This window comes from Nonomuraea sp. WAC 01424, assembly GCF_003947315.1.
Taxonomy (GTDB): Bacteria; Actinomycetota; Actinomycetes; order Streptosporangiales; family Streptosporangiaceae; genus Nonomuraea; species Nonomuraea spiralis.
On the sequence record NZ_QHHZ01000007.1, the window covers coordinates 341255 to 454514 of the forward strand.

General features: G+C 71.1%; 109 protein-coding genes (2 of these 109 cut by a window edge). 63 read left to right on the forward strand and 46 right to left on the reverse strand.

From position 1 onward, the window contains the following. From DMB42_RS21410 to DMB42_RS21425, 4 genes are all read left to right on the forward strand, one after another. Nucleotides 1–446 carry the final stretch of a fumarate reductase/succinate dehydrogenase flavoprotein subunit gene (locus DMB42_RS21410; RefSeq protein ID WP_125636737.1) on the forward strand. 1480 nt of this gene lie to the left of the window's left edge, so only the last 446 of its 1926 coding nucleotides appear in the window; its start codon lies beyond the left edge, outside the window; it ends in the stop codon at nucleotides 444–446. After that, nucleotides 443–1183: a succinate dehydrogenase/fumarate reductase iron-sulfur subunit gene (locus tag DMB42_RS21415; RefSeq protein ID WP_125636738.1), complete on the forward strand. Its 741-nt coding sequence runs from the start codon at nucleotides 443–445 to the stop codon at nucleotides 1181–1183. The genes DMB42_RS21410 and DMB42_RS21415 overlap by 4 nt, the downstream gene beginning before the upstream one ends. A gap of 163 nt (nucleotides 1184–1346) precedes the next feature. Beyond that, a complete protein-coding gene (locus tag DMB42_RS21420) occupies nucleotides 1347–1880 on the forward strand; it encodes an RNA polymerase sigma factor (RefSeq protein WP_260477831.1) in 534 nt (177 codons plus the stop codon). Then, nucleotides 1877–3016 carry a CU044_5270 family protein gene (locus DMB42_RS21425; protein ID WP_125636739.1) on the forward strand — a complete coding sequence of 380 codons (1140 nt, stop codon included), beginning with the start codon at nucleotides 1877–1879 and terminating at the stop codon, nucleotides 3014–3016. The genes DMB42_RS21420 and DMB42_RS21425 overlap by 4 nt, the downstream gene beginning before the upstream one ends. Here DMB42_RS21425 and DMB42_RS55070 read toward each other — a convergent pair. The 4 genes from DMB42_RS55070 to DMB42_RS53330 all read right to left on the reverse strand — a co-directional run bounded on the left by DMB42_RS55070 (nucleotide 3000) and on the right by DMB42_RS53330 (nucleotide 5694). After that, on the reverse strand, nucleotides 3000–3128 hold the full coding sequence (locus DMB42_RS55070) for a hypothetical protein (protein ID WP_260477832.1): 129 nt from the start codon (nucleotides 3126–3128) through the stop codon (nucleotides 3000–3002). The two genes, DMB42_RS21425 and DMB42_RS55070, sit on opposite strands and share 17 nt — an antisense overlap. Before the next feature lie 49 nt (nucleotides 3129–3177). Then, nucleotides 3178–3957: a class I SAM-dependent methyltransferase gene (locus tag DMB42_RS21430; protein ID WP_125636740.1), complete on the reverse strand. Its 780-nt coding sequence runs from the start codon at nucleotides 3955–3957 to the stop codon at nucleotides 3178–3180. Between the two features lie 46 nt (nucleotides 3958–4003). Further along, nucleotides 4004–5158: an RtcB family protein gene (locus DMB42_RS21435; RefSeq protein WP_125636741.1), complete on the reverse strand. Its 1155-nt coding sequence runs from the start codon at nucleotides 5156–5158 to the stop codon at nucleotides 4004–4006. A gap of 146 nt (nucleotides 5159–5304) precedes the next feature. After that, on the reverse strand, nucleotides 5305–5694 hold the full coding sequence (locus DMB42_RS53330; RefSeq protein ID WP_185844785.1) for a VOC family protein: 390 nt from the start codon (nucleotides 5692–5694) through the stop codon (nucleotides 5305–5307). Between the two features lie 320 nt (nucleotides 5695–6014). Here DMB42_RS53330 and DMB42_RS21445 point away from each other — a divergent pair, with 320 nt between their 5' ends. After that, nucleotides 6015–6434, forward strand: a complete 420-nt coding sequence (locus tag DMB42_RS21445) for a hypothetical protein (protein WP_125636743.1) — start codon at nucleotides 6015–6017, stop codon at nucleotides 6432–6434. A 60-nt stretch (nucleotides 6435–6494) separates the two neighbouring features. Here the strand turns inward: DMB42_RS21445 and DMB42_RS21450 are convergent, their stop codons facing one another. Genes DMB42_RS21450 through DMB42_RS21470 form a run of 5 tightly spaced genes read right to left on the reverse strand, consistent with a single transcriptional unit; the run spans nucleotide 6495 to nucleotide 13505 of the window. Beyond that, nucleotides 6495–7115, reverse strand: a complete 621-nt coding sequence (locus tag DMB42_RS21450) for a phosphotransferase (RefSeq protein ID WP_125636744.1) — start codon at nucleotides 7113–7115, stop codon at nucleotides 6495–6497. 48 nt (nucleotides 7116–7163) lie between these two features. Then, nucleotides 7164–7844, reverse strand: a complete 681-nt coding sequence (narI, locus tag DMB42_RS21455; protein ID WP_221762269.1) for a respiratory nitrate reductase subunit gamma — start codon at nucleotides 7842–7844, stop codon at nucleotides 7164–7166. After that, nucleotides 7841–8395: a nitrate reductase molybdenum cofactor assembly chaperone gene (gene narJ, locus DMB42_RS21460; protein ID WP_125636745.1), complete on the reverse strand. Its 555-nt coding sequence runs from the start codon at nucleotides 8393–8395 to the stop codon at nucleotides 7841–7843. Before narJ ends, narI begins: the two co-directional genes overlap by 4 nt. Beyond that, on the reverse strand, nucleotides 8392–9993 hold the full coding sequence (gene narH, locus DMB42_RS21465; RefSeq protein ID WP_125636746.1) for a nitrate reductase subunit beta: 1602 nt from the start codon (nucleotides 9991–9993) through the stop codon (nucleotides 8392–8394). The genes narJ and narH overlap by 4 nt, the downstream gene beginning before the upstream one ends. After that, on the reverse strand, nucleotides 9993–13505 hold the full coding sequence (locus tag DMB42_RS21470; RefSeq protein ID WP_125636747.1) for a nitrate reductase subunit alpha: 3513 nt from the start codon (nucleotides 13503–13505) through the stop codon (nucleotides 9993–9995). The genes narH and DMB42_RS21470 overlap by 1 nt, the downstream gene beginning before the upstream one ends. A gap of 45 nt (nucleotides 13506–13550) precedes the next feature. On the opposite strand from DMB42_RS21470, the gene DMB42_RS21475 reads away from it, so the two are divergent. Genes DMB42_RS21475 through DMB42_RS21490 form a run of 4 tightly spaced genes read left to right on the forward strand, consistent with a single transcriptional unit; the run spans nucleotide 13551 to nucleotide 19152 of the window. Then, nucleotides 13551–14726: a nitrate/nitrite transporter gene (locus tag DMB42_RS21475; protein ID WP_125636748.1), complete on the forward strand. Its 1176-nt coding sequence runs from the start codon at nucleotides 13551–13553 to the stop codon at nucleotides 14724–14726. Nucleotides 14727–14781: 55 nt separating this feature from the next. Then, on the forward strand, nucleotides 14782–16470 hold the full coding sequence (locus DMB42_RS21480) for an ABC transporter ATP-binding protein (protein WP_125636749.1): 1689 nt from the start codon (nucleotides 14782–14784) through the stop codon (nucleotides 16468–16470). Nucleotides 16471–16472: 2 nt separating this feature from the next. Next, entirely contained in the window at nucleotides 16473–18227 is a 1755-nt protein-coding gene (locus tag DMB42_RS21485) for an ABC transporter ATP-binding protein (protein WP_125636750.1), read from the forward strand. Nucleotides 18228–18285: 58 nt separating this feature from the next. Beyond that, a complete protein-coding gene (locus DMB42_RS21490) occupies nucleotides 18286–19152 on the forward strand; it encodes an ABC transporter permease subunit (protein ID WP_125636751.1) in 867 nt (288 codons plus the stop codon). Here the strand turns inward: DMB42_RS21490 and DMB42_RS21495 are convergent. Then, nucleotides 19149–21215, reverse strand: coding sequence for a S9 family peptidase (locus DMB42_RS21495; protein ID WP_125636752.1), 2067 nt, complete (start codon nucleotides 21213–21215; stop codon nucleotides 19149–19151). The genes DMB42_RS21490 and DMB42_RS21495 overlap by 4 nt on opposite strands. 44 nt (nucleotides 21216–21259) lie before the next feature. Between DMB42_RS21495 and mshB the strand changes: the two genes are divergently transcribed. The 3 genes from mshB to DMB42_RS21510 are packed head-to-tail and all read left to right on the forward strand — an operon-like array spanning nucleotide 21260 to nucleotide 23132. Beyond that, entirely contained in the window at nucleotides 21260–22189 is a 930-nt protein-coding gene (mshB, locus tag DMB42_RS21500; protein ID WP_125636753.1) for an N-acetyl-1-D-myo-inositol-2-amino-2-deoxy-alpha-D-glucopyranoside deacetylase, read from the forward strand. An 11-nt stretch (nucleotides 22190–22200) separates the two neighbouring features. Next, nucleotides 22201–22620, forward strand: a complete 420-nt coding sequence (locus DMB42_RS21505; protein ID WP_125636754.1) for a DUF6113 family protein — start codon at nucleotides 22201–22203, stop codon at nucleotides 22618–22620. 17 nt (nucleotides 22621–22637) lie between these two features. Next, nucleotides 22638–23132: a flavin reductase family protein gene (locus DMB42_RS21510; RefSeq protein WP_229824847.1), complete on the forward strand. Its 495-nt coding sequence runs from the start codon at nucleotides 22638–22640 to the stop codon at nucleotides 23130–23132. A gap of 339 nt (nucleotides 23133–23471) precedes the next feature. On the opposite strand, the gene DMB42_RS21520 is transcribed toward DMB42_RS21510, so the two are convergent. Then, a complete protein-coding gene (locus DMB42_RS21520) occupies nucleotides 23472–24446 on the reverse strand; it encodes a hypothetical protein (protein ID WP_125636755.1) in 975 nt (324 codons plus the stop codon). A gap of 75 nt (nucleotides 24447–24521) precedes the next feature. Between DMB42_RS21520 and DMB42_RS21525 the strand changes: the two genes are divergently transcribed. Further along, nucleotides 24522–24944, forward strand: coding sequence for a hypothetical protein (locus tag DMB42_RS21525; RefSeq protein ID WP_125636756.1), 423 nt, complete (start codon nucleotides 24522–24524; stop codon nucleotides 24942–24944). A 15-nt stretch (nucleotides 24945–24959) separates the two neighbouring features. Here DMB42_RS21525 and DMB42_RS21530 read toward each other — a convergent pair whose 3' ends face one another. The 9 genes from DMB42_RS21530 to DMB42_RS55080 all read right to left on the reverse strand — a co-directional run bounded on the left by DMB42_RS21530 (nucleotide 24960) and on the right by DMB42_RS55080 (nucleotide 38090). Continuing rightward, entirely contained in the window at nucleotides 24960–25793 is an 834-nt protein-coding gene (locus DMB42_RS21530) for a hypothetical protein (protein WP_125636757.1), read from the reverse strand. A 161-nt stretch (nucleotides 25794–25954) separates the two neighbouring features. After that, a complete protein-coding gene (locus DMB42_RS21535; protein ID WP_125636883.1) occupies nucleotides 25955–28459 on the reverse strand; it encodes a penicillin acylase family protein in 2505 nt (834 codons plus the stop codon). Nucleotides 28460–28592: 133 nt separating this feature from the next. After that, on the reverse strand, nucleotides 28593–29888 hold the full coding sequence (locus tag DMB42_RS21540) for a cysteine--tRNA ligase (protein WP_125636758.1): 1296 nt from the start codon (nucleotides 29886–29888) through the stop codon (nucleotides 28593–28595). Nucleotides 29889–29904: 16 nt separating this feature from the next. Beyond that, entirely contained in the window at nucleotides 29905–31749 is a 1845-nt protein-coding gene (locus DMB42_RS21545) for a sigma factor-like helix-turn-helix DNA-binding protein (protein WP_125636759.1), read from the reverse strand. Between the two features lie 48 nt (nucleotides 31750–31797). Continuing rightward, entirely contained in the window at nucleotides 31798–33558 is a 1761-nt protein-coding gene (locus DMB42_RS21550; protein ID WP_260477833.1) for a UvrD-helicase domain-containing protein, read from the reverse strand. 66 nt (nucleotides 33559–33624) lie between these two features. After that, the gene (locus tag DMB42_RS21555; protein ID WP_125636761.1) at nucleotides 33625–35763 is read right to left on the reverse strand and encodes a hypothetical protein; all 2139 of its coding nucleotides are present in this window, start codon (nucleotides 35761–35763) and stop codon (nucleotides 33625–33627) included. 226 nt (nucleotides 35764–35989) lie between these two features. Then, on the reverse strand, nucleotides 35990–36766 hold the full coding sequence (locus DMB42_RS21560; RefSeq protein ID WP_125636762.1) for a class I SAM-dependent methyltransferase: 777 nt from the start codon (nucleotides 36764–36766) through the stop codon (nucleotides 35990–35992). Between the two features lie 101 nt (nucleotides 36767–36867). Beyond that, entirely contained in the window at nucleotides 36868–37941 is a 1074-nt protein-coding gene (locus DMB42_RS21565) for an ABC transporter substrate-binding protein (RefSeq protein WP_260477834.1), read from the reverse strand. 17 nt (nucleotides 37942–37958) lie between these two features. Continuing rightward, entirely contained in the window at nucleotides 37959–38090 is a 132-nt protein-coding gene (locus DMB42_RS55080; protein WP_260477835.1) for a hypothetical protein, read from the reverse strand. A gap of 204 nt (nucleotides 38091–38294) precedes the next feature. Between DMB42_RS55080 and fdxA the strand changes: the two genes are divergently transcribed. The 3 genes from fdxA to DMB42_RS21585 all read left to right on the forward strand — a co-directional run bounded on the left by fdxA (nucleotide 38295) and on the right by DMB42_RS21585 (nucleotide 40553). Continuing rightward, nucleotides 38295–38621: a ferredoxin gene (gene fdxA / locus DMB42_RS21575; RefSeq protein WP_106240826.1), complete on the forward strand. Its 327-nt coding sequence runs from the start codon at nucleotides 38295–38297 to the stop codon at nucleotides 38619–38621. 104 nt (nucleotides 38622–38725) lie between these two features. Continuing rightward, nucleotides 38726–39796, forward strand: a complete 1071-nt coding sequence (gene dapC, locus DMB42_RS21580; protein WP_125636764.1) for a succinyldiaminopimelate transaminase — start codon at nucleotides 38726–38728, stop codon at nucleotides 39794–39796. A 76-nt stretch (nucleotides 39797–39872) separates the two neighbouring features. Continuing rightward, nucleotides 39873–40553 (forward strand): DUF4178 domain-containing protein, encoded by a 681-nt coding sequence (locus DMB42_RS21585; RefSeq protein WP_229824844.1) that lies wholly within the window; start codon nucleotides 39873–39875, stop codon nucleotides 40551–40553. A 9-nt stretch (nucleotides 40554–40562) separates the two neighbouring features. Here the strand turns inward: DMB42_RS21585 and DMB42_RS21590 are convergent, their stop codons facing one another. Further along, nucleotides 40563–41420 (reverse strand): hypothetical protein, encoded by an 858-nt coding sequence (locus tag DMB42_RS21590; protein ID WP_260477836.1) that lies wholly within the window; start codon nucleotides 41418–41420, stop codon nucleotides 40563–40565. Here DMB42_RS21590 and DMB42_RS21595 point away from each other — a divergent pair. From DMB42_RS21595 to DMB42_RS21620, 6 genes are all read left to right on the forward strand, one after another. Beyond that, nucleotides 41419–42237 (forward strand): 2,3,4,5-tetrahydropyridine-2,6-dicarboxylate N-succinyltransferase, encoded by an 819-nt coding sequence (locus DMB42_RS21595; RefSeq protein ID WP_125636765.1) that lies wholly within the window; start codon nucleotides 41419–41421, stop codon nucleotides 42235–42237. The two genes, DMB42_RS21590 and DMB42_RS21595, sit on opposite strands and share 2 nt — an antisense overlap. Next, nucleotides 42237–43292 carry a succinyl-diaminopimelate desuccinylase gene (gene dapE / locus DMB42_RS21600; RefSeq protein ID WP_125636766.1) on the forward strand — a complete coding sequence of 352 codons (1056 nt, stop codon included), beginning with the start codon at nucleotides 42237–42239 and terminating at the stop codon, nucleotides 43290–43292. The genes DMB42_RS21595 and dapE overlap by 1 nt, the downstream gene beginning before the upstream one ends. A gap of 239 nt (nucleotides 43293–43531) precedes the next feature. After that, nucleotides 43532–44332: a TIGR00730 family Rossman fold protein gene (locus DMB42_RS21605; RefSeq protein ID WP_125636767.1), complete on the forward strand. Its 801-nt coding sequence runs from the start codon at nucleotides 43532–43534 to the stop codon at nucleotides 44330–44332. Between the two features lie 11 nt (nucleotides 44333–44343). Next, the gene (locus tag DMB42_RS21610; RefSeq protein ID WP_125636768.1) at nucleotides 44344–44928 is read left to right on the forward strand and encodes a TIGR00730 family Rossman fold protein; all 585 of its coding nucleotides are present in this window, start codon (nucleotides 44344–44346) and stop codon (nucleotides 44926–44928) included. A gap of 73 nt (nucleotides 44929–45001) precedes the next feature. Then, nucleotides 45002–45598 carry a hypothetical protein gene (locus DMB42_RS21615; RefSeq protein ID WP_125636769.1) on the forward strand — a complete coding sequence of 199 codons (597 nt, stop codon included), beginning with the start codon at nucleotides 45002–45004 and terminating at the stop codon, nucleotides 45596–45598. Nucleotides 45599–45627: 29 nt separating this feature from the next. Further along, nucleotides 45628–46140 (forward strand): DNA-3-methyladenine glycosylase I, encoded by a 513-nt coding sequence (locus DMB42_RS21620; protein WP_312024752.1) that lies wholly within the window; start codon nucleotides 45628–45630, stop codon nucleotides 46138–46140. Here the strand turns inward: DMB42_RS21620 and DMB42_RS21625 are convergent. From DMB42_RS21625 to DMB42_RS21635, 3 genes are read right to left on the reverse strand one after another with little or no spacing between them, the layout of a single operon-like run. Continuing rightward, nucleotides 46106–47653, reverse strand: a complete 1548-nt coding sequence (locus tag DMB42_RS21625; protein WP_221762270.1) for a polysaccharide lyase family 8 super-sandwich domain-containing protein — start codon at nucleotides 47651–47653, stop codon at nucleotides 46106–46108. The genes DMB42_RS21620 and DMB42_RS21625 overlap by 35 nt on opposite strands. A 5-nt stretch (nucleotides 47654–47658) precedes the next feature. Then, nucleotides 47659–48420, reverse strand: a complete 762-nt coding sequence (locus tag DMB42_RS21630; protein ID WP_125636888.1) for an enoyl-CoA hydratase-related protein — start codon at nucleotides 48418–48420, stop codon at nucleotides 47659–47661. A gap of 11 nt (nucleotides 48421–48431) precedes the next feature. After that, complete coding sequence (locus tag DMB42_RS21635) at nucleotides 48432–49229, reverse strand: PaaX family transcriptional regulator C-terminal domain-containing protein (protein ID WP_260477837.1); 798 nt, start codon at nucleotides 49227–49229, stop codon at nucleotides 48432–48434. A 159-nt stretch (nucleotides 49230–49388) separates the two neighbouring features. Here DMB42_RS21635 and DMB42_RS21640 point away from each other — a divergent pair, with 159 nt between their 5' ends. Both DMB42_RS21640 and DMB42_RS21645 read left to right on the forward strand, forming a co-directional pair. Next, entirely contained in the window at nucleotides 49389–49556 is a 168-nt protein-coding gene (locus DMB42_RS21640) for a DUF3117 domain-containing protein (RefSeq protein ID WP_020545024.1), read from the forward strand. A gap of 77 nt (nucleotides 49557–49633) precedes the next feature. Beyond that, the gene (locus DMB42_RS21645) at nucleotides 49634–51052 is read left to right on the forward strand and encodes a leucyl aminopeptidase (protein ID WP_125636771.1); all 1419 of its coding nucleotides are present in this window, start codon (nucleotides 49634–49636) and stop codon (nucleotides 51050–51052) included. On the opposite strand, the gene DMB42_RS21650 is transcribed toward DMB42_RS21645, so the two are convergent. Continuing rightward, nucleotides 51036–51674 carry an O-methyltransferase gene (locus DMB42_RS21650; RefSeq protein WP_125636772.1) on the reverse strand — a complete coding sequence of 213 codons (639 nt, stop codon included), beginning with the start codon at nucleotides 51672–51674 and terminating at the stop codon, nucleotides 51036–51038. The two genes, DMB42_RS21645 and DMB42_RS21650, sit on opposite strands and share 17 nt — an antisense overlap. A 161-nt stretch (nucleotides 51675–51835) precedes the next feature. Here DMB42_RS21650 and sigE point away from each other — a divergent pair, with 161 nt between their 5' ends. From sigE to DMB42_RS21670, 4 genes are all read left to right on the forward strand, one after another. After that, the gene (sigE, locus tag DMB42_RS21655; protein WP_125636773.1) at nucleotides 51836–52468 is read left to right on the forward strand and encodes an RNA polymerase sigma factor SigE; all 633 of its coding nucleotides are present in this window, start codon (nucleotides 51836–51838) and stop codon (nucleotides 52466–52468) included. Nucleotide 52469: 1 nt separating this feature from the next. Next, complete coding sequence (locus DMB42_RS21660) at nucleotides 52470–52991, forward strand: anti-sigma factor (protein WP_125636774.1); 522 nt, start codon at nucleotides 52470–52472, stop codon at nucleotides 52989–52991. Between the two features lie 157 nt (nucleotides 52992–53148). Then, entirely contained in the window at nucleotides 53149–54954 is a 1806-nt protein-coding gene (locus DMB42_RS21665; protein WP_125636775.1) for a S1C family serine protease, read from the forward strand. A 101-nt stretch (nucleotides 54955–55055) separates the two neighbouring features. Continuing rightward, on the forward strand, nucleotides 55056–55424 hold the full coding sequence (locus DMB42_RS21670) for a sec-independent translocase (protein WP_125636776.1): 369 nt from the start codon (nucleotides 55056–55058) through the stop codon (nucleotides 55422–55424). Nucleotides 55425–55490: 66 nt separating this feature from the next. Here the strand turns inward: DMB42_RS21670 and DMB42_RS21675 are convergent, their stop codons facing one another. After that, nucleotides 55491–56630, reverse strand: a complete 1140-nt coding sequence (locus tag DMB42_RS21675; RefSeq protein WP_125636777.1) for an Mrp/NBP35 family ATP-binding protein — start codon at nucleotides 56628–56630, stop codon at nucleotides 55491–55493. Nucleotides 56631–56788: 158 nt separating this feature from the next. Between DMB42_RS21675 and DMB42_RS21680 the strand changes: the two genes are divergently transcribed. Continuing rightward, entirely contained in the window at nucleotides 56789–57250 is a 462-nt protein-coding gene (locus DMB42_RS21680; RefSeq protein WP_125636778.1) for a MarR family winged helix-turn-helix transcriptional regulator, read from the forward strand. Here the strand turns inward: DMB42_RS21680 and DMB42_RS21685 are convergent. Together DMB42_RS21685 and DMB42_RS21690 are read right to left on the reverse strand one after the other, a co-directional pair. Continuing rightward, entirely contained in the window at nucleotides 57234–57701 is a 468-nt protein-coding gene (locus DMB42_RS21685; protein WP_125636779.1) for a DUF1003 domain-containing protein, read from the reverse strand. The two genes, DMB42_RS21680 and DMB42_RS21685, sit on opposite strands and share 17 nt — an antisense overlap. Further along, on the reverse strand, nucleotides 57691–58899 hold the full coding sequence (locus DMB42_RS21690; RefSeq protein ID WP_260477838.1) for a magnesium transporter MgtE N-terminal domain-containing protein: 1209 nt from the start codon (nucleotides 58897–58899) through the stop codon (nucleotides 57691–57693). The genes DMB42_RS21685 and DMB42_RS21690 overlap by 11 nt, the downstream gene beginning before the upstream one ends. A 98-nt stretch (nucleotides 58900–58997) precedes the next feature. On the opposite strand from DMB42_RS21690, the gene DMB42_RS21695 reads away from it, so the two are divergent. After that, nucleotides 58998–59948: a DMT family transporter gene (locus tag DMB42_RS21695; RefSeq protein WP_125636781.1), complete on the forward strand. Its 951-nt coding sequence runs from the start codon at nucleotides 58998–59000 to the stop codon at nucleotides 59946–59948. Between the two features lie 18 nt (nucleotides 59949–59966). On the opposite strand, the gene DMB42_RS21700 is transcribed toward DMB42_RS21695, so the two are convergent. Next, nucleotides 59967–60335 (reverse strand): hypothetical protein, encoded by a 369-nt coding sequence (locus DMB42_RS21700; protein WP_185844787.1) that lies wholly within the window; start codon nucleotides 60333–60335, stop codon nucleotides 59967–59969. A gap of 51 nt (nucleotides 60336–60386) precedes the next feature. On the opposite strand from DMB42_RS21700, the gene DMB42_RS21705 reads away from it, so the two are divergent. From DMB42_RS21705 to DMB42_RS21730, 6 genes are read left to right on the forward strand one after another with little or no spacing between them, the layout of a single operon-like run. Further along, complete coding sequence (locus DMB42_RS21705) at nucleotides 60387–61028, forward strand: hypothetical protein (protein ID WP_185844788.1); 642 nt, start codon at nucleotides 60387–60389, stop codon at nucleotides 61026–61028. 55 nt (nucleotides 61029–61083) lie between these two features. Then, complete coding sequence (locus tag DMB42_RS21710; protein ID WP_125636783.1) at nucleotides 61084–61695, forward strand: molybdopterin-dependent oxidoreductase; 612 nt, start codon at nucleotides 61084–61086, stop codon at nucleotides 61693–61695. Beyond that, nucleotides 61665–62390, forward strand: a complete 726-nt coding sequence (locus DMB42_RS21715; protein ID WP_125636784.1) for a ferredoxin reductase — start codon at nucleotides 61665–61667, stop codon at nucleotides 62388–62390. Before DMB42_RS21710 ends, DMB42_RS21715 begins: the two co-directional genes overlap by 31 nt. Nucleotides 62391–62400: 10 nt before the next feature. Then, on the forward strand, nucleotides 62401–62670 hold the full coding sequence (locus DMB42_RS21720) for a DUF6510 family protein (protein ID WP_125636785.1): 270 nt from the start codon (nucleotides 62401–62403) through the stop codon (nucleotides 62668–62670). A 2-nt stretch (nucleotides 62671–62672) separates the two neighbouring features. Further along, on the forward strand, nucleotides 62673–63269 hold the full coding sequence (locus DMB42_RS21725; protein ID WP_125636786.1) for a molybdopterin-dependent oxidoreductase: 597 nt from the start codon (nucleotides 62673–62675) through the stop codon (nucleotides 63267–63269). A gap of 60 nt (nucleotides 63270–63329) precedes the next feature. Continuing rightward, nucleotides 63330–64262, forward strand: a complete 933-nt coding sequence (locus tag DMB42_RS21730) for a CoA ester lyase (protein WP_125636787.1) — start codon at nucleotides 63330–63332, stop codon at nucleotides 64260–64262. On the opposite strand, the gene DMB42_RS21735 is transcribed toward DMB42_RS21730, so the two are convergent. Then, nucleotides 64252–64797, reverse strand: a complete 546-nt coding sequence (locus tag DMB42_RS21735) for a DUF6529 family protein (RefSeq protein ID WP_125636788.1) — start codon at nucleotides 64795–64797, stop codon at nucleotides 64252–64254. The two genes, DMB42_RS21730 and DMB42_RS21735, sit on opposite strands and share 11 nt — an antisense overlap. Then, nucleotides 64794–65489 (reverse strand): hypothetical protein, encoded by a 696-nt coding sequence (locus DMB42_RS21740; RefSeq protein ID WP_125636789.1) that lies wholly within the window; start codon nucleotides 65487–65489, stop codon nucleotides 64794–64796. Before DMB42_RS21740 ends, DMB42_RS21735 begins: the two co-directional genes overlap by 4 nt. A 100-nt stretch (nucleotides 65490–65589) precedes the next feature. Between DMB42_RS21740 and DMB42_RS21745 the strand changes: the two genes are divergently transcribed. Continuing rightward, nucleotides 65590–66597 (forward strand): CPBP family intramembrane glutamic endopeptidase, encoded by a 1008-nt coding sequence (locus DMB42_RS21745; RefSeq protein ID WP_185844789.1) that lies wholly within the window; start codon nucleotides 65590–65592, stop codon nucleotides 66595–66597. Nucleotides 66598–67046: 449 nt separating this feature from the next. After that, on the forward strand, nucleotides 67047–69815 hold the full coding sequence (locus DMB42_RS21750) for a hypothetical protein (RefSeq protein WP_125636791.1): 2769 nt from the start codon (nucleotides 67047–67049) through the stop codon (nucleotides 69813–69815). Here DMB42_RS21750 and DMB42_RS21755 read toward each other — a convergent pair. Continuing rightward, complete coding sequence (locus DMB42_RS21755; protein ID WP_125636792.1) at nucleotides 69799–70200, reverse strand: NUDIX hydrolase; 402 nt, start codon at nucleotides 70198–70200, stop codon at nucleotides 69799–69801. The two genes, DMB42_RS21750 and DMB42_RS21755, sit on opposite strands and share 17 nt — an antisense overlap. Before the next feature lie 74 nt (nucleotides 70201–70274). Here DMB42_RS21755 and DMB42_RS21760 point away from each other — a divergent pair, with 74 nt between their 5' ends. Genes DMB42_RS21760 through DMB42_RS21775 form a run of 4 tightly spaced genes read left to right on the forward strand, consistent with a single transcriptional unit; the run spans nucleotide 70275 to nucleotide 73222 of the window. Next, complete coding sequence (locus DMB42_RS21760; RefSeq protein WP_125636793.1) at nucleotides 70275–70901, forward strand: DUF6758 family protein; 627 nt, start codon at nucleotides 70275–70277, stop codon at nucleotides 70899–70901. A gap of 42 nt (nucleotides 70902–70943) precedes the next feature. Next, the gene (locus DMB42_RS21765) at nucleotides 70944–71558 is read left to right on the forward strand and encodes a MarC family protein (RefSeq protein ID WP_125636794.1); all 615 of its coding nucleotides are present in this window, start codon (nucleotides 70944–70946) and stop codon (nucleotides 71556–71558) included. Nucleotides 71559–71569: 11 nt separating this feature from the next. Beyond that, nucleotides 71570–72292, forward strand: coding sequence for an MBL fold metallo-hydrolase (locus DMB42_RS21770; RefSeq protein WP_185844790.1), 723 nt, complete (start codon nucleotides 71570–71572; stop codon nucleotides 72290–72292). A gap of 27 nt (nucleotides 72293–72319) precedes the next feature. Continuing rightward, nucleotides 72320–73222 (forward strand): PD-(D/E)XK nuclease family protein, encoded by a 903-nt coding sequence (locus tag DMB42_RS21775; RefSeq protein ID WP_125636892.1) that lies wholly within the window; start codon nucleotides 72320–72322, stop codon nucleotides 73220–73222. Between the two features lie 18 nt (nucleotides 73223–73240). Here DMB42_RS21775 and DMB42_RS21780 read toward each other — a convergent pair whose 3' ends face one another. After that, nucleotides 73241–74146: an oxygenase MpaB family protein gene (locus tag DMB42_RS21780; protein ID WP_260477839.1), complete on the reverse strand. Its 906-nt coding sequence runs from the start codon at nucleotides 74144–74146 to the stop codon at nucleotides 73241–73243. Nucleotides 74147–74159: 13 nt separating this feature from the next. Further along, on the reverse strand, nucleotides 74160–75050 hold the full coding sequence (locus DMB42_RS21785; RefSeq protein ID WP_125636796.1) for an alpha/beta fold hydrolase: 891 nt from the start codon (nucleotides 75048–75050) through the stop codon (nucleotides 74160–74162). A 208-nt stretch (nucleotides 75051–75258) separates the two neighbouring features. Between DMB42_RS21785 and DMB42_RS21790 the strand changes: the two genes are divergently transcribed. After that, on the forward strand, nucleotides 75259–75699 hold the full coding sequence (locus tag DMB42_RS21790) for a GNAT family N-acetyltransferase (protein ID WP_185844791.1): 441 nt from the start codon (nucleotides 75259–75261) through the stop codon (nucleotides 75697–75699). Between the two features lie 84 nt (nucleotides 75700–75783). Here the strand turns inward: DMB42_RS21790 and DMB42_RS21795 are convergent, their stop codons facing one another. Beyond that, entirely contained in the window at nucleotides 75784–77622 is a 1839-nt protein-coding gene (locus DMB42_RS21795) for a DEAD/DEAH box helicase (RefSeq protein WP_125636798.1), read from the reverse strand. A gap of 349 nt (nucleotides 77623–77971) precedes the next feature. Between DMB42_RS21795 and DMB42_RS21800 the strand changes: the two genes are divergently transcribed. After that, nucleotides 77972–78622, forward strand: coding sequence for a ferritin-like fold-containing protein (locus tag DMB42_RS21800; protein WP_125636799.1), 651 nt, complete (start codon nucleotides 77972–77974; stop codon nucleotides 78620–78622). Between the two features lie 183 nt (nucleotides 78623–78805). On the opposite strand, the gene DMB42_RS21805 is transcribed toward DMB42_RS21800, so the two are convergent. The 5 genes from DMB42_RS21805 to ligD (DMB42_RS21825) form a co-directional block, all read right to left on the reverse strand. Further along, nucleotides 78806–79036: a DUF3107 domain-containing protein gene (locus tag DMB42_RS21805; RefSeq protein WP_125636800.1), complete on the reverse strand. Its 231-nt coding sequence runs from the start codon at nucleotides 79034–79036 to the stop codon at nucleotides 78806–78808. Nucleotides 79037–79127: 91 nt separating this feature from the next. After that, entirely contained in the window at nucleotides 79128–79748 is a 621-nt protein-coding gene (locus tag DMB42_RS21810; RefSeq protein WP_221762272.1) for a TetR/AcrR family transcriptional regulator, read from the reverse strand. 130 nt (nucleotides 79749–79878) lie between these two features. Then, complete coding sequence (locus tag DMB42_RS21815; RefSeq protein WP_125636802.1) at nucleotides 79879–80091, reverse strand: hypothetical protein; 213 nt, start codon at nucleotides 80089–80091, stop codon at nucleotides 79879–79881. Between the two features lie 42 nt (nucleotides 80092–80133). Further along, nucleotides 80134–81009, reverse strand: a complete 876-nt coding sequence (ligD, locus tag DMB42_RS21820) for a non-homologous end-joining DNA ligase (RefSeq protein ID WP_260477840.1) — start codon at nucleotides 81007–81009, stop codon at nucleotides 80134–80136. Nucleotides 81010–81105: 96 nt separating this feature from the next. Then, complete coding sequence (ligD, locus tag DMB42_RS21825) at nucleotides 81106–82008, reverse strand: non-homologous end-joining DNA ligase (protein ID WP_260477841.1); 903 nt, start codon at nucleotides 82006–82008, stop codon at nucleotides 81106–81108. A gap of 60 nt (nucleotides 82009–82068) precedes the next feature. Here ligD (DMB42_RS21825) and DMB42_RS21830 point away from each other — a divergent pair, with 60 nt between their 5' ends. The 3 genes from DMB42_RS21830 to DMB42_RS21840 all read left to right on the forward strand — a co-directional run bounded on the left by DMB42_RS21830 (nucleotide 82069) and on the right by DMB42_RS21840 (nucleotide 85649). Next, the gene (locus DMB42_RS21830; RefSeq protein ID WP_125636805.1) at nucleotides 82069–82974 is read left to right on the forward strand and encodes a Ku protein; all 906 of its coding nucleotides are present in this window, start codon (nucleotides 82069–82071) and stop codon (nucleotides 82972–82974) included. Nucleotides 82975–84609: 1635 nt separating this feature from the next. Continuing rightward, nucleotides 84610–84957: a hypothetical protein gene (locus tag DMB42_RS53335; protein ID WP_185844792.1), complete on the forward strand. Its 348-nt coding sequence runs from the start codon at nucleotides 84610–84612 to the stop codon at nucleotides 84955–84957. A 368-nt stretch (nucleotides 84958–85325) separates the two neighbouring features. Beyond that, complete coding sequence (locus DMB42_RS21840) at nucleotides 85326–85649, forward strand: hypothetical protein (protein WP_125636806.1); 324 nt, start codon at nucleotides 85326–85328, stop codon at nucleotides 85647–85649. A gap of 357 nt (nucleotides 85650–86006) precedes the next feature. Here DMB42_RS21840 and DMB42_RS53340 read toward each other — a convergent pair whose 3' ends face one another. From DMB42_RS53340 to DMB42_RS21855, 3 genes are all read right to left on the reverse strand, one after another. Further along, nucleotides 86007–86417 carry a hypothetical protein gene (locus tag DMB42_RS53340; protein ID WP_185844793.1) on the reverse strand — a complete coding sequence of 137 codons (411 nt, stop codon included), beginning with the start codon at nucleotides 86415–86417 and terminating at the stop codon, nucleotides 86007–86009. Between the two features lie 484 nt (nucleotides 86418–86901). Beyond that, nucleotides 86902–87288: a hypothetical protein gene (locus DMB42_RS21850; protein WP_125636807.1), complete on the reverse strand. Its 387-nt coding sequence runs from the start codon at nucleotides 87286–87288 to the stop codon at nucleotides 86902–86904. Nucleotides 87289–88010: 722 nt separating this feature from the next. Beyond that, nucleotides 88011–88376 (reverse strand): hypothetical protein, encoded by a 366-nt coding sequence (locus DMB42_RS21855; protein WP_125636808.1) that lies wholly within the window; start codon nucleotides 88374–88376, stop codon nucleotides 88011–88013. 138 nt (nucleotides 88377–88514) lie between these two features. On the opposite strand from DMB42_RS21855, the gene DMB42_RS21860 reads away from it, so the two are divergent. The 9 genes from DMB42_RS21860 (at nucleotide 88515) to DMB42_RS21900 (ending at nucleotide 98461) form a co-directional block, all read left to right on the forward strand. Continuing rightward, complete coding sequence (locus DMB42_RS21860) at nucleotides 88515–89417, forward strand: alpha/beta fold hydrolase (RefSeq protein WP_125636809.1); 903 nt, start codon at nucleotides 88515–88517, stop codon at nucleotides 89415–89417. A 43-nt stretch (nucleotides 89418–89460) separates the two neighbouring features. Further along, nucleotides 89461–90642: an adenylyltransferase/sulfurtransferase MoeZ gene (gene moeZ, locus DMB42_RS21865; RefSeq protein ID WP_125636810.1), complete on the forward strand. Its 1182-nt coding sequence runs from the start codon at nucleotides 89461–89463 to the stop codon at nucleotides 90640–90642. A 46-nt stretch (nucleotides 90643–90688) separates the two neighbouring features. Beyond that, the gene (locus DMB42_RS21870; protein WP_260477842.1) at nucleotides 90689–91411 is read left to right on the forward strand and encodes a hypothetical protein; all 723 of its coding nucleotides are present in this window, start codon (nucleotides 90689–90691) and stop codon (nucleotides 91409–91411) included. Beyond that, the gene (locus tag DMB42_RS21875) at nucleotides 91405–92685 is read left to right on the forward strand and encodes a S8 family serine peptidase (RefSeq protein ID WP_125636811.1); all 1281 of its coding nucleotides are present in this window, start codon (nucleotides 91405–91407) and stop codon (nucleotides 92683–92685) included. Before DMB42_RS21870 ends, DMB42_RS21875 begins: the two co-directional genes overlap by 7 nt. 56 nt (nucleotides 92686–92741) lie before the next feature. Next, nucleotides 92742–93641: a hypothetical protein gene (locus DMB42_RS21880; protein WP_260477843.1), complete on the forward strand. Its 900-nt coding sequence runs from the start codon at nucleotides 92742–92744 to the stop codon at nucleotides 93639–93641. Beyond that, the gene (locus DMB42_RS21885; RefSeq protein ID WP_260477844.1) at nucleotides 93617–94786 is read left to right on the forward strand and encodes a S8 family serine peptidase; all 1170 of its coding nucleotides are present in this window, start codon (nucleotides 93617–93619) and stop codon (nucleotides 94784–94786) included. The genes DMB42_RS21880 and DMB42_RS21885 overlap by 25 nt, the downstream gene beginning before the upstream one ends. A 56-nt stretch (nucleotides 94787–94842) precedes the next feature. Further along, entirely contained in the window at nucleotides 94843–95202 is a 360-nt protein-coding gene (locus tag DMB42_RS21890; RefSeq protein ID WP_125636812.1) for a hypothetical protein, read from the forward strand. Then, entirely contained in the window at nucleotides 95190–95504 is a 315-nt protein-coding gene (locus tag DMB42_RS21895; RefSeq protein WP_125636813.1) for an MGMT family protein, read from the forward strand. The genes DMB42_RS21890 and DMB42_RS21895 overlap by 13 nt, the downstream gene beginning before the upstream one ends. A gap of 209 nt (nucleotides 95505–95713) precedes the next feature. Next, on the forward strand, nucleotides 95714–98461 hold the full coding sequence (locus tag DMB42_RS21900) for a CDP-glycerol glycerophosphotransferase family protein (protein ID WP_125636814.1): 2748 nt from the start codon (nucleotides 95714–95716) through the stop codon (nucleotides 98459–98461). Between the two features lie 22 nt (nucleotides 98462–98483). Here DMB42_RS21900 and DMB42_RS21905 read toward each other — a convergent pair whose 3' ends face one another. Beyond that, nucleotides 98484–99083: an NUDIX hydrolase gene (locus tag DMB42_RS21905; protein WP_125636815.1), complete on the reverse strand. Its 600-nt coding sequence runs from the start codon at nucleotides 99081–99083 to the stop codon at nucleotides 98484–98486. Between the two features lie 264 nt (nucleotides 99084–99347). On the opposite strand from DMB42_RS21905, the gene DMB42_RS21910 reads away from it, so the two are divergent. The 3 genes from DMB42_RS21910 (at nucleotide 99348) to nudC (ending at nucleotide 106860) form a co-directional block, all read left to right on the forward strand. Further along, complete coding sequence (locus tag DMB42_RS21910; RefSeq protein ID WP_260477849.1) at nucleotides 99348–102560, forward strand: ATP-dependent DNA helicase; 3213 nt, start codon at nucleotides 99348–99350, stop codon at nucleotides 102558–102560. Continuing rightward, nucleotides 102554–105814 carry an ATP-dependent DNA helicase gene (locus DMB42_RS21915; RefSeq protein ID WP_125636817.1) on the forward strand — a complete coding sequence of 1087 codons (3261 nt, stop codon included), beginning with the start codon at nucleotides 102554–102556 and terminating at the stop codon, nucleotides 105812–105814. Before DMB42_RS21910 ends, DMB42_RS21915 begins: the two co-directional genes overlap by 7 nt. Before the next feature lie 71 nt (nucleotides 105815–105885). Beyond that, nucleotides 105886–106860, forward strand: a complete 975-nt coding sequence (nudC, locus tag DMB42_RS21920; RefSeq protein WP_125636818.1) for an NAD(+) diphosphatase — start codon at nucleotides 105886–105888, stop codon at nucleotides 106858–106860. Here nudC and DMB42_RS21925 read toward each other — a convergent pair whose 3' ends face one another. Together DMB42_RS21925 and DMB42_RS21930 are read right to left on the reverse strand one after the other, a co-directional pair. Next, nucleotides 106861–107109, reverse strand: a complete 249-nt coding sequence (locus DMB42_RS21925; RefSeq protein WP_125636819.1) for a mycoredoxin — start codon at nucleotides 107107–107109, stop codon at nucleotides 106861–106863. An 85-nt stretch (nucleotides 107110–107194) separates the two neighbouring features. Further along, nucleotides 107195–108091, reverse strand: a complete 897-nt coding sequence (locus tag DMB42_RS21930; protein WP_260477845.1) for an alpha/beta hydrolase — start codon at nucleotides 108089–108091, stop codon at nucleotides 107195–107197. Between the two features lie 156 nt (nucleotides 108092–108247). On the opposite strand from DMB42_RS21930, the gene DMB42_RS21935 reads away from it, so the two are divergent. The 4 genes from DMB42_RS21935 to DMB42_RS21955 form a co-directional block, all read left to right on the forward strand. After that, on the forward strand, nucleotides 108248–110281 hold the full coding sequence (locus tag DMB42_RS21935) for an ATP-dependent DNA helicase UvrD2 (RefSeq protein ID WP_125636896.1): 2034 nt from the start codon (nucleotides 108248–108250) through the stop codon (nucleotides 110279–110281). Nucleotides 110282–110437: 156 nt separating this feature from the next. Beyond that, a complete protein-coding gene (locus tag DMB42_RS21940; RefSeq protein WP_125636821.1) occupies nucleotides 110438–111307 on the forward strand; it encodes an acyl-CoA thioesterase II in 870 nt (289 codons plus the stop codon). Nucleotides 111308–111915: 608 nt separating this feature from the next. Then, nucleotides 111916–112185 carry a WhiB family transcriptional regulator gene (locus tag DMB42_RS21945; protein WP_125636897.1) on the forward strand — a complete coding sequence of 90 codons (270 nt, stop codon included), beginning with the start codon at nucleotides 111916–111918 and terminating at the stop codon, nucleotides 112183–112185. 776 nt (nucleotides 112186–112961) lie between these two features. Continuing rightward, nucleotides 112962–113260, forward strand: the 5' portion of a protein-coding gene (locus DMB42_RS21955) for a helix-turn-helix transcriptional regulator (RefSeq protein WP_221762273.1). 145 nt of this gene lie beyond the right edge of the window; the window shows 299 of its 444 coding nt (coding positions 1–299); the start codon lies at nucleotides 112962–112964; its stop codon lies beyond the right edge, outside the window.

Consider the following 113260-nt stretch of genomic DNA (forward strand, 5'->3'; position numbering starts at 1 on the left):
TGATGTCGGTGAACGGCACCCGCACCCCCGACTCCTTCCACCGCGAGCTGGGCAAGCTCATGTGGGACTACTGCGGCATGGAGCGCACCGAGGAGTCGCTGCGCAAGGCCCTGGAGCGCATCCCCGAGCTGCGCGAGGAGTTCTGGAAGAACGTCAAGGTGTCCGGCACCGCCGAGGAGCTGAACCAGGTCCTGGAGAAGGCCGGCCGCGTCGCCGACTTCTTCGACCTGGCCGAGCTCATGTGCCTGGACGCCCTCGTCCGCACCGAGTCCTGCGGCGGCCACTTCCGCGCCGAGTCGCAGGACCCCGACGGCGAGGCCCTGCGCGACGACGAGCACTTCGCGCACGTCTCGGCCTGGGAGCGCACGCCCTCCGGCGAGACGGTGCTGCACAAGGAAGCGCTCGAGTACGAGTACGTCAAGATGACCCAGCGGAGCTACAAGTGAACCTGACCCTCAAGGTCTGGCGTCAGAACGGCGCTTCGGACGCCGGACGCATGGTGACGTACCGGGTGGAGGACGTGTCCCCGGACATGTCGTTCCTGGAGATGCTGGACGTGCTGAACGAGCGGCTGATCCTGGAGGGCGACGACCCGATCGCCTTCGACCACGACTGCCGCGAGGGCATCTGCGGCATGTGCGGCATGGTCATCAACGGCGTGGCGCACGGCGAGCAGCGTGCCACGACGACGTGCCAGCTCCACATGCGCCACTTCGAGGACGGCGCCGAGATCACCATCGAGCCGTGGCGCGCCGCGCCGTTCCCGGTGGTGAAGGACCTGGTCGTGGACCGCAGCGCGTTCGACCGCATCATCCAGGCGGGCGGGTTCGTCTCGGTCCCGGCCGGTTCGGCCCCGGACGCGCACAGCGTCCCGGTGCGCAAGGAGGACGCCGACGCCGCGTTCGACGCCGCGACCTGCATCGGCTGCGGCGCCTGCGTGGCGGCCTGCCCGAACGGCTCGGCCTCCCTGTTCACCGCCGCCAAGATCACCCACCTCAGCCTGCTGCCCCAGGGCCAGCCGGAGCGCCTGACCCGCGCCAAGGCCATGGTGGACCAGATGGACGCCGAGGGCTTCGGCGGCTGCACGAACACCGGCGAGTGCACGGCCGTGTGCCCCAAGGGCATCCCGCTGGACGCGATCGCCCAGATGAACAGCGACTATCTCAAGGCCAACGCCAAGTAGGTACGGTCTCGCAGGCCCCGTCCCGGTACGCACCGGGGCGGGGCTTCTGCGTACGGTCGGCTCGCACGACATCTGATGATTTCCGAACGAGCTGTAACAACAGGGGCGCTCGGACCACTTCCCGGTGTCAGAAAGAACGCACCAGGGACGAAGGGGCTGCGCGGTGACGGATGATTCCCGCCGTTTCACCGGCATGTACGACGAATGCCGACAACGGGTGTGGGCCTACGTGGTCAGTCGTGCGGGCCGGCAGGTGGCCGACGAGGTGGTGAGCGAGACGTTCGCCGTCGCGTGGCGGCGGCTGGACGACGTGCCCGAGCCGCCGCTGCCGTGGCTGCTCGGCGTGGCGCGCAATCTCCTGCGGGACGACGCCCGCTCACAGGCCCGCAGGGACGCGCTGGCCGCCGAGGTGGGCTCGTGGACCGAGGAGGACGGCCGCACGGACGTGGCCGAGCAGGTGACCGAGCGCATGGGCGTGCTGCGGGCCCTGGCCGCCCTGAACGAGGACGACCGGGAGGTGCTGATGCTGGTCGCCTGGCACGGCTTGTCGCCCAAGGAGGGCGCCCGGGTCGTCGGCTGCTCGACGGCGACCTTCCGCGTACGGCTGCACCGGGCCAGGAAGCGGCTCGCGCACGCCATGGAGTCTCCCGAACCGTCCCGTACCTACGTGCGCAACCTCAGCGAGGAGTGGTCATGAACCCGATCGACGAACTCCGGGCCGCCCGGCCCGCGCACCTCGGCGACCGGCCGGTGGACGAGCGCACCAGGGCCGCCGAACTGGCACAAGCCATGGCGGTCCCGCGGCGGACGCGCCGCCGGCGCAAGGCCGTACGGCCGGTGCTGGGGCTCGCGGCCCTCGCGGCCGGGGCGACCGCCGTGGCCGTCGTGGTGGCGGGCAACACCGCGCCCCCGCCGCAGCGGCAGGCGCCGCAGGCCGGGCCGAGCGTGTCCGCGACGCCGCGCAAGGTCACGCTGTCGGCCAGGGACGTGCTCCTGGCCGCCGCGGAGAAGGCCGGCCGGCAGCCCGACCGTACCGGTGACTGGTGGCACACCACGGCGGTGAGCAGGCACGTCTACCCTGCCGTGAAGGGCGGGTACCTGGTCGAGGACCGGCAGCGGATCGAGGCGTGGACGCCCCGCGCGACCGGCGGCGACCAGTGGAGCCGCGAGCAGACGCTCGGCGCCCGGCCCGCCGGCGAGGCCGACCGGGCGGCCTGGGAGCAGGCGGGCTCGCCCACGAAGATCGACGTGATCGTGCCGGGGAAGAAGCTGGCCCCGATGAGTCTGTCGACGGCCTCTCGCGAGCCCGTCACCGGCCACAGCCCGCTGGTGGACGGCGACAAGGTGTTCTGGCTCGGCCGGAACGTCACGATGAAGGACCTGCGCGGCCTGCCGGACGAGCCGGGGAAGCTGAAGAAGTGGCTGCTCGACTCCTATGACGGGCATTCGACCGAGTCGTCCAGCGTGAAGATGTCCTCCGACGCCTGGCTGTTCGCGGTCAGCGTCGGGCTGATCGTCGACATGCCGGTGACGCCGCAGGTGCGCGGCGCGGCGTTCCGCATGCTGGCCGGGCTCGACTCCGTGAAGGTCGTCCAGGACGTCACCGACGCCGAGGGCCGCACCGGCACCGCCGCGGCCGCCGCGGCCGGCGACGCCAAGACCGGCCTGCGGGAGAGCCGCCTGATCTTCGACGAGACGACCGGGCAGGCGCTGGGCAGGGAGAGCGTCGTGGTCGAGCCGCGCGGCGCGCAGGCGGGCCTGGAGCCGGGCACGGTGTGGAGCTCCGAGGCGCTCCTGGAGGCCGGCTGGACGGACGTCAGCCCCAAGCGGTGACGACGCCCCGTACGGTGGCGAACGCGGCGTTGACCACCGATTCGTACCGGGTCCACTCGGCCTCTTCCACGGGGGCGCGGCCGTGCTGGACGATGGTGTTCGCGCAGGTCACCGCGAGCACCCTCTCCGGGGCCGGGCCGCCGCCAGGGCTGGGTGGCCCGTCACAGGCGCCGGACGCGCAGCACGCCGGTCAGCATCGGCAGGGTGAACTCCCCACGGGCGGTCTCCGGCCCGCTCGCCAGGAACGCGCGGATCCGGCCCAGCGTGGCCTCCCGCTCCCGGTCCGGCATGACGAGCATCCCGGCGCGCGTCGCGATGGTCGCGACGAGCGAGTCGGCGGTACGGCGCTGCCCGTGCGGGAACTCGGCCTGCTCCGGCGAGCCGAACCGGGCGCTCCCGCCGGTCCTCGGAAGGTGCATGGCGGCCGTCTCGGCCCGCCAGCTCGCGGGCGTGTCCCGCGGGCCGACGGCCGCGCTCCCGCTGACCCGCGCGAGCCCGGCGACCCACTCGACCCGGTCGTCCATGAGGTTCCACAAACCGGCCAGGACGCCGCCGGGGGCGAGGACCCGGGCGATCTCGGGCCCCGCGACGGCCATGTCGAACCAGTGCATGGCGTTGCCGGCCACCACGGCGTCGACGGACCCGTCCGGCAGCGGGATCGCCTCGGCGCTGCCCGCCAGGGCACGGACACCCGGCAGCGAACGACGCAGCTCGGCCAGCATCGCCGGGTCGGGCTCGACCGCGACGACCTCGGCGCCCAGCTCGGCCAGCGTGGCGGTCAGCTTGCCGGTCCCGGCGCCGAAGTCGATCACGCGCGGGCCGGGCGCGGCCTCAAGCGCCCAGCGCACCGCCGCACGCGCGTAGTCGGGCCGGTGCTCGGCGTACGCGACCGCCGCCGTGCCGAACGACGAAGCATGCGAAAGCTGTTCATCCTCATCCATACGATCACGCTACCGCCGCAGGCGGGACGTTCCCGGTGGCCGGAGGTCAGCCCTTGTAGTTGAAGACCTGGCGCAGGGTGTGCTGCACCTCGACCAGGTCCTTCTGGTCGGCCATCACCTGGTCGATCGGCTTGTACGCGTCCGGGTGCTCGTCCACCAGGGCGGCGGCGCGATCCGCGTTCCAGGTGCGGCCGCTCATCGCCTCGGTCAGCGAGCGGACCGACAGCTCCCGCTTGGCCTTGGTCCGTGACATCCGGCGTCCGGCGCCGTGGGAGCAGGAGTTGTACGACTCCGGGTTCCCCCGGCCGCGCACGATGTACGAGCGGGTGCCCATCGAGCCCGGGATCACGCCTTCGTCGCCGGTGTCGGCCTTGATGGCCCCCTTGCGGGTGATCCAGAGCGACTTGCCGTAATGGGTCTCCTGCTGGGTGAAGTTGTGGTGGCAGTTGATCGTACGGACGCGCTGACCCTTGCCGACGACCTTGAACAGGGCGTCGATCAGGACCTTGTCCATCCGGGCCCGCGAGGCCATCGCGTAGTGCTGGGCCCACAACATGTCCTCAATGTAGGCGGTGAACTCCGGCGTGCTCTGCACGAGGTAGGCGAGGTCCGGGTCCTCCAGGCCGACGGCCTGCTTCCTCATCAGCTTCTTCGCGCCCGTGATGTGCATCTGGGCGAGCTGGTTGCCGATGCCGCGCGAACCCGAGTGCAGCACCGTCCAGACGTGGTCACGCTCGTCGAGGCAGACCTCGACGAAGTGGTTGCCGGAGCCGAGGGTGCCGAACTGCTCGGCCACCTTCTTCGTCTGCTTCGGGTTGAGGTCGGTGTACGGGACCCCGAGGTCGCTCAGCGTACGGTCGATCGACGGGTCGTCGTGGCCCTTGCCGACGCCGGCGGGGATGCGGCGCTCCACCATCGGCATCAGGGCGGCGAGGGTGTCGGGGAGGTCCGCGGCCGTGAGCGTCGTCTCGGTGGCCACCATTCCGCAGCCGATGTCCACGCCGACGGCGGCGGGGATGATGGCGTTCTCCGTGGGAATGACCGAGCCGACCGTCGCGCCGATTCCCACGTGCGCGTCGGGCATGAGAGCGACGTGGCCGGAGACGAACGGCAGGCGGGCGGTGCGTGCGGCCTGCATGATCGCGCCTTCGTCGATCTCGCTGGCCCACGACAGCAGGTTCGGTGCGGGCTGGTTCGGCATGGGTTGATCTCCTCACTGGTTCGTGATCAGTCTGGCTGCACCCAGGGAGGAATTCCCACTCATTTTATCGAACGCGCGATTTATGCCGCATATCATTCGGTACCAATACATTCTCCCGTCCGTCATTTCCGTCTCAAAGACGCACGTCAGGGGTGGGGAACCGATCCGGCGCGATCGGAGGCGCTGCGCAGGACGCAGAACTCGTTGCCCTCGGGGTCGGCGAGGATCGTCCAGCCCGTGCCGTCCGGTTCGCGGAGGTCGGCGACCAGGGTGGCGCCCAGGTGCAGCAGGCGGTCCACCTCCTCGTCGCGGGTGGAGTCGGGGCGCAGGCACAGGTGCACCCGGTTCTTCACCGCCTTCGGCTCCGGCACCTTGTTGAAGTGCAGGATCGGGCCCTCCCGCAACATCACCCGCGTCTCCTCGTCCCCCGGGCCGTCCTCCGGGTGGACGGGACAGCCGGTCACCTCGCTCCAGAAGCGGGCCAGCTCGTACGGGTCCGCGCAGTCGATCGCGACATTCTGCAGTACCGAAACCATGGATGGGATCCTCCCCCAAAGCGGGGCGCCTGTCCCGTGGGAGCCGTCGCGCGTCGCCGATCGCGAGGTTGCTGTGGTCAAGATCACCTGACTCGCCGCGACGCCGGAGGAGCCCTCGTACGGACCCGGCCGGGCGCACCGGGGACGCCCGTGTGACCTGCGGCGAACCCCGGCTCCGGGCGGTCCTCCCGTAGAGCCGGAAGGTCGTGGATATCGGGGGAGCCGAAATCGCATTTAGGTGTTGTTCGCCTGCTGTTCGCTTTCTTGATCACTCGCTGCGCGAAGCTGACGCACGTTCAAGAGCGACAGTAAGGACGAACATGCGCACGATCACCAAGACGTTCTTCGCCGCGGGTGTGCTCGCCTGCGGTCTGGCGAGCGCCCTGCCCGCCCAGGCCACGACCGCCGCCGTGGACCCGGCGGGCGTGTGCGGGTCGGGGTTCCGAGTCATCGACTCCCACCCGTTCAAGTCCGGCAGCACCGCGCTGGGCACGATCTACCTGTCCTACAACTCCAGCACCGGCAAGAACTGTGTGGTGACGGTCAACAAGACGCCGTACACGCGGTGGATGCGGGCGACGCTGAGCGTGCAGGGCGGCGCGACCAAGACCGACGCCGGTGAGTTCAAGTCGTACGCCGGACCGGTGATCCTGTCCGCGACCAACACCTGCGTCAAGTGGGGCGGCGCCTGGGACGAGTCGCCGTATGTGTGGACCAGCGGCTGGAGCCACTGCGGCTGATCCCGCCCGAAGGACGTCCGAGCCTCGCGTCCGGGGCTCGGACCCCGCAGGAGGGTTGTGTCAGGCGGTCCAGGAGGCCGTGAGGTCGAGGCGTTCGCGCCACAACTTCTCGCCGCCCCCGCCCGCCTCCCAACGGCCGCAGAAGTCGAGCAGGTCGCGGCAGCGGGCCACCATCGAGGCGTGCCGCTCGGCCCAGGCGGGCACCGGGCCGCCGTAGGCGTCGAAGAAGCGCGGCAGCAGGGGCACGTGCTCGGGATGGTGGACGCGGACGATCCACTCGCACCAGGCGAGGTCCTCGACCGGCCGGCCCGGGTGGGCCCACTCCCAGTCGAGGATCGCGGTCGTCTCGAACGTGGCGGGGTCGAACAGCAGGTTCTGGGGGCCGTAGTCGCCGTGCACGATGCCGAGACGGTGGATGCGGGCCAGCACCCTGCCGCACTCGGCCAGCACCTCGGCCGCCCGGCCCGCGTCGAGCAGGTCCTGGCCGTGGGCGCCGGCCACGAAGCGGGTCGTCAGGCTCGTGGCGGTGATCTGGTGCACGCGCGGGACCGGGAGCCGCCCCCGCAGGCGGCGCAGGTATCTGCTCTCCGTGCCCAGCCTGAACGCGGCCTCCGGGCCCTGGTAACACTTCACGACCAGAGCGCCGTCGCCGACCGTGCTGTTGGTGTACCCGTGCTCCACAGCCAACGATTCTGGCGCACCGGCACCCCTTCCGGGTGGCGCGGCGCGCTATCGGGACCGGGCCCGATACACGATGTAAGGGCGGAACAAATAGGGGATCGGTGCCGAAAGCGCGTGCACGAGGCGGCTGAACGGGAAAAGCACGAACAATGCCATCCCGATCACGGTGTGCACCTTGTAAAGGATGCTCGCGTGCCCCATCGCGGTGGCGTCCGGGCTGAGGGCGAAGATGCCGCGGAACCAGGGGGCGACCGTCGTCCGGTAGCTCACCTCGCTCGGCACGACCCCCGCGACCGTCGTCACCACGCCCGCGATGATCGCCGCGGCCAGCACCACGTACATGGTCTTGTCGTTCTTCGTCGTGGCCAGGAAGACGGGCCCGTTCGTACGGCGGCGGTAGATCAGCATGGCCAGCGCCACCAGCGTGGCCAGCCCGGCCAGGCCGCCCCAGATCAGGGCGTTGGTGTGGTAGGTCTCGTTCGACACGCCGATCGCGTCCGTCCAGGAGAGCGGGATGAGCAGGCCGGTCACGTGCCCGATGATCACGAAGATCAGGCCGTAGTGGAACACCGGGCTGGCCACCCGGAGCAGCGGGCTCTCGTAGAGCTGCGAGGACCGGGTGGTCCAGCCGAACTTGTCGTACTTGTACCGCCAGATCAGGCCGCCGATGAAGATCACCAGGGTGACGTACGGCGCGACCACCCAGAGCATGCTCTCGCCCCAGCTCACAGGTACCCTCCCACGGTCTCGGCCGGCGCGCCCTCGGCGGCCAGGCGGTGCGCCGCGGCGCGTTCGGCGGCGGTGAGCGGCGGCAGGGCCGCGCACACGACGGCGATCACCTCCGCGTACGGCGACCCCAGCTCGGTCAGGGCGGTCAGCAGCAGCTCAAGGCCGCTCCGGTGCTCCTTCAGCAGCGCCACGCCGGCCGGGTCGAGCGCCGCGAACTCCAGCACGACCGGCAGGAAGTCGGGCAGTTCGTCCTCCAGCGGCTCCCAGCCGGCCGCGCGGTAGCGCTGCTTGAGCGCGGCCAGGGACGCGCCGCGCCGGCGGGTGTCGCCGTCGGTGTAGTAGGTCAGGTAGAGGCAGCAACGCCGGTGCAGGTCGAACGTCTCGACGTAGTGGGCGGCCAGGTCGCCCGCCTCCAGGTCCGCGATCCGCGTCAGGAACGCCGCGAAGTGCGGCTCGGCGGCCTCCCTGATCAGCGGGAGGCGGTGGTGGAAACGTTCGTCGGGATAGGCGAGCAGGTGTGCGGCGGCCTGCCAGATCACGGCCTTGTTCATGATTTCCCCTTCTTCGGGGGGAAGAGTCCGGCCGGGGCGCCCCGGCCGTCCCAGTTGAGGAGGTTCACCCGGTCGCGGGTGATCTCGTCGTTGGTCTGGCGGTCCTTGAGCCCGTGGAAGCTCTCGACGGAGACCGGGAGCGGCTTGCCCGACGCCTCGCCGAAGGGCCCCTGCATGCCGGGGCCGCCGTAGTAGTCGAGGCTGCAGCCGGCCTCCTCGACCACGCCGGGCGTGTTGCCGTACGCGGTCGGGATCACGTACCGCTCTTCGTACTTGGCCAGGGCCAGCAGGCGGTACATGGCCTTGATCTCGTCCTCGTCCAGGCCGGTGTCCGGCAGGACGGGCTCCTCGCCCAGGTTGACCCCCCGCATGTACGAGCGCATCGCGGCCAGCCGCCGCAGCGCCGCCGTCACCGGTACGGGATCGCCCGCCGTGAACAGCTCGGCCAGGTACTCCACCGGGATGCGCAGCGACTCGATGGCGGCGAACAGGTTGCCGGCGTCCTCGCCGTCGTGCCCGGTGTTCGACAGGGCGTCCACGACGGGGGAGAGCGGCGGGACGTACCAGACCATCGGCAGCGTGCGGTACTCCGGGTGCAGAGGCAGCGCGATGCGATATTTCATGATCAGGTCGTAGACGGGGGATCTGCGGGCGGCCTCGACCCACTCGGCGGGCAACCCGGCGGTGGCCACGGCCGGGTCGTCGGGATCGACGAAGATGCCGAGCTGGGCCTCGTACAGGTCGCGCTCGTTCTCCACCGAGGCGGCCTCGGTGACCCGGTCGGCGTCGTAGAGCAGCACCCCGAGGTAGCGCAGGCGGCCCACGCAGGTCTCCGAGCACACGGTCGGCAACCCCACCTCGACCCGCGGGTAGCAGAACGTGCACTTCTCGGCCTTGCCGGTCCGGTGGTTGAAGTACACCTTCTTGTACGGGCACCCCGTCACGCACATCCGCCAGCCCCGGCAACGGTCCTGGTCCACCAGGACGATCCCGTCCTCGGCCCGCTTGTACATGGCCCCGGACGGGCAGGAGGCCACGCACGACGGGTTGAGGCAGTGTTCGCAGATGCGCGGCAGGTAGAACATGTACGCCTGCTCGAACTCAAGCTTGACCTGCTCCGACAACTTCCCCAGCACCGGGTCGGGGGACGGGTCGCCGCCCAGGTTGTCGTCCCAGTTCGCGCTCCAGCGGATCTTCATCGGCTCGCCGCTGATCAGCGACCTGGGCGGCGCGACCGGGACGTCGTCGGACAGCGGCGCGCGGGTGAGGTTCTCGTAGTCGTAGGTCCAGGGCTCGTAGTAGTCCTGGATGGAGGGCATGAGCGGGTTGGCGAAGATGTTCAGCAGCTTGCGGAACCGGCCTCCGGCGCGCGGCGTCAGCCGGCCCTTGCGGTCGAGGGTCCAGCCGCCCCGCCAGCGCTCCTGGTCCTCGTACCGCCGGGGGTAGCCCTGGCCGGGACGGGTCTCGACGTTGTTGAACCAGACGTACTCGACGCCGGGACGGTTGGTCCAGGTCTGTTTGCAGGTGACGGAACAGGTGTGACATCCGATGCACTTGTCCAGGTTCATCACCATGGCGATCTGAGCCATGATCTTCATCAGTAGCGCACCTCCTGCGACCTGCGGCGAATGGTGGTGACCTCGTCCCGCTGGTTGCCCGTGGGGCCGAAGTAGTTGAAGGCGTACGAGAGCTGGGCGTAGCCCCCGATCATGTGCGTGGGCTTGATCAGGACCCTGGTCAGCGCGTTGTGGATGCCGCCGCGGCGGCCGGTGGCCTCCGACTTCGGCACGTCGATCAGCCGGTCCTGGGCGTGGAACATGTAGACCGTGCCCTTCGGCATCCGGTGGGACACGATGGCCCTGGCCACGACGACGCCGTTGCGGTTGACCGCCTCGATCCAGTCGTTGTCGGCGATGCCGAGCCTGGCCGCGTCCTCGGTGGACATCCAGATGGTCGGGCCGCCGCGCGACAGCGACAACATGAGCAGGTTGTCCTGGTACTCGGAGTGGATCGACCACTTGGAGTGCGGGGTCAGGTAGCGCAGGGTCGCGCTCTCGCCGAAGAGCTCGGCCATGTCCAGCGGCGGGCGGTAGACCGGCAGAGCCTCGCCGTACTCGTGCATCCAGTCGTGGTCGAGGAAGAAGTGCTGGCGGCCGGTGAGGGTGTGCCAGGGTTTGCCGTTCTCGACGTTGATCGTGAAGGGGGAGTAGCGGCGGTCGTGCGCCTCCTTGCCGGACCACTCCGGGCTGGCGGCGACGTGCGTGGGCCGGGCCTGGGTGTCGGCGAAGACGATGCGGTGGCCCTCGTCCATGAGGTCGTCGAAGTTGCCCCCGGTGCGCCGGGCGAGCTGGCGGAAACCCTGGGCGGCCAGCCGGCCGTTGCTCACCCCCGACAGCGCGAGGATCGTCTCGCACGCCTTGGCGTCGGTGTCCAGCTCGGGACGGCCCTTGGCCACGCCGCGCGGCACCAGGCCACAGCGCTGGCCCAGCCAGGCGACCTCCTCGTCCGGCATGAACGTGACGCCCTTGACCTGGAGGCCCAGCTTCTCCGTGAGCGGGCCGAGCGCGGCCAGCTTCTCCGCGACCGCGCCGTAGTCGCGCTCCACCACCTTGAGCGTCGGTTCGTGCGTGCCGGACGCGCGCCCGCCGGGCTGCCCGGTCTCGCCCGGCGTGTCGTGCTGGTACGGGACCACGACGACGTCCTTGCGCACCCCCAGCCGCTCCTTGGCCAGCGCGCTGAAGGCCCTGGCGATGGCGTGGAAGGCGGCGAAGTCCGTCCGGGTCTCCCAGGGGGGCGAGATGGCCGGGTTGAACGCGTGCACGAACGGGTGCATGTCGGTGGAGGACAGGTCGTACTTCTCGTACCAGGTGGCGGCCGGCAACACGATGTCGGAGAAGACCGTCGAGGAGGTCATCCGGAAGTCGAGCGTGAGCAGCAGGTCCAGCTTGCCGCTCGGCGCCTGCTCGTCGGGCTGCTCCAGGTTGGAGCCGGCGCCGAGCAGGTGGTGCAGGAAGTACTCGTTGCCCTTGGCCGACGAGCCGAGCAGGTTCGAGCGCCACAGGGTCAGCACGCGTGGCCAGTTGACCGGGTCGTCAGGGGCGTCCACGGCGTGCCTGAGCCGTCCCTGCCGCAGCTCCTCCAGCGTGTACGCCACCGGATCCTCGTGCTCGCCCAGCTCCAGCGGGTTGCGGTCGAAGGCCGGCGACATCGGCATCCAGCCGTTGCGTACGGACTCGGCCACCAGGTCGACCGTGTGCCTGCCGCGGAAGGCCCTGGGGCCGAGCGGCGTGGTCAGCGCGCCCGCGTCGAACCGGTCGTAGCGCCACTGGTCGGTGTGCAGGTACCAGTAGGGCGTGCCGGGCACCTGCCGGGGCGGCCGGGACCAGTCGAGCGCCCCGGCCAGCAGCGCCCAGCCGCTCTGCGGGCGGCACTTCTCCTGACCCACGTAGTGGGCCCAGCCGCCGCCGTTGCGCCCCTGGCAGCCGGTCAGCAACAACAACGACAGGAACGCCCGGTAGATCGTGTCCCCGTGGAACCACTGCGTGGCGCCCGCGCCCATGATGATCATGCATCGGCCGCGCGAGGTCTCGGCCGTCCTGGCGAACTCCCGGGTGATCTTGACCACCCGCTCGGCCGGGACGCCGGTCACCGGCTCCTGCCAGCCGGGCGTGTACGGCTCCGCCGCGTCGTCGTACCCGGTCGGCCAGAGGCCCGGCAGGCCTGGCCTGGGCACGCCGTACTGGGCGAGGAGCAGGTCGAACACCGTCGTCACCAGGCGTCCGCCGGCCCGCGCCACCGGCACGCCCCTGCGCAGCGTGCCCTCGCCGTCGAAGCGGGGCAGCAGGACCTGCGCGGACTCGCCGCCGTACAGGGTGAGTTTCGGGTCGGTGTCCAGGTCGAGGTTCCAGCGGCCCTCGCCGGAGTCGGTCCAGCGGAAGCCGACCGAGCCGTTCGGGACCACGGGCTCGCCCGACTCCGCCATGAGCACGGTCTTCCACTCGGCCGCCTCCTCCGCCGAGCCCAGGTCCTTGGCCGTGAGGAACTTGTCCGGCACGTACGCGTCCTCGTGCTCGCGCAGCGTGACCAGGAAGGGCAGGTCGGTGAAGCGCTTGACGTAATCGGTGAAATAGGGGACCTGGCGCTCGACGAAGAACTCCGACAGCAGCACGTGCCCCATGGCCATGGCCAGCGCGCCGTCCGTGCCCGGCCGCACGCTCAGGAACTCGTCGGCGAACTTGGCCGCGTCGCTGTAGTCCGGGGAGACCACCACGACCTTCTGGCCCCGGTAGCGTGCCTCGGCCATCCAATGGGCGTCCGGGGTCCGGGTGACCGGGACGTTGGAGCCCCACATCATCAGGTACGCGGCGTCCCACCAGTCGGCCGACTCCGGGACGTCGGTCTGGTCGCCGAACACCTGGGGCGAGGCCACGGGCAGGTCGGCGTACCAGTCGTAGAAGGAGAGCATCGTGCCGCCGATCAGCGACACGAACCGGGAGCCGACGGCGTGGGAGACCATCGACATCGCCGGGATGGGGGAGAACCCGGCCACGCGGTCGGGCCCGTACGCCTGGATGGTGTGCACGTGCGCGGCGGCGATCATCTCGACGGCCAGGTCCCAGGTGACGCGGACGAGGCCGCCCTTGCCGCGGGCGCTCTGGTAGGCCGCCCTCTTGTCCGGGTCGGTGGTGACCTCGGCCCAGGCGGCCACCGGGTCGCCCAGTCGCTCCCTGGCCTCCAGGTAGAGCTGCACCAGCACGCCCCGCGCGTACGGGTAGCGGATCCGGGTGGGCGAGTAGGTGTACCAGGAGAAGGCCGCCCCTCGCGGGCAGCCGCGCGGCTCGTACTCGGGCCGGTCGGGGCCCACGCCCGGGTAGTCGGTCTCCTGCGTCTCCCAGGTGATGATCCCGTCCTTGACGTAGACCTTCCACGAGCACGAGCCCGTGCAGTTCACGCCGTGGGTGGAGCGGACGACCTTGTCGTGGCTCCACCGGTCCCGGTAGAAGGCGTCGCCTTCGGTGCCCCCCTTGAGGAAGAGAGTCCGCAGATCGCCGCTGGTGGTCGATCTGCGGAGGAACCGGCCGGTCTTCAGCAGGACGTCCTCGGCGCTCATACCCCCACTTCATCACAGAAGGTGACCCTCTGTTACACAGAGTGTATGTCTGTGCTTCGTAAAGGTCAGGTGCGGAACCTGGCGCTGGCCACGGCGGCCTTCGCCGTGACGTTCTGGGCCTGGAACCTCATCGGGCCCCTGTCGGGCGGTTACAGCAGGCAACTGCACCTGTCCCCGACGCAGACCTCGCTGCTGGTCGCGATCCCGGTGCTGGTCGGCTCGCTCGGCCGGATCCCGGTGGGCATGCTGGCCGACCGGCTCGGCGGGCGGCGCATGTTCGCCGTCATCTGCTTCGTGTCGATCGTGCCCGTGTTGTTCGTGGGCTGGTCGGAGTCGTACGGATGGCTGCTGTTCTGGGGCTTCCTGCTGGGCATCCCCGGCACGTCGTTCGCCGTCGGCATCCCGTTCGTCAACGCCTGGTACGAGCCCGCCCGCAGAGGCTTCGCCACCGGCGTGTTCGGCGCCGGCATGGGCGGGACCGCGCTGTCGGCGTTCTTCACCCCGCGCCTGGTCGAGGACTTCGGCCGGTTCCCGACACACCTGCTCATGGCCGCGGTGCTGGCCCTGATGGGCGTGATCATGATCGGCGGCAGCCGCGACTCGCCCGAGTGGTCGCCCGCCACCGCCCCGGCCCTGCCCCGGATGCGTGAGGCGGTGAAGATCAGGGCCACCTGGCAGTGCGCCTTCCTGTACGCCGTCACCTTCGGCGGCTTCGTGGCGTTCTCGACGTACCTGCCGACCCTGCTCCAGAACGTCTACCACTTCGCCCAGACCGGCGCCGGGCTGCGCACGGCCGGGTTCTCGATCGCCGCCGTCGCCGCCCGGCCGATCGGCGGCACGTTGTCCGACCGGATCGGGCCGGTCAAGGTGATGCTCATCTCACTGGTCGGGACCGTCGTGATGGCGGTCGCGCTGGCGTTCAAGCCGCCCGCCGAGGTGCCCGCCGGGACGTGTTTCGTGCTCATCGCCTTCTTCCTCGGCCTCGGCACGGGCGGGGTGTTCGCCCTGGTGGCCAGCCTGGTCGAGGCGTCGAAGGTGGGGACGGTGACCGGCCTCGTGGGCGCCGCCGGCGGGCTGGGCGGGTACTTCCCGCCGCTCGTGATGGGGGCCGTCTACGGCGCCACAGGGTCGTACACGGTGGGATACATGCTGCTCGCGCTGACCGCGCTGGCCACGTTGTTCTACACCGCGCGCACCTTCAGGCACGTGCCCAGCCGTTAGCGGAACGAAAAACGGTTTGCCGGGCCGGGGGATGGGTTGTCAACCTTGTCAGGCTATGCGTTCCCTACCTGAGGCCGATCCCGGCCTGCCCGACATCCGCAGCCCGCTCCGCTACCTGTGGTGGAACGCGCGGCGCCAGGCCCGCTCCCTGCTGGCCGGCATCGGCTTCGCCACGCTCTGGTGGCTGGTCCAGGCGCTCGTGCCCGCGGTGCTCGGCAAGGGCATCGACGCCGTCACCGCCAAGGACACCGGGGCGCTGCTGACCTGGGCGTCGATCCTGCTCGGGCTGGGGTTGCTGCAGGCGTTCACCGGGATCATGCGTCACCGGATGGCGGTCTTCAACTGGTTGTCGGCGGCGTACCGCACCGTGCAGGTGACCGCGCGGCAGGCCGCCAGGCTCGGGGCGACGCTGCCCAAGAAGGTCTCGACCGGCGAGGTCGTCAGCGTCGGCAACTCCGACATCGCCCACATCGGCAGCTCCATGGACATCCTGCTGCGCGGCACCGGCTCGGTCGTGGCGATCGTCGCGGTCACCGTGATCCTGCTGACGACCTCGGTCCCGCTCGGGCTGCTCGTGCTGTTCGGCGTGCCGCTCATGGCGGTCGCCGTCTCGCCGCTGCTCAGGCCGCTGCACCGGCGGCAGAAACACCAGCGCGAGCTGACCGGCGAGCTGTCCACCAGGGCCGCCGACATCGTGGCGGGCCTTCGGGTGCTGCGCGGCATCGGCGGCGAGCAGGTGTTCGCCGCCCGCTACGGCGAGGAGTCCCAGCGGGTCCGCCATGCCGGGGTCGGCGTGGCCCGGGTCGAGTCGCTGCTCGAAGGCGCCCAGATCCTGCTGCCCGGCCTGCTCATCGCGGTCGTCACCGGCATCGGCGCCACGTTCGCGGTCGGCGGCGAGATCAGCACCGGCGACCTCGTCGCCCTCTACGGTTACGCGGCGTTCCTGATCGGCCCGCTGCGCACCTTGACGGAGGCCGCTGACAAGCTCACCAAGGGCCACGTCGCGGCCCGCCGCGTGATCCGCATCCTGTCGATCGAGCCCGAGGTCACCGGCGGCGCCGAGACCAGCGGCGGCGGCGTGCTGCGCGACTCCTACAGCGGCGTCACCCTCCAGCCGGGCGCGCTCACCGCCGTCGCGGCGGGCGCCCCGGAGGAGGCCGCCGCCATCGCCGACCGGCTCGGCCGCTACGCCCCCGGCGACGTCACGTTCGGCGCCGTCGAGCTGGCCACCCTGCCCATGGACGAGATCCGCTCCCGCATCCTGGTCGCCGGCAACGACGCCCGCCTGTTCACCGGCAGGCTCAGGAGCGAGCTCGACGTCCGCGACGCCGCCTCGGACGAGGAGGTGCGCGCGGCCCTGCACACCGCCTGCGCCGAGGACATCGTCGAGGCGCTGCCCGACGGCCTCGACGCCCTGGTCTCCGAGGCCGGACGCGAGTTCTCGGGCGGCCAGCAGCAGCGGCTGCGCCTGGCGCGGGCCCTGCTCACCGATCCCGAGGTGCTCATCCTGGTCGAGCCCACCAGCGCCGTCGACGCCCACAGCGAGGCCCGCATCGCCGAGCGGCTGGCCAAGGCGCGCGCGGGCCGGACCACCATGATCTGCACGACCAGCCCGCTGGTGCTCGACCGGGCCGACCACGTGATCTACGTGGAGGACGGCCGGGTGCTGGCCGAGGGGACACACCGGCACCTGCTGGCCGCCTCCCCCCGATACGCCGCCACCGTGACCCGAGAGGAGGACTGACCATGGCCCGCGAGATCCTGCCGGTCGCCGACCGGAAACAGGTCCGCGCGTACGCGCGCCGCCTGACGCTGAAGTACCCGCGTCAGCTCACCGTCGCCCTGGCCCTGCACGGCCTGGCCGCCGTCGCGGGGCTCGTCGTGCCCTGGCAGCTCGGCAGCCTGGTCCAGACCGTCCAGGACGGCGGCGACGTCGACGGCGTGGTCGTGGCCGTCGTCATCGGCGCGTTCCTCTTCCTGCAAGGACTGCTCATCCGCTTCGCCGTGCTGGCCTCGGCCAGGCTGGGCGAGAAGGTGCTGGCCGAGCTGCGCGAGGAGTTCGTCGACCGGGTGCTCGGCCTGCCGCTGTCCACGGTCGAACGGGCCGGCGCGGGCGACCTGATCACCAGGACGTCGCGCGACGTCGACTCGTTGTCCAGGACCGTGCGGCACGCCGTGCCGGAGACACTGATCGCGCTGGTCACCTTCGTGATCACCATGGGCGCGCTGGTGCTGGTCAGCCCGCAGCTCATGTTGCCGATGCTGGTCGCGGGCCCGCTGATCTGGTTCGCCACCCGCTGGTACCTGAAGCGGGCGCGCGACGGCTACCTGCGCGAGAACGCCGCGTACGCCGACATGACCGAAGGACTGGCCGAGACCGTCGAGGGCGCCAGGGCCGTGGAGGCGCTGCGCCTTCAGGAACGCCGCCGCGAACGCACCGACGGCGACATCCGCCGCTCCTATGCCGCCGAGCGCTACACCCTCGGCCTGCGTACCCTGTGGTTCCCCGCGGTCGAGCTGGGCTACGTGATCCCCGTGGTCTCGACGCTCCTGGTCGGCGGCCTGTTCTACACCAACGACTGGGTGACGGTCCAGCAGGTCACCGCCGCCCTGGTCTACGCCCAGCAGCTCATCGACCCGCTCGACCGCTTCCTCATGTGGATCGACGAGCTCCAGGTGGGCGGGGCCGCCATGGCGCGGCTGCTCGGCGTGGCCAACGTGCCCGACGACCGCGAGCCCTCCGCCGCCCGCCCGGCCGGCGAGCTGCTGAAGGCCGACGACGTGCGCTACGCCTACCGCGAGGGCCGCGACGTGCTGCACGGCGTGTCGCTGACCGTCGCGCAGGGCGAACGGCTGGCCATGGTCGGCCCGTCCGGGGCCGGCAAGTCCACCCTCGGACGGCTGCTGGCGGGCATCCACGGGCCGCGTACGGGCGAGGTCAGCGTGGGCGGCGTGCCGCTGGTGGAGCTGCCGCTCGACGACCTGCGCGGGCACGTGGCGCTGGTCACCCAGGAGCACCACGTCTTCAAGGGCACCGTCCGCGACAACCTGCTGATCGCCCGCCCCGACGCGGACGACGCGGCGGTGCGCGACGCGCTGGCCGCGGTCGCCGCCCTCGACTGGGTGGAGGCGCTGCCCGACGGCCTGGAGACCGAGGTCGGGTCCGGCGGCACCGCCGTGCCGCCCGCCCAGGCCCAGCAGCTCGCCCTGGCCGGGCTGGTCCTCGCCGACCCGCACACGCTGGTGCTCGACGAGGCCACCTCGCTGATCGACCCGCGGGCCGCCCGCCACCTGGAACGCTCGCTGGCGGCCGTCCTGGAGGGGCGTACGGTGATCGCCATCGCCCACCGGCTCTACACCGCGCACGACGCCGACCGGGTGGCCGTCGTGGAGGACGGACGGATCACCGAGCTGGGCTCGCACGACGAGCTGGTCACCGAGGGCGGCTCGTACGCGGCCCTGTGGGCGAGCTGGCACGGCACCCCGGCCGCCACCCCCTAGGCCGTCGCCTGCTGCCGGGGGGTTGCGGTGATCGTCCGGCGCTGTCAGCATCGTCGGAGTGAGCACCTGGCAGCGCGCCTGGGAAGGCGTGCTCGGACTCCTCGCCGTACTGGGCCTGGCGCTGGTACTCGTCACCACGCGCAGTGAGCTCGTCCTCGACATCCTCGCCCAGACCGGGCAGCTCGGGCTGATCGTCATGGGGTTCGGCCTGTCGCTGCGCACCGGCACGCCCAACCTGGCCGTGGGCGCCGTCGCGTCCGTGAGCGGCGCCTTCGTGGCGTTCACGACGACCGCCGCGGGCGTGCCGCTGCCGCTGGCGATGTTGCTCGCGCTCGTGCTGGCCGGGCTCGCGGGCGTGGTCATGAGCGTGTTCACGATGGTGTTGTCGGCCCCGGCCTGGGCCGTCTCGCTCGGGGCCGCCGTCGTGTGCGAGGCCGTGGCCGCCGCGCTGCTCGACGGGAGGACGATCCCCCTCGAGACCGCGGGGCTCTACCCCGGCCCGCTGGGGTTCGCCGTGTTCGCGGTCATCTCGATCGCCGGCGGCCTGCTGTGGACCCGGCAGGAGGTGCGCGCCGACCTGGGCGGCGGATGGCCCGGCGCGGTGCTCGGGCTCGCCGGGTCGAGCGTGCTCGCCGCCGCGGGCGGCATCGCGCTGCTCATGCGCCTCGGCGCGGCCACCCCCGGCAGCCAGGGGCTCTACACCACCGTGTTCGCGCTCGCCGCCGTCCTCCTCGGCGGGACCAGCCCGTACGGCGAGCGCGCCGGCGTCGCGGGCACCGTGCTCGGCCTGCTGATCCTGGCCCTCGCGCAGGGCCTGCTCGCCTACTTCGGCGCCCCCATGTGGGTGTTCGTGCTGGTCATGGGGGCGGTCGTGCTGATCGGCCTGGGGGCGTCGAGGTTGCTCGACGCCCTCCGGACCGCCTAGCCCAGCGACTTCTTGAGGAAGTCGACCTGGAGCAGGAGCAGGTTCTCGGCGACGACCTCCTGAGGCGTCATGTGCGTGACGCCCGAGAGCGGCAGCACGCTGTGCTGGCGGCCGGCCGCGAGCAGGGCCGAGGACAGGCGCAGCGTGTGGGCGGCCACGACGTTGTCGTCGGCCAGGCCGTGGACCAGCAGCAGCGGGCGTTCGAGCTTGGCCGCGTCGGCGAACAGCGAGGAGTTGTCGTACACCTCGGGCTGCTCGTCCGGGTGGCCCAGGTAGCGCTCGGTGTAGCAGGTGTCGTAGAGCCGCCAGTCGGTCACCGGCGCGCCCGCCACGGCCGCGTGGAAGACGTCGGGACGCCGCAGCACCGCGAGCGCGGCCAGGAACCCGCCGAACGACCAGCCGCGGATCGCCACCTTCGACAGGTCGAGGTCGTCCGGGTACTGCTCGGCCACACCCTGAAGGGCGTCGATCTGGTCCTCGAGCGCCGGGGTCGCCAGGTCGCCCAGCACCGCCCGCTCGAAGTCGGGCCCCCGGCCCGGGGTGCCGCGCCCGTCGGACACGATCACCGCGAAGCCCTGCTCGGCGAACCACTGGCTCTCCAGGAACGCGCCGCGCCGGTTGAGCACCCGCTGGGCGTGCGGGCCGCCGTACGGGTCCATCAGGACCGGCAGCCGGCCCGAACCCTGCTCGTACCAGGACGGCAGCACCACGGCCGTGGCCAGCTCCCGGCGCCCCGAACGCCCCAGCGACACCCGAAGGTCGAGCCCGGGACGCTCGGCGTACGACGGGATCGCCACCGCCATGCCGTCGCGCCGCACGACCGTGGTCGAGACGCCCTCGGCGTCGAGGCTCTGCTCCGACAACACGCCGACGCCCCCGGACATCCGCCCCGAGAACACCCCGGAACGGGTCGAGACCGGCAGCAGCGAGTGGCCGTCCCAGGTCCACAGGTGGATGTCGGTCGGGTCGCCGCCGCTCGCGCTGAACAACACGCTGTCGTGGTCGACGTCGAGCACCGACCGGACCTGGAGCGTGGGCGGCGTGACCGCCCGGTCGCCGACGAACAGCCGGTGGCCGCCCTCCGAGGTGGCCACCCACACCAGCGAGCCGTCGTCGAGGTGGGCGGGCACGCCGGTCACGATGTCGACCCAGGCGGGGTCGGCGTCCTCGCGGACGAGCGTGGAGGCGCCGGTCGCCGGATCGACGGAGAACAGCCGCATCGTCTTCTGGTCGCGCGTCAGCGTCACGATCGACAGCGCGTGGTCGTCCCAGGCGGCCGTCGTCAGGTACTCCTCCGCGTACGGCACCGCCACCCGCGACCCGTCGAGCCCGAGCACGAACAGCTCCGTACGGGCGTTGGGCGTGCCGGCCGACGGGTAGCGCTGGGCGTTCGCCGGACGGGAGGGGTTGGCCGGGTCGGCGATGTACCAGGTGTCGACCGGCTCCTCGTCGGCCCGCTCGACCAGCAGCGCGTCGCTCGACGGAGACCACCAGTAGCCGCGCATCCGGTCCATCTCCTCGGCGGCGATGAACTCGGCCAGGCCGTAGGTGACGGTCGGCGACTCCGGCGTGGCGAGCACCAGGCCGTGCCCGGAGGCGAGGTCCTGGACGTACAGCGCGCCGCCCGTGACGTAGGCGACCTGCCGGCCGTCGGGGGACAGGCGGGGGTCGATCACCGCGCCCGGCGTCTCCAGCCTGCGGGTCTCGCCGCTGGCCAGCTCGACGACGTAGAGCCCGCCGGACAGGGCGAAGGCGGCCCTGGTCAGGGCGGAGTCGGCGCCGTAGGCCACCACGCCGCCCGCGGCCTCGCGGCTGCGCTCGCGCCGCGCGCGCTCCTCCGGCGGCAGGTCCTGCTCGTCGGCGTGGAGGGCGCGAGGGTCGACCACCAGGCGTTCGACGTGGGTTTCGGTGTCGAGCTCCCACAGGCAGGTGACCGGGTCGGTGCCCGACCTGGTCCGCAGGAAGACCACTCGTCCGCCGTCAGGGGAGATCGTGAACCCCCTGGGCACTCCCAGGGTGAACCGGCGGGTCCGTGCCGACAGTCGCGGGAAGCTCTCACTCATGGGCTCAATCCTGCCAGTATCCAGCCATTGTTACGCTCATGACTATGACTGATCGCCGCCTCCTGCTCGTGCACGCCCACCCGGACGACGAGTCGATCGGCACCGGCGCGACGATGGCCAAATACGTCGCGGAAGGCGCCCACGTCACGCTGGTGACCTGCACGCTCGGGGAAGAGGGCGAGGTCATCCCCGCCGACCTCGCCCACCTGGCGGCCGACCGCGACGACCTGCTCGGGCCGTACCGGATCGGCGAGCTCACGGCCGCCTGCCAGGCGCTCGGCGTCGAGGACCACCGCTTCCTCGGCACGCCCGGCCGCTGGCGCGACTCCGGCATGATGGGCGTGGCCACCAACGACCGGCCCAACGCGTTCTGGCAGGCCGACCTCGAAGTGGCGGCCGGCGAGCTGGTCAAGGTCATCCGCGAGGTGCGCCCGCAGGTGCTGGTGACGTACGACGCCAACGGCTATTACGGCCATCCCGACCACATCCAGGCCCACCGGGTGGCCCGCCGCGCCTTCGAGCTGGCCGCCAAGCCCGACTACGTCCCGGACGGGCGTCCCGGCCCCCGCCACGACGAACCGTGGCAGATCGCGAAGTTCTACCACACGGCTGTGCCCAGGTCCGCCATGCGGCGCACGGCCGAGGCCCTGCGCGACTCCGACACCGGTTACCTGGTGGAGGACGTCGACGACATCCCCTTCGGCAGCCCCGACGAGGACATCACCACCGAGATCGACGCCCGGCCCTGGGTCGGGAACAAGCGGGAGGCCATGCGCGCCCACGCCACCCAGATCAGCGTGGCCGGGCCGTGGTACGCCCTGTCCAACAACATCGGCCAGGAGATGCTGGGCGTCGAGCACTTCATCCTGGCCATCGGCGTCCCCGGACAGCCGGTGCCCGGACCGCCCGTCGAGGCCGGTGGGCTCGGCGAGCCGCAGAACCGCGAGAACGATCTCTTCGCGGGCATCCACTAACCTCGTTGCCCATGGAGCATCGCAGCCAGGCGGAGTCGGCGCTGGGCGGGGCGGCGTACGGCATGCTGTTCGTGCTGGGTGTCGTGCTCGGGGTCGTGGGCGGGTTCACGCACGCGCAGGGACAGCAGACCGCCGTGCCGTGGGCCGCGCTCGGGTGGGTGCTCGTGTTGTTCCTGGTGCCGCTGGGAGCGGGCAAACTCATGCGTACGAGGCTCGCGGCGTTCGCGACCGGGCTCGGCTGGCTGCTGGTGACGATGCCGTTCACGCTCCAGCTCAGCGCCGGGGATCTAGTGATCGCTCAGGGTTCGGCGGGGTATGTCTACCTCTATGGCGGATTGCTGGCTCTTGTGGCGGCGTTCATGTTTTCGCCCTCGTCTGGTGGGGGATCTTGGTTGTTGCGGGGATACCCTCCTCCAAAGAATCCGACGTAGAGGCATAAAGTAACGTCGTGCATTCCATAGAGCGGCATGTGGACCCGGGAAACTACCGCAAGGTCGTCGGCCGCTTCGCCACGGGAGTCGCGATCGTCACGACCCGGCTCGACGGCGTGGACCACGCGATGACCGTGAACTCCTTCACGTCGGTGTCGCTCGACCCCCTGCTCGTGCTCTTCTGCGCCGAGAAGGTGGCCCGCTTCCACGACGCCGTGGTCGAGGCCGGGGTGTGGGGGGTGTCGGTGCTCCACGCGTCCATGGAGGACGCCTCCCGCTTCTTCGCCCACCGCGGCCGTCCGCTGAACGGGCAACTGGCCCGGTGGGAACACCATCGCGGGGACTCGGGGGTCGCGCTGTTCACCGGCGCCCTGGCCACGGTGGAGGTCGCCACGACGGCGGTGTACGACGGCGGTGACCACTCGATCGTGGTGGGCGAGGTGACCGCCCTCGCCACCCCGGCGGAAGGCGCACCCCTCCTCTACCACGACGGCCGCTACAAGACCCTCTGACCGGCTCGGGGTACTCGGCCAGGACGTTGATGACACCGCCGGTCGGGTCTCAGGATTCGGGTTCCGACTGCCTTGAGCCCTTGCGGGCCTGCCGCCAGCTGTTTGCCGGCAACGATCAGCGCGCCGCCGCCCTCGCTCCGGGGCTCGACCACCACAACGATCGCCGTCGGCACAGCGCCCTGGGCCGACTCCCGCCGAAAGGGACTCTCGTCGACAGCACGTGCGCAACCAACTTATGGGCTGAGTGCACCTCGGCCGCTTGGTCAAGCATGCCCGGCCCCCGGCAGCGCTTCGGGCCAGGCGTCGAGGGCCTGGCCCGAAGCGGGTGGTGGGTTTCGGCTACTGGGTGGGGGTGTCGGTGGAGTCGGACGGGGGTGGCGTGTCCGTGGGGACGCCGGTGTCCGACGCGGTCGGGGTTGGTGTTGGGGTCGGGGTTTCGGAGGGGACGTCCGTCGGCGGCGCGCACGTCGGGATGTCCGTGGGCACGTCGGTCGGGACGCCCGTGGGGGTGTCCGTCGGGACGTTTGTGGGCGTGTCGGTCGGGATGTCCGTCGGCGTGGGGGTCGGGGTGGGGGTCGGCGTGGGAGTCGGGGTGTCGGTCACCGGTGGGGTGATCTGGGGCTGGACGGAGTCCGAGACCGAAACCGACGGCGTGGCGGTCGGCGGCTCAGGAGGCGGGAGGGTGTCCGTCGGCGGGGCGGGCTGACAGGTGAACGTCACCGTCTCCGTCGGCCCCGGCACGGTCACCGTCGGACCGGGAACGGTCACGGTGGGACCCGGGACCGTCGCGGTCACCGTCGCCTGCTCGGTCACCGTGGTCGTCACGGTCGCCGTCGCGCCCGGCGTCGCCGTGGCGGTCGGGGAGACCGTCACCGTGCGGGTCGGCCAGGGGAGCGGCGTGACCTTGACGGCCGGCTTGCCTCTCGTCTTGTACGTGCCCTTGCCCAGCTTCTTCGTGCTCTGCCCGGCTCCGGTGGTGACGGGGAGCTGCGCGGTGGCGCTCTTGCAGGACTTGCTCCTGCACACCTTCTGCTTCACGGTGAAGCGGGCCGCCCCGTCGTACTTGACGGATACATTCAGGTACGAGACGCCCTTCTTCTTGACCACCTTCGTCGTCGCGGTGTAATCCCCGACCGAGGGCTTCGTCGACGGTGTCGTCGTCGGGGGCGCGGCGACGGGTAACGCCACCTGCGCGCCGGAGGGAGAGTCAGTAGAACGTAGGGGATCGGTTGCCGATGTCTGGGTGATCGCGAACCCGCCGGCTCCTGCCAGTGCGACGGTGCCGAGCAGCGCGCCCAGGATGGAAAATCTCATAATCCTGCTCTTGTGGGAGATTTCAGGACGCAGATCATTATTCCGACTTGTCAAGATTGGTCAAGACTGAGACGCATGAACAGGCGCTATCGGTTCCGGCGGGTGGTGAACTATCTGAACCTCGCCACCCCGTTCGGACTGCTGATCTCGATCATCGGCGGCGCGGCCCGCCGGCCCGGTCCCGACGGGCTCATTCTCGCCTTCGGCTACCGCTACGGCTTCCCGATCGCGGGCGCGTTCACGGTGGGGAACGTCGTGCTGACCAGGCACGACTCACTGGACGACCGGCTCATCCGGCACGAAGGACGGCACGCCACCCAGTGGGCCTGCTGCGCCGGGCTGCCGATGCTCCCGCTCTACCTGCTGGCCATGCTCGTGTCGGTCGTCGTGTGCGGTCACCAGGCGTCGTACAACGTGTTCGAGCGCCTGGCAGACCTCGACGACGGCGGCTATCCGCGCGCCCCCGTACGGTGGCGGAGACGACGGCATATCGGCTGACCCAATTTCCGGACCTCAATGTCTCTCCTGGGCACGGCGTGGTCCGACCCGGCCCAGGACGATCGCCGCGATGGCGAGGCCCGAGATCGCCCCGGCCGACAGGACCGACGCCGTGGACGGCCCCACGACCGCTACCCCGGCCACGGCCAGGGCGGAGAGCAGCGCGTCCACCGCGACGTACGCCCAGGTCGCCAGGCGTACGGCCCTCAGTCGCGCCGCCTCGGACGGGAGCGTGCGGGACAGCAGCCAGGACAGGGCCGGCAGCAGGAGCACCCCGTGCATGAGGACGGCGTGGGCCGGCTTGAGCGCGGTGGCCACCGTGTAGGCGAGCTGCTGGTTGCCCGTCACCACCTGGACCACGCCCCGGGCGATCATGACGCCGCCGAAGACCATCGACGCCAGCAGCGTGGCGAACCCGGCCCGCACGGCCAGGCGAGTGCTCGGCGCGACGCCGGGAGCCGGTCGGAAGGCGGCGACCGTCATGGTGATCGCGATGACGATGAGCACGCCGCCGAAACCGGCCAGCGTGCGGGCCACGGCCGTGTCGAAGGGGGTCTCCATGTTGAAGTGGGACGGCACGCCGCGCCACGCCTGAAGGGTGATCAGGGCCACCTCGAACGTGGAGGCCACCGTGAACGCCCCGAGGACGAAGGCGCGGGCGCGCAGCCGTAACCACTGGGACACCCAGGTCAGGGTCAGCACGCTCAGCCCGAACGACACCCCGAACGTGAACGGCTTGCGCCACGACACGGCGCCCTCCCACGGGCCGCCGGCCACGACGAGCACGCCCAGGTGCACGAGGCCCACGAGCACCAGGAAGGCTCCGACGGAGTACCAGAGGCGGTTCATGCGGCCATGCTGGCAGGGCCGGTGCCGCGGGCGCGTCGGACCACGGGCTGGATCGCGCGTACAACCACGGTCGTACGCCGCCCCCCGCCCCAGGAGCCCTCAGGGGGACGCACGGGCCCCGGACGAGGGCCGCGACACAGCGGACGGGTCAAGGGGACGGCTCAGGGGCGAGAAGACGGGTCAGGGGTGAGGGTGAGGGTGTGGGTGGCGGACTTCTTGACGGACTCGGGGTTGGAGTACATGGGCAGCAGGTCGCCTCGTGCCCACGCCTCCGCCTGGTCCCAGTAGTTGTCGTGGAAGGCGTGCCCGGAGGCGCCCGTCAGGTTGATCCACCGGGACTTGTCCAGGTCCGACAGGTCGACGACCATGCGCATCGACGGCACCGCGGTGACCCCGTACCCCTTCTGCACGTTCCAGCCGGTCGCGTTCACCGCGTCCTTGTTGCCGGGTACGGCGAACGGGCCGCGGTTGAACAGCGCCTCCACCGGCGCGAGGCCCGAGGTGCCGAGCGTGCCGTTGACCAGTTCGAGCCGGTGCAGGTCCCCCCACTTCCAGGACCTGAACTCCGTGCCGAACATGTCCGCCAGCTCCTGGTACGCGGAGGCCATCGCCTGCCGCAGGATGTCGTCGCGGGTCTCGGTGAGGTCCTTGGTGGTCACGTCGTCCCAGAAGGGGTCCTCGGGGGTCGAGAGCAGGCCGGCGACCACGTCGTACCAGCGGTCGCCGCCGCCGGGCCACACCTGTTCGGGCAGGTCGTCGTCGAACGTCAGCATGAGCAGGTGCCGCCAGACCGCGTTGAAGTAGGCGGCGGGCGCGGAGTCGAGACCCTGGGAGTGGTCCCACGTGCGCAGCAGCTCGCGCGCCTCGCGGGCGGGCCCGGCCACGGGCACCCGCAGCAGCTCGGGCACCAGCGTCGCGGCGAACCCGTTGGAGGTGTCCTGCTGGATGTCCGACATCGCCCCGGCGTCGATCTTGCCCTTCCCGATCGCCTGCTTGACGAGCTCGCGGATGCGCTCGGAGCGGTAGCCGTAGGACCAGTCCTTGGTCAGCAGGGGCTTGTAGCGGCGGGGGTCGATGACGGCGTTGTTCGCCGTGACGATGAACCCTTCCGCCGGGTCCTCCACCGTGGGGAGCTGGTCGTAGGGGATGAAATCGGGCTTCCAGTCGTACTCGCCCGTCCAGCCCGGCACCGGCCAGGTGCCGTCGCCGTTCTCCCGTACGGGGATGCGCCCGGGGGCCTGGTAGCCGATCTTGCCGCTGGTGTCGGCGTAGATCAGGTTCTGGGACGGCACCTCGAACAGCGCCGCCGCCGACCGGAACTCCGGCCAGTTGCCCGCCTTGTTGAGCGCGAAGATCGCGTCCACGGTCTTGCCCGGCGTGAGGGCGGTCCACTGGAGCGCCACGGCGTTCGCCTCGCCGCTGGGCTTGGCGTCCGCCATCACCTCGTTGATCAGCGGCCCGTGCCGGGTGCTCTTGACGGTGACGGTGACGGGGTCGCCGCCCGCGACCTTGATCTGCTCCTGCCTGGTCTCCAGCTTGACCTGCTCGCCCTTGTACAGGTACGTGTCACCGTCCACCTTCTCCAGGAAGAGGTCGGCCACGTCCGGCCCGAGGTTGGTGAACCCCCAGGAGATCTTGTCGTTGTGCCCGATGATCACGCCGGGCACGCCGGAGAAGGTGAACCCCGTGACGTCGTACGGACACTGCTGGGACATCTTCCTGCAGTGCAGCCCGGCCTGGTACCAGACGGACGGCATCTGCGGCGACAGGTGCGGGTCGTTGGCGAGCAGCGGCTTGCCGCTCGCGGTGTGCTGTCCGGAGACCACCCACGAGTTGGACCCGATGCCCTCGCGTTCCTCGCTGCTCATCGTGCTCGGCACGGCGTCAAGCGTCGCGGCGGCCTGGGAGAGCGCGCGCACGCCGCCGACCTGCAGCTCGGCGCGCTGGTCGTAGCGGCCCTGGGAGAGCGCGCCCTCGGTGACGATCGGGGTGTGCCGGTCGTACGGATAGCCGGGGTAGAGCTGGTCGACGCGCTCCTTGGGCAGCTTGGTCAGCGCCAGAGCGCGGTCGATCTCGTCCTCCATGTTGGAGCGCAGGTCCCACGCCATGGCCTTGAGCCAGGCGACGGAGTCGACCGCGGTCCACTTCTCCGGCCGGTACTCGCCGTTCTGCAGCTTGAGCACCGAGTACTCGAGGCTCCGGTCGGAGGCGTTGGGGTTGGCGTCCAGCCAGGCGTTCACACCCTTGGCGTACGCGGCCAGGAAGTCCTGGGTCTGCCGGTCGAGTCCGGGCAGCTCCTGCTCGGCCACCCTGCGCCAGCCCATGGTCCTGAGGGCCTTGTCGTTGCCGAGCGTGGCCTTGCCGAACAGCTCGGACAGTCGTCCCGCGGTGGTGTGGCGGCGGAAATCCATCTCGAAGAACCGGTCCTGGGCGTGGACGAAGCCCTGCGCCATGAACAGGTCGGCCGCGGTGTCGGCGTAGATGTGTGGAATTCCCGATTTATCGCGATAAATCTCCACGTTCCCCGTCAGGCCCGGCAGCCGCAGCGTCCCGTCCACCTGCGGGAACGACTTCCGCACGGTGTACACCAGGACCCCCGCCAGCACGAGCGCCAGCGCGACAAGCACGGTCAACACCCGAGCGAACCACCGCAAAGGCCACGGCATCCACGCAAAGGGTCTCACCGATACCTCCATCTTGCCGAACTGGAACAAGTCTGGCAGCCCTGACTTACTGCTCCGGCCTTTTCAGGTGGTCGGAGGGCCAGGGTGGAGGATCGCCGCGGCTACGCGGGCCGGATCACAGGGCCCAGCTCTGCCCCTCGGGGGTGTCGGTGACGGTGACCCCCAGCTCCGCGAGCTCGTCCCGCAGCCGGTCGGCCGCCGCCCAGTCGCTCGTCTCCCGCGCGCGGGCCCGCCGGTCCAGCAGCTCCCCGGCCCCGGCGGGCAGCACCCGAGGCTTGCCGATCTCCGTGGACAGGTCGAGCGCCAGCACCTGGTCCAGGTGCAGGAACGTCTCGAACTTCGACCCCGCCGCCACCGACTCGTCCTCCTCCAGCTCCCGCAGGATCCGCAGCGCCGCCGGGGTGTCCAGGTCGTCGTCGAAGGCCGCCTCGACGCGTTCGGCGTACGAGGAGGCCATGGGCGCGCTGGGCGACTCCGACCACTCGGCCACCCGCGCCCGCCACCGCCGGACCGTCCGGTCGGCGGCCCGCAGGGTGTCCCAGGTGAGGTCGAGCGGCTGCCGGTAGTGGTGTTCGAGGAACGCCAGCCGCACCGCCAGCGGGTCGAGCCCGGCCGCGGCCACGTCGGACAGCGGCACCGCGGCCCCCGCATCCCCTGCGGACCCGGCCATCTCGTGCCCGTCGAACAGCACGCGCCCGCCGTGCACCCAGTGCCGTACCACCTCGTGGCCGGTCGCCGCGTCGGACTGGGCGCGCTCCTCCTCGTGCTGCGGGAAGAGCAGGTCGGCCGAGCCGACGTGGAGGTCGACGCGCTCGCCGAGGAAACGCAGCGACAGGGCCGAGCACTCGACGTGCGGGCCGGGAAGCCCCCGTCCCCAGGGCGCATCCAGGCCCGGCTCACCGTCGGCGGGCCGCCACATGGCCCAGTCGGCATGGAAACGCCCGTGCGGATCGGCGGGTTCGAGCTCGTCCAGACGTTTGCCGGAGATCTCCCCGTACGCCGGGAACGTCCGTACGTCGAAGTACACCGAACCGTCCGGAGCCGCGTACGCGTGCCCGCGTTCGACCAGCTTGGCGATCAGCTCGATCGTCAGGCCGGCCGGCTCGCCCGCGCGCGGCGTGTGCTCCGGCGGCCGGAGGTTGAGCGCGGCCGAGTCGTCCCTGAAGACGTCCTCGTGACCGCGGTCCGGGCCGCCGGAGCCGGAGTCGGCGTCGATGAGGTTCCGGCAGACCACGACCCGCGTCCGCCGCCGCTCCAGGACCCGCCTGATGAGGTCGGACAACACGTACGTCCGCAGGTCGCCCACGTGGGCCCGGCGGCGGACGGCCGGCCCGCACGTGTACACGCGCACCGCCCGCCCACCTGGGAACTCCTCGATCCGCCCGGCCCGCGTGTCGTAGATCCGCAACATCACCCGAGCCTAGCTCTCACCCGCCCAGGAAACCGAGGATGTCCCTGTCCCCGCGCTCGCGGAGCCTGGCCAGCACGTCCTCGCGCGCGGCCGTGTCGGGCATCCCGATGCGGGCCCCGATCAGCCGCAGCCCCTCCATCTCGGAGTGCACGGGAGCGGTGTAGCCGATCAGGTAGAGGGCCCGGTTCAGCGGCGGCATAGCCACGGCGGCCGCGGGCAGGTAGCGGGTCAGCAGCTCGCCGCCGTCGGAGACGGTCAGGAACACGTGGTCGCCCTCGCTCGCCTTGAAGTCGGCCAGCACGTTGCGGATCGACCCCATGGTCGGCTGGTTGTGCCAGCTGATCACCACGTCGCCCGACGGCGTCGAGGCGGTCAGCGACCCGCCGGGAGCCATCCCCAGATAGGCGGCGAACCCGGTCGGCAGGGGCGAGCCCGACCCGCGCAGGTGCTCGGCGTTGACGTCCACCCGGTGCCACCAGCGGCCGTCGCGGGAGCGGAAGCTGCGCCGCGTCTCCGAGACGTCCTTGCGCGGCTGGTACGGCTCCGACTCGCCGGTCGGCGACGTGCCGGCCACCCTGATCCAGCCCCGCTGCGTGCGCTCGAACCCGGGGCCGCCCGAGTAGGCGCGCACCGAGCTCTCGCTCACGTCGTAGCGGGAGGTCAGGTTCGTCACGATCGTGCTCACCGAGGCCTCGCCGCCGGCCCGCTCGATCTCCCTGGCGATCATCTCCCTGATGCCCAGGTACTCGTCGCCGCCCCACCTGGTCAGCCCGTACTTGTTCCGGTCCACCCGGCGGAAGCGCTCGTCGGCGGTGAGCTGGTTGCGGATGCCGACCAGGCTGTAGTCCTCGCCGATGCGTTCCTGGATCTCCTCGGGCGCCAGCGGGGTGCCCGCCACCGCCAGCACGGCCTCGGCCTTCTCGTTGATGCTGCGTGGCCAGGGCACCACGTGCCGGCCGAGCACACGAAGCTGCGGCACGGCCAGGATCCACCGCTCGGCGACGTCCTCACGCACGCCGAGCTGGGCCACCATGGTCACCGCCTCGTCGAGCGGACGCGGCCCGTCGGTGAACAGTTGCCGCGTCTTCTCCCTCAGCTCGTCGGCCCCGCCGGAGACCAGCCAGCCGTCGGCCTGCTCGTAGCCGCTGAGCAGCGTACGCACGAACCTCCACACGGGGATGCCCAGCGTGCGCAGCTCGCCGCGGTGCCACGGGACGGCGGCCGCGAGGTCGTCGGCCGGAACCGCGGAGCCCAGCCTGCCGCGCAGCCACGACACGTGCGCCACCAGCGGCGCCGCCTCCGGCGAGCCCAGCCACGCCTCCACGTGGTCGCGCAGGTCCCGCTCGATCTGCCTGATCCGCTCGCGGGTGACCGAGAAGCGCTGCGCCAGCTCGTCGAGCGTGGCGCGCTGCGCCGCGTAGAGCCGGTCGCGGGCGATCGCCCGCTGCCGCTCGTCCAGGGCCGCGAACACCGCGTCGATCAGCTCGGGCAGGGGCTTGTCCGGCCGCGCAGGGACGGGCACGGCGGTGGGCGCCGGTTCGAGCAGCCGCTCGAACACACCGGCGAACAGCTTCTGCACCACGTCCTTGCCCAGCGTCTCCGGCGTGCGCTCGGCCTCGGCGGGGTCGGAGAAACGCAGCAGCGGAAGGATGTCGCCGAGCAGCAGGTGTCCCCAGCAGGCCACGGCCAGGTCGGCCAGATGTCCCGCCACGGTCTGCGTCCCGACGATCGCGCACGCGCGGTCGAGGGGGATCGCCTGCCACCAGGCCTCGGGCAGCTGTGGCTCCTCCACGATCGGCGCGATCTGACCAGGGGAGGTCCAGCGCAGGGGTGGCGCGAGGTCGCTCAGGCTGAGGTTCATTGAGGTCCAACCGGCAAAGGGAAGATATCCGCAGTTCAGACTATGTGATCAGGGGGACAGAAATGGGCTTCCCCTTCCGGAATGCGAGATATAGAGCATGGATCGGGCCCGTGTACAGGCGACGAACAATATGCTCCGCTCGCGTTGCAGCGCCCGAGCCCGCGCGGCGGGCTCCTCGGGCAGCGGTCCGGGCACCACGCCCTCCGCCCGCCCGCCGTCCGCCACCCGTTCGAACTCCAGCCCCTTGAGGTGCTGGAAGGTCGCCACACGCACGTCCAGCCCGTCCAGCGCCTCCCTGGCGGCGCGGGCCAGCGCGGGAGTGCGCGCCCCGACGGCGATCTCGCCCTCGGGCACGCCCTCCGCGAGCCACGCGCCGACCGTGGCGCGCAGGCCGGCCAGCTCCGACTCGGGCGTGTCGTACGCCCTGACCACCGGACGCCGGCCGTTGTGCGTGGCGCGGAAGCCGTACATCTCGGCCACGCCTCTGACCAGGCCGTTCGCCGGGCCGCCGCCGCGCAGGCGGATCACGAAGGACAGGACCTCCTGCGGCAGCCGGTAGGAGATCCGCAGGTCGTGCCGGACCGCCGGGATGCCCACGGCGCCGAGCGCCACCCGCGTGTCGGTCACCCGCTGGTGCGGGTCGCCCACCACGAACAGGTCGTCGTGCGCGTGCGGCGCCGCCGCCCGCAGCAGCCGCCACTGCGCCGGGCTGATGTCCTGCGCCTCGTCCACCACGATGTGACGGTACGGCTTGCGTCCCGGCTCCACGTCGTCCAGCAGGTCGCCGGTCGTGATCGACAGCAGCCTGATCGCCTCGTCGGTGAGCTGGGCCAGCGACCGGGCCCCCGGGCCGACCAGGGCCGGACGGCGTCCCTCCGCGTCGGTCACGATCCGTACGGCCAGGCGTTCGGCGTTGTCCACCTCGACCCGCTTGCGTACGCTCTCGTCGGCGATCAGCACGTCCAGGCGGTTGGACAGCTCCTCGGCCAGACTCTGCGAGAACGTCACCAGCAACACCGGGCCGCTGCCCCGCGCCGCCAGGTGGGCCGCCCGGTGCAGGGCGATGACCGACTTGCCGGTGCCCGCGCCGCCCACGACCAGCACCGGCTGCTCGTAGCGTCCCGCCCTGGCCAGCCGGTGCTGCGTCGGATGCAGGAACGTGCACCAGTCCGGGGCGCCCAGCACCCGGTCGAGCTCCACCTTGTCGGCGGCGAACACCGCGCGGTCCGGGCTGCGCAGCAGCGCCGCGTGCAGGTCGTCGGGGTCGATCGCGCCGGGCTCGTCGTCCCTGGCCCGCCAGGCGTCCAGCTCGCGCCACGCCTCCGACAGCGTGCCGCCCCTGGCCAGCACGGCCAGCGGCGTGTGCTGGGTGGGCGGCAGCAGCGGTTCGAGCGCGGCCACGTCGGCCTCGGTCGAGATGAGCCTGACCAGGGGGAGCGCGTGCACGTCGATGCCGAGCGCGAGCAGGTCGCCGTCGCAGATCGGGTCGAACAGCCGCGACGGGCGGGCCGACCTCCGTAACGCGGGCTCGACCCGTTCCAGCGTCTCGGCGTCCCACTCCTCGACGACGCCGAGCACGGGGTTGACGCCGTACCGGTGGCGCTGGGCGTACGACCAGGCCTCGGGGTCGGGGCGTACGGACAGCAGCCAGTAGACGTCGTGCTGCCGCACCACCACGCCGCGATGGCCATCGGCCAGGCGCAACGTGGCGACCCTGCCGTCCCGGCCGCCCCGTACCCGCTCGGGGTGCGGGCCGCCGGACACGTTCAGCAGGAACCGGCGCAGCGCGACCACGGCGTCCCTGCGCACCGGCTGAGCCAGTGCGCCGAGTTCCCCGGGAAACTCAGGGCCGATCGCGAGCCGCGGCACGGGCGGTCAGTCCAAGAGGGCGAGCAGGTCGCGGTCGCCGCGTTCGCGGAGCCTGGTGAGCAGATCCGGCAGGCCGACCGGGCCGGTCAGGCCGATCCTGGTCGCGATCACCCTGGCCGCCTGGTCCCGGGTGCCGCCCGGCGCCGTGTAGCCGACCAGGCGCAGCGCCTTGGTGATGCTCTCGGCGTTCTGCGCGGCGACCGGCAGGTGGCGGGCCCGCAACACGCCCTCGTCCGACAGGGTGAGGAACAGGTGGCCGCCCTCCTTGGCGCCGACGTCCACGAGCAGGCGTTCGATGGACTCCAGCACCGGCCTGCCGTGCCAGGTCATGGTCAGCTCGCCCGCGGCGCTCCTGACCGCCCTGCTCTCGCCCGGCGAGAGGCCCAGGTAGGCCGCGAAGCCCGTCGGCAGGGCGCACTCGCCGCCGGCCAGCTGCTCGGCGGTCACGTCGATCCGCAACCACCATCGTCCGTCCGGCTGGCGGAAGCAGCGCCTGGTCTGGGAGACGTCCTTGAGCGGCTGGTACGGCTTGTTCTGCTCCGACCCGCCGTTGGCCTCCTCGGGCGCCGGCGTGGCCGGCGTGAACGCCTGGAACTGCGGCGGCCCGGGTGGTGGTCCGGGTGGCGGCGGGGGCGGCTGCGGCACCGCCCCGAACGCCGAGTGCGGCTGCTGGAACTCCGCCGGCGGCTGGGCCGCCCGGGGCTGGGCGGGCATGGTCGCCAGCACGAACTGCCAGGCCGGGACCTCCAGCGCGCGGATCTCCGTGGCGTGCCAGTCGGCCGCGCCGATCAGCTGCTCCTTGGGGGCGGCCGGGCCGAGCGTCCTGCGCAGCTCGTCCAGGTGGGCGCGGTACGGCGCGGCCTTCTCGCTGCCCAGCCACTGGTCGAGGCGGAGGCGGAGGTCGTGCTCGGTGGCGGAGATGTCGGCAGGGGGGACGGCGAACAGCTTGGCGAGCTGGTCGATCGCGGAGGGCTCGTCGGTGAAGATCCGGTTCTGCGCCACGGCCCAGCTCTTGTCGTCGAGCCCGGCGAACGCGGCCTCGATCAACTCAGGCAACTCCTGCTCGGACTGCTCAGGCTGCTCGTCCTGTTCGGACTGCTCGGCCTGCTCACCGTGCGGACCGGCCTCGGCGTGCTCCCGCTCGGCGGGCTCGGACGCCTCGGCGGGTTCGTCTTGCTCGGACGCCTCGGCCTTTTGGGCGGATTCGGCCTGCTGGGCCGCCTCGAAGGCGTTGGCCGCCCCGAAGGCGTGCCCGGCCGACGCGAAGGCGCCGGCGGGGTGGGCGGGTTCGCCCGGTACGGCGGGTTCGTCGTGCTCGTCCGGGTTGGTCGGCTCCCCGGCCTCCGCGACCTCAGGGGCCTCGGGGGCCTCAGGGGCCTCCGCGAACGCGGGGGCCACGGGCTCCGGCTCCTGGCCGACACCCTCGGCCTCCAGCGCGGACGCCTCCTCGGCGGCGGGCTCGGGCGCGGGCTCGGCGGCGTCGTCGAGCACGATGTCGGGCTCGGACGGCAGCCCCTCCTCGACGACCGGCTCCACATCAGCGTCGAGCACCGGCTCGTCCTCGCGCCCCGCGGACTCCTCCTCGGCCACGCCCTCCTGGAACGCGCCCTCCTGCGAGGCGCCGTCCTGAGGCTCGCCGTCCTCAAGGGCGCCGTTCTCAAGGGCAGCCTCCTGGGAGGCGTCCTCAAGGGCGGCGTCCCGCGAGGCGGGCTCCTGGGGCTCGGCGTCGTAGCGCGCGGGCTCGGGGGCGACGGATTCGGCGGCCGCCTGCTCGGAAGCCGCGCCGCCGGACACCTGAGACTCCGGGACGGCGGCCTCGTGGTGGTGGGCCTCGACGTGCCGGGCAGCCGCGTGCGGATGCGCGAGCCGTACGAGAACCGCCGAGAACAGCGTGTTGAGCACCGGCCGAGCCTGGATGAACGGCTGGTCCACCAGCTCCCGCCCGGTCAGCGACAGCAGCCCGGCCCACGACCCGGCACGGTCGAGCGCGATGGCGACGGCGGGTTCGTCGGCCTCGTCCGGGTCCAGGACGTGCAGCGCCGGCAGGACATCACCGACGGCGGCGGCCGGCCACTGCTCCAGCGTGATCTCCGTCAGCAGCTCGCCCAGCGACTCCGGGCCGATGGCCGCGAGCACCAGCGGCATGGGCAGGCTTCGCCACCACGCGTCCGGCAGATCCGGTTGCCCGGTCAGTAGCGTGATCGTCGACGCGTCGCTCCACCTCAAGGGTGGAACGAGGTCGCTCAGGCAGAAGTTCATCCCGTTCCGTTCACCAGCCCCTCACGCCGCCGAAGCGGTGCAGCCAACATCTCGCCGCCCACGGAACAGACCATAGTCCGGCAAAACAGCCCTACGCATCATGCACTACGCATCAGCGCCGAACAGCGGCAAAGCGTAGACGCACGTAGTCGGCCATCCACCCCGTCTCCCTGCGCAGCGCGGGTGCGGCCAGTTCGTTGACCCGTCCGAGCAGGGGTTCCACGATCTCCGGCGGCAGTCCTTCGAGCACGGACGGGGCGAACATGCGCACCCAGTCGGCGGCCCCGCCGGGGGACTCGTCGAGGGGGGTCGGCCGGTCGAAGTACTCCAGCAGCCGGACCACGAAACCCTCCCGCTCCAGCCGGCGCGCGTACTCGGCGGGCGTGGGGAAGTACCAGGGCAGGTCGGGCTCGCGCAGGCCGTACTCGCGCCAGGCGGTCAGCATCGCGGCGGTCAGCTCCGCGCAGTTGCCCGCGCCGCCCATCTCGGCGACGAACCGGCCGCCCGGCTTCAGCGCCTCGCGGACGCTGGCGATCACGGCGGCGGGATCGCGGCTCATCCAGTGCAGGGCCGCGTTGGAGAAGACGGCGTCGTACGGGTCGACCACGGTGAAGTCGTGCCCGTCGCCGATGATGAAGTCGATGCCCGGGTACTGGGCCAGCGCCTTCTCGATCATGGCGGCCGAGCCGTCGATGCCCAGGACGTCCGCGCCCCTGAAGGCGATCTGCGCGGTCAGCACCCCGGTGCCGCACCCGAGGTCGAGCACGCGCTCCCCGGGCTGCGGGTCGAGCAGGTCGACCAGCGGCGCGCCCTGGGTGGAGACGTACCCGAAACTGCTGTCGTAGGCGCGACTGTTCCACCGCTCCAAGCTCGGTGCGTCGTATCGCAAGACGATCAGCTCACATTCGTCAGACATCGGGCCCCCGTGGCCGTGCTGTCCGTTCACTTTAGAGCCTGATCGTCCCTACGACATATCAAGTCACAACGGACTCATCCCACACTCTTGCTCCATTCCCGCTTGAGGTACGCCTTCGCGGCGTCCGTCTGCGGGATCGTCATGAGCACGGGAGGCCCGGCGGCCTTGGGCAACCGGGCGGCCTGCTCGGTGTCGAGCTTGCCCTTCATGAGCATGGCCTCGCCGCGCGCCGGGCGGGCGTAGCCCTTCTGGAGCAGGTTCTGGCCCTCGTCGGAGAACAGGAACTCCTGCCACAGCCGCGCGGTGGCCGGGTGCGGGGCGGACTTGCTGATCGCCTGGACGTGATAGCCCCCGAACGACGCGTCGCGCGGGATCGTCACCTCCCAGGAGTCGTTGTGGTCGGCGCTGCGGGACGCATTCAGGTGGTCCCAGTCGATGATCACGTTGGCCTTGGCCGGCTCGGTGAGCTGCCCGGCCTGCTTGAGCTTGGCGAACAGGTCGACCCCCTGCCTGGCGTCCGGCGCGGAGCCGCCCTTCATGGACGCGGCCATCACCCCGCCGAACGCCGCCGCCGAGCGCAGCGGGTCGCCGTCCAGCGCGACGCGGTAGCCGGGCTTGAGCAGGTCGGCGAAGGAGGCCGGGGCCTTGACCTCGCGCGGGTCGTAGCCGATCGACATGTAGCTGCCGTAGGCGCCGTACCAGGCGCCCTTGGGGTCCTTGACGTCGTCGGGCAGGTCCTGCCAGCCCGTCACCTTGTACGGCGCGAAGTCGCCGGCCCCGTACACGGCCATGTCGAGAGTGAGATCGAACACGTCCGGCTTGAGCTGGTCGGCGGCGTCGAGTTCGCGTTTGCTGCTCGCGTTCGGCTCCAGCTCGTTGACCTTGATGTCGTACTTGTTGGAGAAGGTCTCGATGATCTCGCCGTAGTTCACCCAGTCGTGCGGCAGGGCGATCACGTTGAGCTGGCCCTCGTGCTTGGCGGCCTCGGTGAGGCGGCCCATGGTCCCGAAGCCCTGCTTCAGCGAGGCGGCCCGGACGTTGAGCGGCGGCAGGCTCTTGGCCTCGTCGGACGTGGACTGGGAAGTGGACGCGCCGCATCCGGCGCTGGCGAGAATGGCTGCTGCGGCGGCGCAGGTACGTACGGTCACACAATGAATACTTACCGTTACATCGGCCGAGGTCGAGGAGGCGCGACCGGAACGACCTTGGCCGCGACCAGCGTTCTCTCGTCGATCTCCACCAGCGTGCCGTCCCGCTTGCGGACGCGCAACACGCCGTCCTGCCAGGCTTCGAGCACTCCGACGGCGTCCCGAAAGCCCTCAGATACGCGTCTTCGAGTGGTAATCCGTGTGCCTATGTCCTGAGTTGTGATCGCGATGACGAGGCGTGCGGCCATGAGTTTGCCACCCTCCGTTTCGGCCAGCTGGCAAGCACGGCAATACTAGGACGTAGCAAACCGCGGTCAGTGTCATGCCATGGTGCGGAGAAAAAGGAGCTCGAGGTGACCTACGTCATCGCGCAGCCTTGCGTGGACGTCCTGGACAAGGCGTGCATCGAGGAGTGCCCCGTCGATTGCATCTACGAGGGCGAGCGCATGCTTTACATCCACCCCGACGAGTGCGTGGACTGCGGCGCGTGCGAGCCTGTGTGCCCCGTCGAGGCCATCTTCTACGAGGACGACCTTCCCGAGCAGTGGAAGGACTTCTACAAGGCGAACGTGGACTTCTTCGAGGACCTCGGCTCGCCCGGAGGCGCCTCGAAGGTCGGCAAGATCGAGAAGGACCACCCGGTGGTGGCCGCACTGCCGCCGCAGGGTGAGGACCACTAGCGAGTCGCGTACGACACGTGCGCCGGGGGCCGTCCACACCGGACGGACCCCGTCCGCACGTGTCCACGTCAGGCGTGTACGGCCACGAGCGACCCTGGAGAACCGTGAACAAGCTGCCCGACTTCCCCTGGGACCGCCTCGAACCGTACAAGGAACGTGCCCTGGCGCATCCCGACGGCATCGTCGACCTCTCGGTCGGCACGCCCGTCGATCCGGTGCCCGAGGCCGTCCAGCAGGCGCTCAGGCAGGCCGCCGACAGCCCCGGCTACCCGCTGACCCACGGCACGAACGCCCTGCGCGAGGCCGCCGCGGGCTGGCTGCGACGCCGCCACGGCGTCACCGTCGACCAGCGGGACGTGCTCCCGCTGATCGGCTCCAAGGAGTTCGTCGCCTGGCTGCCCACCTACCTCGGCGCCGGGCGCGTGGTCTTCCCCGAGCTGGCCTATCCCACCTACGACGTGGGCGCCAGGCTGGCCGGCGCGACCGCGACCGCCTCCGACAGCACCCTGTCGGTCGGTCCCGAACACGTCGACCTGCTGTGGATCAACTCCCCGGGCAACCCGACGGGCCGCGTGCTGCCCGCCGAGCACCTGCGCAAGGTGGTCGCCTGGGCCCGCGAGCGCGGCACGGTCGTGGCCTCCGACGAGTGCTACATCGAGCTCGGCTGGGAAGAGCAGCCGGTCTCCATCCTCCATCCCGACGTCTGCGGGGGCTCCCACGAGGGGCTGCTCGCCGTCCACTCGCTCTCCAAGCGCTCCAACCTGGCCGGCTACCGGGCCGGGTTCGTGACGGGTGACCCCGTCCTGGTCAAGCGGCTGCTGGAGACGCGCAAGCACGCCGGCATGATCATGCCGAAGCCGGTCCAGGACGCGATGGCGGTCGCGCTCGGCGACGACACGCACGCCGAACGCCAGCGCGAGCTGTACTCCGCGCGCCGCGCCGTCCTGCGTCCCGCGCTGGAGCGGGCCGGGTGGACCATCGACCACTCGACGGCCGGTCTGTACCTATGGGCGTCGAATGGGCAGAACGCCTGGGATCAAGTGAGTAAGCTCTCCGAAATCGGCATTTTGGTTGCGCCGGGAGACTTCTACGGATCAGCTGGTGAACGGCACATCCGCGTAGCCGTCACCGCCACCGACGAACGCATCAGTGCGGCGGTGCGCCGCCTCCAGTAGGATCGCCCGTCGTAACGCACGAACAAATTGATAAAGGCGTCTGCCGAGACAGACCGCGAGTGGAGCGAGCTGATCGATGAGCATGACCTCCATGGTCGTACTCGGGCTGAGCATCGCCACCGTCCTGTTGCTGCTGGGGGCGTTCCTGGCCACCATGCGGCAGGACAGGAGGGGCCGGGCGAGCGCGCCGCCGCCGCCGGTGCCGGTCGAGACCGCTCCGGTCGAGACCCCGCTGCCGGCGCCGGTCGACGCTCCCGGGCATGCCGGCACCGACTACGCCGACCCTCGCACCATCCAGGTCGGCGACCGGATCGAGGTCCACGGCACTCCCTACCGTGTGCTCGGCGCGATGTTCGTCTCCTGGCAGGGCCAGCAGTGGATCGAGTACCTGCTGCGCGACGTCGCCCGCCGCCGCCTGTGGCTCTCGGTCGAGGTGCGCGAGGGCAGGGCCGCCGGTGAGGCGTCCCACCTGGAGGTGCTCCTGTGGACCGAGGTGCCCGCACAGGGCATGGTCCCGGCGAAGAGCATGCTGATCATGGAAGGCGTCGAGTTCTTCCCCATCCAGCGGGGCACCGCCGCCTTCAGGAGCGAGGGCGAGACCGACACCCCCGAGCGCGGGCTGCTCGACTTCGCCGACTACCACGCCTCCGACGGGCGCCTGCTCTCCTTCGAACGCATCCAGGGCCACACCTGGAGCGCCAGCTACGCCCAGCCGCTGCCGCCGGGCTCCATCACCATCGTCACCCGTGCGACCTGACGCCCGCCCCTACGACAGCTCGACCTCCGCGTCGCCGGCCTGGCCGGCCTTCTTCCAGCCGTCCGCGTCGACCGCGTTGACCCAGGTCGCGCCGCTGTAGCCGACACGGCGCAGGCGGAACTTCTCCGCATGCGCCACCGACCAGGACGCCACCAGCCAGCCCCGCTTCTTCGTGGTGATCGTCGTGTCGCCGAGCGCCCTGGCGAGCTGCTTGCGCGCCTCGGCGGTCCTGGCCTGCGGCTCGGGCGTCTGCTTGCCCGGCGGATACCAGCAGTCGACGGCCTTCGGGACGCGGCCGGTGAAGGCGGCGGCCAGGATCTTGGCGTCCTGCTCGTGCTGCGCGTACGCGTAACCGCCCGCCGAGCGCTGCACCGCCTGGGCGGCCTCGGCCAGCGGCAGCTTGCGGTAGTTCTTGACCTTGACCAGCGCGGCGAAGAACTTGTTGGTGGCGTAGACCGGGTCCATGAGCTGTTTCTTGCGCCCCCAGCCCTGCGACTCGCGCTGCTGGAACACGCCCACCGAGTCGCGGTCGCCCCAGTCGAGGTTGCGCAGCTTCGACTCCTGCAACGCGGTGCCGTACGCGATCACCACGGCCCGCTCGGGCAGGCGGCGGCGGGCCGCGACGGCGGCGATCGTGGCGGAGATCTGCGCCTGCTCCGGATCGAGGGACAGGGCGCCCTCGGGCGTGCGCAGCGCGCAGTAGGCCTCCGGGAGAACCAGCGGCTTCGCCCGCTTGAGCAGGAGGTAGAGCCCCACGGAGACACCGACGGCGAGGACCACGACGATGATCGCGATGGTGATGACTCCACGGGAGAAGCGCAGGCGCACCCTGAAGAACCTACCCGGCCGGATAAGCTCCGGGGCCATGAGTCACGTGATGTCCCCGGTGGTGGACGAGCTGTGGGAACGACGCGCGGAGCTGTCCCCGGCCGACGTGGAGGCCCGTATCCAGGTGGTCGGCGCGGTCGACCTGCTGGACAGGGGCGAGGTGCGGGTCGCGCGTGTCGTCGGCGGCGAGGTCGTGGTGGACGAGCGGGCCAAACGGGCGATCCTGCTCAGCTTCCGGCTGCTGGGAATGGCACGTTCCCAGGTGGGCGACTTCCAGCACCACGACCGGGTGCCGCTGAAGACCTCCTTCGACGGGGTTCGCGTGGTGCCGGGCGCCATCGCCCGCTGGGGTTCCTACCTGGCGCCGGGCGTGGTGCTGATGCCGTCGTTCACGAACATCGGCGCGTACGTGGACTCGGGGACCATGGTCGACACATGGGCCACGGTCGGCTCCTGCGCCCAGATCGGCAAGAACGTGCACCTGTCCGGCGGCGTGGGCATCGGCGTCGGCCTGGAGCCGCCCGGCGCGGTGCCGGTCGTGGTGGAGGACGACGCGTTCATCGGCAGCCGTTCGATGATCGTCGAGGGCGCCCGGGTGGGCCGGGGCGCGGTGATCGGGGCGGGCACGATCCTGTCCGGCACGATCCCGGTGATCGACGTGCGGACGGGCGAGGAACTGGCCCGGGGAAGGGTGCCCGACTGGTGCGTGGCGGTCGGCGGCACGCGGCAGAAGGAGTTCCCCGGGGGCACGTTCGGACTGCCGTGCGTGCTGGTGATCAAGCGCCTGGAGCCGGAGCAGCGGCACGACAAGGCGGCACTCAACGAGGTGCTGCGCGAACATGGGGTGAACACCTGATGCTGGACCTGACGCAGGACGTACGCGCGCTGACCGCCGCGATCGTGGACATCGAGTCGGTGAGCGGCGGCGAGAAGGCCCTGGCCGACGCGGTCGAGCAGGCGCTCACCGCCCTGCCGCACCTGAAGGTGGACCGGTCCGGCGAGACCGTCGTCGCCCGCACCGGCCTCGGCCGCGCCGAGCGGGTGCTGATCGCGGGCCACCTCGACACGGTCCCGGTCGCCGCCAACCTGCCCAGCCGGGTGGAGGGCGACCTGCTCTACGGTTGCGGCACCTCCGACATGAAGGCGGGCGTGGCGGTCGCGCTGCGGCTGGCGGCCACCGTCCCGGCCCCGAACCGGGACGTGACGTACGTCTTCTACGACTGCGAGGAGATCGAGGCCGAGCGCAACGGCCTGACCAGGGTCGCCAGGGACCACCCCGAGTGGCTGGCGGCCGACTTCGCGGTGCTGATGGAGCCGACCGACGGCGTGATCGAGGGCGGCTGCCAGGGCACCCTGCGCGCCGACGTCACCGTGACCGGCAAGCGCGCCCACAGCGCCAGGTCGTGGTTCGGCGTCAACGCCGTCCACGGCATCGAGCCGGTGCTGGCCAGGCTGAACGCCTACGAGGCACGCCTGCCGGTGGTGGACGGCCTCGAGTACCACGAAGGGCTCAACGCGGTCGCGGTGCGCGGCGGCGTGGCCGGCAACGTGATCCCGGACGAGTGCGTGGTCACGGTCAACTACCGCTTCGCCCCCGACCTGACGATCGAGCAGGCCGAGCGGCACGTACGCGAGGTGTTCGAGGGCTACGAGGTGAGCTTCCTCGACGCGGCGCCGGGGGCCAGGCCGGGCCTGACGCATCCCGTGGCCGCCGCCTTCACCGCCGCCGTCGGCGGCACCCCGAGGGCCAAACTGGGCTGGACGGACGTCTCCCGCTTCTCCGCGCTCGGCGTCCCGGCCGTGAACTACGGCCCCGGAGACCCGAACCTGGCACACCAGCAGGGCGAGTACGTGTCGCTGCCGAAAATCGTGGAGAGCGAGCGGGCCCTGCTGGACTGGCTCACAATATGAAAGTGGCTTTCCTCGCCGGCCATTTGGCGGGGAAAGCCACTTTCAGTCCCGAGCAGCACCCTCGGCAGTTAGACGCAGGGGGGTCGAAATTCGGTTCCCTGCTTTTCCCAAGTTTTTTTCGAGGGCTTCATCCGGCCTTCGACCTGGGCGTTCATCCTCGAAGCAGGTGCCTCGGGGGCAGCGGCCGGGGGCGGGAGCGGCGCGTCGGGCCGCGTACGGAGAGGACTAGCGTGACCACCATGGAACAGAAGCAACGAGCCGAACGCCGTCAGGGGCAGGCGGTCGTCCGCGGCAGTCTCGTGCCCAGCTCGACCCACGATCAGCGGCTGCTCGACCGGCAGGGGCCCTCCGACTGGGTGCACATGGACCCGTGGCGGGTGCTGCGCATCCAGGCCGAGTTCGTGGAGGGGTTCGGCCAGCTCGCCGAGCTGCCCGCGGCGATCACGGTCTTCGGCTCGGCCCGCACCCCCGAGGGCACCCCCGAGTACCAGATGGGCCGGCGACTCGGCCGGGCGCTGGCCGAGTCCGGCTACGCGGTGATCACCGGCGGCGGTCCCGGCGTGATGGAGGCAGCCAACCGGGGCGCCGTCGAGGTCGAGGGCGCGGTGTCGGTCGGGCTCGGCATCGAGCTGCCCTTCGAGCAGCGCATGAACGACTACGTCGACCTCGGCATCGAGTTCCGCTACTTCTTCGTGCGCAAGACGATGTTCGTGAAGTACTCGCGCGGCTTCATCGCGCTCCCCGGCGGCTTCGGCACGCTCGACGAGCTCTTCGAGGCGCTGACGCTGGTCCAGACCCACAAGGTCACCTCGTTCCCGGTCGTGCTGATGGGCTCGGAGTTCTGGAGCGGCCTGCTCGACTGGATCAAGAGCACCCTGCTCGGCACCGGCAAGATCGCCCCCCAGGACCTCGACCTGATCTCGGTCACCGACGACCCCGACGAGGCCGTGCGGATCATCGTCGAGTCCGACCGGGCCCGTTCCCGGCAGCGGGAGGAGGAGCTGGAGGCCGCCGCCGCCCAGACCGCCGAGCCCCAATAAGCTGTCGGCCCGTGAACATCTGCGTCTTCTGCGCCTCCAGCCTCCGCATCGACAGGAAGTACGTCGACCTGGCCCGGGAGGTGGGCGCCGAGCTCGCCAGGCGTGGCCACACGCTGGTGAGCGGCGGCGCCACGGTCTCGTGCATGGGCGCGGTCACCGCCGCCGCCCGCGCGGCCGGCGGGTTCACGATCGGTGTGATCCCGCAGGTGCTGGTGGACATCGAGGTGGCCGACAACGACTCCGACGAGCTGATCGTCACCGCCGGGATGCGCGAGCGCAAGGGCGTCATGGACGCCCGCTCCGACGCCTTCCTCGTGCTGCCCGGCGGCATCGGCACCCTGGAGGAGCTGTTCGAGATCTGGACGGCGCGGGTGCTCGGCATCCACGACCGCCCCTTGGTGATCCTCGACCCCTGGGGCCTGTACGAACCGCTCAGGCAACTCGTCACCGGCATGCACGCCGAGGGTTTCACCCGGGCCGACGTCTTCGACGCCATCTCCTGGACGACCACGGTCGAGGAGGCGTTCGCCCACCTCGAAGCACGTCCCCAGCCCGTACGCCCGAGCATCGCCGAACTGGGCGAGGCCACCGGCTGACCAGCACGCCCCGGATTGGGCACACTTGTGGTAGATCGCTGAACGTGCTCCACCATATGAGTACGATGCCAATGTGCTGGTCATACTCGCCATCGCCGCGATCGCCATCCTGGCCTGCGTGGTCCTGGTCTCCCTCGGCAGAGGCGGGGAGCTGACCGAGTTCCCGCCCGACGTGCCGCCGCTCGACCTGCCCGAGGCCGGTCAGCTCACGGCCGTCGACTTCATGGCGCTCCAACTGCCGGTCAACCTGGTCGGCTACCACACGCAGAGCGTCGACGAGACCCTGCGCCGGGCCGCGAACGCCATCAGCGCCCGCGACACCAGGATCGCCGTGCTGGAGCAGCGGGTGTCGGAGCTGCTGTCCAGCAGGCTGCACGCGCGGCAGGAGATCTACGCCGCGGCGGGCGCCGGGCTGCGCACCGACCACGAGCCGGAGGCGCCCACCACGCCGAGAGAGCTGCCCGAGACCGGAGACCCGGTCACGTCGAGCGGCGAGTCGGTGGTGTGGGAGGCCGAGCCCGAGCTGCGCGACCCGTCCGAGGAGCCGGAGTGGCGCCTGCCGGAGGACGACAAGGCCGCCGAAGAACCGGAAGACCAGGAAAAGCAGGCCAAGGAAAAGGACGAGTCCGTGCACGCCACCCCGGCCAAGGACGGGGACGAGCGGCCGTGACCGAACTCATCCGGTGCACCTGGCCGGGCATGGCCGACCCGATGTACATCACCTACCACGACGAGGAGTGGGGCCGTCCGCTCAAGGGCGACGACGAGGTCTTCGAGCGCGTGGCGCTGGAGGCGTTCCAGTCGGGCCTGTCGTGGCTGACGATCCTGCGCAAGCGGGAGAACTTCCGCGCAGCCTTCGACGGCTTCTCGATCGTGAAGGTCGCCGACTACACCGAGCACGACGTCGAACGGCGGCTCGGCGACGCCGGGATCGTGCGCAACCGGGCCAAGATCGAGGCCGCGATCGGCAACGCCAGGGCCGCGCTCGCCCTGCCCGAGGGCCTGTCGGAGCTGGTGTGGCGCTTCGCCGACCCCGACGCGCCGGTGCCGAGGACGATGGCCGACGTGCCCGCGATCACCCCCGGCTCCAAGGCCCTGGCCAAGGAGCTGAAGAAACACGGGTTCAAGTTCGTCGGCCCGACCACCGCGTACGCGCTGATGCAGGCCATCGGCCTGGTCAACGACCATATCGAGGGCTGCCTGGCCCGCTGAGCGCCGCCGCGTGCGTACGCCCGGCCGACCCGCCCAGCTTGACGGTGACCCGCGGGCGCGCGCCGGGCGTGACGGTGACGGTGTCGTCGGCCCGCAGCACGCCGTGGGCCGGCAGGCCGAGTGTCAGCGTCACGGCCTCCACCGTCCTGCCCGGATCGGCCACGGCGACGTCGATGCGCGTGCCGCGCCGCCGTACCAGGGCCACGCAGGGCGCGTCGGCGGTCAGCACGCCGGCCGTACCGGCCGCCCAGAACGTGGCCGCCCACAGTCCGCCCGCCCGTACGGCCTGCACCAGCGGCGTGTTGGCCAGCACCGCCACCGGCCGATCCCGGTGGAAGGCGCGGGTGCGCTCGCGCGAGGCGCCGGGCAGCAGCACGTACGCGTACGCGGCGTCGGCCGGGTCGATGCCGTGGTCGTACCAGATCGTCACGTAACGCCGTGAGACGGGCTCCAGGGCGCCGCCGGTGTCGTCCCCGGAGTTGATGTCGTGCCACCGGCCCGTACGCCTCTCCGTGAGGCTCAGCGGCGTGCCCTCGAACACGTAACCGCCGGTCCCCTCCAGATGCGCCCACCCGTCGGCGAGGAACGGCTCGGCCTCGGTGGCCCGGTTCTCCAGCACGGTCTCGACGGTGTGCCCGCCGGAGCCGCGGATGCCGCTGCCCAGGGCGACCACGGCCGCGTCCAGGCAGAACCACGACTTGCGGGCCCGTGTCGGCACGCCGTCGCCGATCACCTCCATGGAGGCGGCGCCGTACCGGCCCGCCAGCGTCGCGCCGCCGGCCCACGCGTTGTCCGGGCGGCGGGCGACCATGTGCAGGTCCGCGCGCTCGCGGGTGTCCACCGTCGTCCCCGGCAGCCGGTACGGGTCCACGGTCGGCCAGAAGTCGTGCCCGAACTGGCCGGGATCGCCGGTGTAGAGGTAGGTCATGCCGTCGCCGGTGTACCAGCCGTGCGGGTTCTCCCCGTTGATGGCCTCGTACGCCGCCACCCGCCGCGACGACATGCCGATCGCGTACGACCAGCCGGGACGCCGGTGGACCACCCGGTCCATGTCGGGGAACACGAAGTGCCCGACGGGACCCGGCGCGGCCGCCACACCCGGATCGCCCAGCACGTCCACGGCCCGCCGGGTCGCCGGCACGTCCGCGTGGGCCAGGTACGGACGCGCGGAACACCGCTCGATCCACCCCTTGGCCAGCTCCCTGAACCGCCTCCGGTACGCCTCCGGAGCCCCCTGCGCCAGCAGCAGCACGGCGTCGTCGGCGTGCTGGACGGTCCCGGGCGTGGCCCAGGCGGTGGTGACCAGCCGCAGCCGCTGGTGACAACCCGTGACGTTGCCGGGCCCGCCCTCGGGCGGCAGGTCGTCCCAGAGCCCGCCGGGCGCCATGCCGGCCAGCAGGGACGTGGCCCGCCTGCCCAGCCTGCGCACCGGGGCGGCACGTGCCGGGTCGTCGAACACGCCGCCCGTGAGCAGCGTCGTCGCGGTCGCGCGCAGTGCGTCGAAGTCCGGCACGCCGCTCAACGCCCCCGGAACACCGGCCGTTCCTTGGCCAGGAAGGCGCGGGTGGCGTCCTGATGGTCCTGGGTGGCCACGCACGCGTCCTGGAGGTCGGCCTCCAGCGCGAGGGAGTCGGTCAGCGAGTGGGTGGCGGCGTGGGCCAGCGCGCGCTTGGTGGCGGCGTAGGCCGCGGTCGGGCCGGCGGCCAGGCGTACGGCCAGCTCGTGGGCGGTCTTCAGCAGGTCGTCGGCGGGGACCACGCGCGTGACCAGGCCGAGTTCGAGAGCTCGGGCCGCGTCGAGCGGCTCGCCGAGCAACATCAGCTCGGTGGCCCGGCCCCGGCCGACCAGCCGCTGGAGCGTCCAGGACGCGCCGGAGTCGGGCGCGAGGCCGATGCCCGCGAACGCCAGCGCGAACTTGGCCCGGTCGGAGGCGACCCGCAGGTCGCAGGCGAACGCCAGGGCCGCGCCCGCACCGGCCGCGACGCCGTTGACCGCCGCCACGACCGGCTTGGGCATGGTCGCGATCAGCTCGACGACGGGGTTGTAGTGCTCGCGCACGGTGTTGGCCAGCCCGCGGCCCGCCGCCAGGTTGTCGGCGTGCTCGCGCAGGTCCTGGCCCGCGCAGAAGGCCCGGCCCGAGCCGGTGAGCAGGACCGCTCTGACCTCGGTGTCGGCCGCCGCCCTTCCCACCGCCTCCAGCAGCGCGGCCTTGAGTTCGGCCGTGAGCGAGTTCATCGACTCGGGCCGGTCGAGGGTGAGGGTGGCGACGGCGTCGGCCATGTCGTAGCGGATCACATGAGCTCCCTGTCGACGAACGCGGCGGCTGCGGGCAGCAGCCTGGTGGCCTCCTGCTCGAAGAACGTGCGGGCCTTCTCGCCGGGCCAGCCCGCGGGCAGCAGCTCGGCCGGCAGCCCGGGATCGCGGAACAGGAAGTTGCGCCAACCGTGCACGAGCCTGCTCCTGGTCGCGAACACCCGGTCGGGTGGCGCGTCGTCGGGCAGCGTGCTGATCAGCGTGACAGCTTCGGTGTGCCAGTGCTCGTACGCCTCGCCGATGGCCCGCAGATCCCAGGCCCGCGCCACCAGCTCGCGCGGGTCGCCCTCCAGCGCCGCGTCGAACCGGTCGGCCCGTACGTCCTCGCTCTCCAGCAGGTTGTCCAGCTCGGCGGAGGAACGCGGCCCGATCCACGTCGTCTCCGACAGGCAGGCGTAGCCGAGGAAGGTGAGGTCGGCCCTGATCCGCTCCCTGCGCTGGCGCTCCCTGACCGGCTCGAAGACGATCATGTGCCAGCGGCCGTGCCAGGCGAGTGTCCCTGATCGGTAAATTCTCAGCGCTGCCTCATCAAGGCGCCTGACACACTTCGGGGTGAGGCCGTAGCCGGCTCCCTGGGGGAGCCGCAGCGGGCGCAGCCAGCCCTGCCGGACCATCCGCGAGACCGCCGTACGGACGGCGGGAGCCGCTATTTCCAGGGGCTTCATGAGCCGTACGAGCGCGGCCACGGTCGCCTGTCCACCGCGCGAACGCAGGTGGTCTCCGTACAGATCGAAGAGAGCGGCGCGAGCGTGCACGAAGTCCAGTTTGGCCGCCATCGCCTGCCTCGACAACGCATTCTGGGAGGAGATCGTTACCCATGAGGGCTCTCGATGCGGGAGAATAGGACATCACAGAAGACGTGAATGCGCCGACCACCCCCTCGGGCGGTCGGAAATCGCGGGCCGCGGGAGCCCAAGGCAGGAAGGGATGCACGCATGGCGGCGATGAAGCCGCGGACCGGCGATGGTCCGCTCGAGGTCACCAAGGAAGGGCGCGGCATAGTCATGCGGGTCCCTCTCGAAGGTGGCGGCCGGCTCGTCGTGGAGATTTCCGCCGACGAGGCGAAGGCTCTCGGCGAGGCGTTGAAGAACGTCGTCGGCTGAGAGCTCCCGAGACAACCTGATCCTCCGACCCTGGCGTAAGTCCGGCGCCAGGGTCGCCGACGTTTGGAGGGATTGCCGTGCCCATCGAGACCACCGCCTCTGTGGTCACCGAGGTCCCCGAAGGTGCCGAGCTGCTGGCCGTGCCCTACACCGCCGACCTCAGTCCCGCGGTCGAGCTGCACCTGCCGGTCGCCGACCTGCTGGCCCACTACGAGGCCAAGGGGGAGGCGGGCGAGATCGTCGAGGTCCCGGTGGCACGGGCCGACGGGATCGGGCGCGTGCTCCTCTACGGCGTGGGCGACGGTTCGCCGCGGGCGCTGCGCAGGGCCGGCGCGGCGCTGGCGCGCAAGGCCAAGGGGCGCGACACGCTGACCGTGGTCCCGCCCGAGGGTGACGTCGCGGCGTTCGCCGAGGCCGCGCTGCTGGCCGCGTACACCTTCAAGATCGGCAAAGAGGGTCGGAAGAGCGTGCGGGCGATCGTGCTCGCGGGCGCCGACGAGGAGCAGGTCAAGCGGGCTGAGGTCGTTGCCGGGGCCGTCGCGCTGGCCCGCGACCTGGCCAACATGCCGTCCTCGGTCAAGCATCCCGCCTGGCTGGCCGAGCGGGCCGCCGAGCAGGGCCTGCCGGTGCGGGTGTGGGACGAGGAGCAGCTCCAGGCCGAGGGGTTCGGCGGCATCCTGGCCGTCGGGCGCGGCTCGGCCCGGCCGCCCCGGCTCATCCAGCTCTCCTACACCCCCGACGGACCGGCCGACCGGCACGTCGTGCTGGTGGGCAAGGGCATCACGTTCGACTCGGGCGGCCTGTCGCTCAAGCCGACCGAGAACATGAAGACCCAGAAGACCGACATGGCGGGCGGCGCGGTGGTGATCGCCGTGCTGCGCGCGCTGGCCGCGCTCGGCGCCCCCGTACGCGTCACGGGCCTGATCGCCGCCGCCGAGAACATGCCGTCCGGCACCGCCCAGCGTCCCAGCGACGTCATCAGGCACTACGGCGGCCGCACGGTCGAGGTGCTGAACACCGACGCCGAGGGCCGGCTCGTGCTGGCCGACGCCCTGGCCTACGCCGACGCCGAGCTCGACCCCGACGCGGTCGTGGACATCGCCACCCTCACCGGGGCCATCTCCGTGGCGCTCGGCAGGAACGTCGGCGCCGTCTACGCCTCCGAGGACGACCTGGCCGCCGAGCTCGTCGCGGCCGGCGAGAGCAGCGACGACCGGCTCTGGCGCATGCCGCTGATCGACGACTACGCCCCCGCCCTGGAGTCGTCGATCGCCGACCTGGCCAACGTCGAGAGCGGCTCCCGCTACGGCGCGGGCTCGATCACGGCGGCGCTGTTCCTGCGGGAGTTCGCGGGCAAGCGCCCGTGGGCGCACCTCGACATCGCCGGGGTCGGCCGCAGCACGGTCGACGAGGGCGTCCTGACCAAGGGCGCGACCGGGTTCGGCGTACGCGTGCTGCTGGAGTGGCTGACCCGCGGAGCTACTGAGCGATCTTGACGGCGGCCAGCAGGCCGTCGCCCAAGGGCATGAGCACCGAGCGCAGCCGGTCGTCGCCCTGCACCAGCTTGCCCAGCTCGCGCAGCGAGACCGTGTCGGGGTCGCGCTGCGCGGGATCGGCCACCCGGTCGTGCCACAGCGCGTTGTCGAAGGCCACCACGCCGCCCACGCGCAGCAGGCGCACCGCCTCGGCCAGGTAGTCGGCGTACTCCTGCTTCGCGCCGTCGGCGAAGACCATGTCGTAGCCGCCGTCGGACAGCCGGGGCAGCACGTCGAGCGCCCGGCCGGAGATCAGCCGCACCCGCCCGCCGGAGAAACCCGCCTCGGCGAACGCGTGCCGGGCCAGGCGCTGGTGCTCGGGCTCGACGTCGACGCTGGTCAACGTGCCGTCGCCGCGCATGCCGCGCAGCAGCCACAACCCCGAGACGCCGCAGCCGGTGCCGATCTCGACGACCGACTTGGCGTTGACGACGGTGGCGATGAAGCTGAGCGCCGCCCCGCCCCCGGGAAGGATGGGCACCGCACCCATCTCCAGCCCGCGCTGACGCGCCGCGTGCAGGATCTCATCCTCGTGATGGAACTGCTCCGCATAGGCCAGAGTGGCCTCCACCGGACTGGTCATCGGCCTCCTCCCCCCACTTTCGTGCGATTGGTCACCGATCGCAGCCTAGGGGAGACACGCCTGCACGGGAACTCAGGAGGGGCCGACGGCGTTGCAGGTTTAAACGGGCTTTGCCGGTCCGGAAGGCAGGCAGTGCGCACGAAGGGACGAAACCAGGCACTATGGCGGTAGCGGTGGTCCCAGAGAGAGGAGTGCTGGTGGACGAAAGCGACCACCAGGCGGATACTCCCGTGTCGTCTGATTGGACTCCTCCCACATGGGAGGAAGTGGTGCGGACTCACTCCGCGCGTGTGTACCGGCTGGCGTACCGGCTTACCGGCAATGTCCACGATGCCGAGGACCTCACGCAGGAGGTCTTCGTCCGGGTCTTCAGGTCGCTGTCGAGCTACACCCCCGGCACGTTCGAGGGGTGGCTGCACCGGATCACGACGAACCTGTTCCTCGACATGGCGCGGCGCAAGCAGCGCATCCGGTTCGAGGGACTGGCCGACGACGCCGCCGAGCGGCTGCGCGGTCGTGAGCCGTCGCCGGCGCAGGCGTTCGACGACGCCCACCTCGAGCCCGATATCCAAGCCGCCCTCGACGCGCTCGCCCCCGAGTTCCGGGCCGCGATCGTGCTGTGTGACATCGAGGGCCTGTCTTACGAGGAGATCGCGGCCACGCTCGGCGTCAAGCTGGGTACGGTCCGAAGCCGTATTCACCGTGGCCGGGCGCAGTTGCGGGAGGCGCTCGACCACCGAGCCCCCCGTACTACCCAACTCCCCCCGACCGTGATCCGTGGGGAGGAAGTCTGATATGGCTCATCTTGGAGAACGTGTTTCGGCGCTGGTCGACGGAGAGCTGAACCACGCCGAGCGCGATCGCGCGCTCGCCCACCTGACCTTCTGCGCTGACTGCCGGCGAGAGGTCGAGTCGATGCGGGCGCTGAAGTCGCGCCTGCGTTCGCTCGACGGCCCGGCGATGCCGGCCGATCTGACCATGTCGCTGCTGCGCATGGCGGAGCCGGGTGGTCCGTTGCCGCCGAGGGAGCGCCCTTTCCCTTCCCGTACGTTCGGGGGGGTGCCCATTCCTGGGCCCCACAGCATCGCGCCCCTGGACAACCGCCCGCGCAGGGACGCCACCGGTGGGGCTTCGGGCCCTGGCCGGGGCGGTAGGCGGCGCGGCGCGTACGTCGCGGTGGGCGTGGTGTCCGCCGCCGTGGCGCTCGGCACCTTCTTCGCGGTCTCGGGCACGGGGGCGCACACCCCGCCGCCGGTCGAGCTCTGGCGGGTACAGCAGTCGCCGGTCACCAGCGCGCCGCCGACCGCCACGCCCTGAACCTGGGATTCGCCTGGGATACTCGGGTTGGCGTAGTCGACGATGCTAGGGGCATACGATCTGGGTTCGGTATTTGTCGCAAACAAAGCCTTTTATGACCCTCGTATGCCGCAAGAGCGAAGATTGCGGTGGCCGAGCAAGGAGTGGTGAGACGTAGATGACCGACGAGACGCGCCCCGGAGAAGGACGCACAACGTCGGACTTCCCCGAGCCACAGGGGCGGCCGGAATTCCTGCCCGCCGAGGAGACGGGCGAGCACGCGGACCGGCGGTCCGACCCGCCCGCCTCGTTCGGCGCGTCCTGGGGCGACCCGTCCGGCCGCGCCGAGCAGCCGGGCCACTCCGAGCCTGGCGCGCCGCCGTACCAGCCGCAGGGCTACTCCGAGCCTGGCGCGCCGCCGTACCAGCCGCAGGGTCCTTCCGAGCCTTCGGGCCCGTCGCCGTACGAGCCGGTGGGGCGTTCCGAGGGGGCGCCGCCGTCGCCGTACGAGGGCGGTGGGCCGTCCGGGGCGCAGGGGGGCGCGCGGGCCTATGAGGGGCCCTCCTTCGAGAGCCCCGGCGCCTCGCGGGGGAGCGAGGGGCCGTTCTTCGAGACTCCCGGGGGCACGCGGGCCTACGAGGGGCCGTTCTTCGAAAGCCCCGGGGGCACGCGGGCGTACGAGAGCCCGTCCTTCGGGCCGGCGGAGACCGGGCCACGGCCGCCGCAGCCGCCGCCGTTCATGGGCGCGTACGGCGGGCACCAGCCGCCGCCGCCGCGCCAGGCCATGGGCATGGGCCCGGGATGCTCGCCACCGCCGCCCGGCGCGCCCGGCGCGGGCACGCTGCCCAGGCGCGGCCTCAACACCGGCGCCCTGATCGCGATCGCCGTGGCCATCGCCCTGGTCGCCTCCGTGCTCGGCAGCCTCGGCACGTACCTGCTCACGCGCACCGGCAGCAGCGGCACCGACCCCTCCTACAGCCTCGGCCCCGTCCCGACGGGCGCGACCAACAGGGCGCCCGACTCGGTGGCCGGCGTGGCCGCGCGGGTGCTGCCCAGCGTGGTCTCGCTGGAGGTCGGCAACGGCGCCAACACCGAGGGCGCGTCCGGCTCCGGATTCCTGATCAAGAACGGCTACGTGGTGACCAACAACCACGTGGTCGCCATGGCCGCCAAGGGCGGCGAGATCCGGATCATGTTCAACAACCGTAAGACCACCGCCGCCCGCATCGTCGGCCGCGACCCGGGCTCCGACCTGGCCGTGGTCAAGCCCGAGGAGACCTTCGGCACGCCCGAGATCACCCTCGGCAACTCCGACCAGGTCGTGGTGGGCGACCCGGTGATCGCCATCGGCTCGCCGCTCGGCCTGACCGGTACGGTGACCACCGGCATCGTCAGCTCGCTCAACCGTCCGGTCATCGCCGGCGACGAGACGGGCGCGGCCACCGAGGAGCCGGCCTACATCAGCGCCATCCAGACCGACGCCGCCATCAACCCCGGCAACTCCGGCGGCCCGCTGGTGAACGGCAGGGGCGAGGTCGTCGGGGTCAACTCGGCCATCGCCACCCTGAGCCGTTCGGTGGGCAGCCAGAGCGGCAGCATCGGCCTCGGCTTCGCGATCCCGGTGAACCAGACGCGCCGCGTGGCCGAGGAACTGATCACCACGGGCAAGGCCAAGCGTCCCAAGATCGGCATCGTGCTGGACAAGGACTACAAGGGCCAGGGCGTGCGCATCGCGTCCGAGCCCGCCGAGGGCCGCCAGCCGGTGGACGCCAACGGCCCCGCCGACAAGGCCGGGTTGAAGGCGGGCGACGTCATCATCGAGGTCGACGGCCTGACGCTGCAGGACGGCAACGAGCTGATCGCCCTGATCCGCAGCAAGGCCCCGGGCGCCAAGCTCACGGTCAAGTACCAGCGCGCCGGCCAGGAACGCACCGCCACCCTGACCATCGTCGCCGACGAGCAGCCCGCGCCTACTCCGTCCTGAGAGATCTCTCCTGAGTGATATGACCCAGGGGAGACGGTTCAGCCACGGGCTGGAGCCTTTAGTCTGTGGAGAGGATTGTGGACTGCGGGTAGGAGCGTACGGTGTTCGGACTCGGGTGGATGGAGGTCGGAGCGCTGATCGTCATCGCGCTCCTGGTCTTCGGTCCTGACAAGTTGCCGCAGGCCGCCTCGCAGGCGGGCAAGACCCTGCGCAACCTGCGGCGCATGGCCAACAACGCGCGTGACGACCTGCGGGCGGGCCTCGGGCCGGAGTTCCAGAACTTCGACCCCGCCGACCTCAACCCGAAGAACTTCGTGCGCAAGCACCTGCTCGACGACATCGAGGACGACTGGAACGGCCGGCCGAAGGACCTGGAGCCGGCCGCCGTGGGGTCGTCCTACGACGCGCCTGAGCCGCCGGTGGAGCTGGCCTATGGGGAGTTGCCCCCCTACGACTCCGAGGCCACCTGATTCGCTCTGCAGACGCGAAACGGGCCCGCTCAGCTTTGCTTGAGCGGGCCCGTTCGGCGTCAGGGGTCAGGAGCGGTTGGGCGCGAGGCCGAGCTGCATGCCCTTGAGGCTGGAGGAGCGCTTGCTCAGACCCGCGGCGATCTTCCGCAGCTCCGTGGCGGCGGGCGAGTCGGGGTCGGTCAGCACCAGCGGCTTGCCCTCGTCGCCGCCCTCGCGCAGGCGCAGGTCGATCGGCACCTGGCGGAGGCGGGGGACGCGGGCGCCCAGCGTACGGGTCAGGGCGTCGGCGACGGTCTGGCCGCCGCCCTCGCCGAACACGGCGACGCGCTCGTCGCAGTGGGGGCAGGGCAGCCAGGACATGTTCTCGATCACGCCGGCGATCTGCTGGTGGGTCTGGGCGGCGATCGAACCGGCCCGCTCGGCCACCTCGGCGGCGGCCTGCTGGGGCGTGGTCACGACCAGGATCTCCGCCGACGGGAGCCGCTGGGCCACCGAGATGGCGATGTCGCCGGTGCCCGGGGGCAGGTCGAGCAGCAGGACGTCGAGGTCGCCCCAGTAGACGTCGGCCAGGAACTGGTGGAGCGCCCGGTCGAGCATCGGCCCGCGCCAGACGACCGGCGTGTTGCCCTCGGGCTTGAACATGCCGACCGAGATGACCTTGATGTCATGCGCCGACGGCGGCATGATCATGTCCTCGACCTTGGTGGGACGCTCGGCGGCGCCCAGCATGCGAGGAATGCTGTGACCGTAGATGTCGGCGTCGACGATGCCGACCTTGAGGCCGCTGGAGGCCATGGCGGCGGCCAGGTTGACGGTGACCGACGACTTGCCCACGCCGCCCTTGCCGCTCGCGACGGCGAAGACGCGGGTCAGCGAGCCGGGCTGGTTGAAGGGGATCTCCTTCTCCGGGCCGCGGTCGCCCCTCAGTTTGGTCTGGAGGGTCTTGCGCTGCTCGGTGCTCATCACGTCGAGCTCGATCTGGACGTCCGTCACGCCGCCGACCTTGGCGACCGCCGTCTTCACGTCGCGGGTGATGGTGTCCTTCATCGGGCAGCCCGACACCGTGAGATAGACGCCCACGCGCACCGCGCCGTCCGGGGCGATCTCGATGTTCTTGACCATGTCGAGATCGGTGATCGGGCGGCGGATCTCGGGGTCGATGACGGTGGCGAGGGCGGCCGTCACCTGTTCCTGGGTTGGTGCCATCGAAGTCTCGGCACGAGGGAGTGCCGTCCCTCCTTAGTCGTCTATGTGTGACAGGCGCTGAAAGCCAGTGAGGATGCCCCTCCATGGTATGAACCAGGGGAGCCGCTGAGTTAATCCGCGCTGTTAGGTGTCTGTGCAACAACGTCTAAGGTTACTGCGTGACTCTTCTGCGCGACGAGGGGCTCACCGCCGAGGAGCTGGCGGTCTGGCGGACGTTGCAGCGGGCCCAGGTCCGCATCGCCCGCCGCCTGGAGACCGAACTGCTCGTGGCCCACGACCTGCCGCTGGCCTCGTACGAGGTGCTGGCGCAGCTCGACGAGGCGCCGGGGCGGCGGCTGCGCATGAACGACCTGGCCGACCGCGTGCTGCTCTCCCGCAGTGGGCTGACCAGGCTGATCGACCGGTTGCAGCGCCACGGGCTGGTCGGGCGGGAGGCGTGCTCCGACGACGCCCGCGGGCTGTTCGCGGTGCTGACGGAGCCGGGGGCCGAGCGGCTGGCCGAGGCCACGCCCACCTACCTGCGCGGGGTCAAGAGCCAGTTCCTCGACCTGCTGGGCGCCGGCGACATCGGCGAGGTGCGGGCGTTGCTGGCCAGGCTCGACGTCACTGACGTTTGTTGAGCTCCTCCAGCAGCCGGTTGAGCTCGGCGCGCAGGTAGTCGCGGGTGGCGACCTCGTTCAGGGCCAGGCGCAGGCCGGCGATCTCGCGGGTGAGGTATTCGATCTCGGCCTGGTTGCGGTCGGCGGTCTCGCGGTCCTGCTCGTACTGGATGCGGTCTCTGTCGTCCTGGCGGTTCTGGGCCAGCAGGATGAGCGGCGCGGCGTAGCTGGCCTGCAACGACAACATCAGCGTGAGAAAGATGAACGGGTACGGGTCCCATTTGAGCGCCGGGGGCGCGGCGATGTTCCAGATCACCCAGATCGCCACGAACACCGTCATGTAGACGATGAACCGGGCCGTCCCGAGGAAGCGGGCGATGCGCTCGGACAGGCGGCCGAACGCCTCGGGGTCGTAGTGCGGACGCAGCGAGCGGCGCAGCGCCCGCGGCTGGTCGAGTCGTTCAGTGGTCACGGTCGTCCCCCTCACGCCAGTTATCGGGAAGCAGGTGGTCGAGTACGTCGTCGACGGTCACTGCTCCGACCAGTCTGCCCAGTTCGTCCACGACCGGTGCGGCGACCAGGTTGTAGTGGGCCAGGAAGGCGTGGACCTGGCGCAGGGTGAAGTCGGGCCTGATCGGGTCGAGCGAGGGGTCGAGCACGCGGCCGAGCAGCGTCGAGGGCGGCTCGCGCAGCAACCGCTGGAAGTGCGAGACCCCCAGGTACGTGCCCGTCGGCGTCTCGGTGGGCGGCCTGGTCACGTAGACCTGGGCGGCGACGGCGGGCGGCAGGTCCTGCTGCCTGATGTGGGCCAGCGCCTCGGCCACCGTCGCGTTGGGCGGCAGGATGACGGGCTCGCTGGTCATCACGCCGCCCGCGGTGTCGTCGGCGTAGGTCAGCAGCCGCCGCACCGGAGCCGCCTCGCCGGGCTCCATGAGCGCCAGCAGCCGGGCCGCCTGCTCCTCGGGCAGGTCGTGCAGCAGGTCGGCGGCGTCGTCGGGGCTCATCTCCTCCAGGACGTCGGCGGCCCGCTCGGGTTCGAGGGTGCCGAGGATGCCGATCTGGTCGTCGGGCGGCAGCTCTTCGAGCACGTCGGCCAAGCGGTCGTCGGCGAGCTCGCGGGCGATCTCGATGCGGCGCTTGCTGGGCAGTTCGTGCAGCGCGCTGGCCATGTCGGCGGCGCGCAGCGACTCGAACGCGGCGATCAGGCCGGCCGCGCCCTGGTCCTTCTGCAGGGTGTCGAACCCGGACACCTCGCCCCAGTCCACCGTCCTGGGCTCGCGTCGGCGGCCCTTGAAGAGTGCGACCTTGGTGATCTCCCACCGGGAGGGCAGGCTCTCCTCCATGGCGACGTCGTAGACCGTCATGGGCTCGTCGCCGACCCGTACGGACAGGTCGAGCACCTCGCCGATCACCAGCGTCTCCGTGGCGCGCTGTTCGAACCGGCGCATGTTGAGCCGTCCGGTGAAGACGAGGGCGCCCGCCTCGATGCGGCGTACGCGGGTGATCGGGAGGAACACCCGGCGGCGCGGCTGCACCTCGACGACCATGCCGTGCACCTGCGGATTCCCGGTGATGCGCAGGCCCACCACGACGTCCCTGACCCGGCCGATCTGATCGCCCGTGGGGTCGAAGACGGGGGTCCCCGCCAGCCGGGCCACGAAGATCTTCACGTTGGCCAGGCTAACAGTGAGACGCCGTTGCGCCCCGGCTGCCTGGCATGTCAGTATCAAACGCGTTAAACGCTGATTACTGGTCTGTAGGGGTAGCGATGAGGTTGACGGGGCTCGCACTGGCATTCGTGTCGTCGTGTTGTTTCGCGTTCTCCGGGCCGATGGCCAAGTACCTCATCGCGGCCGGGCTGGCGCCGATCGAGGCCGTCTGGACGCGGATGGCGGGCGCCGGGCTGCTGCTGGTCGCGGTGCTGGCGGTGGTGAGACCCCGGGCGCTGTACATCCCGCGTGCCCGGCTGCCCTTCCTGGGGTTGTACACGGTGATGGCCGTCGCGGGCGTGCAGTCGCTCTACTTCGTCGCGATCACCCGGCTGCCGGTGGGGATCGCGCTGCTGCTGGAGTTCATGGCGCCGGTGATGGTGGTGGCCTGGGTCCGGTTCGTCCGCAAGGTACGCCTGGCCAGGGCCGCGTACGTCGGCGCGGTGGTCGCGTTCGCCGGCCTCGCGATCGTCGTCGAGGCGTGGCAGGGCATGCGGCTGGACGCGCTCGGCCTGATGCTCGGGCTGCTGGCCGGGGCGTGCTGCGCCGGGTACTTCCTGATGGGCGACAGCCTCGGCCCGGACATCGACCTGCTCGGCCTGGTCGCCTGGGGGATGGTCGGCTCGGCCGTCGTGCTGATCCCGTTCGCGCGGCCCTGGGACATCCCCTGGGACGCCTTCACCCGTTCCGTGGCCCCGCAGGGCGGCACGACGTTGCCGGTGCTGGGGGCGTACCTGTGGCTGGTGCTGGTGGCGACCGCGCTGGCGTACATCCTGAGCATGAACATGCTGAAGCGGCTGTCGGCGGCGGTGGGGGCGGCGGTCGCCTCGCTGGAGGTCATCGGCGGCGCGGTGGTCGCGTGGGCGCTGATCGGCGAGAGGCTGGGGGCGTTCCAGATCGTCGGCGGGCTGATCGTGCTCGGCGGCGCGCTGCTCGCCCAGACCGCCACCGCGGGCGGCCGGCCTCAGCCCGTCCCGGACCGGCCCGTCGAGGTCACCGCCCAGGTGTGAGCCCGCTCGCCCAGGAGGTCAGCGCTCCGGGGTGAGGCGCAGGACGGTCGAGTCGTCGGCCCAGCGCCGGGTGAGGTGCTCGCTGTCGGGGGCGTTCAGCCGCTCCTTGGCCAGCACCGCGACGGCGTCGGGCGCGGCGGCCTGGGCGACGACCGAGACCGCGGCGTCGAACTCCACCAGCCGCGCGCCGTTGTCCTTGCTGCGCAGCGTCACGTGCACCCGGTCGAGCGCGTCGAGCCCCGGCAGGTGTTGCTCGCCGCCGCCGGTCACGAGGTAGATCGCGCCGTCGTGCCAGGCGTGCCAGGCCAGGCGCGGGCGGTCGAGGGTGAGCCAGAGGATGCCGGACTTCTTGGCGCCCTCCTCGATGGCCGCGTTGTCGTCACTCACGATCAGACTGTAACCCTCGAACCGCTCGGGGCCCGCGCGCGTTTCACCGGTATGCGGTCGATCATCCTTCTGCTCGTCCTCGTCGCGGGGTGCGGCGTCGCCGGACCCGAGCCGCCGCCCGCGTGCGGGAGCTCCGCCCGTACGGGCCCGCTGGACACGCGCGTCCTGCGGCAGGTCGTGTACGACTACCCCGCCTCCCCGTCGCCCGAGGCGCTCGCCGGGAAGGTGAAGACCGTCGTCACCGGCCACGTGACGGGCTGGGTCGCGGGGCCCGTGGTCGAGGAGGGCATCCCGGGGGACCGCACCCGGTACGTCCTCATGCGCACCCAGGTCGGGAAACGGCTCAAGGGCGCCGCCGCGGACGTCGTGGACGTCGCCTTCCACCAGGGAGCGGCGCTGGACGACGAGGGCACGCCCGTCCACAGCGTGGCCGACTTCGCCCGCGCCGTGCCCGCGGGCACCCGGGTGCTGCTGTTCATGAACGACGCCAGACCGTCCGGCACGGTCGTCGAGGGACGTCCGGTCGTCCACTCCACGCCGCCGCAGGGCGTGATCCTGCACGAGGTGACCGACGACCCGGGAGGCCGGGCCGTCGGAGGCAAGGACGAGATCTTCTCCTCGCCGGGCTGGAACCAGCCGTGCGGCATCGACGGCCTGATCGCCCGCCTGTACGCCCACGGATTCACCGGCTGAACACTTTGCCCTTTTCTGGTGTCCGCCGGGTGCCCGGCCGGGGAGAAACGGGTTCATGGGGATCGTCTCGCGCGGCTTCGCCGGAAAGCACTTCCGGCGTCCGCGGCCCGAGCTGGCCGGGCGGGTGCCGCCGGGGCAGTATCTGGCGGAGGGGTTCCCGGTGCTCACCGCGGGGGCGACGCAGCACATCCGGACCGAGCGGTGGTCGTTCACCGTCAGGGGCGGCGCGGGGGAGCCCACCTGGACGTGGACCGACCTGCTGTCGCTGCCCGCCGAGCACATCACCGTGGACATCCACTGCGTCACCCACTGGAGCAAGCTCGACACCACCTGGACGGGCGTGTCGCTGGACCGGCTGCTGACCGGGGCCGACCGGGCCGCCGGTTACGCGCTGGCCGTCAGCTACGGCGGGTACGCCACCAACCTGCCGGTCCCGGAGATCGTGGACGGCAAGGCGTGGCTGGTCTACGCCTACGAGGGCGCGCCGATCCCGCCCGAGCACGGCGGCCCGGTACGGATGCTCGTGCCGGCCCACTACCTGTGGAAGAGCGCCAAGTGGATCCACGAGCTGTGGCTCATGGACGAGGACCGCCCCGGCTTCTGGGAGCGGTCCGGCTATCACAACTTCGGGGACCCATGGCGGGAACAGCGGTACTACGACGACTGACCTGGCAGCCGGCCACGATCGCCGAGGTCGTCCCCGAGACCGACCAGACGCGTACGTTGCTGCTCGACGTGCCCGGCTGGCCGGGACACCGCGCCGGCCAGCACGTGGACGTGCGGCTGACGGCCGACGACGGCTACCAGGCGACCAGGGCGTACTCGCTGGCCGGCGCGCCCGGCGAGCGGCCCGCGCTCACCGTGGCCAGGGTGGAGGGCGGCGAGGTGTCGCCGTACCTGGTGGACGTGGCCGGGCCGGGCGACCAGGTGGAGGTGCGCGGCCCGATCGGCGGCTACTTCGTGTGGGAGCCGACTCCGGAACGGCGGCCGTTGCTGCTGGTCGCGGGCGGGTCGGGTGTCGTACCGCTGCGGTCGATGCTGCGCCACCGCGCCCGGCTCGGCGACGGCACCCCGGTACGCCTCCTCTACTCCGCGCGCGACCCCGGCCAGGTCGTCTACCGGGACGAGCTGGAGGCCGCCGACGGCGAGGTGACCTTCGTCTACACCCGCTCGGCGCCGACCGACTGGCCCGAGCCCGTGGGCCGCATCGACCGCTCGCAACTGGCCCGGCTGGCCTGGCCGCCCGCCCACGAGCCGCTGGCCTACGTCTGCGGGCCCACCGCGTTCGTCGAGCACGTCGCCCAGATACTCACCGCCCTGGGCTACCCGCCCACCGACATCCGCACCGAGCGGTACGGCTAGGAGAGACACCATGCACCACCCCGTGGACGGCAACGCCGCGGCGGGCCCGCTGGCCCAGTTCTTCGGCAGGGACATGACGGCGGCCCAGGGCGTCTGCGCGCAGTGCGGCATGAACGGCCCGCTGGCCGAGGCCACCGTGTACGGCCCCGCCCCCGGCACCGTGCTGCGCTGCCCGAACTGCGACAACGTGCTCATGACCCTCGTGGAGGCGCCGGGCCGGATGATGGGCACGATGCCGGGCCTGCGCCTGCTGGAGACGCCCGTCCAGGAAGGGTGCTGACCGTGCCCGTCGTCTCGAAGGGGTTCACGGGCCGCGGCGGGCACGACGACCGCCTGCCGCCCGGCCAGTACCTCACGACCGGGTTCCCCGTGTTGTCCGCGGGCCCGACGCCGCGCCTGGACACCCGCGACTGGACGTTCACCCTGGTCACCGAGACCGGCCGGGAACGTACCTGGACCTGGGGCGAGCTGCTGGACCTGCCGCAGAGCGCCCCGCGCACCGACATCCACTGCGTGACCGGCTGGTCCAAGTTCGACACCGACTGGCAGGGCGTGTCGGTCGACGTCCTGCTCGACGACGTGGACACCGACGCCGGGCACGCGGAGGCGTACTGCCACGGGGGTTACACGACCAACCTGCCGCTCGCGGACCTGCGCGGCGGCAAGGCTTGGATCGTCCACACCTTCGACGGCGACCCGCTGCCCGCCGAGCACGGCGGCCCGGCCCGCCTGCTGGTCCCGCACCTGTACTTCTGGAAGTCGGCCAAATGGGTCAAGGGCCTGCGCCTGCTCGACCGCGACCGGCCCGGCTTCTGGGAACGGGCCGGGTACCACAACCACGGCGACCCGTGGCGCGAGCAGCGGTACTGGAACAGCTGATCGCCCCCATAGACGGGGGACGGCTGCCGCGGCGGCGGGGCGGGCCGTTAGCGTGGGCGCATGCGCTCACGTCGTTCCGTGCTCTCCGTGCCGGGCAGCAACCCGCGTTTCCTGGAGAAGGCCCAGACCCTGCCCGCCGACGAGGTCTTCCTCGACCTTGAGGACTCCGTCGCGCCCCTGGCCAAGGACGAGGCCCGCAAGAACGTCGTGACCGCGCTGCGCGAGGGCGACTGGACCGGCAGGACCCGGGCGGTCCGGGTCAACGACCTCACCACGATGTGGACGTACCGGGACGTGATCGAGGTCGTGGAGGGCGCAGGGGAGTTCCTCGACTGCCTGATCCTGCCCAAGGTGCAGGACCCCACCGAGGTCATCTGGCTCGACACCCTGCTGACCCAGATCGAGAAGGCCATGGGCTACGAGATCGGCCGCATCGGCATCGAGGCGCAGATCGAGAACGCCCGCGGCCTGGTCAACGTCGACGCCATCGCCGGGTCGTCGAGGCGGCTGGAGGCCCTGGTGTTCGGGCCGGCCGACTTCATGGCCTCGATCAACATGCGTACCCTCGTCGTCGGCGAACAGCCGCCCGGCTACGTCGAGGGCGACGCCTACCACTACATCCTCATGCGCCTGCTGATGGCCGCCCGGATGCACGACCTCCAGGTGATCGACGGCCCCTACCTCCAGATCAAGGACGTCGAAGGCTACCGGCGGGTCGCCCGCCGGGCCGCCGCGCTCGGGTTCGACGGCAAGTGGGTGCTGCACCCGCTGCAGGTCGAGGCGGCCAACGAGGTGTTCTCGCCCACCCAGGAGGACTACGACCACGCCGAGCTGATCCTGGAGGCGTACGAGCACTACACCACCGTCGAACGGCGCGGCGCGGTCATGCTGGGCGACGAGATGATCGACGAGGCCTCCCGCAAGATGGCGCTCGTCGTGGCCGCCAAGGGCAGGTCGGCCGGTCTGTCCAGGACGACGTCCTTCACACCTTGACGCCCACCACCGTGAAGAACCAGAACGACGAGGTCAGCCACAGCCCGACCAGCGCCGTGAAGGCCAGCCCGCCGAGCACGGGCAGCGTCCAGCCCGGCGCGTCGCGCTTGGGCAGCGCCAGCATCTTCGCGGTGAACACGCCGTAGAAGAAACAGCCGAGCAGCGAGTGGGCCAGCACGCGCGGCACGTCGTACTGCAGGCCCAGGGCGTACAGGCAGTGGAAGGCGACGGGGATCGTGAGCAGGAACGCCAGCCGCCCGGACCACCGGTGCACGCCGTCCGGGATCTCGACGCCGAGCCTGCCCCACATCGACAACGCCGAGACCACCTGGACGATCGCCAGCACGAACGCGCCCGTCGTCAGCCACGCCTTCATCGGCAGCGCGGCGGAGAACCCGGCCGGGCCGACCGCGAACCCCGTGGGCGTGTGCGCCCGGCCGTAGACGCCGAGCGCCAGCGCCGCCAGGCCGCCGGCCAGCAGCGGGAGCAGGAGAACGGTCGCCGTCCCACGGGACGGCTGCTGGAGGGTGGTCATCGCATCTCCTCGATGAAGGCGTCGACGTCCTTGGGGGAGACCGCGGTGCCGGCGACGGTGACCGGGGTGTCCGGGCGCTCGTCGTCCAGCTTGGGGATCGGCACCTGGTCCTGGCCCACGAACGCGGCGCCGACCTGGTCGTAGCCGCCCCCCGGGCGCGGGACGCGGATCCAGCCGGCCCGCAGCTTCGCGCCCCTGACCAGCGCGGTCGCCCGGTAGAGGCCGGACGGCCGGACCACCACGGGGGCCGTGAAGCGCCACTTCCCGCCGCCGACGGACAACCAGCCCCTGGCCCGTCCGTCGCCGAGCGTGGCCGTCGCGCGGGCCGTGCCGAGGCCCTTCAGCACGACCTTGCCGCCGGCCTCGCCGCCCTTGAACCAGGCTTCGGTCTTCCCGTCGCAGAAGTAGCCGACGGCCTTGCCGTCGCGGACGGAGATCGCTATCAGGCCGCCGTTGCCTTTGACGTACCCGCCGTAGTCGGCCTTGGGGATCGTCGTGGCCTCGGTCCTGTCCGGAGTGGGGGACGCGGTGGCGGTGGTCTCCGCCGCCGAGGGCTCCTCGGGGGCCGGGACCGCGGGCGTCGTACCGGCCGCGGTCTTGGGCGCGGGTGTCGCGGTGACGCTGGCGACACCCAGCCCCGCGGCGAGGACTGCGCCCGCCGCCAGGGTGATGAAAGGTCCCAGCCTTGACATGGACTGCTCCCAGGGTCGGAATCCCGTACGAATCCGAGCATCCGCCCAAAGAGGTGGGCCGTCTGTGAACTTATGCTCACCCGGCAGACAGAATGTATGGATGCAGGAGAACCCTGGACCGAATCCGCCATATGGCAGCCAGCCGCCCGGGCCGCCCGTCTATCCTTACGCGCCGCCGCCCGTGCCGCAGCGACGGTCCTGGTTCCTGCCGACGCCGCACGGGGTGCGTTTCGACCATCTCGCCCGTACTCCGGCGAACGAGCCGTGGCGGGCCATCGTCGGGACGATCATCGTCGGCATCGGGTTCTTCGTCATCGGCACGGGTGTGCTGCTCGTGGGCAAGGCGGTCGAGCTGATCCTCGGCCTGCCCGCGCCGTCCGACCCCGCGCAGATCTTCGGCGACCCGGTGTTCGGGCTGGTCATGGTGCTGCTGTCGATCGCGGCCGTGCTGCCCCTCGTCTTCGGTACGGCCGCGCTCGTCCAGCACCGCAGGCCCGGCACGTTGTCGTCGGTGGCGGGACGGCTGCGCTGGCCGTGGTTGCTGCGCTGCGCCGGACTGGCCGTGCTGGCGCTGCTGCTGGGCCAGATCGCGCAGGTCGCCGCCCTGTCGATGTCCGGCGAGGAGTACTCCGACCTGTTCGGGTGGGTCGGCTGGCCGCGGTTCCTGCCCGCCCTGCTGGTGATCGTGTTGCTGGTGCCGTTCCAGGCGGCGACCGAGGAGTACATCTTCCGGGGATGGTTCGTCCAGGCGGTCGGCGTGCACGTGCGCAATCCGGTGTGGGCGATCCTCATCGGGTCCCTGCTGTTCGCGTCCCTGCACGGCTACTCGTGGGTGGGGCTGCTCGACGTGTTCGCGTTCGGCGCCGTCATGGGGTGGCTGGCCGTACGGACCGGGGGGCTGGAGGCGCCGATCGCCCTGCACGTCATGAACAACATGCTGGCCTTCGGGCTCAGTGCGGCCTCGGGCAGCCTGGAGGACGCCCTGGACCAGGGCAAGACGCCGATCCCGTGGCAGGCGTTGTCGGGGACGGTCGTGCAGCTCGGGGTGTACGCGATTGGTGTCTTGTATCTATCCAAAAAGCGGTCAGTAAGCACTATTTCTGGATAAATCAGGCGAGAGGTGCGGGAAATCTCGCTAGAGAGGTCTCGCCAATCCGGCTCAGGCATGTTGGTCTGGTTCCTGTGGGACAGGCGAGGGCGTCACGGAGGTGATCGTTTTGCTGGGACGGGGTACAAAATAGGCGCATAAAGTGGGACAGGATTTGTGGAACGGTCCGCAATGTGCGACCGTCCGCTCACCGTTCTTCCGCTCTTCCGCGCAACCCGGGTTGACCAGTCCGATTCGACGAGTTCCACCTGTACGACGAGTTCGACTAGGAGGTGCGGCGCGTGGCCTCCGGCCCCAGCGATCCGCCACGGCGAGCGCCGGACGACGACGACCCGCGTCCTGAGGACGCCTCGGAGCCTCCCTCTGCCGAGGAGCCCAGGATCCGCCACTCCCCGCCCGGTCCCACGGACGATCGGGCCCGGGGCTTACCCCTGACCTCCCCTTGGGGCATGCCGCCGTTCGCGTCCCCGATCCCGGAGGAGTCACCCCCGGAACCGCCCAAGGGGCGCAGGCCGTACAGCTCGCCGACGGCCGAGCCGGAGACCGAGCCCCGCCGCCGCCCCAGGCGCGTCGTCAACCGCCCCGACAAGCTCGTGGCCGGCGGCCCACCCCGCCCGGAGCCGCCCGCACCCCCTCCCGCCGAAGGCCCCCAGGACGCTCCTGAGGGGCCGCAGGACGCGACGGCCCCCGCCCAGCCCTTACGTGAGCCCCCGTACCACCTCCCGATCCCCGCCGACGAGGCCGCGGAAGAGCCGGAGACCGCCGAGCCCCCAGAGACCTTCGAGGTTCCCGATTGGGACGAGGGCGAGCAGGAGGATCCCGAGGTCCGGCGGGTCGGACGTCCTCCCGGCGGACGTCCCACGAGACCCGACCTGCTGGTCGCGACGGGCCCGCCGCGTAACGCCGGCTCCGGCGGCCGCCACCACAGAGGCCCGGCCCCCGCCGCCGTACGCAGGTCCAGCCCCGTACGGCGCGGCAGCAGGATCACCCCGATCGCCCTCACCATGGCCCTGGCGCTCCTCGTGACCACCGGCGTGCTCGTCGTGTGGCGCTGGAACGGCGCCGACCCCACCGGCCTGCGCCTGGCGGCGGGCACCGGCCGTTCGGGGGACGAACTGTTCACCGTCCCCGCCGCGGGCGTCGGCACCAACCAGAAGCTCAACGACATGGCGTCCGTGGGCCGCGCGGTGGTCGCCGTCGGCAGCGACACGACCAGCCCGACCCCGCGCCCGCTCTTCCTGTTCTCGTCCGACGGCGGCAAGCACTGGCAGCTCGGCCAGGTGAGCGGCGCCTCCACGCCCACCGTCCAGCGCGTGGTGGGCGGCGGCGGACGCTGGCTGGCCAGCGGCGGCGACGGCCTGTCGGGCGAGCGCGGCCTGTGGACCAGCACCGACGGCTCCAGCTGGACGACCGTCGACGCGACCGGCATGGCCGCGTTCCGCCCCGGCGACCAGGTCTACGACATCGCCAGGACGGCCTCGGGCTTCGTCGCCGTCGGCGCCTCGGGGGAGGGCGGCTCCGGCCCCGCGGCCTGGCACTCGGCCGACGGCCGCGCCTGGGAGCGCGTGGAGACCAAGGGGCTCGACGTCCAGGAGATCAGGGCGGTCGTCGCCCAGGGCGACACGGTCGTGGCCATCGGCCGCCCGCTCGACGGGACCGGCTCGCGGGTGCTGCGCTCGGCCGACGGCGGACGCCGCTGGCAGGCGACCGGCTTCCAGCTCCCCGAGGCCGAACCGCGTACGGGCACGGTGGCCGTGCTGCCCAAACGGTTCGTCCTGGTGCCCACCAGGCAGCGTACGGTCGCCGGCGACGTACGGGTCTACTGCTCGCCCACCGGGGCGCAGTGGGCGCAGTGCGGCTCCATCGGCGGCCTGAGCGGCGAGAGCCCCGGCGTGGAGTCGCTGATCTCCTACCCGTCCGGCGTGGCCGCGATCAGCCAGGCCACCCTCGGCAAGTACTCGGTCCTGACCAGCACGGACGGGCGCGGCTGGGCCAAGCGGGCCGACCTCGGCGACCTGTCGGGTGCCACGCTGCGCGGGTTCACGATCTCCGACGGCGGCACCCTGTTCGCCGGCGGCGACCGGGCGGCCTCCGACGTGGACAACCAGCTCGTGCTGATGAGCGCGCCGCCGCGCGGCAACGTCTCCCGCGTCCAGCTCGGCCAGGTCGAGGGCCTGACCAGGGTCTCGCGCGAGACCACCAGGCTGGCGGCCGACGGCGGCCGGTACGTCGCGGTCGGCTCCGCCTCGGGCGACGCCGGCCTCTGGACGATCAAGAACTGGCAACGCTGGAAGTCGATGAGCCTGGGCGGCCCCGGCAGGCAGATCCTGGAGGACGTCGCCCACGGCGGACGCGGCTGGCTGGCGGCCGGCAGCACCCAGACCACCATGGCCGTCACCGACCCCCTGCTCGTCACCTCCGGCGACGGCGAGACCTGGCGGCGCGTGCCGGTCTCCGGCGACCTGGCCCGCGACCGCGACCAGCCCTACCTGGACACCCACGCGGTCGCCGCGGGCAAGAAGGGGTACGTGCTGGCCGGCGAGCCCGGCGACCAGGCGGGCTCGGCGGCCGCCGCCATGTGGTTCACGCCCGACCTGCGCAAGTTCACCCGGTCGAAGAAGTTGCCCCAGGGCGGCTCGGGCGTACGGATCCACGACGTGATCGCGACCTCCGACGGCTACGTCGCGGTCGGCGGCTCGGGGAGCTCCGACCGGGAGGGCAGCGTGGTCTGGTTCTCCGACGACGGCGTGAACTGGAGTGCCCGCAAACGCCTCACCCCGCCGGACTCCACCTCGGCCGGGCTGCGGCAGGTCACGACGTACCACGACAAGCTCGTCGCCATCGGCACGGCCATGACGAACGGCTCACGCCGCGCCTTCTCGGCCGTGTCCGACGACGACGGCGAGACCTGGACGACGGCGTGGCTGCCCGCCGACCAGGCCGCGGCCGTGCACGACCTGGCCGCGGCCGACCAGGGCCTGGTGGCAGTCGGCTGGCACGGCACCCCCGGCGAGGGCGACAGCGCGGCCTGGGTCTCGCAGGACGGCCTGTCGTGGACCCGCATGGCCCTGACCAAGGACCGGCTCTCGGGCCTCGGCACGCAGGCGCTGACGGCCGTGGCCGTCAGCGGCACGGAGGTGGTGGCGCTCGGCCGGTCCACGACGTACGACACCGACCACCTGATCCTGTGGACCTCCAGCCTCACGGAGAACCGGTGAGCACGCCCCACTCCGTCAGGCAGCCGAGCAGCCCCTCGGTGAGCGGGAGGAGCGCCAGCTCGGCGGTGGCGCACCAGCGCAGGTCGGCCGCGTCGTCACCGGCGGCGGGCACGCCGCCGGTGACGGTCGCCAGATAGTCGCGGATCACGTACGTGACGCCGCCCGGCCCGGGACGCTCCACCGTGCCCGCCAGGCGGCCCACCTCGACGCGCAGCCCGGTCTCCTCCAGGATCTCCCGGCGCAGGCCCGTCGCGTCGCTCTCGCCGGGCTCCAGCCGCCCGCCCGGGAGCGACCACAGGCCCATGCCTGGCGGATGGCCCCGCTGGACGAGAAGGAGCCGGTCAGAGGCGTCGAAGATGATCGCGCCGACACAATTTACGCGCACATGACCAAGATTACGACGGGATAACGGATACCGGTCTTGACGCGACCGTGCCGGAGGAAGCACCGTGGGTAGCTGTGAGAGCGGCTCCTACCTGCCCAAGGTGCTTCGGCCCGCTTCACGGGTCGAGCGCCGTGTCGAGTGCGTTTCATTGCGATACGCACGGCGACGTCCTGCCGTACCAGCCTCCGAGACCGCCCACGGGCGAGTCACTGGAGGCCATGCGGAAGCGCTCGGTGGTGCCCGTGTGGCTGCCGTGGCCATTGCCGCCCGGCTGGACGGTGACCGGGTTCGGCGAGGCCGGGGACGAACGTACCGGCTCGCGGGCCAGCGTCGTCGCGCTCAGCGGGCCCTCGCCGATCGAGGGGCCGGCCGACCTGCTGGTCATCTCCGAGGAACCGGGCGTGGGGCTCGGGGCGACGTTCGCCGGGCTCGACGGGCCCGACCCGGGCGAGGGGTTCGACTCCGGGCCGCCGAACGCGAAGATCGAGGTGCTGGGGCATCCCACGGCGCTGTGGTGCCTGGCCGGGATCGACGACCGGGCCGTCTACGCCGGCGAGGCGCTCGGCAACTGGTTGTGGACCATCGCCTGGCCCGCCGAGGCCGGCTGCATGATCGCGATGGCCGAGCTGTCCCTCCAGGACGCCCGTGACCGCGACTTCGAGGTGCCGTTCGGCGGGTTCTCGCCGCTGTTGGAAGACTGAGCACACAGGTTCGCCTCCCCCGGGCGGCCGGTTGGGGGAGCGGTGTCGGGGGTCAGGTTCTTCGTCGAGGCGTTCGTGACGATGTTCGTGATCATGGATCCGCCCGGCGTCATCCCGCTCTTCCTCGCCTACACCTTCGGCCGCACGACCGCCGAGCGCAGGCGCATCGCCTGGCAGGCCGCGGTGACGGCGTTCTGCCTGGTGGTGGTGTTCGCCGTGTTCGGGCGGGCCATCCTGTCGTACCTGCACGTCGAGGTGCCCGCCATGCAGATCGCGGGCGGGCTGCTGCTCCTGCTGGTGGCCCTGGAGCTGCTGCGCGGCGCGGCCGAGCCGCGCGCCGACACCGTACGCTCGAACGTCAACGTCGCCCTCGTCCCGCTCGGCACGCCGCTGCTGGCCGGGCCCGGCGCGATCGTGGCGACCATCGTCTTCGCCCAGCAGGCCGAGGGACGCGCCGACGGGCTGGCGGCGCTGATGCTGGCCATCGCGGCCGTGCACATCCTGCTGTGGCTGTTCATGCGCTTCTCGGTGTCCATCATCCGCGTCATCAAGGAGAACGGCGTGGAGCTGGTCACGAGGATCGCCGGACTGCTGCTCTCCGCCCTCGCGGTGCAACTCATCATCAACGCGATTCGCGCTCTCATGCAGACGGGCTAAAGTTCGGAAGCGTGACAGCGCGTATCGAGCGAGTGGTGACCGAGGGCGTCGTCGACATCGACGGCACCGAGCACAAGGTCGAGAACAACACCTGGATCGTCGGTGACGACGACGAAGTGATCGTCATCGACGCGGCGCGGGACGCCGAGAAGATCCTCGAACAGGTCGGCGAGCGGGAGGTGCTGGCCGTCATCTGCACCGCCGGCCTGCCCGACCACGTCGGCGCCGCCATCGAGGTGGCCAGCAGGGACGAGGCGATCGTCGCCCTGCACCCCAAGGACAAGCCGCTGTGGCGGGAGACCTGGCGGGAGACCTGGCCCGACATCGACATGGAGGACGACGGCGTCTTCGGCGTCGCCGACGTCCAGCTCGACGTCATGGAGACGCCCGGGGTCAGCCCCGGCGGGGTCTCGCTCTACTGCGAGGCGCTCGGGGCGGTCTTCACCGGCAAGGCCCTTCAGGCCGACGGCCCCGGCAAGCTCGGCGGCGAGTACCCGGCGCTGGCCGACCAGCTCACCTCGATCGGCGGCCGGCTGTTCACGCTGCCGGCCGACACGCGGGTGCTGGCCAACCACGGCGACGAGGTCACCGTCGGCGACCTTGAGCCCCACTTCGACGACTGGGTGTCGGGCTCGCTGACCCGCGACCCCGCCGCCGGTGGCGACGCCGACCAGGGTCCGCTGACCGACGGCACCAAGATCTCGGGCATCAAGCTCGGCCCCGGCGACGAGTAGGTGTACGACCAGCTTCCGCTGGACGGGATGCCGCGGCGGCTCTACGCGTGCACGCCGTCGCGGTTGAACACCTGGCTCGACTGCCGCCGCCGCTACCGGTTCACCTACCTGGACCGGCCGCAGCCCTCCAAGGGGCCCGCCTGGGCGCACAACAGCGTCGGGGCCAGCGTGCACAACGCGCTGGCCGGGTGGTGGCGGGAGCCGTACGAGCGGCGCACGCCGCTGACGGCTGCCCTCCTGCTCACGAACGGGTGGATCACCGAGGGCTTCAGGGACGCCGCGCAGTCGGCCGAGTGGCTGGGGCGTGCCCGCGACCTCGTGTCCGGATACGTCTCGACCCTGGATCCCGCCGACGATCCGGTCGGCGTCGAGCGCACGGTCGCCACGCGTACCAAGGTGATCGCGTTGTCCGGGCGCATCGACCGGCTCGACCGGCGCGGCGACGAGCTGGTCGTGGTCGACTACAAGACCGGCCGCCGCCCGCTCACCCAGGACGACGCCCGCGCCTCCCTCGCCCTGGCCACGTACGCGATCGCGGCCTCGACGATGATGCGTACGCCGTGCCGCGCGGTCGAGCTGCACCACCTGCCGACCGGCGAGATCGTCGAGTGGCGCCACACGGACGAGTCCCTGGGCCGCCACCTGACCCGTGCCGAGGAGATCGCGGTCGAGGCCGCCACGGCCGACGAACGTTACCGCGACACGATGGGCGCCCCTGCCTCGTCCAAGCGGTCCGCCTCGTCCTCCGGCCGGCGGCCGGGCGCGGGGGAGCGGCCCACGGTCGGCCCGGCCGAGGTGCCCGCCGAGCTCGACGCGGTGTTCGCCCCCAGCCCGGGGCCGATCTGCTCGTGGTGCGACTTCCGCCGCCACTGTCCCGAGGGCCAGGCGGCCGGCACCGAACGCAACCCCTGGGACGGCCTCGCCGACTGACCCGCCCCGCCCCGCTGGTCAGGCAGCCGGAGCCGCCGGCCAGCGACGGGGATCGGTCAGGCCCTTGAGCCCCTTGCTCACGTCGTAGCCGGCCGCGCCGAGCCGGGCCCGCGCGCTGGCCAGCATCGCCCGCGTGGACGGCATGAACGCCCGGTCGTGCACCGGCTCGGGCAGCGTGTTCATGCCCAGCCTGAACGCCTTCAGCGCCGCGGTCACCGTCGCCGCGGGCACCTCTGGGAGTACGCCGTACATGCGCCTGGCCCACTCGGGGAGCGTGTAGTAGCAGAGCGCGCCGAACGGGAAGTAGGCCGGTTTGCCCGGCGACAACCTGCGCAGCTCGTACGGCAGCCGGGGCCACAGCAGGAACCGCACCGTCGCCGCGGCCTCCTCGGTCACCCGCAGGGCGGGCCTGGCCTGCTTGAAGTAGGCGTCCATCTCGGCGCACGAGCCGGGGACGTCCTCGGGGTGCAGGCCGACGTACGCGGCGCTCCTGCGCTGCTCGCGCAGGTAGCGGTCGGCCTGCCGCTCGTTCAGCCCGAGCCCGCCGCGCCTGGCCACCTCCAGGTACGACGACACCTCCGCGCAGTGGACCCACAGCAGCAGCTCGGGGTCGTCCACCCGGTGCGTGCGGCCGGTGCTCGGATCGGTGATGCGCAACGCCTTGTGGATGCCGCGCACCCGCCTGCCGATCTCGTCGGCCTCCGCCGGGCTGCCGAACGTCACCCGGCCCACGAAGTCGGCCGTGCGGCGCAGACGGCCGAACGGGTCGTCCTGGAACGTGGAGTTCTGCCAGACGCCGAGCATGGCCAGGGGGTGCAACGCCTGGAGCATGAGGCCGCGTACGCCGCCCACCCACATCGAGCGGTCGAGATGCACCTGCCAGGTCGCGCTCCGCGGCGCCTGGACGACGATTTCGTCCGTCATAGTAAGTAGATGATTACATGGCATTGGACCTTGTGTCCAAATAGTGCTTCTCGGCCGCGTTCCAGAACCTGACCAGCGCCGCGGCCGTCGTCTCCGGCGCCTCCACGGCGGGCGAATGGACCGCGCCGGGCACGACCACGCACTCCGCGCCGAGCCGTGCGGCCGTCTCCGACTGTGTCTCGGGCGACCAGCCGTCGTCGTGCTCGCCGTAGAGGACCAGGGTGGGGACCTCGATCTGGCGCAGCTCGTCGGTGCGGTCGTACATGCTCAGCACCTGCTCGGCCATGCAGGCCAGGCCGGTGGGGGAGTTGGTCAGCAGCCGCTTGCGCAGGAACGCCAGGATCTCGTCGGAGACGTCGGCGGCCAGCGCGTCGGGCTCCATCCGGTGGTGCCAGAGGTGTTCGAGACCCAGCGTGGGGATCTCCTCCATGATCTGCCGGCCGTTGCGCGCCCGCCGGCCCTCGACGCCCGCGGGGCCGGAGCTCATCAGCGTGAACGAGGCGAACCGCGTGCGCCCGTCGATCACGGCCTCGCGCGCGACCAGGCCGCCGAACGAATGGCCCACCAGGTGGACGGGGTCGCCGCCGCCCCTGGCCTGGGCGAGCAGGTCGACGTCGGCCCCGAGGGCCGCGCACGTGTAGGCGGCGGGGTCGTCGGGGCCCGGGGTCTCGTACTGGCCGCGCAGGTCGACGGCCACCACCCGGCGGCCGGACTGGGCCAGGGTCATCAGGACCGCGATGAAGTCCTCCTTGCTGCCGGTCAGGCCGGGGACCAGGAGGGCGGGCCAGCGCTCGACCACTCCGCTGACCGGAAGCGCCTCCAGAGCCGCGAACGCACCCTGGGGCGTTTCGAGCTTCTGCGGCGTCACGCCGGGTGGCAGGTCGAGGAATCGCGGCGTACTCACGTGGGGCAACAATACCCAGAGGTCAGCGCCTCGACACCGGCAAACCCACTACGCTGGTGCGAGTTCTGGGGAGTTGTGAGCTATGCGTGATCTCGATGTCCGGCCGGCGACCTCGTGGGCGGACGTGCTCACCGTCTTCGGGACCAATGGGGCCTGTTCCGGCTGTTGGTGCATGTGGTTCAGAACGACGGGGGCGGAGTTCCGTTCCATGGAGTCCGGTGAGCGTCGTGACCGCCTCCAGGGGCTCGTGGACGGCCCTGAGACGGCCCCTGGGGTCCTGGCGTACCTGGACGGGGCACCTGTCGGGTGGTGCGCCGTGGGGCCGCGTGAGGAGCACGTACGGCTCGTCCGCTCGTCCGTCACCAGGCCCGCCGATCCCGGGGAGACCGGCGTGTGGTCGGTGACCTGCTTCTACATGGCCCGCGGCGGACGCGGCCAGGGGGTCGCCGGGGCGCTGCTCGCGGGCGCGGTCTCGTACGCGGTGGCGCGGGGGGCGCGGGTCGTCGAGGGGTACCCGTCGGACTCCGGCAGGAGGCTCCAGGCGTCCGAGCTCTACCACGGCTGGCGCTCGCTCTTCGAGGACGCGGGCTTCACGGAGGTCGCTCGCAGGTCGCCGACCCGCCCGATCATGCGCCTGACACCGGGATAGACCGCCGTACAGACGGGAAAGTTCGCCGTACAGACGGAAAGGCGCGCACCCCAGGTGGGGTGCGCGCCTTTCCTGCCGCTGGTGCTAGCCCGCGCGGCGGCGGTTGCCGCCGCCGCCACCACGGGCCTGGCGGCGCTGCTGCTTGCGCTCGGTCGCCGCGGACGGCGCGATGTCATCGTCGTCCGAGGCCAGGTCGGGTGACTGGAAGATCACCGCGAACGGGCTCGGCGGGATGATCCGCTCCGGCTCCTGGTGGACCGGCGGCGGGGGCGTGGCCAGGAAGCTCGGCTCCGGCACGCGCTCCACGACCGGCTCCACCGGCGCGGCCTCGGCCACGCGGGTCCTCACCGGCTCCGCGGGCGGGGCCTCGGTCGCGCGGCTCCTCGCCGGCGCCTCGGCGGCCTCCTCGCGGGAGCGCGTCTCCGGGGCCTGCGACTGGTCGGCCTTGCGGGTGCGGGTCCGCTTCACCGGGGCCTCCGGTGTCTCGGCCAGCGCCTGCTCGATGGCCGACGAAGCGGCCCCCCTGCCGCGGACGCGCGTGCGCTTCGGCTCGGCGGCCACGGGCTGGATCTCGTCGGGCGTGAAGATGGCGGGAGTCTCCTCCGTCTTGGCGGCCACGAGCTCGACCTCCGGCGTCTCGGCGGGTGCGGTTTCGGCCAGTTCCCTGCCGCCGCGGGTGCGGCGACGCTGGCGCGGGGCGCGGGCCGGGCGCTCTTCGCGCTCCTCGCGGCGGCGGTTGCCGCCACGGTTCCTGGCCCGGCCGGTCTCACCGAGGTCCTCGATGCGCTCCGCGGACAGCCCTGCACGCGAACGGCTCGCGTGCGGCAGGACGCCCTTGGTGCCCTCGGGGATGTTCAGCTCGGTGTAGACGTGCGGCGAGGTGGAGTAGGTCTCCTCGGGCTCGGCGAAGTCGAGCCCGAGCATCTGGTTGATCATCTTCCAGCGGGTCAGCTCCTCCCACTCCACGAAGGTGACCGCGATGCCCGTGCGCCCGGCCCGGCCGGTACGGCCGATGCGGTGCACGTACGTCTTGTCGTCCGTGGGGCAGTCGTAGTTGACCACGTGGGTGACGTCGTCGATGTCGATGCCCCGGGCCGCCACGTCGGTGGCCACCAGGACGTCGATCTTGCCGTTGCGGAAGGCGCGCAGAGCCTGCTCGCGCTGGCCCTGGCCGAGGTCGCCGTGGACGGCCGCGACCGCGAAGCCGCGTGTGTCCAGCTGTTCGGCGACCATGTCGCAGGCCCGCTTGGTCTCGCAGAAGACCATGGTGAGCCCGCGGCCCTCGGCCTGGAGCAGCCGGGCGACGATCTCGATCTTGTCCATCCGGTGGGCGCGCCAGACGATCTGCCGCACCTGCGGGGTGGCCTCACCCTCGCCGCTCTCCATCTCGGCGCGCACGTGGGTGGGACGGTTGAGGTATTTGCGGGACAGCGCGACGATCTCGCCCGGCATGGTGGCCGAGAACAACATCGTCTGCCGTTCCGCGGGGATCAGCTTGAAGATCCGCTCGATGTCGGGCAGGAAGCCCAGGTCCATCATCCGGTCGGCCTCGTCGAGCACGAGGGACGTGACCTGGCTGAGGTCGAGGTGCTTCTGCTTGACCAGGTCGAGCAGACGGCCGGGGGTGCCGACGATGACGTCGACCCCGGCCTTGAGCGCCTCGATCTGCGGCTCGTACGCCCGGCCGCCGTAGACGGTCAGGACTCGGGAGCCGAGCTTGCCGGCCGCGGTGACCAGGTCTTCACTGACCTGTACGGCCAGCTCACGGGTCGGCACGACGACCAGCCCGCGGGGCTTCTTGCGGTTCTTGCGCGGCTTGCCGATGCTCTGGAGCATCGCGATGCCGAACGCGTAGGTCTTGCCCGTGCCCGTGCGCGCCTGGCCGATGAGGTCCTGGCCGCTCAGGGCGAGCGGGAGCGCCATCTCCTGGATGGGGAACGGTGTGACGATACCCTCGGTCTCGAGGGCATCGGCGATCTCTGGTGTGACTCCGAGGTCTCGGAAAGTCGTCAGCGTGGCCTGCCTCAGTCTCAAATGAAGGCGGGCCTGCCGGGACCGACGGGCGGAAAACAGCCCCCGTTACGTGGGTCCTCGCGGTAGAGCCAGCCCTCTCGCGTCATCGCGACCGCGCACCCGGGGAATCGGGGGTTATCGGGGGAATCCCCCGAACTAACACAGTGCGGTCGCACTTTCACAGAGCAGTGTACTCGATACCACAACGCAGGCCGAGCTCGCTTATGTTCCCGAAGATTTCGCGAAGTACGCTGCCCCCATGAAGGAGTCTCCTGGAGTCGTCGACCTGCTCGCTGTTCTAGCTTACGCGGAACTCAGCGCCTACGCCCGGATGACCGAGGACGCCACCACATTGGCGCCCTCGCTCGCCGACCGGGCCGCGCTCAGCGAGCTGGCCGTGGCCGAGTACGCCCATTTCCGCCTGCTGCGCGACCGCCTGGCCGAACTGGGGGCCGACCCGGGGGAGGCCATGGCGCGATTCGTGGCGGCCCTGGACGCCTGGCACGCCCAGACCAGGCCGGCCGACTGGCTCCAGGCCCTGGTCAAGACGTACGTGGGGGACGGGATCGCGCTCGACTTCTACCGGGAGGCCGCCCGGCACCTGGAACCGTCGATCGGCAAGCTGGTGGACGAGGTGCTGGTGGACGAGGCACGGTCGCGGTTCGCGGTCGAGCGCGTCAGGGCCGGGATCGAGGCCGATCCGACGGCGGGCGGGCGGCTGGCGTTGTGGGCGCGACGGCTCGTCGGCGAGGCGCTGAGCCAGGGGCAGCAGGTGGCGGCGGCGCGGCCGGAGCTGGCGATGTTGCTGGTGGAGTCGGCGCCGGCGGGCGGGGAGACCTCGGACATCTCGCGACTTTTCGCGACCCTGACGGAGGCGCACAACAAGCGGATGGCCGCGCTCGGCATCTAGACGGCCACGTGGGCAGGTACGCCATCGACGTTCACCAAGCCGGAGCCCCGTTGGCCCTGGACGTCGCCGGGGCACGCTTGCGGTGCCGCTCGCCGTGCGTGACGGGTGGGGCGGTTGGGGGCTGTGGGGCTCGTGAGGGTACGGCTGGTTGTGGGCCGTACCCCCGTTGTGGCCCGCGGGTGTCTAGAGGGTGCCGCCGAAGCCGACCGGCCTGGCTTCGTCCTCGCCGATCTCGACGAAACCGAGCGAGGCCACCGGCACGACCACGCGGCGGCCCTTGACGTCGGTGATGGCGAACACGCCGCGATCGACCGACAACGCGTTCCTGATCTCTTCTTCGACCTGCTCGGCGGAAAGGTCGGTCTCGACAATGAGTTCGCGGTGTACCGAGCGTACGCCGATCTTGATCTCCATCGTGGCTCCCTAGTCGACTGGGCTAGCGCTCAGGTCCATCGTCGCCGCTTCGAGCCCCGGACACGGTGAATGATCGCGCCCAGCGAACGGGTTATGCCGTACGCGGAAAACCGCTGATCCCCCGCCAGGCGAGCCGCGCCATGAGCTGCTCGGCCGCGTCCTTGGGGATCGAGCCCTGCGTGGTGACCCAGTAGCGGGCGCTCACCTCGGCCATGCCGACCAGGCCGACACCGAGCAGGTGGGCCTCGTCGCTGGTGCAGCCGGTGTCCTCCTGGATGACCGCGCTGACCATCTCCGCGCACTCGCGCAGCGACCGTTCCACCCGCTGGCGCACCGGCGCGACGTTGCGCAGGTCGGACTCGAAGACGAGCCGGAACGCCTCCCCCTGCGTGGAGACGAAGTCGAAGAACGCGCTGAACGTGGCCTGCACCCGCAGTTTGTTCTCGTGGGTGGAGGCAAGGGCCTCGCGGCACCGGTTGACCATGTCGTCGACGTGCAGGTCGAGCAGCGCGAGGTAGAGCTCAAGCTTGCCGGGGAAGTGCTGGTAGAGGACCGGTTTGCTGACGCCGGCCCGATCGGCGATCTCGTCCATGGCGGCCGCGTGGTAGCCGTTTTCCACGAACACTTCCTGCGCGGCGCTCAGCAGTTGCCGGCGGCGGGCCAGTCGGGGCAGCCGGGTGCCCCGGGGCTTGGCGTCCGGGGTTGCGGTCACGCGGGTCTCCATTGGTCTCTCAGCTGGTCTCTCAGCGAACTGTGCCGACATCCTACGTGCGAGTAGGCAACACCTCGGTGGTCATCGTCATAAGGGTTCGGTCTGCCTCGGTCTGTCCGGGGTCTCGCGCTCAGCGGTAGTCGTCGTCGTCGTAGTCGACGACGCGGTCCTGCTCGGCGCCGTCGGCGGGATCGACGTCGAGCGGCAGCTCACGGCGCGGCCTGTCCTCGTCCTGGCGCATCTCGCGATGCTGCTCGGCGGCGTCGGCCTCGGGCGTCTCCGGTGACAACTCCTCCTCCTCGGCTTCCTCGTCGTAGACGCTCTCGCCCCCGCGGGTGTCCATTTCCGACATCTCGGTCCCCCTCTTGGTGTGGACGGATCCAGACTACGCCCGGCTGAAAAGGTCGCCGTGTTCTTCCACTCGGGCGAGTACGTCAGGAGCGGTGAACACCAGGTCATCGGGGTGTTCACAGTCCTCGACCTCCTTCCACGACAGCGGCGTCGAGACCGTCGGCCGCTCCCTGGCCCGCAGCGAGTACGGCGCCACGGTCGTCTTGGCCGGGTTGTTCTGGCTCCAGTCGATGAACACCTTGCCCGGCCTGGCCTTCTTGGCCATGACGCTGACGATCTCCTTGGGATGTTCCTTCTCCAGGACCTGGGCCAGCCTCTTGGCGTACGCGGACGGCTCCTCGCGGCAGTCCCAGTCCGCGTAGAGCTGCATGCCCTTGTTGCCGCTGGTCTTGGGCCGGGCGGTGAGCCCTTCGGCCTTCAGCACCTCGCGCAACATGAGCGCCACCCGGCAGCACTCGACGATGGTCGCCGGTGCGCCCGGGTCCAGGTCGAACACGAGCGTGTCGGGTGGCAGCGCCGTGCCGTCCGCGTCCACGCGCCACTGCGGCACGTGCAGCTCCAGCGCGGCGAGGTTGGCGTAATAGGCGAGCGTCGGCAGGTCGTCGATGACGGCGAAGTCGATGCTCTCGCGGTTCTTGGAGCTGCCGGGGGCGGGCAGGTTCACCTTCCTGATCCAGGCGGGGGTGTGGTCCGGCGCGTTCTTCTCGAAGAAGAACTGGCCCGTGACGCCGTTGGGGTAACGCTTGACGGTCAGGGGGCGGCCCGCGAGGTGCGGCAGCAGGACGGGCGCCACGCGGCTGTAGTAGTCGATGACCTCGGCCTTGGTGAAGCCGATCTCCGGGTAGAGCACCTTGTCCAGGTTGCTGAGGGTCAGCTCGCGCCCGTCGACCCTGACCGGCACCTTCTTCACCACCTCACCTCCGCTTCCACCACCTCACCTCCGCTTCCACCACGTCACCTCCGCTTCCACCACGTCACCCCCGCTTCCACCACGTCACCTCCGGCTTCACAGCGTCACCTCCGCGGGGATCTTGTCGGCACGCAGTCCGCGCCACACCGGGTGTCTCAGCCGCAGCTCGTCGGTCCACATCGTGTAGGCCACCTCCCCGACGAGATCGGGCCTAACCCACCGGTTCCTCCACGGAACCTCGTTCGCGAAGGGACTGTGCGGGATCTCCAGCGGCTCCAGCATGTGGTGGAGGTCGTCCAGGATGGCGTCGGTGAACCCGGTTCCCACGTGGCCGACGTACGTCAGCCCTTCACCGGTGAAGACGCCCATGACGAGCGAGCCGACGCCGCCCGCCCTGCGGCCCTTGCCGGGTTTCCAGCCGCCGATCACGACGTCCCTCGTACTGAGGTGCTTCACCTTGATCCACCACGGCGAGCGCACGCCGGGGCGGTAGGGGGAGTCGAGGCGCTTGGCCACCACCCCCTCAAGGCCCTGCTCGCGCGTGGCGCCGAGCAGGTCGGAGTCTCCGGGGAAGTACGGCGGCGCGCCGATGTCCAGTTCGTCGAGGAGGGCGCGGCGGTCGCGGTAGGACAGGTCGAACAGCGGCATGCCGTCGAGGCAGAGCAGGTCGAAGGGCATGTACGTGACGGGGTAGAGCTCCAGCAGGGCCGGTTCCGGGTCGGTCAGGTGCATACGGTGCTGGAGCCGTACGAAACTGGGCCTGCCGCGCGGGTCCAGCGCCACGACCTCGCCGTCGATGACGGCGTTCTTGATCCCGAATCCCGAGATCTCGGGATATCGCCGGGTGTACTCCACACCGTGCCGTCCCGTCACCCGCACCCCGCCGTCGAAGTGCACGAGGGCCCGGATGCCGTCCCATTTGACCTCCAGGCCGTACCGGTCGCGATCGGACGGTAGTTCCCCAGGTACGGCCAGCATTGGTTCGATCGGGTATGGCATTGGTTGCCCCATGACGGGTATGTGCCCATATGGTGAGCCCGCTACTGCTTTGGAGTGCCCATGCGCAGCATCTGGAAGGGTGCGATCTCCTTCGGGCTGGTCACGATTCCGGTGAAGCTGTACTCGGCCACCGAGCAGAAGGACGTCAGCTTCCACCAGGTCCACCGGGACGACGGCGGCAGGATCCGCTACAAGCGCGTGTGCACGATCGACGGCGAGGAGGTCCCGTACGCGGACATCGCCAAAGGGTACGAACTGGCCTCGGGCGAGATGGTGGTGCTCACCGACGAGGACTTCGAGGACCTGCCGCTGAGCACGTCGCGGCGGATCGACGTCCTCCAGTTCGCCCCTGCTGAGCAGATCGACCCTATTTACTTTGCCAAGTCGTACTATCTGGAGCCCGACGCCCAGGGCGCGAAGCCGTACGTGTTGTTGCGCAACGCCCTGGAGAGCTCGGGGCAGGTCGCGGTGGTCAAGGTGGCGCTGCGGCAGCGGGAGTCGCTGGCCACACTGCGTGTACGGGACGGGGTGTTCGTCCTGGAGACCATGTTGTGGCCGGACGAGATCCGTACTCCGGACTTCGGCTTCCTGGAGGAGGACATCGAGGTCCGGGCCCAGGAGTTGAAGATGGCCGAGTCGCTGATCACCACGATGGAGTCGGACTTCGACCCGGGCGAGTACCACGACACGTACCGCGAGGCGTTGCAGCAGGTGATCGAGGCGAAGGTGGCGGGCAAGGAGGTCATCGCGGCGCCGGAGGAGGAAGAGGCCGGGCCGGCGGTGGACCTCATGGCCGCCCTGCGCGCCAGCGTCGAGGCCGCGAAGCGGGAACGTACGGGGGAGCCGGCCAAACCGAAGAAGGCGACAGGCGGCGGCAAGTCCTCCAAGGAGGCCAAGGAGCCTAAGGAGGCCAAGGAGGAGGAGGAGAAGGCCCCACCCAAGCGCAAGGCCCGCAAATCCGCCTGACCGGCCCGACTCCTTCTCACGGGCCGGCCCTGGCATCCACTGGCGAACACCAGGACGCCCAAGGCGAACCAGACCACCGTGGCCGAGCCCTGGTCCCCACCGACCGGTCCGCCCGTCGCACGCCCCCGCCATTCCACCGCGAGTACGCCCCCCGCTGTTCGACCGCGAGTACGTCCTGTTCCACCGCGATGACGCCCGCCGACGTGGCCGGCAGACCGCCTGGCGAGGGCGTGAACGCCTTCTCGGCCCCCTGGAAGCCGCCGACGTTGACGGCCGGCTGCACCAGGAGCCGAAGAGAATAATCACGCTCAGGTTTTTGACGGCGGTCAGGGCGATGAGCGGCAGGACACCCCCGTAAGCCGACCGCCCGCAGCTCGTCCGCCAGGCCGCCGCGGATTGGCCGAAGAGCGGGTGCAGCACCAGGCCCAGGGCGACGGCGATGAACCCGCTGACGGCGGAGGCGCTGAGCACAATGACGGCGGCGAAGGTTCGCCCGTGTCCCGAGGCATCGGCCGATGAAGGTGCCCAGCGAGGGCCGTGCAGGCGGCGAGGGAGATCGCGACGGCGAAGAAGTCGGTCGCCACCGGCTCGGCGACGAACTGCTCGGCCAGCAGAACCGGTTCGGTGGGCGCAAGGGCCGAGGTGGCGTTCACGACGATGGAGGCGGCGATGAGCCCTGCGATGCACGGCCGGCCGGGGCCTGACCAGTGTGGTGATCACCCGCCCTTCGGTGATCACGCTGTGGCGTAGGTGCTTCTCTGACGGAACGGATATCCGGGCAGGGTCCGGCAACACTGAAGAGCACCAGCATGAGAGAGATGGCGGGAAGCGACGTGGCATCCCCCAGATGGCGCGGGCTCGCACGATCCGTGTCGGCGTGGAGGCTGTGGCTCATGCGCTGGGGCTGATCCCGGCCCAGGTGATCGCGTTGTGACCGGCTGCGGGTGGGGTCAAGCAGATCGTGCTCATGACGGTGGGCACGCGTGTCGGAGTGGCTGAACGTATGTGCGCTCGCCGCCGGCCGGGCTCGGCGGCGTGCGGCAGGAGTCGCTGTGGGACTGCTTCAGGCTCTCGTCGATTGAACGAGTCTCCTGCTCGGGCCAGAGGCGGTGCGAAAGGCGCGGTTCACCGCGGTTCGCCATGGCTGGCGAAGCTGACGAGGCTGCCCCTTGGTCGGCCGCCCCCTGTCTCTGCTGTCTCCATGGCCCCCGCGCTTCTGCGGTCTGCGGGGGTATACAGGCTGGCGTCACATAACGGCTATTAGCCATAAAGCGGACATTATCTTCATATCACAATAAGCAGCACTAATTGCCTGGTGTAAATCGGTTGATCACCGACACTCCTGGCCGATCAAGGGGGAGGGTTGGGCTCCCGGATCGGCCCAACCGTGCTCGACAACCCCCTTCTCGGCGATCATGATAGATTCGGACATATCATGGCATATCAGTCAATAATTGTTTAATGCAAGCAATAAGGCTGTTAATGCATAGCAAAAAGGCGGCGGTTCTGTGTTGCCGTGCCCGCGTCCAGGAAATGACATTTCACGGATGGCTCATCACAGGTCGTCCAAGGGCAGTTCCCTGGCAACCGGGGAGCGTTGAGAACGGGGCAACCAATCCTTTAGGGGGAAACGCAATGCCCAAGCTCAAGAGTATTCTCGCAGGCCTCGCCGTCAGCACCGCCATGAGCGGCGGTGTCATCGCGCTGGGCGCGACCACCGCGACCAGCGCCGACGCCGCCACTGTCGGTGTCGCCACTTCCACCGGTGTCCAGGCCGGCTGCTTCCGCCGACTCCGCTGCGGCGGCGGCTGGGGCGGCGGCTGGGGCTGGGGCGGTCGCGGCTGGGGCTGGCGCCGGAACAACAACAACCGCGCGGGCAGGGTGAAGGTCAGCATCCACAACCGCAACTTCAACCGTAACCGGGTGACGGACACGGCGCACGTGCGGCCGATGCACCACGACCACGACGACGACTGGCGCTGACGACGAGGACGGAACCGTCATCCTCATGAAGGCGGTGCCGCGCTGAACAAGACCGCCGGGTACCGGGCTCGGGCGACGGTCTGAATTCGGCTCAGCGCGCCGGAGGATTCATTCTCTCCGTCTCTTCGGAAATTCTGGTGAGGGCTCCATCGGCATCGGCCGGGGAGCCCTCACTTGCGTTTTCCACGCGACTCACCATATGGATCTGTGTGTACCGGCAAAAGTGGACAATTGCGGTTTGCTGGTAATTCAAGGGGATATATCAACGTCATGGATGGTAGGCACGGCAAGCCATACCGTCCACGTCGTTTCCTGGGAATCCGGAAGCGTCGAGAAACGGGGCATCCAAACCTTTAGGAGGAAACGCAATGCCCAAGTTCAAAAGTGTTATCGCCGGCCTCGCCATGAGCACGGCGCTGAGCGGCGGCGCGATCGCCCTCGGTGCGGCGACCACGGCCACCAGCGCCGAAGCCGCCACCAACGTCACCGCCGCGGCGACCACCACCACTCTGTCCGGCTGCTTCCGTCGCTCGTGGTGCGGCGGAGGCTGGGGCTGGCGCAACAACTGGCGTCGTCACCGGCTCCCCAGGATCCGCATCATCATCGTCAACCGGAACCGGAACCACGACGTGATCGCGCAGAACGCTCGCCAGAACGTGCGCGCTGACGACGTCGAGCGTGACTGGCGCTGACCGGAAGCTCTTGAACCGGGGCGCGAAGCGCGATCGCGCAACTGAGTGCCCGCATCCCACCAGACCCTCGTTCCCGTCGGGAACGAGCTCCTGGCAGGGAATGCGGGCACTCACTCGTTTCACCTTCTTGTCCGTACAGTCTCGGGACCGGGCGGCGATCCCGTAGGGCAGGCCCCTGGACGACGTCCGGAGGGGCCGGGAATGGCTGGAGACAAGGTGAGTGCCCGCATCCGGGGGGCGATCCCCGCTCTGTCGGGAGCGGGGTCGGCCGGATGCGGGCACTTCACTGTGTCGGCGTGGTCTCACTTCTCAGGCGAGCTCTCGCTGTGCGGGCTCTCCCCGGGGTGAGACTCCCGCCTAGTCGTCGTGGTGCTCGCGCTCGTCGTGCCGCTGCACGTTGTTGTTGTTGTGGTTGCTGTTGTGGTTCGAGTTGTGGATGACGACGCGGACCCGGGGGGCGTTGTTACGACGCCAGCCCCAGCCGCCGCCGCGACCCCAGCCCCAGCCGCCGCCGCGGCCCCAGCCCCAGCCTCCGCCGCAGCGGCGGTGGCAGCCGCCACCCCAGCGGTTGCCCCAGTTGCGGCCCCAGCCGCCCCAGCCGCACCGGGTCTCCCGGAAGCAGCCGGCGAGGGTGGCCGCGGTGGCCGAGCCGGTGACGCTGGCGGCGTTGGCCCCGGTGGCGGTGGTCGCCGCGCCTACGCTGACCACACCGCCGGTGAGCGCGGTGCCCATGGCGAGCCCTGCGATAACACTTTTGAGCTTGGGCATTGTGTTTCCCCCTAAAAGGATTGATTGCCCCGTACTCGACGCTCCGGCGAAATCCGAGCCTTCCGAATTTCTTTGGAGCGGCGTGGATGTCCGCTAGCGAACGTCCATGCTAGGGATATATCCCACCGAATGCCCCACAAACGGACATTGTCCTCTCTTGTCCGACACTATGACGCATCATGGTGCATAATCGGACATTTCGGACTCATTGGGACGAGGGGATCGAGCGGATCCCGCATTCAACGGCGGATTTCCCAGTCAGGGGCGGATCCGTATTCAGGGGAGAACGCAGTGAGGGCCCCACCGGCAGAATGCCAGTGGAGCCCTCACCGGGAATTGCCGCGGTGACAGAAGAGAAAGGAAACTCAGGCGGCCCCGCAATGTCCGGGTGCGGTCACTTCCTGAGAGCCCAGTACTCGCCGGTCGGATTCACTTCGCCGTGAAGAGCGACCATCCATGGACTACGGGCACCATTCCCCCGCGATCAGTGCTCGCGGGCGCGGTGGTCCTCACGCAGCTCGTTGTTGGTCCTCGTCTCGGTGTTGTCGTTCGTGTTCTCGTTGAAGATCTTGACGCAGACGCCGCCGCCGCGGTGCCGGCGCCAGCCGCCACCCCAGCCGCCGCCGCCCCAGCCGCCGCCGCCCCAGTCGGCACCGCCGCCGCCCCAGCCGTGGCGGTTCCTGTTGCAGCGGTGGTGACGACGGTGCCACCAGCCGTGGCCGTCTCCGTCGCCCCAGCTGAGGGTCGTCGGGCTGGTGAGGTTGTTCGCGGTGCTGGCGTTGGCGGTGGTCGTCGCGCCCAGGCTGACCACGCCGCCGGTCAGCGCGGTGCTGACGGCGAGACCTGCGATAACACTTTTGAGCTTGGGCATTGCGTTTCCCCCTAAAGGATTGGTTGCCCCGTTCTCGACGTTCCCGAGAGACCCGGGAACCAGGTCTTGAACGACTAGCTGATGAGCCATCCACGAAAAGTCATTTCCGAGACAGAGCTACAGCAAACAGGAGTGGCCCTATTTTGCTATGCATTAGCAATCTTATTGCTTGCATTACAGCTCTATCGAATGAAATGCCATGATATGTCCGATTATGTACATATGACGGACCGCCCATCACAGCGGGTTTCGGCAGCGCCGGCCCTGCCTTTCTCATGGAATGACGACATGGCCGTACGTGCCGAAAAGGCAGTGGTCATGCGTACATTCACGGCTCGCCGAAAAGCGTGCCGAGTCACACTGAGGCGCCAGGCATGAGAAATGCGAGTCGATGTTGCCGTCGGGATTGTTCGGGGAATGGAATTACGCTTCCCCGATGGATTCTCAGTGGCTGCGACGATCTTTCTGTTGACGGAGAGTGTCGAGAAAGTCGCACACTGTATCCGCTTCTCATGCTTACCCGTGCTGACCCCGATAAACGGTGACGGACAGCTTTTGCCGCACACTTAAGCTGGCATGAGATCCATTAGATCTCTATGTGCCGCGATAGTCGGAAATGTCGGACTCGCCACCATCAGGCGGAGGCCCAGCGCAGCCCGTACCCCGGGAACGGACAGGCCGAGCCCCGGAGAGGCGAACCGGGGGAGGGCTGCCGAGGGGGGCTAATGCCGGCGGAACTTCTTCAGGTAGTGGGAGAAGCTGTACCCCCGGCGGCCGTGCTCGGTCCCGTGGGACCTGCGCCACCCGTCGAACCTCCGGCAGCTTCCCCGCGAATGATCCCCCGGGTAGAGCCTGTCGACGATCCGCCCCCGCGGCACGGCACGTACGTTGAGCCAGGTCCTGACGTGCACCACCCGGTACTTGCAGGCGGGGGCGCGCAGGACCGACGCGGCCGCGCCCGGCGCGGCGAGCCCGCCTCCGGTCGCGACCACCGCCGCGGCCAAGAGCCCCGCGGCGACGCGCCAGACGGCACCGATGCGCCCGACAGCACTGATGCGCCCGACAGCGCCGATGCGGCTGAAGAGCATGACGTCCCCCCTCACGTCCGTGTTTAGGGCTGTATGTCCATCGATGCTCTGATAAGTCAAAGAAAAGCTGTGTCTGTACGGAATGCAGACCCCGACCAGGCGCGCTGGTTATCGTGGAACGAGCGACAAGGAGGACGTATGACAGCGGCGGACCCGATCCCTCACTGGCCAGGACGCATGATCGGCCCGGTGCACGTCCGGTCCACCCCTGACGGCCCGCGCGAGCAGGCCGTGTTCGTCCACGGGCTGGCGGGCTCGGCCACCAACTGGACCGACCTCATGGACGAGCTCAAGGACACCGTCACCGGCCACGCCCGCGCCCTGCCCGGCGCGGGCTTCTCCCCGGCCCCGGAGGACGGCGACTACACGGTCGCCCACCACGCCCGGTCGGTGGTCGAGCTGATGGAGCACACCGGCCCGGCCCACCTGTTCGGCAACTCGCTGGGCGGCGCGGTCGCGGTACGGGTCGCCGCGGCCCGGCCCGACCTGGTCCGCTCGCTCACACTGATCTCACCCGCCCTGCCCGACCTGCTGCCGAGGTACGGCCCGGTCCGCGTGGCCGCCGCCGCCGTGCCCAGGGTGGGCGAATGGTTCGCGGGCAAGCTGCGCCTGCTCCCCGCCGAGCAGCGCATCAACGCCTCCTTCGCCATGGTCTGGGCGAACATGAACGCCGTCCACCCCGTACGCCTGGCCGACGCCGTCGAGGAGCTGCGCCGGCGCGACGACGTCCCGTACGCGGGCGCGGCCATGATCGGTTCGGCCAGGGGCATCGTGGCCGAGTACTTCCGCAGGGGTGAGGACAACCTGTGGCGCCAGGCGGCCCGGGTCGAGGCGCCGACCCTCATCGTCCACGGCCGGCACGACCGTCTGGTGCGCCCGGCGATGGCGGCGAAGGCGGGCCGTACGTTCCGGCAGGTCAGGCTCGTGCTGCTGCCGACGGCGGGACACGTGGCGATGATGGAGATGCCCCGCGTGGTGGCGGCCGAGGCACGCCGTCTGATCAGTGAGACGAGATTGGGGAATGCCCCACTCGCGAAGTAGGTTTCAGCTAGAGATGTGACCCCCTGAAACGGGAGCGTAGAACGTGTCGTTGCCACCGCTGGTCGAGCCGGCCGCAGAGCTGACCGTAGATGAAGTGCGCCGCTACTCGCGCCACCTGATCATTCCCGATGTCGGGATGGCCGGGCAGAAGCGGCTGAAGAACGCCAAGGTGCTGTGTGTGGGCGCCGGGGGCCTGGGCTCTCCGGCCCTGCTGTATCTGGCGGCGGCGGGTGTCGGCACCCTCGGCATCATCGACTTCGACGTGGTCGATGAGTCCAACCTGCAGCGCCAGGTCATCCACGGTCAGTCCGACGTGGGCAGGCTGAAGGCCGAGAGCGCCGCGGCGTCGGTCCGCGAGATCAACCCGCTGGTCGAGGTCGTGATCCACAACGCGACCCTGACCACCGAGAACGTCATGGAGATCTTCTCCGCCTACGACCTCATCGTCGACGGCACGGACAACTTCGCCACCCGCTACATGGTGAACGACGCCGCCGTGCTGCTCGGCAAGCCGTACGTCTGGGGTTCGATCTACCGCTTCGACGGCCAGGCCAGCGTGTTCTGGGCCGAGCACGGGCCCTGCTACCGCTGCCTCTACCCCGAGCCCCCGCCTCCCGGCATGGTGCCGTCGTGCGCCGAGGGCGGCGTGCTCGGCGTGCTGTGCGCGTCGATCGGCTCGATCCAGGTCAACGAGGCCATCAAGCTCCTGACGGGCATCGGCGACCCGCTGGTCGGCCGCCTGATGATCTACGACGCCCTGGAGATGAAGTACCGGGACGTCAAGGTCCGCAAGGACCCCGAGTGCGTGCTGTGCGGCAAGAACCCGACGGTCACCGAGCTGCTCGAGGACTACGAGGCGTTCTGCGGCGCGATCTCCGACGAGGCCGCGCAGGCCGCCAGCGGCTCCACGATCACGGCCCAGGAGCTCAAGTCCATGATGGACAAGGGCGACAACATCTACGTGGTCGACGTCCGTGAGCCCAACGAGTACGAGATCGTCTCCATCCCGGGCGCCACGCTGATCCCCAAGGGCGAGTTCCTCAACGGCTCGGCCCTGGAGAAGCTGCCCCAGGACAGGCGCATCGTGCTCCACTGCAAGTCGGGCGCGCGCTCGGCCGAGGCGCTCGCGATCGTCAAGAACGCGGGCTTCTCCGACGCCGTGCACGTCGGCGGCGGGGTGCTGAGCTGGGTCAAGACCGTGGACCCGAGCCTGCCCAGCTACTGAGGCGTTTTCCCGGGATCATCCCGCCGAGGCGCTTAAGGTCGGTGTCGTGAACCACGCCCGCCCCTGGCCCACCCTGGTGGTCTCCTCCGCGCTGACACTGGTCTGCGCGGTGGCCGCCGGGGTGGCCGGGAGCGCGGCGGGAACCGAGCTGACCCGCGGTCCCAGCGCGGCCGAGCTGCGTACGGCCGCCATCCGCGAGGTCGCCGAACGCTGGCGTTCCTGGCCCGCCGGGCGCGTCTTCCCCGCGGCCCTGCCGTACGCGGCCGAGCAGGGCGGGCAGGAACGCGCCGAGCGCATCGGCATCTCACCCCACACCGGCTGCGGCGCGGAGACCGTCGACGCGAAGGCCGCCAAGGCGCTGCGCGAGGCGGGGTGCAGGGGTGTGCTGCGGGCCACCTACATCGACGCGCTGCGCGGGGTCCTCGTCACCGTGGGCGTGGTGGCGCTGCCCGACGAGTCGCGTGCCGTCCGGGCCAGAGGCGTGTTCGCCGACAACGGCAAGCCCGTGCCCGGCCTGCGGCCGCTGGCCTTCCAGGGCACGGTCGCCGAACGTTTCACGCCGTCCATGCGGCAGGCCGGGTCGGTGCGCCAGGCGGGCCCGTACGTGGTGCTGACCACGGCTGGGCAGGTGGACGGGCGGCCCGCGACCGCGACGGGCGAGTCCCGGCCGGCGATCTTCGCCTTCGCCACCGAGTTGTCCGAACGGGTGCTGCTCGGTCTGAGCACACCCCGGATGCCCGACTGCGCCTCGAAGGAGTGGCGATGCTGAGGCGCGGCGCCGCGACGGCGCTGACCGGGGCGCTGCTCTTCGCCGTCGTGCCTGTTGTGCCCGTGGTGCCCGTCGTGCCCGCTCTGGCCGACGACGCCGACCACGCCGACCACGCCGACGATGCCGGTGGCGCCGACGACGTGCGCGGCGGGCAGCGGGCGGTGATCGAGACGCTCGACCTGCCCACGGCCTGGCGTACCAGCAAGGGCGCCGGGGTGACGGTGGCCGTGCTCGACTCCGGGGTCGATCCGGACCACCGCGACCTGGCCGGCTCGGTGACCGTGGGCCGCGACTTCACCGAGGGCGCCAACCCGCCCGGGGTCGGTCCGCTGCGGCTGCACGGCACGTACATGGCCTCGCTGATCGCCGGGCACGGCCACGGGCCCGGCGGGAAGAAGGGTGTCATCGGCGTCGCGCCCGAGGCCGGCGTACTGTCGGTGAGGGTCATCCTGGAGGACGAGGAGCCGGGGTTCAGGGAGTTCAACTCGGCCGAACGCTTCGAGAACGTGGTGGCCAGGGGCATTCGCTACGCGGTCGACGAGGGGGCGGACGTCATCAACATGTCGATCTCCAAGGAACTCGCCACCAGGGAGGAACGGGCGGCCATCCGGTACGCCATCTCCAAGGGCGTCGTGCTGGTGGCCGCGGCCGGCAACGACGGCGACAGGAAGACCGGCGGGGACTTCGCGCCCTACTCCTACCCGGCCTCCTTCCCCGGCGTGGTGTCGGTGGGGGCGACCGACCGGCGGCTGCGGCGGGCCACGTTCTCCAACTGGAACTCCTCGGTGCTGGTGGCCGCGCCGGGCGTGGACATCATGGGCGCGGGGCCCGGCGACGAGTACTGGGTCGGCAGGGGCACCTCGCAGGCCACCGCGCTCGTCTCGGGGGTGGCCGCCCTCATCAAGGCCAGGTTCCCGCGGATGTCGCCGCCGCTGGTGGTCCAGGCGCTCGCCGACAGCGCCGACGACCGCCCGCCGGGCGGCTACGACACCGGCACCGGGTTCGGCGTCGTCAACGCCGCGCGGGCCCTGTCCGAGGCCGCCCGCCTGGCCACGCACACCGAGACCGCGACCGGCCCGCAGGCGCTGGCCGCCGACGTGCTGGTGGCGGGCGGCCCGGCCGGGCCCATCAGGGTCACCACGAGGGACCACCGGCGCGTGACGGTCTACGCGGCCGTCGCCGCCGCGGCGGCCGCCGGGGCGCTCGCGTCGCTGGGAGTCATCTTCTTCCTGGTCAGGCGCGTACGGCGGGACCACAGCTCACAAGACGCATGATCCGCCTCCTAACGGGGACGAATGAGACAGGGACCGATCGCGGGAACGAGGCCAGGTTGAAGGCACGTAGGTCGACCTCAGGGCTACCGCGCGCCGACGAGGCCACACCGGGGCGGAGCAACCCGCTCGGGGCGTCCACCGGCCGCCGGTCCCGCGTGCGCGCCTGGCCGGGGGCCAACTCCCGGACGCGCGCCGCGGCCAAGGAACGCGCCGAGATGGTCACGCTCCAGCAGGGCATCCGCTTTCGGCGCATCTTCGTCATGCTGGTCGGTGCCGTCGTGGCCGTGTCGGCCCTCGTGGTGCTGCTGGGCACGATCGGGCTGCTGAACGAGACCCGCTCCCGCCCGCTGACCCCGGCCGAGCAGAACACGTACAAGCAGGAGGAGATCGCCCGGCGCTGGCAGGCGTGGCCGGCCACGGGCGTCTTCCCGGAAGAGGTCAAGTACCTCGGGCTGGACCGGGCCCAGCAGTACGCCAGGCGGGTCGGCATCGCCCCCGAGACCGCGTGCGGCAAGGCCGTGGACGCCTCCGTCGCCGGGCTCCTGGACAGCCACGGGTGCGTCACGATGTTGCGCGCCACGTACGTCGACCAGACGTCCACCTTCGTGATCACCGTCGGCGTGGCCGTGCTGAAGGACGAGGAGTCCAGGGTGTCGGCGAGCGAGCAACTGGGCCAGGACGACCGCGTGGGCGTGCTGCCCGTGGCCTTCCCCGGCACCGTGACCGAACGGTTCGGCACCGAGCAGCGCCAGCGCACCGGCTGGGTGGGCGCGGGGCCGTACATCGTCTTCTCCACCGCCGGGTACGCCGACGGGCGCACCAGGGCCGCCGTCCCGCCGGAGGAGATCCTGCACAGCGAGCTGTGGCCGGCGGCCAAGTCCATCGGCAACCAGATCGCCTACTTCCTGGCGGATCCCCCCAAGGTCCCGCCGTGCACGCAGGGGAACGTGTGCTGACCGCCGTACGGGCGCTCACGGCCACGCTGCTCGTGCTCCTCGGGCCCACGGCCTCCCCGGTCAGGGACGAACAACAATGGGTGCTGGACGCGCTCAACGTCGAGCAGGCGTGGAACGTGACCAAGGGCAAGGGCGTCACGGTCGCCGTCGTGGACAGCGCGGTGGACACCGGGATCAGGGAGCTGAAGGGCCGGGTGACGGCCGGGCCCGACATGAGCTCGGGCGCGGTGGCCCGCGAGGTGCGGCCCGGCCGCCACGGCACCGCCATGGCCGCGTTGATCGCCGGGTCCGGCGCGGACGACGGGCTGATCGGCGTCGCGCCCGAGTCGCGCATCCTGTCGCTGCCCCTGGCCACCGACGACGAGCCGGACCTCGACCTGGTGCCGCCCCAGGACATCCAGTCGCCCGAGAGCTCGCTGGCCCGTGCCCTGCGGTACGCGGCCAACCACGGCGCCCAGGTCGTCAGCATGTCGATCGGTTCCTACGGCCCGGTCAGGTCCGAACGCGAGGCGGTGTCGTACGCGCTGGGCAAGGGCGTCGTGCTGGTGGCGGCCGTGGGCAACGACGGCCAGACGCCGTACGCCAAGGAGAAGGGCACCTCGTTCTGGAGTTTCCCGGCCGGGTACTCGGGGGTGATCGGCGTCGCGGCGACCGACAAGCAGGGCAGGAAGGCCACGTTCAGCAGCGACAACCTGTCCGTCCTCGTCGGCGCGCCGGGCGTTGAGGTGCCCGTGGTCAAGCGTCCCAAGGGCTACGAGCTGTCCGACGGCACCAGCTCGGCCGCCGCGCTCGTTGCCGGGGTGGCCGCGCTGATCAAGTCGCGATACCCGCAGTTGCCGCCCGAGCAGGTGGCCCAGGCGCTCGCCTCCAGCGCGCGCGGCCGTCCCGCCGCCGGCTACGACGACAACACCGGGTTCGGTGTGGTGGACGCGGCCGCTGCGCTCAACGCCGCCGACCGGCTGACCGGGCAGCAGCGCAGCGTGGCCGCGTCCGGGAAGGACCACTTCGGCCAGGGCGAGGACTCCCCGGTGCCCACCCGTCCCGGGCCCGATCCGTGGCGGTTGTGGCTGTACGGAGGGGGTGTGCTGGTCGCGCTGGTGACCTTCTGCGGGGCGATCATTGTCCTCAATCAACGCAAGACGTGATGAACCGCCCGTACTTCGTCCGCGTGGACGGTAAAGATCCGCTATGGTCGCGCGTCATGGGATACGAGCTGCGGGTGGTGCGCGAATCGCCACTCGCCTTCGCGGAGCTGGCGAAGGCCATCGCGCCGGCAGGTTTTGAGCTGCGCGGATCTGAGGAGATCGTGGCCGGACACGGCGGCGGCAGGCACACGGTGGCGCGCTGGCAGGGCCAGGTCGTCGGCGAGCCCGGCTCCGACTGGCAGGTGGCCCAGCTCCTGCGGCTGTCCGCCGCACTGGGCGCGCGCCTGGTGGGCGAGGACGGCGAGGTCTACGCCGTACGCGACGGCGTGATCGAGGTGCTGTCCGGCGGCACGGCGATGGAGATCGGCAAGTTCGACGAGATCATCGACGCGGGCCCGGCCGCATGGACCCCCTGAACCCCTTCGCCGAACGCGTGCTCGACCTGGTCGAGCGCATCCCGCCCGGCAAGGTCATGGCCTACGGCGACATCGCCGAATACCTGGGCGAGGGCGGCCCCCGCCAGGTGGGCAAGGTGATGTCCACCTGGGGCGGCGGCGTTCCCTGGTGGCGGGTCGTGCACGCGGACGGCAGCGCCGCCGCCCCCGACCACCTGCGACGATGCCTGACCCACTGGCGCGAGGAAGGCACCCCGCTGCGCGGCGAACGCGCCGACATGCGCCAGGCGCGCTGGGACGGGCGTTCAGCCGATTTTCAGTAAGGGGCCTGACCTGCGGTTTCCCCATTGGGGCGATTCTGTGACATGTGACTCCCATTACCATGGGCAGAACACTGACAGGCGGCCCGAAAGGCGGTGCCTCCCCGATGGCCACCGGCGTCACAGCCCAGAGCCACAGCGGCGACGCGGTCGCCGACCGCCTCAAGGCTGTCCATGATCTTTGCGATCGTGGCGAGCCTCTTGAGGCCGTCATGCGCGCCGTCGGGCCCGGCGGCCGCGATGCCGCGTTCGACACCGAGGTGCTCAGCGGGCCTCTGGGCTCGCGCATCGACCTCGCGGTCAAGCGCGGCCCGGCGCGGCGCCGCGAGCTGCTCACCCTGGTTCGTCCCTATCTGGCCGGCGTGGCCGCGGAGGTCAAGCGTGACCTGCCCGTCGCCCGCCGCGTCATCTGCCACCTGATCGAGCACCGGCCCGACGACGAGCTGGTCGACGGCGAGACGCTGGTCAAGGTCGTGACCGCGGCCGCCGAGCCGTCCAAGCGCATCCGCAAGGGCCTGAGCTGGTACGCCGACCTGCCCTTCCGCGACGAGCTGCCGCCCGACCTCTACCGGCTGCGCCGCGCCGACCTGGTGCCGGTGACCCACATCGACGACATCGTGTGGGTCGACGGCAGGCTGCGCGTCACCGGTTTCGCCTACCTGGCGGGGTTGTCGGTGCGCAGCCGCCGGTTCAACCGGGCGACCGTGGTGCTGCGCGGGCCGCGCTGGTTGCCGCCGATCCGCATGCGTACCAAGCGGGTGCTCGCCCCCGAGGCCACCCACGGGGCGCGCGAGCCCGGCTGCAACTACGACTGGTCCGGTTTCTCCGCCGAGCTGAGCCCGTGGCCGCTGCGCTGGCGCGGGGCCGTGCGGGGCGTGGTCCACGCCGTACGGCGGCGGTTGCGCCACCGTCCAGGCGTGCCCGACGCGACGACATGGCGGGCCGAGATCGTCTTCTGGAGTCGGGGCGCGCGGGCGACCGGCCTGCTGCGCGGCTCGGCGATCGGCCGGCCCGAGCGGCCTGCCGGGCTCAAGCTGCGGCCCGGCTGGTGGGTGCGTCCCGTCTGGACGTCCGACCGCGCGCTGCAGATCGTGCTCCAGCCCAACAGGGCCGAGCTCACCGGCGTGTCGGTCCAGGACGAGCGCCTCGAACTCAAGATCTTCCTGCCCGGCCGCACGGTGACCAAGGGTCACGCCAGGCTGGGCGGCCATCGCATCGCCGCCGACTTCACGCCGTCCGGCGGCGGCACCGAGGTGCTGATCGGCCTCGCCGTGCCCGCGCTGCTCCAGGAGAAGGACGGCCGGCGGTTGTGGGTCGAGCCCAAGGGCGACCCGGCGGCCTCCGTCATGCTCGCCGACCTGGTCGAGACGCGCACTCCGGTGGGCGACCGGGAGATCACCGTGCTCGGCGACCGGCGCGACCGGGTCGTGGTCTCGGCCCACCGCATCCGGCCGGCCATCACCTCCGCGGTCTGGGAGGGCTCCACGCTGGTCCTGCGCGGCAACTACCCCGACGCGCCGGGCCCCCGGGTGCTGACGCTGCGCCACCGGTCCGGGTTGTCGTACTCGCTGCCCATGGAGCGTTCTGGCGACGACTTCTCCGTACGGGTGATGCCCGCGTCGATGGACCGCTTCGGCGAGTCCGTACCGCTGTCCTCGGGTACGTGGAACATGTCCTTCCGGCACCCGTCCGGGGAGATCGTGCCGTTCCGCATGGACCACGCCGCCCTGCCGGGGCTCGACGAGGAGCCGCGTACGGTCGACAGCCGGGCGTACCGGATGATCTCCACCCGGTTCGACGTGCCGGTGATCACGGTCGAGGAGGAGCGTCCCAACGACGAGCGGGGCGTGGCCGGCACCCACGTGCTGCGCCGCGTCTTCTACCCGGCCCAGCGCAGCGAGCCGCTGCACGACGCGACCGTCTACGTCGTCAACGACGGCCGGCTCTACGCCGACAGCGTGCGCGCGATCTACGAGGAGCGGCTGCGCAGGGGCGACGACCGCGAGCACATCTGGGTCGTCAAGGACGCCGCGTTCGTGCCGCCGGGCGGCGCGCGGGCCGTGCGCGCGGGCAGCCGCGAGCACCACGCCGCGCTGGCCCGCTCCAGCCACATCGTCACCAACTCCTTCCTGCCCGCCTGGTTCCGCGCCCGCGAGGACCAGGTCGTGCTGCAGACCTGGCACGGCACCCCGGCCAAGCGCATCGGCAACGACCAGCCCCACATGGCCCGCGACCCCCGGCCGCCGATCTGGCACCGGCAGGCGGCCGAGGTGCGCGGCTGGGACGTGCTGCTGTCGCAGTCGCCGTGGGCCACCACCGTGCTGCGCAGGGCCTTCGGCTACAAGGGCGAGATCCTGGAGAGCGGCCTGCCGAGGAACGACGTGCTCGCCTCGCCCGAGCGCGAGACTCTGGCCGCCGCGGTGCGCGACCAGCTCGGGCTGGTCGAGGGCAAGCGGGTGGTGCTCTACGCGCCGACCTGGCGCGACTACGACCGCAAGAACGCCATGGTCAAGCTCGACCTGGCCAAGGCCCGCGAGGCCCTGGGAGCCGACCACGAGATCCTGGTACGGGCCCACCCGATGCAGGCCATGCCCGCCGTCCCCGACATCGCTCACGACGTCACGACTTATCCGGACATGGCCGATCTGCTGCTCGTCGCGGACGTCCTCGTGACCGACTACTCCTCGGTCATGTTCGACTTCGCCGCCACCGGCAAGCCCATCGTCTTCTACGGCTACGACCTGGCGAAGTACGCCTCCAAGCGGGGGATGTACATCGACCTGCCCGAGCAGGCGCCCGGTCCGGTGTTGCCGACGTCGGCGGAGGTGATCGACGCGCTGCGTTCCATCGACGAGGTGGCCGCCGCGCACGCCGACCGCTACGAGGCGTTCCGCGCCACGTTCGCGCCCAAGGACGACGGCAAGGCGACGGCCCGCGTGGTCGACCACCTGTTCTCCTGAGCCCTGCTCTCCCGAGCGGGGCTCAGCGGTCGATCGGCAGGTCCGACAGCAGGAAGGGCTTGGCGGGGTCGTACCCGAAGGGGCGCGGCGCGGCGGGAGGCCGCTCCACGAGCAGGTAGAGCAGCACCGACAGCGTCGTGCCGCACACGATCTCGCCGGCGTCGACCAGGCGCCGGATGCCCGACAGGGGCACCCACTCGATCCGCTCGGCCTCCCACGGGTCGGTGGGCGGGCCGATGTGGGTGGCCGAGTCGGCGCGGTAGACGTGGTTGAGGCTGTCGGTGAAGCCGTTGGTGGGCTGGATGGACAGCAGCGGGCGCAGCGGGCCGGGGCGCCAGCCGGTCTCCTCCTCGACCTCCCGGGCGGCCGCGACCATCGGCATCTCGCCCTCGTCGACCTGGCCGATCGGGATCTCCCAGCCCCAGCTGTCGGTGATGAAGCGGTGGCGCCAGATGAGCAGCACCCTGTCCTGGTCGTCGGTGACGACGGCGCCCGCACCCGGCGCGGTGCGGACGAGCCGATGATCGAGATGGCGCCCGTCGGGCAGCTCCACATCCGCGATCCGGATGTCCAGCCACTGGTCGGCGTAGAGCGACGTTTCGGAGTGGACCTGCCAGCGCATGTGACCAACCCCCAGCAGAGGCACGGGTATCAACCCAACGTTACAGGAGCCCACTCTCCGTACGGGCGGGAATCGTACTGATCCTTAGCGCTCCTGGGGGCGGCGGAACGCCGACGGCGAACATCCGGCCCGGCGTGTCGCACGATATTCGGATATTTGCCTCGATACGGTGGGCGGATCGCACGGGAGACCGGGCAAGACGGCACGATCTGTCCCTGTGGTCTGGTGGAATCTAGTGCTGTGAGTGGTCAGACCTGGCGGTTGGTGCGGCGTGGCAGCGGGAGCCCTGTTGGGCCTCCTGCGCTGGATGAACACCAGCGTGCCGTGGTCGAGCACCGGAGCGGCCCCCTCCTCGTCCTCGCGGGCCCGGGCACGGGCAAGACGACGACGATCGTCGAGAGCGTGGTCGAGCGTATCGAACGGCGCGGGGTAGATCCCGAGCGGGTGCTCATCCTCACCTTCAGCCGCAAGGCCGCCGAGGAGCTGCGTCAGCGCGTCACCGGCCGGCTGCGGCGCACCACCCGCTCGCCCCTGGCGCTGACCTTCCACTCCTATGCGTACGCGCTCCTGCGCCGCGAGTCCGTGCTGGAGGGCAAGGCGCCGCCGCGCCTGCTGACCGGCCCCGAGCAGTTGCTGGAGATCCGGCGGCTGCTCCACGGCGAGCTGGAGCACGGTGGGCTCGACTGGCCGCAGTCGCTGCGCGAGGCGCTCAAGACCCGCGGGTTCGCCGAGGAGGTGCGCGACTTCCTGTCCAGGGCCGCCGAGCGCGGCCTCGACGGCGAGCGGCTGATCGCGCTCGGCCGGCGACACGGCAGGAGCGACTGGATCGCCACCGGCCGGTTCTACGAGCGCTACCAGGACCGGTTCGACCTCGACCCCGAGGAGACCTACGACTACGCCGAGCTGATCGGAGCCGCCTCGGCGCTGCTGACCAGGCCCGAGGTGCGCGAACGCGAGCGGGCCGCGCACGACGTGGTGTTCGTGGACGAGTACCAGGACACCGACCCGGCGCAGGAGTACCTGCTCACCCAGCTCGCCGGCGACGGGCGCGACCTGGTCGCGGTGGGCGACCCCGACCAGTCGATCTACGGGTTCCGGGGCGCCGACGTCCACGGGATCATGCAGTTCCCCGAGCGGTTCAGGACGCTCGGCGGGCGGGAGGCGCCGGTGCTGGCGCTGCGCGTCTGCCGCCGGAGCGGGGCCGACCTGCTGGAGGCCACCCGCCGGGTCGCCGCCCGCCTGCCGATCGCCCCGGCCCCCGACCACGACCAGCGCCACGGCCACCGCGACCTGGTCCCGCTGCCCGACACCGTCCCCGGCGACGCGCGGGTCCTGCTGGCCGACAGCACCAGCCAGGAGGCGGCGATCGTCGCCGACACGCTCCGGCGGGCCCACCTGATCGAGGGGGTGCCGTGGCACCGCATGGCGGTGCTGGTGCGTTCGGCCAAGCGCCAGGTGCCGTTGCTGCGGCGGGCGCTGGTCAACGCCGGGGTGCCGACGATGATCGCCGGTGACGAGGTGCCGATCGCCCAGGAGCCGGGGGTGCGGCCGCTGCTCACGATGTTGCGGGTGGCGCTCGACCCGGCCCAGCTCGACGAGGGGGTGGCCGAGGAGCTGCTGACGGGCCCGCTCGGCGGCACGGACATGATCGGCGTACGCCGCCTCCGCCGGGCCCTCAAGATCGCCGAGAACGAGGCCGTCGCCGCGACGTCCGCCGAGGACGACCCGCCGCCCGCGGGGGAGCCGGAGGAGGAGGCTACGGGGCGCGGGCCGGGGGAGGCGCGGTCGTCCGGCGAGCTGCTGGTGGCGGCCGTCCAGGACGCGCGGGAGCTCACCCGCGTCGAGCCGCACGTCGCACTCCCCGCCGAACGCGTCGCCAAGCTGCTCGCCGTCGCCCGCGAGGCCGCGGCCCAGGAGGGCACCGCGGAAGACCTCCTGTGGGCGGTCTGGCACGCCAGCGGCCTGGCCGGGCGCTGGACCGACCAGAGCCTGTCCGGCGGCATCCGCGGCGCGCAGGCCGACCGCGACCTCGACGCGGTGGTGGCGCTGTTCGACCACGCGGCCAAGTTCGTCGACCGCATGCCCAAGGCGGGCCCCGAGGTGTTCCTGGACAACCTGGCCGCCCAGGAGATCCCGGGCGACACGCTGGCCGACCGCGCGCCCGACGGCGACGCGGTGCGGGTGCTGACGGCCCACCGCTCCAAGGGCCTCGAATGGGACATCGTGGTGGTGGCGGGCGTACAGGAGGGGGTCTGGCCGGACCTGCGGCTGCGCGGGTCGCTGCTGGGCGCCGACGACCTGGTCGAGGTGGTCGAGGGGGCCGAGCCGAGCGCCGCGTCGCTGGCCTCCAAGCTGCTGGCCGAGGAACGCAGGCTGTTCTACGTCGCCGCCACCCGGGCCCGGCGCAGGCTGGTGGTCACGGCGGTGGGCGGCGAGGACACCGACGAGCGGCCCTCCCGGTTCCTGTCGGAGCTGATGCCGGGCGAGGTCGAGTCGGCGACGGTCGACGACCGGGCGCGCTGGCTGACCATGTCGGCGCTGGTCGCCGACCTCCGCAGCGCGGTGACCGACCCGACCAGACCGGCCAAGGTACGCCGCCGTGCCGCGCGGCAGCTCGCCCGCCTGGCCGCCGCCGGGGTCCAGGGCGCCCACCCCAACGACTGGTACGCCCTCACCCCCATCACCGACGACCGCCCGCTGAGCTGGCCGGACGACATCGTCAACATCTCCCCGTCCGCGGTCGAGAGCTTCACCAAGTGCGGCCTGCGCTGGCTGCTGGAGACGGCGGTCGGCGCCGCGGGCACCAGCACCGCCCAGGGCCTCGGCAACGTCATCCACGCCCTCGCCATGCTGGCCGCCACCGATCTGCCCAGCGAAGACCTGCTGGGCGAGCGGCTCGACCAGGTCTGGAACGAGCTCGACTTCGGCGGCGTCTGGTACAACCGCAAGCAGCGCCAGGTCGCCGAGCAGATGATCGGCAAGTTCCTGCGCTGGCAGAAGGACAACCCGCGCGAGCTGGTCGCCATCGAGGAGTCGTTCGTCGCCATGGTCACCGAGGGCGTGCAGATCAAGGGCCGGGTCGACCGCGTCCAGCGGGACGACGACGGCCGGGCGGTGATCATCGACCTCAAGACCGGCGGCTCCAAACCGAAGGCGGGCGAGCTCGACCGGCATCCGCAGCTCGGCGTCTACCAGCTCGCCGCGCTGCTGGGCGCGTTCGCCAGGCACGGCATGACCGAGCCCGGCGGCGCGGCGCTGGTCCAGCTCGGCAAGGCGGCCGGCAAGAACGCCGCCACCGAGCAGAGCCAGGGCGCGCTGGCCGACGACAAGAACCCCGGCTGGGCCGCCGACCTGGTCGACACCGTCGCGACGGGCATGTCCGGCCCGTTCTTCCAGGCCAAGGTGAACGACGGCTGCCGCACGTGCGCGGCGCGGGCGAGCTGCCCGGTCAACGACAACGGGGGCCAGGTGTGCTGAACCCGGTCGAACTGGCCGACAAGCTCGGCATCCTGCCGCCGACGGGCGAGCAGGCGGCGGTCATCGAGGCCCCGCTCGAACCAATGGTGGTCATGGCGGGCGCGGGCTCGGGCAAGAGCGAGACGATGGCCGGCCGCGTGGTCTGGCTGGTGGCCAACGGCCTGGTCAAACCGGAGAACGTGCTCGGCCTGACGTTCACCCGCAAGGCCGCCGCCGAGCTGGCCGTGCGCGTCAGGGAACGCCTGGCCGGGCTCGCCGAGGCCGGCCTGGTCGCGCCGGGCGCGCTCGACAACGAGCCGACCGTCTCCACCTACCACGCCTACGCCGCCCGCCTGGTCACCGACCACGCCCTGCGCGAGGCGCTCGAACCCACCATGCGCCTGGTCACCCCGGCGGTGTCGTGGCAGCTCGCCTCGCGGGTGGTGGCCCTGTACGACGGCCCGATGGACAAGATCGAGCTGGGCCCGCCGTCGGTCACGGCCGCCCTGCTCGAACTCGCCGGCGAGCTGTCGGAGCACCTGCGCACCCCCGGCGACGTACGACGGATGGGCGACTGGCTGGAGGCCCGGCTGGCCGCGCTGCCCGGCCGTACGACGGTCGCCCAGCGCAAGCCGGTCGGCGTCCAGGCGGCCAGGGAGCAGTTGTTGCCGCTGGTGGAGGCGTACGAACGGCTCAAGCGCCGGCGCGAGGTCATCGACTACGGCGACCAGATGTCGCTGGCCGCCCGGATCGCCGCCAACCACAAGGAAGTGGGCGAGATCGAACGGTCGCGTTACTCGGTGGTCCTGCTCGACGAATACCAGGACACCAGCCACGCCCAGCTCGTCCTGCTGCGTTCCCTCTACGGCGGCGGCCATCCGGTCACCGCCGTGGGCGACCCCTGCCAGTCCATCTACGGCTGGCGCGGCGCCTCCGCGGGCAACCTGCGCCGCTTCCCCCGCGACTTCCGCACCCGCGCCGGCGAGGAGGCTCCGGTCCGCCAGCTCAGCGTCAGCTTCCGCAACGGCGACCGGGTGCTCGACGTCGCCGCCCGCGTCCAGCTCCCGCTGCGCATGGAGGCCCGCGAGGTCCCCGTCCTGGTGCCGGGGCCCAACCGGATCGACCGGGGCCGCGTCACCTGCGCCTTCCACGAGACCGCCGAGGACGAAGCCAGGTGGATCGCCGACGGCGTCGCCCGGATCCTCGGCCAGGAGAGCGCGCCCGACGGCCTGCCGTGGGGCGAGAAGGAGCGCAAGAAGACGCTCGCCGTCCAGCCCCAGGACGTCGCGATCCTGGCCCGCAAACGTTCGCAGTTCCCCGCGTTGCGCAAGGCGCTGGAAGACCGTGACATCCCGGTCGAGGTGGTCGGCCTGGGCGGCCTGCTGACCGTGCCCGAGGTCAACGACATCGTGGCGACCCTGCGCGTGCTCTACGACGCGACCTCCGGCGACGCGCTGGCCAGGCTGCTGGCCGGGCCGCGCTGGCGGATCGGGCCGGCCGACCTGCGGGTGCTGGGGGAGTACGCCAGAGAGCTGGCCCGCGAGCTGAGCGAGAGCCACCGGGCCGACGACCCGCTCGACCAGGTGGTCGCCGACCTGGCCGAGGAACGCGGCAGCCTGGTCGACGCGCTCGACGAGCTGCCCGACCGGGCCGAGTGGCTGGAGTCGTTCTCGCCGCTGGCCCGTACGCGGCTGGTCGCGCTCGCCCAGGAGCTGCGCCACCTGCGCGGCCACACCGCTCAGCCGCTGCCCGACCTGGTCACCGAGGTCGAACGCCGGCTCGGCCTCGACATCGAGGTGGCCGCCCGCAGCGGCACGGCCGGGGCGTTCGCCGCGCGGGCCGACCTCGACGCCTTCATCGACGCGGCGTCCAGGTTCGCCGGCGACGCCGAGGATCCGACGCTGGGCGCGTTCCTGGCCTATCTCCAGGCGGCCGAGAGCGAGGAGTTCGGGCTGGAGGCGGGCCGGGTCGGTGAGAGCAACAGCGTCAAGCTGATGACCGTCCACGCCTCCAAGGGCCTGGAGTGGCCGATCGTGGTCGTGCCCGGCCTGTCGCAGCTCGTCAGCTCCAAGGGCACGATCGCGACGGGCAGCGTGTTCCCCGCCACGCCGGTGATGAACAGCCGCTGGACCGACAACCCGCGCAAACTGCCCTACCCGCTGCGCGGCGACGCCGCCGACCTGCCCCGGCTGGGCGGGCTGGGCAAGGACGAGCTGGCCGCCTTCGACGAGCAGTGCCGCGAGCGCGACCTGATGGAGGAGCGGCGGCTGGCGTACGTGGCGGTCACCCGCGCCCACTACCACCTCATCGCCTCCGGCTACCGCTGGGGCACCGCCACCAAGCCGCTGGAGCCGTCGGAGTTCCTGCTGGAGATCCGCGACCAGGCCGACCGGGTGTCCCACTGGGCCGACGACGTCGCCGAGGGCGCCACGAACCCGCTGCTCGCCGAGCCCGCCGAGGCCATCTGGCCGGTCACCCCCGAGGGCCTGCGCTACGAGTCCGTGCTCGACGGGGCCAGGCTGGTCGAGGACGCCCTGTCCGGCAACCTCGCCGACGAGGACGACGAGCCGCTGCGCTCGTTCGAGGAGGAACGCCTGCGCGCCTGGGACCGCGACACCGACCTGCTGCTGCGCGAGCGCGAGCTCAACCGGCGCAGGCCCGCCACCACCGTCGAGCTGCCGTCCAAGCTGACCGTCTCGTCGCTGGTCACGCTGGCCACCGATCCCCGCGAGCTGGCCCGCAGGATCCGCCGTCCGGTCCCGCGCAAGCCCGCGCCGCTCGCCCGCCGCGGCACGTCGTTCCACAAGTGGCTGGAGAGCCGCTGGGACCAGCAGCGGCTGATCGACGACTTCGAGCTCAACCCGCTGGACGAGCCGGAGGAGGCCGACGTGCGGCTGGCCGACCTGCAGGAGCGGTTCGAGGAGAGCGAGTGGGCCGACCGGCGGCCGGTCGACCTGGAGGTGCCGTTCGAGACCATGATCGCCGACCGGCTGGTGCGCGGGCGGATGGACGCCGTCTTCGAGCGGCCCGACGGCGGTTACGAGGTCGTCGACTGGAAGACCGGCGTACCGCCCAGGGGGAAGGCGGCCAGGACGGCGTCCGTGCAGCTGGCCGCGTACCGGCTGGCGTGGTCGCACCTGGCGGGGGTGCCGCTGGAGAAGGTGAGCGCGGCCTTCCACTACGTACGCGCCAACAGGACCGTACGCCCGGTCGACCTGCTCGACGCCGACGGGCTGGTCGCGCTCGTCGAGGCGGTGCCGGCCGCGGAGTCGTAGCGCCGCGACACCCTAATCGGCTGCTAAGCACGAGGTCATAGGATGACAAGGACTTGGGGAAGGGGCGGCCTGTGCACAACACCGCGGAAGAGCAACTCATCGGCCCACTGCTCCTGGCACGGGGGACCACCGACAGATCGTCGGCGCTGCGTACCGACGAACGCTGGCTGGAGAAGGCGTGGGCCGACCCCGACACCAGGGTGCTGGTGATCGACGACGGCCACACTCTCGTGCGGCGGTCCGGGGACGAGGTGCACGCGGTGCTCTACACGCCCGCGCAGGCGCCGCCGGGCGAGCGCTACCTGCTCGGCGTAGAGGACGGCACGGCCTACTTCGCGGTGGTCGCGCCGCTCCGCGGCGCGCCGGTCGGCGACCTCAACGGCCGCGTGACGATGCCGATGAGCCTGCGTGACACGCCGGAGGGCCGTCCGGTGCCCGCCGGGCTGCGCCAGGTGGGCGGCCTGCTCGGCGACCGCGACGCGGGCCTGCTGGTCTACGCGGTGGCCCTGGAGGCCTGGCACGCCTCCCACGAGTTCTGCCCCCGCTGCGGCACCCGCACGCAGGTGCGCGCCGGCGGCCACGTCCGGGTCTGCCCACAGGACTCCAGCCAGCACTTCCCGCGCGTCGACCCGGCAGTGATCATGCTGGTCCGCGACGAGGACGACCGCTGCCTGCTGGCCCGCGGCCCGCAGTGGCCGGAGGGGCGGTTGTCGATCCTGGCGGGGTTCGTGGAGCCGGGCGAGTCCCTTGAGTACGCGGTGGTCCGCGAGGTCGCCGAAGAGGTCGGCGTCACCGTCGTCAACCCGCGTTACCTGGGCAGCCAGCCCTGGCCGTTCCCGCGCAGCCTCATGCTCGGCTTCTTCGCCGACGCCACCACGACCACGCTGATCCCCGACGCCGAGGAGATCGCCGAGGCACGCTGGTTCTCCCGTGAGGAGCTGCTGGCCGCGCTTCGGGAGGGCACGCTGCGCCTGCCGCCCCCGGTGTCGATAGCCCGCCGCCTGATCGAGACGTGGTACGGCGGCGAGCTCACCGGCGACTGGTGATCAGGCCGCTTCGAGCAGGGCCTTGACCTCGCGAGCGGAGGGGTTGGTCCGGACGATCCGGCCGTGGGAGGTCTCGATCACCACGGTCGGCACGGTCTGGTTGCCGTTGTTGACGCTCATGACGAACTCGGCGGCGGCGGGGTCGCGCTCGATGTCGATCTCTTTGAAGCTGATGCCCTCGCGGGCGAGTTGCGACTTCAGCCGCTTGCAGGGGCCACACCAGGTAGTGCTGTAGACCGTGAGCGCCATGTCGGGTTGTCCCTCCAAGGTCAGGAAAATCAGGCGCTCGGTGCAACAACGTGGAGGCGCCCGCTTAATCCCTACCCGAGGGCCACTAGCCGATTCGCTCGGCGATCCACGCCTGCACCCGCTCGGCCACGCCCGGCTCCCGGTAGAGCGGGGCGCTGTGGTTGGTGCCCGGGGCGGTCATGATCGTCATCGGCACGCCCACCTGGCCGAGCATCTGCTTGAGCAGCTGGCTCTGCGTCGGCGGCACGAACTCGTCCTCGGAGTGGACGGTCAGCATGGGCGCGTCCTTGGCGCTGGCGTGCCAGGCGACCTCCATGCTCGCCCAGATGCGCGAGCACTTGCCCTTGGGCTCGCAGCCGCCGGCCAGCCGGATGGCGGCCTCGCGAAGCTTGCGCTTGTCCGGGTTGGCGGTCTTCTCACCGTCGGAGTACGCCCGCAGCGGCGAGATGATCGGCGAGAGCCCGACCACGCCCTTCAGCCCGGCGATGCCGTTGCCGTACGTGCCGACCGAGGCGGCGATGTGCCCGCCGGCCGAGAAACCGACGACGACGTACTTGCTGGCGTCGAAGGACCACCGGTCGGCGTGCTTGCGGGCCGTGGCGATGGCGGTCAGCGCGTCGGTGCGCTGCGCCGGCCAGGGGGCCGCGCCGGAGAGGCGGTAGTTGATGTTGAAGACCGTGTACCCGAGGTCGGCGTAGCTGCGGGTGATCTCCTTCATGTACTTCTTGTCGCCGCCCGACCACCAGCCGCCGTGGATCAGGAAGACGCCGGGGCGCTTCTGGCCGTCGGGCGTCCACCAGACGTCCATGTCCTGGTGCTGCTGCGAACCGTACGAAAGGGTCTCCGTGGCCAGGCCGCCGAGACCGTCCGGGTCTGTGGGATTCGTCACCACGGGGACCGGCGGCTCGGCCGCGAGCGCGACAGAGGGTGTGAGCGCCACGGCAGCGAGCACGAGCGCGCTCACGGAAACCGCTGTTCGCACGGCCTTCCTTTCCCCCATGCAGCATGGTCGGCCCCATTGTGGGGGAAGAGACCAGTTCTTTGCATCTCGGTGACTATGAACATACGTCGGGCCGCATGTTGCCAGAATAAAGTGCTTCGGCGCCACTTGGTGGGAGAGGAAGATCGGGTGAACAGCGTGGATGACGTCCTGAGCGGCCTCGACCCCGAGCAGCGGGCGGTCGCCGAGGCGGTGCGCGGCCCCGTATGCGTGCTCGCGGGCGCGGGCACGGGCAAGGTCAGGGCGATCACCCACCGCATCGCCCACGCGGTGCGCAGCGGGGTGGTCGACGCGTCCAGCGTGCTGGCGGTGACGTTCACCACGCGGGCGGCGGGGGAGCTGCGGCAGCGGTTGCGCGCGCTGGGGGCTCCGGGCGTCCAGGCCCGTACGTTCCACGCGGCCGCGCTGCGTCAGCTCACCTACTTCTGGCCCCGGGTGATCGGCGGTGAGGCCCCTTCGGTCATCGAGTCGAAGTTGCCGGTGCTGATCGAAGCCTGCCGCCAGATCCGGAAAAATCCCGACCGGTCCGAGCTGCGGGACATCGCGGCCGAGGTCGAATGGGCCAAGGTCTCCCAGATCGGCCCCGAAGACTACGTGGCCGCCGCCGCCAAGCACCACCGCACCCCGCCCGGCTCCCCGGAGGAGGTGGCCCGGCTCTACGACGCGTACGAGCGCGTCAGGCGCGAACGCCACCTGGTCGACTTCGAGACCATCCTTGAGCTGACCGCCGCCGTGATGACCGAGCACCAGGAGGTCGCGGCCCAGATCCGCCAGCAGTACCGCTACTTCGTCGTGGACGAGTTCCAGGACGTCAACCCGCTGCAGAAGCTCCTGCTCGACACCTGGCTCGGCGGACGCGACGACATCTGCGTGGTCGGCGACCCCAACCAGACCATCTACTCCTTCACCGGCGCGAGCCCCCGCTACCTCACCAACTTCGCCGTCGAGCACCCGAGCGCCGCCGTCATCAAACTGGTGCGCGACTACCGTTCCACCCCCCAGGTCGTGAACCTGGCCAACCTGGTCATCGCCAAGTCCAAGTCCCCCAACCGCCTCGAACTCATCGCCCAGCGCCCCGATGGCCCCAACCCGGTCTTCTCCGACTACGACGACGAGCCCGCCGAGGCCGCGGGCGTGGCGCGGGCGATCAGGAAGCTGCTGGACAAGGGCGTGCTCTCGCGCGAGATCGCCGTGCTGTTCCGAGTCAACTCCCAGTCGGAGTCGTACGAGGAGGCCCTGTCCAAGGCCGAGATCCCGTACGTGCTGCGCGGCGCCGAGCGCTTCTTCGAACGTCCCGAGGTGCGGCAGGCGGTCGTGCTGCTGCGCGGCGCCGCCCGGTCGGCCGCGGGCGAGCCGCTGGCCTCGGAGGTGCACCACATCCTGGCCGGGGTCGGCCTGACCCCCAACCCGCCCGGCGGCGGCAAGGCGAGGGAGAAGTGGGAGTCGCTGAAGGCGCTGGCCGACCTGGCCGAGGACATGGCCGCCGAGGGCGCCGACCTGCCCGCGTACGTCGCCGAGCTGGAACGCCGCGCCTCCGAGCAGCACGCGCCGCCGGTCGAGGGCGTCACGCTCGCCTCCCTGCACGCAGCCAAGGGCCTGGAGTGGGACGCGGTGTTCCTCGTCGGCCTCACCGACGGCATGCTGCCGATCATCTACGCCGAGACCCCGGAACAGATCGAGGAGGAACGCCGCCTGCTCTACGTGGGCGTCACCCGCGCCCGCGAGCATTTGTCGCTGTCCTGGGCGCTCGCCCGCGCGCCCGGCGGGCGCAAGGGCCGCCGGCCCTCGCGATTCCTCGACGGGCTGACCGGCCGCGCCTCGACCCCCCCGCGCGTGACGACCCCGGCCGGCGAGCGCCGCAAGGTCGCCGCGCCGGTGAGCTGCCGCGTCTGCGCCAAGACGCTGGTGGCCGCGACGGAGCAGAAACTCGGCCGCTGCGCGACCTGTCCCGCGGAGTACGACGAGGCCCTGCTCGAACGCCTCAAGTCCTGGCGTACGGCCACCGCCAAGGAGGCCAAGATCCCGCCGTACGTCGTCTTCACCGACGTCACGCTGCAGGCCATCGCCGAACGTGCGCCGGCCACCGAACAGGAGTTGCTGTCGATCGCCGGCATCGGCCGGGTCAAGGTCGACCGCTACGGCGAGGCCGTCCTGGCCCTGTGCCGCGGGTGAGATCCCTCACGTACGGCCGGTCCCCGCGCGCGTGAGTTCCTTCCCCACCGGGCGAAACAGCGAGATGGGAGCATTCCGCCAACGCAGGGCGGGTTTGGGGGAACAAGCGCGGCACGTCAGACTTGTCGATGGAAGGTTCGTCTGTGAGGGGGCCCTGTGAACGAGGCGCTGAAGGAGCTGCTCGATCTGCTCGACCTTGAGCAGATCGAGCTGGACATCTTCCGGGGGAGAAGCCCGGAGGAACGTATCCAGCGCGTCTTCGGCGGCCAGGTGGCTGCGCAGGCCCTCGTGGCGGCCGGCCGCACCGTCCCCAAGGATCGGCACGTCCACTCCCTGCACGCCTACTTCATCAGGCCGGGCGACCCGTCGATCCCCATCGTCTACAACGTCGAGCGCCTGCGCGACGGCCGTTCGTTCACCACGCGCAGGATCGTCGCGGTGCAGCACGGCAAGGCGATCTTCACGATGTCGGCCTCGTTCCACATCTTCGAGGAGGGCGTGGAGCACCAGGCGTCGGTGGCGCCCGTCGTGCCCGCCCCCGAGACGCTGCCGACGTTCCAGAACAGGATGTCGGAGGTGCTGGGCGACCACCCCGAGCTGCGGGAATGGCTCTCGCGCCCGCGACCCGTGGACGCGCGCTACGTCTCGCCGCTGACGTGGGAGGCGCACCTGAACCCCGAGCTGCGCAGCGCCCAGACCAACGTGTGGTTCCGCTACGACGCCGACCTGCCCGCCGACCTGCTGCTGCACGTCGTGCTGGCCGCGTACGCGTCGGACTTCACGCTCGTGGACACGATCCTGCTGGCCCACGGGATGGCCTGGGGAGCCTCGAACGTCATCGGCGCCTCCCTGGACCACGCGATGTGGTTCCACCGCCCGTTCAGGGCCGACGACTGGCTCCTGTACGCCCAGGAGGCGCCGTGGTCGGCGGGCGCTCGGGGGCTCGCGCGCGGCGAGATGTTCACCGCGTCGGGCGAGCTGGTGGTCTCCGTCGTCCAGGAGGCGATGATCCGCGTGGCGAAGTAGCCCCGCTACGGACGCCGTCGCGGACGCTGTCACGTGAGCTGTCACAGGCGCCGTCGCAGACGCTGTGTGACTGTCGCTGCTTGAGCGTAGTTGTGTCACAAAATCGCAGGTAGAAAATATGTTGCCCCTTCCCGGCTTCCCGGTTTAGGGTCATGGACAAGCGAGTCGGACACTCCTGTTTCCGACGATCTGATGAGTGGAGGTGAGCCCCGGTGATGAGCATCAAGATGACGGCCGCGCAGTGGCTTGCTTCCGCATGCCGTGACTCGGTGAGGCTCGCTGATGGGCCGGCCAAGCTGCGGCAGGAGAAGTCTGCCCGTATCCAGGCCGCCGCCTTCCGTGCGCGAGCCCACGTGGGTGTCGCCGTTCCGCAAGGCGCTCCTGTCTATGGCGCAGGTATCGCTGTCCCGACCAACCAGCTCACCAAGGGTGGACTGTGCGGTCCGCAACCCTGGAGGGATGCTCCGGTCATAACCTGACCGGCACATAGCAGCCCCCAGGCCGCGGATCCGCACACAGGATCCGCGGCCTCTTTGTTTTGTCCGCGGTCCCCTATCACCTCCGAGGTGCCAGACCAAGATCAAAAGATCGATCAAAAGGAGAAGCAGATGGGGGCGAAGACGATCATGGACCTGATCGACGAAGCCAAGATCCCCTGTCGTACCGACCCTGACCTGTGGTTCGCAGAGTCACCCGAGGACGTCGAGTTCGCCAAGGCTCTCTGCGGCGGCTGCCCGATCCAGCAGGCCTGCCTGGCCCGCGCGCTTGAGCGCGAGGAGCCGTGGGGCGTCTGGGGCGGCGAACTGATCCTCAGGGGAACGGTTGTTCCCCGCAAGCGTCCGCGCGGGCGTCCCCGCAAGCACCCGGTCGCTGCCTGACCACCATCGTCCGACCCTACGAGCGAGAGAGAACCGAAACACCCATGAGCACTCATTCCACCAGGAGCCTGGCCGTGCCGTATCTTTTTCATGACTTGGTAAACGACCGAATACAAACTCTCCACCGCGAGGCGGAGGAGCAGCGTCTCATCTTGCGCATCAGCCGCGTACAGCGGGCGCGGCGCGAGGTCAAGCGGGCCAACGACCGCTTGCGAAAGGCGCTGAGCCGGCAGGTGTGACCCGGGAGGTCCTGCCGCCGGCGCAGGATCTCCCGATCCCCACCTTCCCGAAGAGCCGGGCGCACCCAGCGCCCGGCTTTTCCCTTTCCCCCGGCAACCCGCCGCGATCTCCCGCCCCGCCCTCACGGACGAGGCCCCCGCCCGGACCGCGTCTCCCTTGCGAGACCCCCTCTCGGCGCGCCCTCACAGGCGAGGAGTCCCGCCCCTCCTTGGGAGGCGCCTTTCCGGGCCGTCCCTCTTGCGAGGCACCCTCCCGGCCTGCCTCCACGAGCGAGGCGCATCCCGGCCGCCCCAACCGCGAGCCGTCCTTCCGCCGAACGTGTCGCCCAGGCCCTGGCCCTGGCCCGCGTGCCATACGTCCGCCGCTCGTGTCGCTGGCGCCGATTGCGCTGCGGTGACGCCTGCTGTGCAGAGAAGGGCGCGCTGTGGCGGGTCGACCCCGTCGTACGGAGGGCTGCGGAGAGTAGGGGCATCGATCCGCGTGCGCTGCGGGAGGCAGGTGGTCGGCGGTGCCGGCCGGCACCCCGGCGACGTACGATGGCGCATGTGACCAGCAGACCCGCCGAAGCGCAGCACCTGCGTGACCTCGCCCTGCTGCGCCGCGTACGCGACCGCATCGACCGTGACTACGCACAACCACTGGACGTGGAAGCCCTGGCCCGCGGCGTGAACATGTCAGCCGGCCACCTCAGCCGCGAGTTCCGCCGCGCCTACGGCGAGGCCCCGTACGGCTACCTGATGACCCGCCGCATCGAACGCGCCATGGCGCTCCTGCGCCGCGGCGACATGAGCGTCACCGAAGTCTGCTTCGCGGTCGGCTGCTCCTCACTGGGCAG

Coding starts and splice junctions, on each gene's coding strand:
- DMB42_RS21545 (WP_125636759.1), bottom strand. CDS start 31,749: ATGAACCTCAGCCTGAGCGACCTCGCGCCACCCCTGCGCTGGACCTCC.
- DMB42_RS21800 (WP_125636799.1), top strand. CDS start 77,972: ATGAAGGAGTCTCCTGGAGTCGTCGACCTGCTCGCTGTTCTAGCTTAC.
- DMB42_RS21650 (WP_125636772.1), bottom strand. CDS start 51,674: ATGACCAGTCCGGTGGAGGCCACTCTGGCCTATGCGGAGCAGTTCCAT.
- DMB42_RS21635 (WP_260477837.1), bottom strand. CDS start 49,229: ATGGCGGCCAAACTGGACTTCGTGCACGCTCGCGCCGCTCTCTTCGAT.
- narJ (WP_125636745.1), bottom strand. CDS start 8,395: ATGAACAAGGCCGTGATCTGGCAGGCCGCCGCACACCTGCTCGCCTAT.
- DMB42_RS21735 (WP_125636788.1), bottom strand. CDS start 64,797: ATGACCACCCTCCAGCAGCCGTCCCGTGGGACGGCGACCGTTCTCCTG.
- DMB42_RS21860 (WP_125636809.1), top strand. CDS start 88,515: ATGACAGCGGCGGACCCGATCCCTCACTGGCCAGGACGCATGATCGGC.
- DMB42_RS21780 (WP_260477839.1), bottom strand. CDS start 74,146: ATGACGGACGAAATCGTCGTCCAGGCGCCGCGGAGCGCGACCTGGCAG.
- DMB42_RS21750 (WP_125636791.1), top strand. CDS start 67,047: ATGCCGCCGTTCGCGTCCCCGATCCCGGAGGAGTCACCCCCGGAACCG.
- DMB42_RS21620 (WP_312024752.1), top strand. CDS start 45,628: ATGGCCGACCCGATGTACATCACCTACCACGACGAGGAGTGGGGCCGT.
- sigE (WP_125636773.1), top strand. CDS start 51,836: ATGGCGGTAGCGGTGGTCCCAGAGAGAGGAGTGCTGGTGGACGAAAGC.
- DMB42_RS21925 (WP_125636819.1), bottom strand. CDS start 107,109: ATGGCGCTCACGGTCTACAGCACTACCTGGTGTGGCCCCTGCAAGCGG.
- DMB42_RS21705 (WP_185844788.1), top strand. CDS start 60,387: ATGCGGTCGATCATCCTTCTGCTCGTCCTCGTCGCGGGGTGCGGCGTC.
- DMB42_RS21660 (WP_125636774.1), top strand. CDS start 52,470: ATGGCTCATCTTGGAGAACGTGTTTCGGCGCTGGTCGACGGAGAGCTG.
- DMB42_RS21445 (WP_125636743.1), top strand. CDS start 6,015: ATGCGCACGATCACCAAGACGTTCTTCGCCGCGGGTGTGCTCGCCTGC.
- DMB42_RS21540 (WP_125636758.1), bottom strand. CDS start 29,888: ATGTTGCGGATCTACGACACGCGGGCCGGGCGGATCGAGGAGTTCCCA.
- DMB42_RS21605 (WP_125636767.1), top strand. CDS start 43,532: ATGGAACAGAAGCAACGAGCCGAACGCCGTCAGGGGCAGGCGGTCGTC.
- mshB (WP_125636753.1), top strand. CDS start 21,260: ATGACTGATCGCCGCCTCCTGCTCGTGCACGCCCACCCGGACGACGAG.
- DMB42_RS21630 (WP_125636888.1), bottom strand. CDS start 48,420: ATGGCCGACGCCGTCGCCACCCTCACCCTCGACCGGCCCGAGTCGATG.
- DMB42_RS21945 (WP_125636897.1), top strand. CDS start 111,916: ATGGGGGCGAAGACGATCATGGACCTGATCGACGAAGCCAAGATCCCC.
- DMB42_RS53335 (WP_185844792.1), top strand. CDS start 84,610: ATGCCCAAGCTCAAGAGTATTCTCGCAGGCCTCGCCGTCAGCACCGCC.
- DMB42_RS21720 (WP_125636785.1), top strand. CDS start 62,401: ATGCACCACCCCGTGGACGGCAACGCCGCGGCGGGCCCGCTGGCCCAG.
- DMB42_RS21525 (WP_125636756.1), top strand. CDS start 24,522: ATGAACAGGCGCTATCGGTTCCGGCGGGTGGTGAACTATCTGAACCTC.
- DMB42_RS21905 (WP_125636815.1), bottom strand. CDS start 99,083: ATGCGCTGGCAGGTCCACTCCGAAACGTCGCTCTACGCCGACCAGTGG.
- DMB42_RS21830 (WP_125636805.1), top strand. CDS start 82,069: ATGCGCAGCATCTGGAAGGGTGCGATCTCCTTCGGGCTGGTCACGATT.
- DMB42_RS21775 (WP_125636892.1), top strand. CDS start 72,320: ATGCCGCGGCGGCTCTACGCGTGCACGCCGTCGCGGTTGAACACCTGG.
- DMB42_RS21480 (WP_125636749.1), top strand. CDS start 14,782: ATGCGTTCCCTACCTGAGGCCGATCCCGGCCTGCCCGACATCCGCAGC.
- DMB42_RS21555 (WP_125636761.1), bottom strand. CDS start 35,763: ATGCCGCTGGTGCTCGCGGCCATCGGCCCGGAGTCGCTGGGCGAGCTG.
- DMB42_RS21840 (WP_125636806.1), top strand. CDS start 85,326: ATGCCCAAGTTCAAAAGTGTTATCGCCGGCCTCGCCATGAGCACGGCG.
- DMB42_RS21520 (WP_125636755.1), bottom strand. CDS start 24,446: ATGAGATTTTCCATCCTGGGCGCGCTGCTCGGCACCGTCGCACTGGCA.
- DMB42_RS21595 (WP_125636765.1), top strand. CDS start 41,419: ATGAGTCACGTGATGTCCCCGGTGGTGGACGAGCTGTGGGAACGACGC.
- DMB42_RS21795 (WP_125636798.1), bottom strand. CDS start 77,622: ATGGCGCTCCCGCTCGCCCTGAGCGGCCAGGACCTCATCGGCCAGGCG.
- DMB42_RS21475 (WP_125636748.1), top strand. CDS start 13,551: ATGTCTGTGCTTCGTAAAGGTCAGGTGCGGAACCTGGCGCTGGCCACG.
- DMB42_RS21495 (WP_125636752.1), bottom strand. CDS start 21,215: ATGAGTGAGAGCTTCCCGCGACTGTCGGCACGGACCCGCCGGTTCACC.
- DMB42_RS21640 (WP_020545024.1), top strand. CDS start 49,389: ATGGCGGCGATGAAGCCGCGGACCGGCGATGGTCCGCTCGAGGTCACC.
- DMB42_RS21675 (WP_125636777.1), bottom strand. CDS start 56,630: ATGGCACCAACCCAGGAACAGGTGACGGCCGCCCTCGCCACCGTCATC.
- DMB42_RS21855 (WP_125636808.1), bottom strand. CDS start 88,376: ATGCTCTTCAGCCGCATCGGCGCTGTCGGGCGCATCAGTGCTGTCGGG.
- DMB42_RS21890 (WP_125636812.1), top strand. CDS start 94,843: ATGGGATACGAGCTGCGGGTGGTGCGCGAATCGCCACTCGCCTTCGCG.
- dapE (WP_125636766.1), top strand. CDS start 42,237: ATGCTGGACCTGACGCAGGACGTACGCGCGCTGACCGCCGCGATCGTG.
- DMB42_RS21815 (WP_125636802.1), bottom strand. CDS start 80,091: ATGGACACCCGCGGGGGCGAGAGCGTCTACGACGAGGAAGCCGAGGAG.
- DMB42_RS21435 (WP_125636741.1), bottom strand. CDS start 5,158: ATGCCGAACCAGCCCGCACCGAACCTGCTGTCGTGGGCCAGCGAGATC.
- narH (WP_125636746.1), bottom strand. CDS start 9,993: ATGAAGATCATGGCTCAGATCGCCATGGTGATGAACCTGGACAAGTGC.
- DMB42_RS21900 (WP_125636814.1), top strand. CDS start 95,714: ATGCGCGCCGTCGGGCCCGGCGGCCGCGATGCCGCGTTCGACACCGAG.
- DMB42_RS21425 (WP_125636739.1), top strand. CDS start 1,877: ATGAACCCGATCGACGAACTCCGGGCCGCCCGGCCCGCGCACCTCGGC.
- DMB42_RS21745 (WP_185844789.1), top strand. CDS start 65,590: ATGCAGGAGAACCCTGGACCGAATCCGCCATATGGCAGCCAGCCGCCC.
- DMB42_RS21585 (WP_229824844.1), top strand. CDS start 39,873: ATGAGCATGACCTCCATGGTCGTACTCGGGCTGAGCATCGCCACCGTC.
- DMB42_RS21590 (WP_260477836.1), bottom strand. CDS start 41,420: ATGGCCCCGGAGCTTATCCGGCCGGGTAGGTTCTTCAGGGTGCGCCTG.
- DMB42_RS21695 (WP_125636781.1), top strand. CDS start 58,998: ATGAGGTTGACGGGGCTCGCACTGGCATTCGTGTCGTCGTGTTGTTTC.
- DMB42_RS21530 (WP_125636757.1), bottom strand. CDS start 25,793: ATGAACCGCCTCTGGTACTCCGTCGGAGCCTTCCTGGTGCTCGTGGGC.
- DMB42_RS21665 (WP_125636775.1), top strand. CDS start 53,149: ATGACCGACGAGACGCGCCCCGGAGAAGGACGCACAACGTCGGACTTC.
- DMB42_RS21535 (WP_125636883.1), bottom strand. CDS start 28,459: ATGCCGTGGCCTTTGCGGTGGTTCGCTCGGGTGTTGACCGTGCTTGTC.
- DMB42_RS21895 (WP_125636813.1), top strand. CDS start 95,190: ATGGACCCCCTGAACCCCTTCGCCGAACGCGTGCTCGACCTGGTCGAG.
- DMB42_RS21715 (WP_125636784.1), top strand. CDS start 61,665: ATGGCGGGAACAGCGGTACTACGACGACTGACCTGGCAGCCGGCCACG.
- DMB42_RS21505 (WP_125636754.1), top strand. CDS start 22,201: ATGGAGCATCGCAGCCAGGCGGAGTCGGCGCTGGGCGGGGCGGCGTAC.
- DMB42_RS21430 (WP_125636740.1), bottom strand. CDS start 3,957: ATGGATGAGGATGAACAGCTTTCGCATGCTTCGTCGTTCGGCACGGCG.
- DMB42_RS21790 (WP_185844791.1), top strand. CDS start 75,259: ATGGAGTCCGGTGAGCGTCGTGACCGCCTCCAGGGGCTCGTGGACGGC.
- DMB42_RS21875 (WP_125636811.1), top strand. CDS start 91,405: ATGCTGAGGCGCGGCGCCGCGACGGCGCTGACCGGGGCGCTGCTCTTC.
- DMB42_RS21850 (WP_125636807.1), bottom strand. CDS start 87,288: ATGCCCAAGCTCAAAAGTGTTATCGCAGGTCTCGCCGTCAGCACCGCG.
- DMB42_RS21470 (WP_125636747.1), bottom strand. CDS start 13,505: ATGAGCGCCGAGGACGTCCTGCTGAAGACCGGCCGGTTCCTCCGCAGA.
- DMB42_RS21710 (WP_125636783.1), top strand. CDS start 61,084: ATGGGGATCGTCTCGCGCGGCTTCGCCGGAAAGCACTTCCGGCGTCCG.
- ligD (WP_260477841.1), bottom strand. CDS start 82,008: ATGCCATACCCGATCGAACCAATGCTGGCCGTACCTGGGGAACTACCG.
- DMB42_RS53330 (WP_185844785.1), bottom strand. CDS start 5,694: ATGGTTTCGGTACTGCAGAATGTCGCGATCGACTGCGCGGACCCGTAC.
- DMB42_RS21740 (WP_125636789.1), bottom strand. CDS start 65,489: ATGTCAAGGCTGGGACCTTTCATCACCCTGGCGGCGGGCGCAGTCCTC.
- DMB42_RS21485 (WP_125636750.1), top strand. CDS start 16,473: ATGGCCCGCGAGATCCTGCCGGTCGCCGACCGGAAACAGGTCCGCGCG.
- DMB42_RS21730 (WP_125636787.1), top strand. CDS start 63,330: ATGCGCTCACGTCGTTCCGTGCTCTCCGTGCCGGGCAGCAACCCGCGT.
- DMB42_RS53340 (WP_185844793.1), bottom strand. CDS start 86,417: ATGCCCAAGCTCAAAAGTGTTATCGCAGGGCTCGCCATGGGCACCGCG.
- DMB42_RS21805 (WP_125636800.1), bottom strand. CDS start 79,036: ATGGAGATCAAGATCGGCGTACGCTCGGTACACCGCGAACTCATTGTC.